The following is a 115,343-nucleotide window of genomic DNA, read 5'->3' on the forward strand; positions in this document are numbered from 1 at the left end:
TATTAACATAAAGGCGCGTGGGACACACGCCCTCAAAGCTCAATCAATGTCCTCATAGAGGAGTCGTTGAGAAGCCCACACTCACCCGAAGGGGAGTGTGTGGAGTATGTCACAGAAAACAAAATTGCGATCGCACATGGGCCAGTTACCCGTCCTACTGGTAGAGGCGTATACTTTTACGATCCTGATGGTTTGATGGTAGAAATTCGTTGTGATCCTGCTAACCCCTAAAATTGTCTAAACAAATGCAAATATTTAAAGTCATCGAAGATGTAATTACCAACCCGCCAATTCCCCACGAACCATATAGGCAATCATTGAAAGCTTGGGCAATGTATTGCTTGCGAGACAAAGGTTTTAAAGTCATTTATGCTCAAAATGCTGATTTTGCTATTGAAATCAAAGGTGGGGAAAAATTCTATTTTAAAGTTGCCAATAGCGCCGTTGATTTAGATGATTCTGTTAGCTGGATAGTTTGGGATAGCAGCACCAAGATTGCCAGCCTGATTACTGCACAGTTGTAATTTTGGCATTTTTCAATTCCGAGTAACTAAGCTAGCAACTACTGTAGTTAACTCAGCCGGCTCAATCGGTTTGGGTAGATGTAACTGATAACCTGCTTGTATAGCCCGCATTCTATCTTCTGGTCTAGCATAGGCTGTTAAGGCGGCTGCGGGAATTTTGCCACCTTGTTCTGGCGGTAGCGATCGCAATTTGCGGATGAGAGAGTAGCCATCTTCCTCTGGCATCCCAATATCGCTGACTAAAACATCTGGTTTCCAATGGGCAATTACTTGTAATGCCTCTGCAACTGATGCCACTACCTGAACTTCTGCTTGGCACTCTTCCAGCACCGTAGTCATAAATTCACGGCTATCAGCTTCGTCGTCTACAACTAGCACCCGTACGCCAAGGAGGGAGATACAGTCCTGTGCAGGAGCGAACTCTGCTTGTTTCCTGGGTTCTGGTTTCCAAATCCCTTGTCTGGTGGGCAATAGCAATGGCAGATTGACTGTAAAAGTAGATCCTTTCCCCTCACCCGGACTGTCTACATGCACAGTACCACCATGTAATTCTACTAAATGACGGACAATCGCTAATCCTAGTCCCAATCCACCATGTGCCCTAGTGCTGGAACTATCAGCTTGCCGGAAGCGATCAAAAACGTAAGGGAGAAAATTAGGATTGATCCCAATGCCTGTGTCAATCACTTGAATCTGAGCGTAGTTGGGAAGCAGATGTTTATTTCCATTACCCGTTAGCTCTAGACTTTCAGCGGTGATTTGTGAAACCCTGATTTCTACTTTGCCGCCTATGGCTGTAAACTTGATAGCATTGGATAGCAGGTTCCAGATGATCTGCTGCAAGCGCTCGGCATCAGCATTTAATAAAAATTGGGAATTTGCATCCTTACCTTCTCTGAGGAAAGCACCATCTGAAGATGCACAGATTTGAGATTGTGACATCCCCAATTCACCATCTTGGCTATTTACCCCCTCCAAGTCTGGATTCTGTGGCGTCGGTGACTGCCAGAGGATGAATTGCAAATCGATTTCCTTGGCTTGAGCGGCTAAGTTAACAGTTTCAATTGCTGATTCAATAATCGGCATCAAATTACAAGTACGGACATTGAGCCGCAGCTGGCCTCTAATCATCCGCGAGATATCTAGCAGGTCTTCAATTAGCTGAGTTTGCACCCTAGCATTGCGCTCGATAGTTTCCAGCCCCTTAGCCGTCTGAGCTTCGCCAAACTTCCGTGTACGTAGCAATTGGGCCCAGCCGAGAATGGCGTTGAGAGGCGATCGCAATTCATGGGATAAAATCGCCAAAAACTCATCTTTCATCCGGTTGGCTTGACGCATCTGCTCGGTTTGCTGCTGCAACGAAGCAATTAAACTAGCACGTTCCATGGCGATCGCAATTTGGTCGCATACTGCCTGCATCATCCCTTTTTGATTTTCACTAAAGTGAGTCAGAGAGCGGCTGCCAAAAGAAAGAGTACCTAAAAGCCGCCCTTGGGCAATCAACGGATAACAATAATAAGACGTAACGCCGAGACCGCGAATTAATTGTGTTTTTGGGTCAGTTGATTGCTGCACGTTCTCTACAGCCATTGGCCGCTGCTCCTGAGCTACAGTCCCACATACCGCTTGACCAAACTCCAGCCACTCAATTTCTGTCGCTAGTTCCTGAGAAATGCCCCTGTAGGAAGCTAGCCGCATTGTCTGAGAGTTATCCTCAACCAAATAGTTAAAATAAACATCCAAACCAATCTGCACTGAAAGTTTTCGGAAGACGCTATCAATCAGCGCTACTGGTTGCTGGCTTGACAGAAGATCGTTGGCGGTGTCAAAGAGTAACTGAAGCCTGTTGTAGCCCAATGACAGCGCTGTTTCTACCCGCTTGAGATTGGTAACATCTTGGAACACTAACACACAGGTTGCCGGATAACCATGCATCGCTGGCAGAGTATCGGCAAATATGAGTACAGAACGAATACCGGAGCAGGTATGCCAGTCCATCTCCAACCCCTCCAGACGTTCCCCACGGGCAACCCGCACCCCAGGCATCATGTCGTTAGGAATGGGCGAGCCTAATTTATCCATCAAGCGGTAAACTGTGTGATATTCTGCGGCTGGTTTACCTTGAGGAAATTCACCCCCGGCAAATTCATCAGCAGCTCGATTGGCAAACGTTACCCGCGCCGTTCCCGGTTCAATAAATAATAGTGGCATCGGCATTAGGTTGAGTACATCTTCCAGCCATTTTTGATGATTTCGGAGAACGAACTCTACTTGTTTGCGGACTGTAATATCCAAAAAAGTACCGATGCACCCTCTAGTGTGACCCTCTTCGTCAAACAGGGGGGCAACGGACTCCAATAGGTTGACAACTCTGCCATCTTCATGGATGACATCAACATCAAAATCTATAACTTCCACACCATGAGCGGCAGCGTACTGCATAGGCAATTCTTCTGGCAACAGTTCCCTACCCTCACGGTAAACTTTAAAGGTTGTTGGCCTTTCCTCAATAGGAGCTGTTAGGGAGGCGTTCGTATCTGGCGATATCTGCAACTGCTTGGCAAAAGAGGTGTTAACCTTGATAGTCTGGCACTCAGGATCTTCGGCAATGCCAATGCCAATGGGAATCACTTCTAGCAAGGTTTGTAACTCATCTATATGGCGCTGTAGGTCTTGATTGAGTTTGAGGATTTTTGCTTCTGCCTGCTTTTGGTTGCGGATGTCGCGAGTCACAGTCGCTAAGGCAGTTGGCTGACCTGTGTTTTTATCTTTGATAGTGAAGGCGTGAAAATCGACTGGTATCGGTTCACCCGTCTGGAAGTTCTGCAACCGGAATTCTCCCTGCCAGTGTCCTTGAGCAATGACAGTGGGTATAATATTTTCTTGAAAATAGGCTTTGTCATCAGGCATGATGTAATCTGATGCTGCTGTTTGCTTTATATCTGCCAAACTCTTCAGCCCAACTAGCTTTTGCCCCGCATCGTTGAGATAGGTGACTTGACCCTCAAGGGAAGCAATACCAATAAACTCAGTGCTATTTTCAATCAGCGAGACAAATTTTTGTTGCTCTGCTGCTGCAAGCTGGCGATCGCTCAAGTTGAGAATGAAACCAACTGCCTCCTCACGTTCTTCTCCCAGCAGTACGTAACCAACTAAAACCGGTACGCTGTGACCATCCTTGTGAATAAATGCTTTCTCATAAGGTACACAAGCACCGTTCACCTTTGCTTCAGCGATACCTTTCTCTTCTAAAGGTTGAAACTCCGGCGGCGTCATCTCGTTCAAGCGGATTTTACCTGCTAGCATATCCTCCCGCGTGTAACCGATCATCCGCAGAAATTCGTTGTTTGCCTGCTGGACTCCACCATACACGTCGGCAAACACAATGCCGATGATGTTACTATCCACAAAGGCTCGCAGTTTCTCTTCATTTACTCTCAGTGCTTCTTGGGCGCGATCGCGTTGGTGGCTGAGGCGTTCAATCACCGTTGCACTTTGCCAAACTAAAATGGCGAAAATCACAATCAGGACAATGGCAAATAGCGATATGGCAAAATCTGTCTCGAACAGCCCTGCATCATGACCTAGAACCATCAACCATCCCGTGACAAAAGGCACGACTATCGCCGGTAGTAGCAAACGACGGGCTAGCAAGCCTCCGTAGGTATCGCTCATTACCACCCGCATCAATGCCTGGTCTGGATGCAGCCACAGAATACCAATACAGAGTACTAAAAAAGAAAGCACCGTGTGTAATGCCATTGACGTTGTGTAAAATTGTATCCCGTAGCTACCTTTCACTGTGTAGGCATAGCCGATGAGAGCCTGCAAGGAAATCAAAGCGGCTGTCAACGCTAAAAACTGAGCATACCAATAGCTACGACGGCTTTTTCTTCTACCCAACAAATATAGAGCTACACTAATCAACATAAAGTTGATTGCTGTGTTCAACCCCATTCGCCCCGGATGTGTTGTTGTCACCACAATCGGGGAGTCACGGAACAGCATTTCGTCAATACCGAAATTCCAGCCAAAGGAATATTGAATCACTGTGAGTCCGCTAATGATCACCACTGCGATCGCACATACCCTCGAAAGCCGCAAGTAAGAAACATGAGTCACCGGGGAATTGCCAGCACTTGGATGAGGAGAATCCCGGATTTGTTTCACACCTCTCTGCAATAGCCACAGTGAAATACCAGACACTAGCAAGCATATTGCTGTATCCGCCTTCATTGTCGCAGAACTACCAGGGAATCCACTCTTGATAATTACGATATCGAAACACCAGCCAACTAGTACCAAGCTGCCGACCAAGATAGCGATCATACTAGTAACTGCTACTACTGATAAATGTCCAGTTAGTTTATGTAGATATTGCCTCCATAAGCGATTGACATTTAAATTTAACATTGGGGTTAATATATCCAATTTTATACTGAATAATGCTATACACACTCAGTATTTCTAGCGTGTTTATTTTTTAATTACCAATATTCTAACCTACCGCAATCTTGATGGTTTTTATATCTATCCAAGTACAGATTTTATAGTGGCGGAATCTAGATTCTAGTTTGATAGCGGAAAAAATCTATCTTTGTGTAGATTAGACATCTCTGACAAAGAATGTAGAGCCGAGAATCCCTACATGAGGAACTTCTCTACAAGGGTTCTGGATGACGCATATTTAATTTTCACTGCTATGTCTATTGGCAAATTACTGCTTGTATCAATAAATGCATAGTACTTGGTAATGAAGCAGCAAAGAAGAGACGAATTCAATAATTTTGCTTTGTCCCCAATCGCCAATACCCAATCCCCAGCAACAAAAATCTGCCAATCTCATCTCTATTAAAGTAGATATTTCAACTCTATCGCCATGCAGATATATTGCTGAATAAATCTTGTCTAAGATAGCACTTAAAGAATTGAACAGAAAAAATAAAAATCTGCCAATCCACAGCAGAAAATTCAGGCTTGGGACTTTACAAAAATATGCAAAACGACTCAGGAAAGACAATTTCTATTTGGATGACAACGGCAGAAGTGCCCGATCAACCAGTGCTTACCGAAAACATCCACGTAGATGTCTGCATTGTCGGTGCGGGGATGGCAGGGATGTCAACTGCCTATATGTTAAGCCGCGCAGGTAAGTCAGTAGTGGTGCTAGATGATGGGGCAATTGGTGGGGGTCAAACGGCGCGGACAACGGCACACCTCTCCAATGTCTTGAGTTATCGCTATTACGAACTAGAAAAAATGCATGGAGAAAACGGTGTCAAACTGATTGCCCAAAGTCATACAAAAGCGATTGAGACAATTGAAGCGATCGCATCTGAAGAAAAAATTGACTGTGACCTAAAGCGACTTTCTGGCTATCTTTTTCCCCCAAACCCTGAATCTACAGATGAGATCAAGCGGGAGTTAGCAGCAGCACACCGGGCTGGACTAACTGAAGTCGAACTGGTAAACAGATCACCCCTCAAAGACTTTGACACAGGATTGTGTCTGCGGTTTCCCCGACAAGGGCAATTTAACCCCCTCAAGTATCTCAGGGGATTAGCTGAAGCAATTCAACGCCAGGGCGGTAAAATTTACACAAATACCCACGTAGAAAAAATAGCCAGTGGTACGCCCCCCCGCGTAGAAACAAGTAACGGTCAACTCGTCACCGCTAATGCTGTAGTCGTCGCCACCAACTCCCCCATTAGTAACTTGGCGACTATGCACTTAAAGCAAGCCCCATACATGACTTTTGTGATTGGGGCAAAAATACCTCACGATTCCATACCTCAAGCACTTTATTGGGATACCCTCGACCCCTACCACTACGTGCGATCGCAAAACATTGACAATCAATATGATGTCCTAATTGTAGGCGGCGAAGACCACAAAACTGGACAAGCTGAGGATGCTGAAGCCCGGTATGCCAGACTTGAGACATGGACACGAGAACGTTTCCCAATAGCAAAAGAGATTTTATTTCGCTGGTCGGGACAGGTAATGAACGCTGATGATGGTATAGCCTACATTGGCAAAGATTCAGAAAATGTTTATATCGTCACCGGCGATACAGGCTTGGGAATGACCCACGGTGCGATCGCTAGCATTCTTTTAACTGATATAATTTTGGGAAGAAAAAACACCTGGGCAGAAGTCTACGACCCATCACGAATCAAAGTTAGTGCAAATGCCGCAAGTGAATTCATCTCCGAAAATCTGAATGTTGCCCTCAAATACTTGGATTGGTTAACACCAGGGGAAGTTGATTCCGTCGAAAAAATCACCCCCGGTACAGGTGCCATAATACGGCGTGGTTTAACAAAGGTTGCCGCCTACCGGGATGAAAACAATACTCTACATGAGTATTCCGCAGTCTGTACCCATCTTAAATGCATCGTCGCCTGGAATTCTTCGGAGAAAACCTGGGATTGTCCCTGTCATGGTTCACGATTTGATGCCCAAGGAAAAGTACTCAACGGCCCAGCAATTAACCCTCTTGAACCAGTAAATAGGTAGTCAACCCCTTCCCTACGGGACGCCAAAGGCGAACGGGGAATTCAAAATTCAAAATTCGGCGTTGCTGAATCAAAGTATGAAATGCCAAAATTACCCTTCTTTTTCTTCGTAGCTTTGAGCCTTTGCGCCTCTGCGCGAAACAAATTCATATTCTCAATCAGCAACGCCCAAAATTCAAAATTCAAAATTGGCACGGTCAACAAGTCTGCGTTGAGTGGGAATGTGATGACGACTTAGATCCAACCAATTTCGGTAAAACCTTGCGTGACTACGGCGTTATAGTCGGCATGGTTTACCAGCAGCCTGAATATGGCGACGGCTGGGCTTAATGGGTCAAGTGGGAAAAGCTGTGCTTAGATAGCTGGACTCCACTGCCTTTCACCGACGCAGTGGAAGAAGATAGGTTACGGCTAGTTTAGGTCGGGCTTGTTTGGCGATCGCCTTTCTTGGGAAGTGCGATCGCCCTGGTTAATCAGAGTGAATTTGGCGATCGCGTTTCTTGGGGAGTGCGATCGCTTCTTTGCCTCCAGTTAAAATATGGTAGCCACCCAGGGAGGTGAATTATGGCTCAAGCCTTAACAAAGCCAGTTACCTTTGATGACTTTATACAGTGGTATCCCAACACAGGCGACCGCTACGAACTGCACAATGGAACAATTATTAAAATGAATCCACCATTAGGAGACCATGAGCTAGTTATTGGTTTTTTAGTTCGTAAATTATCAGTAGAGGTAGAACGGCTCAACCTCCCCTACACCATGCCTAAGACCGCATTTATTAAACCACCTGAAACTGACTCCGCCTACTCGCCTGACATTTTGCTATTGAATCCTGAGAATTTAGACAACGAGCCACTGTGGAAAAAAGTCTCAACAGTCAGTCAAGCCGCGTCAGTTCCCTTGGCAGTTGAGGTTGTCAGCACTAATTGGCGTGACGATTATTACAAAAAGCTGGCTGACTATGAAGAGATGGGCATCCCTGAATACTGGATAGTAGATTATGCTGCTTTTGGCGGTCGAGCGTTCATTGGCAATCCCAAGCAACCAACCATCTCGGTTTACTCATTGATTGATGGTGAATACCAGGTAAGTCAGTTTAGGGGCGGTGACCGGGTAATATCGCCAACCTTCCCAGAGTTAAGCTTGACGGCTGAAGTGATTTTTAGGGCTGGCAGGAAGATTTAGTGGCGGCCAGTGAGGTGAATTTGGCGATCGCGTTTCTGGGAGGAAGTGCGATCGCATCTCTAATGAGTAGCATTTAAGTAGCAAAAATTTGTCTACCCAGCCGACAAATAGACTTTTTCAGCAGGCTTTGAGTAGTAGGCAGAAAAGCAAACGCTAAAAGCCTTGCTGCACAGCTATTAATTGCAATTATCTTGAAATGTCCACTTTTTTTTATTGTCGTCAGGGCTAATATACAGTAACTTTAACCTTGGATCATTGTCTATATTTATACTGGAATTCTCCAATAGCCATATCAAACCGCAGGAGAAAACTGCTTGTTACCATAACCCTATATACTAGACTAGAATTTGCTAAATCTGAATTTTCGGTAAATTTAGATACCAAAAATTATTAGCTTTTAGATGAAATACTAGGATATTTGTGGTTTTTAATGTCCAGTCAAAACTATATCCAGTATCATCAATAAACTGCGGATTTCATGTGGTGTAAAAATCAAAAGAGGAGTGAAAACATGGATTTACGTAGAGATGCATTGCAAATCCTCAAAGAAACTAGCCGAACTTTTTATATCCCAATTAGTGTTTTACCATCAGGATTACAGGAAGCAGTTGCATCAGCATATTTGTGTATGCGTGCCATTGATGAAATTGAAGATCATCCAGAACTGGATAACACCACAAAGACAAAACTCTTACGAAACATTAGCTTGACATTACAATCAGGAGTTGATGGTTTCGCGGTTGATGCCTTCTCCGTAGGCTTTAGCGGCTATGAAGACTCTTTAGCAGAAGTTAGCGTGCGGGTTAGAGAATGGTCAATACTAGCACCTGAGAGCATTGCCCCACGGATTTGGGATGCCACTGCGGCAATGGCAGATAGAATGGCTTATTGGTCAGAAAGAAACTGGAAAATTGATACAGAGTCAGATTTAGATCGTTATACATTTGGGGTTGCCGGCGCGGTGGGATTGTTACTTTCTGATTTATGGGCTTGGTATGATGGGACACCAACAAACCGTACTCAGGCAATTGGCTTTGGTCGGGGCTTACAAGCGGTAAACATTCTGCGTAACCACAGTGAAGATTTAAAGCGTGGAGTGGACTTCTACCCAGAGGGTTGGACTAAGGAAAATCTGCAAGAGTATGCACGTCGCAATCTAGCCTTAGCAGATGCTTATACCGGTTCACTTCCTGCTGGCCCGGCCTTGCACTTTTGCCAAATTCCCTTAACCTTAGCTCATGGCACCCTTGACGCCTTAGCTAGTGGTAAAGAAAAACTCAGCCGCAGTGATGTTTTTGCACTCATTGAACCGCTAATTGGTGCAAATATCAAAGCCAGCTAATAGTTTGTAGCTCAAGTACAGACGTGGTTAGTCGCGTCTGTGCAAAGCGAATATTTGAGAATGCTCAGGATGCGATTTGGTTCCTAGAGTATTAAAATTCACTGAGAGCGTGTTTTTGCAAATCTTCCAAATTGCACACCTCTAAGGCTCTTGCATGGGTGGCTGAAAGCACAACTGGTGGCGCAACGCCAGCTTCAAGGGCGTCTTGCCAACGTGCTGCACACAAACACCAACAATCCCCAGGTTTTAATCCAGGAAAATTAAAAGCAGGAACAGGAGTACTCAAATCATTTCCCAGAGATTTAGTAAATTCCAAAAATTCTGCTGTCACTTGAGCGCAAACAACGTGCATTCCAAAATCTTGCCCACCTGTATGACAAAACCCGTCGCGGTAATACCCAGTTATCGGATTCGTGCAGCAAGATTCCAAATTTGTGCCGAGTACATTTTTAGCGTCTGTCATATTTAATCCTCATATTCTGCAAGTCTCTCAATTTAGCTTACATATAAAATGAGAATTTTGCTGGTAGTGAGAGATTTATCACTCAAACTAACGTTTTTAAGGACTAAAGTCCTTACTACGAGCTTTGTTTTAGCTTTGAATGATTTAACTTAATTTAAAATTGCTTTTTGAAAATTCCCAAACTGTGGGTTAAAACTAGCAAAGGTGCGATTTTCACAGTCTGGGAAATATCAACTATTTGCCAAAGACACTACCAATGGCACGTGCCATGTTTTGCGGTTGCATCGCATCCATTGCTGCTGTTGGTTCATAGCCGCAGTGAACCATGCAATCAGCACACTTGGGATTACCACTAGCACGACCGTATTTACTCCAGTCAGTTTGTGCTAATAGTTCATTAAAGGTTTTATAATAACCTTCATTCAAAAGATAGCAGGGTTTTTGCCAACCGAGAACGCTGTAACTAGGGCTACCCCAAGGTGTGCATTCGTAGTCTTTTTCACCTGTGAGAAAATCTAGAAACAGTGGGTTGTGATTAAAGTTCCAGTGCTTTTTGCCAGCTGTATATGGGGCTAAAATTTGACGGAAGAGGGCGCGGGTTTGTTCGCGCTGGAGAAAATGATCTTGATCTGGTGCCCACTCATAACTGTAGCCAGGAGAAATCATCATTCCATCAGTATTCAGTGTTCCTAGGAAGTCGAAAAACTCCTGCATTTCTTGAGGGTTGCAACCTTCAAAGATGGTGGTGTTGGTGGTGACACGAAAGCCTTTAGCTTTAGCGGCGCGAATAGCTTTCACAGCAATATCAAAAACGCCTTTGCGATCTACACATTGATCGTGCCATTCCCGCATTCCATCTAAATGGACGCTGAAAGTTAGATAAGGAGAAGGTTGAAACTTATCTAGGCTTTTTTCTAACAACAGAGCATTAGTACACAGATAAATATACTTTTTACGCTCAATTAATCCCCGAACAATTACATCGATTTGGGGATGTAACAACGGTTCTCCTCCAGGAATTGAAACTACTGGTGCGCCGCATTCTTCTACAGCGGCAAAGCACTGTTCTGGGGTAAGATTTTGCTTGAGTATTTCTGTTGGATGCTGGATTTTTCCACAACCAGTACAGGCCAGGTTACATCGAAATAGAGGTTCCAACATCAATACCAGAGGAAAGCGTTTACGCCCTTTCAACCGCTGGGTAACGAGATATTTGCCAATATCTATTGCTTGTTGTAGATTAACTGCCATTGTTTTTATCACTCCTCTGTATCTATAAAAAAAATACCACTGTCCAAGCCCAAACTAGAAAGCAGGTGCTGTGCTTTCTAGTAGTCTGTCAAATAAATTTTGACGGATAAAGAAACAAACCGCAAAGGACGCTCGCGCGCAGCGATGCCCAAAGGGCTGTAGAGCGCGTATCGCCAGAGGCGAGGCTTCACCAACGCGAAGCGTCTCGAAGAGAAGGAAGAAGGAAGAAGGAAGAAGGAAGAAGGAAGAAGGAAGAAGGAAGAAGGAAGAAGGAAGAAGGAAGAAGGAAGAAGGAAGAAGGAAGAAGGAAGAAGGAAGAAGGAAGAAGAAAAATTGAAAGTTTTATTTACCCGTGAATTAGTTCTTGACAGACTACTAGCTTTTATTGACATAGCCCTGAGAGACAAACCAATCTACAGCATCTTTGAGTGCTAGATTCAGGGAAGATTGAGGTAAACCTAATTCGCGGACAGCCTTGGAGGCATCATAATACATAGGTTGTTTCGCCATGCGGACGCCATCTAAAGGTACTGAGGGCGATTTCCCTAGGGGTGCGAGGATTTTTTCATCAACCCAAGCAGCGCTAAAGGGTATCCAAGGAGGGATAGATTGTTGGGGTGCTTTCAAACCGGTGATTTCGGCGAGTTGTTCTAGCAGTTGTTTGAGGCTGAGGTTTTGGTTTCCTAAGATATAGCGATCGCCTGATTTTCCCTTTTCCAACGCCAGTAAGTGCCCCTTTACTACATCCCGGACATCAATAAAATTCAAACCAGTATCCAAATAAAATGGCATTTGTCGCCGCAAAAACCGCAAAATAATATCACCGGTTGGGGTAGGTTTGATATCCAAAGAGCCAATGGGGCTGCTAGGATTGACCACAACGATTTCCTGTCCAAGACTCGCTGCTTCCATAGCAACTTGTTCAGCTAGAAACTTTGATTTTTTGTAGTCTCCCACCAATTTCTCTAAGGGACTCTGATAACTTTCATTTACGACTTTACCAGATGCTCCTACCCCAATAGCAGCTACGGAACTAGTGTAGACAGTGCGTTCAATTCCGGCTTTTTGGGCAGATGCCAAAACATTGCGCGTACCTTGGACATTATCAAAGTAAAGTTGCTCTTTGTCTACTTGCCAGAGAGAATAATGAGCAGCGACATGAAATAGGTATTGACAACCTTGCATTTGCTGCCACAAATCCGGGTGATTCAAATCGCCTTTGACAATTTCCACGGGTAAACCACGGAGATTGTCTAGGTTACTGCTAGGGCGTACCAAAGCTTTAACTGCATATCCTTCTTGTAGCAACAACCGCACCAGATGGGCACCAACAAAACCTGTACCCCCGGTAACAAAGACTCGCGTCACGGGTTTTCCCTCTGCTTAAATCGGGGAAACCAATCATCTAAGATGGCGTAAACCACTGGGACAACAATTAAACTAAGAATAGTGGAAGTTACCAAACCGCCTGCAATAGATACAGCCATAGGCGATCGCAATTCCGAACCAGCACCCAAACCCAAAGCGATGGGTACCATCCCCAAAATAGTAGAAGCAGTGGTCATCATAATCGGTCGCAGACGCACTGGCCCAGCCTTGAGAATCGCCTCTGTGCGGTCTAACCCAGTTTCCCGTAGCTGGTTGATATAATCCACAATTAAGATGGCGTTTTTGTTCGTGATTCCCAACAAAAACACAAAACCAATCAGGGAAATCATCCCGAAATCGCTCTTGGTAATCAGTAAAGCCAACATCGCCCCCACCAAAGCCAAAGGTAAAGAAACCCCAATTACCACAGGGTCTACCCAGCCTTTAAACAGCCAAATCAGCACCACCACAATACACAGTGCAGACAACCCCAAAGTTAAGCCAAAACTGCCAAACACCTCATTTTGGCGGGCAGAATCTCCTCCCAAGTCTAAGGAAACACCGGGGGAAATTACAGCTTTAGCTTCCGCCACGATTTTATCAGTAGCATTACCCAAGGTTAAATCCTTACCCAAATTAGCGCCGATATAAGCCACCCGCTGATTATTCAGACGCTCAATCTGAAAAACTGTGTCTTGTTTGGTATCACCTGTAATGGTGACATCAGCAAATCCTGGTAATTTCTCAATTCGCTCTTTAATTGCTTTGGTTGTTTTGCTGAGTGCTTTAATGTCATCACCCCGCAAAGCTATCTGGAGAGGTTTTTGACCACCCGTATCGACAAATTGAATATCTTCAACACTGGTCGTGACACCAGAAAGATTAGGCAACTCGGCGCGAAATTGGTCTTGCAGTTCCGCCGTTTTAATTTCCCGATTTTCCTTCAATTTCACATAAAGCGTGCCTTTATTTGGCTCACCTTCACGAGAACCAACAGTAGTAAATACCGTTTCCACTGCGGGAGACTTTCTCACAACCTCTTCCAGTTTTTTCGCCACCTCCAAAGAATCATTCAACGGGTTAGGAATAGCAATTGAGGAAGGTGGAGCAATTCCTGCCTGTGCAGCCTGTGCTGCTAGCTTCTGCAAAGTAGCCTGATCAGGAATATTTGGCAAAGGAGCAGTATAAACTATATTGAACTCACCCCGGTCAAGTTTGGGAATAAATCCTTTAGGAATCAGGGGAATTAGAGCTATTCCAGCCGCAAAACTGAGGACAGCTAACCCCAAAACTATGCCTCGATGGCTCAAAGACCACCCCAGCAAGTTTTGGTAAGATTGGGCAAACTGCGCCCAGAGACTGCTTTCTCGGCGCGGGGAACGGGAAGCTGTGGGTTTGAGCCAGTAGATACACAGAACCGGCGATAAAGTCCGGGCTACCATCATCGAAGTGAGCATCGCTGCTGAGACAGTAATCCCAAATGGCTTAAAGAATTGACCAATTACCCCACCCATCAAACCTATGGGGAGAAAAACCGCGACTGCTGTAAATGTGGCAGCGGTGACAGTTAGCCCAATTTCATTTGTAGCAATCAAAGCAGCTTGACGGGGAGTTTCCCCATCTTCGACGTGTCGCATGATGTTTTCTACATCAACGATCGCATCATCTACAATACTGCCAATCACCAAAGCCAAAGCCAGCAAAGTAATTGTCTCTAAATTAAAGCCAAAAATCGCCATCACAATAAACGTTCCCAGCAAAGAGACAGGAATCGCTAAGGCAGAAATTAGGGTAGCTTGCCAATTCCATAAAAATGGATAGATGACGATGATTGACAAAACTACCGCTTCAATCAGTGCATCTATGGTTGACTTGGTAGCATCGCGGATATATTTTGCCTGAGTAGCGGCTAAAGTGAGTTTGATATCCTTCAAGCTAGACTGTAGCCTTTGGACTTCCTTTTCCACCAGGCTGACAACTTCCAAAGTGTTAGCACTACCGCGTTTAATTACCTGAAAAGCCAAGGCATCCTTGCCATTAAACCGGATTAAATTCGCCCCTGCTTGGGGGACTGCGTTAGCGGCACTTGGGGGCGTAGAGAGGCTAGCATTGCCCAATAGAGAGACCTTTAAAACTCCAGGCAATTTAGCGATCGCGGGCACGATTTGCTCTTTAGCCAACTTACTCAAATCGCCGAGATTCCGAGAAGGACTCTCAATGGCGTAGCTAATAGCCGCCGACTCATTCAAATTCAGGGGAATAATTTTATAATTTGCTCCCTGAGGTAAACGCAACTTTTTGAGTACGGATTCAGCATTGCTGGTGGATGTTTCCAGATTCGTCCCCACCGCAAAAGCCAGACTAACAGCAGATTGTCCAGGATAAGTGGATGAGCGGATATCGTCAATTCCTTCTAGGGACTTCAGTTGCTCTTCCAGTGGAAGAGTCAGTTTTGCTTCCGTATCCAGAGCCGTTGTTAGCGGTGCTTGAGCATTCACCACCACCACAGGAAAAGTAATATCTGGAAACAAAGCATACTTGAGAGAACTGAAAGCCAGAATACCAGCTATAGTTACAGCTAGCCAAAAGCAGACCGTGAGCCAAGAATGTGCGATCGCTAATTTAGAAATATTAAAGCGCTCTCGTGCTGATTTTGCGCTATGAGACTTTACCATCTTAAAAATTCATCGAGCAAGTGACGCAATTACTTAAGTCATGCTACAGCAAGCGGTTGTTCTTTGGGCGTTTGGGTGGCTGATAAATCGCATATACACAATTCCAAGCCTAGTAGGTTGACAAAACGGTACAAGCGTATCATCCTAGATTCTTTATAAACTAAACACTATGAGTAACTATAGTAAAAATTTATGGTAGCAGGACAACCTACCGCTATTGATTTGTTTGCAGGAGCTGGCGGCTTTGGTTTAGGTTTCGAGATAGCAGGTTTCTCCGTTCCTCTATCCGTTGAGATTGATGCTTGGGCTTGCGATACACTTCGCCACAACCATCCTTGCATGACAGTTATTCAAAAAGATATCCGTGACTTCGACACTGTAAGGAGCATTAAGGAGATATGCCTTTTCAAGCCGGATATTATTATTGGTGGGCCGCCATGTCAAGGTTTTAGTATCGCCGGTCCAGCCGAAAAAGACCCTAAAGATCCTAGAAATAGTCTGTTCATTAACTTTGCTCAGTGGATATCTTGTCTTGAACCTAAAGCATTTGTCATGGAGAATGTTAAAGGTTTACTCTCGCGAAAAAATACTGAAGGCAGAAAAATACTAGATATTATTAAAGAAACTTTTGAAAACCTTGGATATTTTGTAGAAATCTGGTTACTAAATGCTGCCGAATATGGGGTTCCGCAAATTAGAGAGCGTATTTTTATTGTGGGAAATAAAGCAGGAAAAGAATTAGGTACTCCGGAAAGAACACATTCTTTAGATTTACTAAATATAAAAACCTCTCAATTATCACTTTTTGAAAATGTGGGTTTGCTACCCGCTTTAAATCTATGGGATGCCATATCAGATTTACCACCGCTGAATGCACGTGAAGGTGAAGAAGAACAGCGTTATGTTTTAGAACCTCAGAATCACTATCAGAAATGGATAAGGAACGACTGTCAAAAACTCTACAATCATGTGGCAATGGAGCATTCTAAGAGGCTTGTAGAACGTTTCAAACTTATCAAATGCGGTGAGTCTAGTTCAGACGTCCCAAAAGAACATGGAGCTAGACGCCGTAGTGGAAATGGAGAGTTATCTGAGAAATTTTATGACCAAAACAATAGGCGTCTAAATCCATATCAACCATCACACACAATAGCAGCCTCATTTTACGCCAATTTTATTCATCCTTTCCAACATCGCAATTTGACAGCCCGTGAAGGGGCACGTATTCAATCTTTTCCTGACACCTATCGTTTTTTAGGAAAAAAAACTGTTGTGTCTCACAAGCTACTGCATCGTGAGGAGCGCTTTGACGAGAAGTTTCTTTGCCAATACAATCAGGTAGGTAATGCTGTACCGCCTGTTCTTGCTAAAGCAATCGCATTTCATCTTCAAGAGAAATTAGAGCTATGTCAAGAAGCGATAGAAACCCTTTAGTTCATGGTTCTAATCTTGAACAGAAGGAGAAACACCGCACAAAATACAGAGATATTGATAGTAGAAAATATCTCAGTGAAATCAGAACTGAGTATGATAAGTGGCACTTAGCCAATCTTCAATTAATTGGCCCTACATCAACGCCTACTATTCAAGATGACGAAATTATTGCTAAAAGGGTAGAACTTTTCTCGATATACAAGAATTTTTTAGACCAGCAACATTATGCTGAGAAGTTTGATTCTAGATCGAACCTTCACTCTAGCGTACTGGAGGAATTTCTCTACTATTTGTTTAAGGATCTAGCAAGAGATTTTGGAGAAAATACTCTCATAGGCAAGTCACATACATTCAAAGATATTTTCTTTGTACCGCCCAAATATGCTGAAATGCTTAAGCGACCGTATGCACGCATTGAAAAGAAAGATCATGACTTTGTAATTGGAGCAACTATTCAAGCATCATTTCAAGCTGCAACCCCACCAGAACAAGATGAACATCCTGGTGAAATACTCGCACTTCTTAAAGAAGAACCAGAAAATTATTCAGAAGTTACAGTTACAGGCAACATAGAAACGCACATTTTTGATATTCCAGTTGTTGTTATTGAATGTAAGACTTATCTTGATAAAACTATGCTTGAAGGTTCTTCAAGAGCAGCAGAGGATTTAAAGGCGAGAAATCCAAATAGTTTATATGTTGTACTCATGGAGTGGATCAAACTGACCAGCGATGTCAATCTTCGGAAGTACAAAGTTGACCAAATTTATGTACTACGTCAGCAGAAAAACACTGACCGAGAATTCAGATATGAAGAAACGTATGTTAAGAATCCAATTAACCCAACTGTAGTTCAACATCTATTCCATAAAGTGCGGAAGCATCTAAAAACAGACTGGACTGGCGGAATTGAACACGGCATACAGCGTGGGTGGCTAATTGATGAGTAGCTGCGGTATAAGAAAGTGATCGCATCTTATACTCCCCTCTTCCCTCTTCCTCTGCGTCCTCTGCGCCTCTGCGGTTCGTTAAAAAAGATATACTAACGACACAAAAAGCGATCGCATCAGATTCTTTTTCTTCTTCTTCTTCTTCTTCCTTCTCCCCTCTTCCTTCGCGGTAGCCTGCGGCACGCCGCTACGCGTCTACGTTAAATCCATCTAAATGCTCAAAATCCCACCCATCAATACAATTCTTGTTCCCCAAGGAGCCGAATATCAAGCAGTGAAACGCGGCTTAAACCGAGCCAGCGGTGAAAAACCCACCGTAATAGCGATTCCCGTAGGAGTGCAACCACTACGTAAATACCTGCAAAAATGGACAGGAGAGAAAAATAGAATATTGCTGATGGGTTTATGTGGAAGCTTGCAAACACACCATGCAGTTGGGGACATAGTGCTGTACAAAGATTGTACTTATCAGGAAAAACTGCAAAAGTGTAACAACACACTCACCGCACAGATCCAAACCCTTTTATCAGATAAAGTAACACTTGTCAAATCATTAACAAGCGATCGCCTAATTTGGGCAGCAGCCGAAAAACGTTATCTGGGTCAAACCTCCGGGGCTGACGTAGTAGATATGGAAGGATATACCGCCCTAGAGTATTTCCCAACAGTCGCCATATTGCGAGTAGTCAGCGACAACGCCCAGCACGATATACCAGATTTAACATCAGCAATTAGCCTGGATGGTTCCCTGAAACCTGTACAACTAGCGATCGCATTTTTCCGCCAACCCCTAGCTGCAACTCGGCTGATTCGTGGTTCCTTACGGGGGCTAAAAGTGTTAGAACAAATCACAACTACACTATTTTCTACTTAGAGAAAGCAACCAAAGCACTCAGTTAAGTTAGTGGTGGATAATTCACCCCATTCTCTTACCAGAGGAAGATAGTTTCAATTTATATATTTATCTAAGGGTATATAGAACCAAGCTAAGATATACCTCTATAATCTTTGAGCTAGATAAGAATCACCCCAAAAGGTGATTTAAAACTTTCTCTTTGTAATTTAGGCAAAAATTGAGGCTTGGCAATGAATACAATCCGGATAGTTTTAATTGAAGATCATGACCTTACGCGAATTGGTATCCTTGCTGCATTGCAGAAAGTGGATAACTTTGAAGTCGTCGGTGATGCTAGAGATGCCGAGTCTGGTCTAAAGCTACTAAAAGCCACTCAACCAGATGTAGCGATAGTCGATGTCGGTCTGCCTAATATGAGCGGGATTGAGTTGACCCAACACTTCAAAAATTCAATAGATGCAGAACAGACACCTGCAACCAAAATTTTGATTATGACCATGCAGGATAGTGAAGAAACCGTTCTAGCTGCCTTCGCGGCTGGAGCAGACTCTTACTGTATGAAAGATGCCAGTATTGATAAATTAGTAGATGCTTTGCAAAGCACCGCTAGTGGAAATTCCTGGATTGATCCAGCAATTGCTCGCATCATCTTGCAGCAGACTCAAAAAACTTCAATTGATGCCAACGGACAGGCACTACCGGAGACAATTGTCATCAAAGGCTTATCACCACAAAATAGCCAAATTGTTGAAAGCTTCCCCCTCACCCCACGAGAATTAGATGTTTTGAGGCTGATTGTAGATGGATGCAGTAACGCTGCCATAGCCGAGCAACTCTATATTTCAGTAGGTACAGTTAAAACTCACGTTCGCAGTATTCTGAATAAGCTATGTGTCAGTGACCGCACTCAGATAGCAGTTCGGGCCTTGCGGGGTGGATTAGTTGCGTGACATCCTCAAGGTTTTATCTATAACCATGATTCATTCCTCCAATGGTTGCCTGAATTTGCCAAAAAAAACCTACCTAAGTAATAATTACTAGGAGAGAAAGGAGGAATTCAGATGACAATTGCTCAACAAAGGCCAGCCAGAAAAAAGTCAGCCGCTCAGAGATTATGGTTTTTGCATTGGCTCATGGCCTTATTCTACTTACTGATATTTGTTAGTGGTCGGGTGATGGTAAGTTTCTCAGATTCCTTTACTTACAGGGAGACTTTTTACGACTTCCATAAAGTGCTTGGGGCCGCCGTTATGAGTTTGTTGCTAGGGAGAATTTCTGTTCTGTTGCTGGCTCTGCGACACAAATATAGACGGCGTCAGCCTGAGCGGAAAGGGGACTGGTTACAAACTGTGGCGCTGCACACTGCGCTGTACTTTTTCATGCTGATCGTACCACTGAGCGGTTACTTTTTTTCTAACTCTGCTGGTTATGAGGTGAAAATATTTCAGACTGGGCTGGTGCTACCTCGCTTGTTTCCCACCAACAAACCTCTATATGACCTTGCCCAAAGTTTCCACTTTTGGATATCCTACACATTTCTAGCTTTTATTATCCTCCATTCCGTAGACCAAAGAAAATATTTACGCGCCCAAATGCGGCGGTTTTCTAAGGCACTCGTCTCATCAAAATGAATTTCCCAGAGTTTACTCAAATTTTATAAACTCGTCCCTTCCAAGCACCGCCGCGCCCTTGCCAATGAAGGATGGCTGAGTCTAGGGTCATGAGGGTATAGAGAAATGCGATCGCAGGTAAGCAAAAAGCCAAAGCCGGTGAACACCGATAAAAACCGATGATCGGCAAATAAGCCAAGGTCATCAACAACCATCCAGATAAACCTGTAAATGCTATTCCCCAATGCCCCATCAACAAACCCAAAATCATCCCCACAGGTGGCACTAAATAAACCAAAATCATCCCCAATAAACTGCCCACTAACAGCAAAGGGGAATAATTTAGTTGAGTATAGGCGCTGCGGGCTACCATATTCCAAATAGTCTCTAGGGAATCATAAGGACGCAAACTGCGAGTTAAATCACTCAATCCTAACCAGATGCGCCCCCCACTAGACTTAACCGCTTGGGCTAAAGCACAATCATCAATTAAAGCTTGGCGAATCACAGATAACCCACCAATTCTGGCTAAAGCTTCTCGACGAATCAAAATACAGCCCCCAGCTGCAGCAGCAGCTTTATTTTTGGGGTTATTTACCCAACGAAAGGGATAGAGTTTCTGGAAGAAAAACACAAAAGCTGGAATTAAAAGTTTTTCCCAAAAGCTATCACATCGGAGATGCACCATCACAGAAACTAGGTCTAAATCTTCTAGCACCGCTTTGGCAACCATGCGCCGGAGATGGCCAATATCATGTTCAATATCTGCATCGGTGAGCAAAAAATAGTCTGGTGCGAATTTAATACCTCTTTCAATGCCTTGTTCCATTGCCCAAAGCTTACCCGTCCAACCGGGAGGTAGAGATTCACCAGAGACAATATGTAATTGCTGGGGTTTGTTGACAGCGTGGGCAATTCCTTCGGCAAAATTGGCTGTTTGGTCTGTGCTGTTGTCGTCTACTACAACCACGCTAAAACTACCGGGATAATCTTGGAGTAAAAGCGATCGCAACGTCAAAGGTAACAATTGCGCTTCATTCCGGGCAGGAACCACCGCACAAACCACAGGTAAAAACGGCAAATCCAACTCTGCAACTTCTAATTGCTGGTCTACCCGCCAAAACTGCCCCCACAAACCTAGTAATCCGATCCAAATGACCAAAGATAAAAGCATCAGCCCGAAGACAATTGCCGCCATAACCTATTGTAAATTCTCTATGTTTGCTAGGTTTATACCATTGTTTCCTTACTCAAGGGTAATTCTTGATGCAAACATCCAACAGAGTAACCGCCAATCAACTTGCAGAGGCGATCGCCACCAGTCAAAACTTTCTCCTTTCGATTCAAAATACAGATGGTTACTGGTGGGCAGAATTAGAATCTAACGTCACCATCACCGCTGAAATAGTCCTCCTGCATAAAATTTGGGGAACAGACCAAACCAGACCCTTACACAAAGTTGAAGCTTACCTCCGTTCTCAGCAACGGCACCATGGGGGCTGGGAACTTTTTTATGGAGATGGCGGAGATTTAAGTACAACCGTAGAAGCCTACATGGCGCTGAAGTTACTAGGAGTACCAGCAACCGATCCAGCGATGATTCGGGCCCAAGCCTTTATTAAACCCCGTGGTGGCATCAGCAAAACTCGGATTTTCACCAAACTACATCTAGCCCTAATTGGTTGCTATGACTGGCGCGGACTCCCCTCTCTACCCCCTTGGGTCATGCTTCTACCTTCAACATTCCCAGTCAATATTTATGAAATGTCTAGCTGGGCCCGTTCTAGCACAGTGCCTTTGTTAATAGTCTTAGATCGTAAACCTGTTTATTTGACCCATCCCACCATCACTTTAGATGAACTATATAGAGAAGGAGTCGATCAAGTCCAGTTTGAATTACCCCCCAGTGGCGATTGGACAGATTTATTTATCACCCTTGATCATGGGTTTAAGTGGGCAGAAAGCTTAAATTTAATTCCTTTCCGGGAAGAAGGCATCAAAGCCGCCGAAAAATGGATTTTAGAAAGACAAGAAGCCACAGGCGATTGGGGTGGGATTATTCCCGCCATGCTGAATTCACTGCTGGCTTTGCGGTGCTTGGGTTATGAGGCTACCGACCCGATTATAGAACGAGGTTTGCAAGCAGTCGATAAATTTGCCATCGAAACAGAAGATAGTTATCGAGTGCAGCCTTGTATTTCACCTGTTTGGGATACAGCTTGGGCGATGCGGGCTTTGATGGAATCTGGTTTTGCAGCAGATCATCCCGCCCTAGTGCGGGGGGGAGAATGGTTATTGCAAAAGCAAATTCTCGATTATGGTGATTGGTCCGTGAAGAATCACCAAGGAAAACCAGGGGCTTGGGCCTTTGAGTTTGAAAATCGCTTTTATCCAGATGTCGATGATTCCGCAGTGGTGGTGATGGCACTCCAAGGTGCAAAACTGCCGAATCAACAACTCAAAGAAAATGCGATCGCCCGCGCCCTCAACTGGATTGCTTCCATGCAGTGCCAGCAAGGAGGTTGGGCAGCCTTTGATCTAGATAATGATCAAAATTGGCTCAACTTCATGCCCTACGCAGACTTAAAAGCCATGATCGACCCAAACACCGCAGATGTCACCGCTAGAGTATTAGAAATGCTAGGTTTGTGCCATCTGTCCATTGATCCTCAAAACCTAGAACGGGCCCTAGACTATCTCATGAGTGAGCAAGAACCCGAAGGCTGTTGGTTTGGTCGTTGGGGAGTAAATTACATTTATGGCACCAGTGGCGTATTATCAGCCCTAGCTTTAATTAATCCCCAAAAGCATCAACTCAGCATCCAACGCGGCGCAGCTTGGTTAGTCAAAACTCAAAACCCAGATGGTGGTTGGGGTGAAACTTGTCGCAGCTACGACAACCCCAACCTCAAAGGACAAGGACACAGCACAGCATCCCAAACCGCATGGGCATTAATTGGGCTAATAGCAGCAGGTGAAGCCACCGAAAAATTAGCCCTTGACACCATTGAAAAAGGAATTAGCTACCTATTAGCCACCCAGCAACCAAATGGTACTTGGGACGAAGCAGAGTTTACAGGTACTGGCTTCCCTGGTCATTTTTATTTAAAGTATCATCTCTATCAGCAGTATTTCCCATTAATAGCCCTAGGTCGCTATCAGGCGGTGATTAAAGAAAAAAGTTAATTTGTAGGGCAGGGGAGGCAGGGGGAGCGGCAATAGAAGATAATAGGACTTACTTCCTTTGGAAATTCATCCTAATTTTGGGCTTTTTTAATGGTGTTTTGATGCGTCTCTTTACGCATCCTACCCGTAGCGTGCGTTCCCTAACGCACGGATTAAGATTTTCAATGAATAAAACCAGCGCACATATTTAGCATTTTTTGTCAATGCGTAAGTCCTAGATAATTTAAATTCCGGCTCTGAATTCATTCACAGGCTAATAGCTCAACTCAGCTAAAGCTGACTAACACAGTCACTTTCGGCTGTTGAGAGCTTTATTTAGTCGGCTTGAGCCGACTTCTGCTATTAGCCTCTGAATTCATTCTCAGGCGGTAAGAGTGATAGATAAACAAACATGACAATAAATTACTTTCCTGATAAATTTAATATGGAGTTTACATAAACGTTTTTTACTCTCAGAAAAAATAATTGAAGCCAGATTCGGGGAATTTATTTTCATCAAGGTTTGAGGCTTTATTTCCTTAATCTAATTTATTAAACGCTAATACAGCTTTTTCTAAAGGATAAATATTCGTAGAAGTCACAGAAACCTCCGATAAATTAGTTACATTTTTGTAGCTTTAGCTGAATTTTGGTAGTGAATAGTGAGAAAAGGTAATCAAATCTACAACGTCAAATATCCCCAGTAAAAAGTTTTACTTTTGTGATTGTGTCTCTATTCAGATTAGAAGCTTAGGATCTACTGAAAACACTATTAAAAGATAGAGTATTAATGCAGAAACAATATATTTAAACCAGTCGAAAGACAGATGAAGCTAAATGTAAATAAACTTAAAGTTGTCAATATGAAGCAAAGGGCGTCATGAATTAAGGGTGCAGCTGCCCCAAGGACTAACATTAAATAACACAGAGTAAAAAGCATAGTGTTTACTCTGTGTTTATCTCTTTTGAATTTGGCTATTTACTTATAAAAAATATAATAAAAACCTTTACTAATCTAAGAAGTAGAGCAATCTAAAAACTTAAACAATTAAAAATTGCAGCCTGTAAACCCCGACTGAAACACAAGCTACCTTTAGAGGTAAGGGTTATTAGACTCTTTCCTTCCTGATAAAAACTGGTAATTCAAAGTTCTGTAGAGACGATTCATCAACCGTCTCTACAATGTCGTTTATTCAAATGCTAATGGCTGTAAGTAAGCAGTAGTGATAAAACTAATAAATTCAAAATTAGAGATTTTTAAATTTTGAATTGTTTTCACTCCCGCCGTTCTTGATAATCTTCAGAAGACTTCGGATCTAACTCCCACCGTGCATCATCACGGTGTTCTAAAATCTCGTTGGTGCGGAGAAAGGCGTAATCACTCATGGACAAGCCCACAGCTGCTTCTAAGTCCTCAGTCACATTTTGATCGGGAGTAGGAGCAGTACCACCAACAGCTTCATCCCCTACTGCATCAGCATCTTGCCAATAAGCATCAACATCACCCCCAGTCAGTTCGGGGCTTGTTTCTGTATAGTTGCGTTTTTCATCCTGCATTGAACGCCCACCGATATTGTATCCTGGCAAGTCTTTGACGCCAGTACCATAGGATTCAGTAATTGCCTGGGGCAAATCATCGGAATCGGATTTTATTTCATGTTTCTGATTTTTTTTGGGCATAATACTAGTTATTTTCTACATCCTCACCATAACGCTTTCATGCTGAAAATTTATATTACCGGGGATGTATAACTTTAGGTATAAAAAATCTATCTCTTGGGAACGAAGCTAAGTTAGTTATTCAATCATAGGCTGGTAAGTATAGGTTCATTAATGGTTTAGCTACTTGTAATTTGTAATTTTAAATTTGGTTATGAGTTAGGAGTTATTCAGCAATTATTTTCTTCTCTGACTGTTAATTCTTATTAATTTGTACAGGTACAAGTAATAATTTGCCTTCTTGTTAATTTGAATATTCTGGATAATTGAAACTGCCTGAATCCTAAATCACCAACATTTATTTTGAGCCGCGGAGGTAGAAAGTGGAATACAACGAATTCATTACACATGTCCAAAGCCTTGCCCAATCTAATTCTCGTGAAGAAGCAGAAATAGCTACCCGTGCCACATTAGAAACTATTAAAGAACGTATCCCTGGTGATGAAGTGCAAAATTTAGCGGCACAACTACCACAGGAACTAGCTAATCATCTGCGAAGGCAAGAGGAAGAAACTTTCCAAACTTTCCGCCTGCAAGAGTTCATTACCCGGGCGAGTCAAAAAGAAAATATTGAACCCACCACAACAGCAATTCATGTGCGGGCTGTATTTGCTGTGTTACAAAATGCCGTTTCTCCTGATAATTTTGCTAAATTTCACAGCTATTTCTCCCACGATTACGAAGAACTATTTGGCACATTACCAACAAGTGAAGTGCCTGCATAGTAAAGATTTACTCCAAATATGCCTGTGGCACTCTATGCTAACAAAATTCAAATATCTAACTAATTTATGAATGGATAATACTTTTCCCTGAATCAAAATTCTCCGTTGGCTAGAGTAACAGCAAAATGCAAACAAAAAAGTTTGATTTAACGACTATTGTAGTTTAAGCAAATCCTGGAAATAAGCAAAATTTATGACCAATCATCACAATTCTTCCGGTAAGAAAAAAGTTGCTATCCTCATTGAGCATGGCGTCGAGGATGTAGAATTTACAGTTCCCTATAACGGACTAAAACAAGCGAAAATAGAAATAGTTGTTCTCGGTTCCCGAATGAATGAAAAATATAAGGGTAAACGTGGTAAACTCACCATGCAACCAGATGGCACGACCACAGAAGCTATTGCTTCAGAATTCGATGCAGTGATAATTCCCGGTGGTATAGCTCCCGACAAAATGCGGCGAAATCTTAATACAGTTCGCTTTGTTCAAGAGGCGATGCAACAAGGAAAATTAGTCGCTGCGATTTGTCACGGCGCACAAGTTTTGATTGAAGGCGATTTGCTCAAAGGTAAACAAGCTACTGGCTTTATCGCTATTCGCAAAGATATGATTAACGCTGGCGCCAACTATTTAGATGAGCCGTTGGTAGTTGACGAAAATTTGATTACTTCCCGTGAACCAGGGGACTTGGCAATTTTTACGACTGCAATCTTGAATCGCTTGGGTTATGGTGGTAAAGAAGTTGCATTACCAAATGAAAAAGATACAAGTGCTGAATGGTGGAAATTAGCTGATGCTTGGGGCGGCTCAACTAAGGGTGATATTGGTAAAGGGTTAAATACTGTTTTAGCTGGTGAGCGTTATTGCTTAGAAGCATTAGAACAGTATTTAGAAAAAGAATCGGATACGGAAGTAAAATCGCTTTTTCAGGAGATGATAAGTAATAAGCAACGCCATACTGAAAAGCTGGAAACTTATCTTCATAAATTAGGTGAAAAAACTTCTTTATCTGCCAATATTGCCAATCAATATGCCAAGGTAAAAGCTGCCTTTACCGGGAGTGATGACATATATCAGTTACGTTGTGCTTTGGGCGATGTGCAAACGGGTATTGGCGATATTGCCAATTTATGTGTAATGTACACTGACCCGGTAGCAACAGCAATTTTTAAAGAAATTTACAACGATTTAGTGAAATATGAACAGCGATTGCTAGAGATGTATCGGTCGCGGTTAGCAGCTGGGGTGAAGCCTCCTAAACCTACTTCAGCGGCGGCTGTGACGATGTAATTTTTTTCAAGAAACATGAGGCTTAAAGAACACACCAAAAGACAGATTCTTTAAGCCTCATAGCAATTTTATATTTGGGGTTAACAGTGCGGAGGAGGGGTTGACAAACCTGCGGATTAACTCTATCGCTTACCTTGTTTTTCCACAAAATAAGACAACTGCATTAAACTTGTACTCAATCCATAATGTATTTGAGGTTGTTTATGAATCGTATCTTTGCTTGGCTACAAAACACAATTTTACGCCAATTTATGATAGTTTGTCTGGTAGGATTTGCGTTTTTTGGAATGCAGGCTTTGAATTCCAGTAATACAATCTTACTGGCAGAAGCCCAAATACAAGAAACTGTGAAAACTCCAGAGGGTATTTATTACAAAGGCACTCCTGATAATCGGGCTACTATAAATGATAATCAGGTTGAGAATGCCCAGAATAGACTCAAAGAGACTACTAAAGATGTGCGAGATAAACTCAATCTAGATGAAGAAATCCCTGAATCTACAAAACAATTTTTAGATTCGGCTCAAACTAAAGTTGAAGAAGCTGTAGAACCAATTACTGGTAGGAGACACGGATACTACCAGGAAAATATTCCCCAAACAGGAACAACGGATAGAAGATAAAAACTCCTCCCCTCAACCCTCCTTTGCTCAATCATGCACATACTCTTTAGCTTCATGAGTGAAGTAAAAATATGAGTGACACAAGTGTTAAGAAAATAGACTCCAGCCATTCCCCCAAAGGTAAATTTGGTCAGAAATACCTTGCATCTGGCAAAACTGTTTCTATGCGGCTTTGGGAAGATGAGCAACCAGGGGAAGATAAACAACAAACTCAGCGAGACTATGAAACAGTTGGTTATGTTATTGATGGTCGTGCAGAGTTGCAGATTGAAGGACAAACTATTTTGCTAGAACCGGGGAGTTCTTGGGTAGTACCAAAAGGGTCGCACCATCAATATAAAATTCTCGAACCATTTACTGCTGTTGAAGCAACAAGTCCCCCGGCTCAAGTTCATGGACGCGATGAAAATTAAGCTAAATAAATATGTGATTTTTCGGTGAGAATACTCTCAGCAATCTAACACCCCATAGCCTTTTTCTCTAGTAGGGAAGCTACGGTGTACACACAAGTTATCCGATTACCCTAAAAGTCTTGAAAAACCTCAAAGAGTCCTGACGGACATTCCTCTCCAACCCATAGAGAGGGAAAAGCAAAGCCAAAGCAGAACGAGGATGAGGTTTTGTTTCCTGTGTTCGCACAACCATAAATTGCATTGAGAGAGACTTGTGTGTACACTCTAGACTAGGGTAGGGGGAATAATTGAAAGCCTCTCTCCTTTTATTAGGAGAGAGGTTTTAGCTTGTGATAGAGTTTGTTTCAATTCAAATAATTTGTATAATCAAGTCAATTACAGAATCAGACAGTCTGATATCAAAGAGTGAAAATACCTAAATTACAACAGGATATGGATGTTTGCCTATAAAATTAGATACCAAGTAAGTAGGCGAAAAGAAATCAAACTATGTTAAGCAAAGTAAAAACTATTGAAATTTGCTCGTAGTGAGGGCTTCAGCGCTCAAAGTAGGGCTAAAGCCCTCACTACCAACCTTGAATTATTTACGCCAACCTACTTATTCTAAACAATAATATCTGGTAATAATGACAGCGCTATGACGCACCACATTTTAAAAGCTACCACCTCAACAGTGCATTTAGGTGGCTTCTCCCATCTGCTAGAACCAGCGCTGATTGTTAATTCTGGGGACACTATTGACGTAGAAACTTACTCTGGTTATTACGTTTATGACAAAGCACCACAAGAGTTTCTCACACAAGAATTTATTGATATCTGCGAAAATCTGCCTCCAGAACGCAAAGTTGCTGGGGGCCCCCACTTACTAACGGGGCCGATTTATGTGCAGGATGCAGAACCAGGAGATGTTTTAGAGGTAGAATTACAAGCGATCGCACCTCGCCTATCCATTGGTTTTAATGCGATTCGTAGCGGTTGGGGAGCATTACCACAGCAGTTTTCCCAACCAGCATTGAGATTCATTCCCCTAGATTTAGTCAACAACTTCGCGGAATTTCCCGCGGGTAGCGGCATCAAAATTCCCCTCAAACCCTTTTTTGGCATCCTTGGTGTAGCCACTGATGATGCTTCCCGCACTTCCGTTCCCCCTGGTGCTTATGGTGGTAATATCGACAACCGCCAATTACAAGCAGGTTCGCGGCTATTTTTGCCGGTATTCCTTCCCGGTGCCTTATTCTCCATTGGTGATGGACATTCAGCCCAGGGAGATGGTGAAGTTAATGTTACCGCCATTGAAACTTCGATGAACGGTAGAATTAAACTCAAACTCCGCAAAGATTTACAACTCACAGCACCCATCGCCGAAACTTCTACAGATATGATCACAATGGGGTTTGCTGCAACTTTAGATGAAGCCTTAGAACTAGCTTTAAAAAATATGATTGATTATCTAGAACGCTTCGCCAATTTGACGCCAGAAGATGCTTATGTCTTGTGTAGTTTAGCTGTAAATTTCCATATCACCCAAGTTGTTAACAGTCCCCAAAAAGGTGTACATGGAATGTTATCTAAGTCAATTTTGCCCAAATCAATGTTATAAGAAAACAAGATAACCCAATTCTCAGAAAAATCGGGTATCTGTAGCTTTCCGAGATTAAATTATCACCTGAACAACGCCCAAGCCAAAAACCTTTCGGTGTAATATAACGATAATTGATTGCTCACCCCATTAAAAACGGCGTCAAAAGCATGTTCTGCCCAAGGTATTTCCAGAAAAACCGCAGTGTTACCAGAGTTATGTAAACGTTCGTACATCTGTCTACCAAATCGCGCTTCTACTAAATGGTCACGACTGCCGTAAATTAATAAAGTAGGTGGTAAAGGGCGCGTCACATAATTAATGGGTGAAGCAATTTCATACTGTTTTGGCAATTCTTCTGGAGAACCACCAATAAATGTTTTTAAAACCGCGCGGGTGTTAATGGGATCTGGATTTGGCGGTGACTTGTATCCTTCAGTTAAGTTAACAGGCCCGTAATAATTGACTACAGCCCGAATGGGTGGTGCATCTGGTTCATAAGCCGCCAGCATTGCCAAATGTGCCCCGGCAGAACGTCCTAACAACACCATCTGTTCTGTATCGGCTTCATATTCATCGCCATGTTTATGAATAAAATTTAGGGCTGTACGCACGTCATCTAACTGCGCCGGAAATTGATATTTGGGTGCGTGTCGATAGTCAATGGCAAATACTGTATATCCACGACTGGCAATGTATTGATTAAATGCAGAATTGGACTGAGGATTGCCAAATTGCCAAGCTCCACCATATATTACTACCAGTGTTGGATATATTCCCACTTCTGCAGGTTGGTAAACTTCCATTGTTAAAGGCACTCCCGCGGGAGTAGCAAACACAATACCTGTTTGATGGCGCGTTTTGCTTGATGGAATACCCGCGAAAGCATTAACTAAATTAAAGGGACTCTTTTGCATCTTGGCGCTGACTTGGAAGGGAATTTTTTCTAGATAATCTGCACCCAACCCTTGTTTCATCGCTTTAGCCATTTGCATTTGAGTTGGTGGTATATTCACTAGCACCAACGCAGAAAGTAACAATCCTATTAAGCTGAAAATGCAGGCTAGGAGCTTTATTTGAAGCTGAGGGATGTAGAAAAAAGACAACAAGAAAGAAAGCAGACTTAAGATAAACAACAAAGGACTGACTTCTGGCGCTCCCACTCCTAGCTTGAGTAAAAACATATTTGGAGCCGGAAGAATAATCCAAGAACTGAGAAATAGACTAACAAAACTTAGTAGGATGGTCAGCGATGATAAAACTATTTGGCTTTTGTAGGACATGGAGGATAAATTAATTTGCTTTGATCTGATATTTATACTCTAGAAATTCAAAACTATACAGCAGATTGCAATTTGGTGAGGTACAGATTATCGTAGAGGCACAACAATGTTGTGCCCCTAGCGGCGTACTTCATTTACCTGAAAAATGCTGTATAGTCAAAATTCTGTTTTATGGTAGCGCAACGCACCATCCTAGATTCTCGGTGCGTTAAGACTAACGTCCATAACGCACCCTACCAAATGAAAGGTTTTTGGACTTGTGTGTACACCGTAGCCTTCTAGGGAAGAGGCTTTAAATTTTAATTTAACCCTTTTCTAGAAAAATTGTAGGCTTGAGCGATGGCGAAACCCCATAAATGCATCGTGGGCATCGCCCATCCTACTCAATTATTCACCCTTTGCTGTTTAAGCTAAAAATGCGATAGTACAACCATGTACTAAATTCTTTAACAGGAAATAGCACATAAGTCAACGGGTTTACCGTGACAATGATATTTCTAAAATCCCGCTTTGCTAAAAGCAAAATACCCCGTGCAACTTGCGATGCTGACATCACACCGTAGGGATTTAGTTGACTCTTAAACGGCCCCAAGATTAATTTGCGAATTACACAAACCTCATCTAGTCGCTTGAGGGTAACAATATCTCCCAAGGCTCGTTTGCTGAGTTCATAAAGTGGACTCAAGGCGGGGGAGACTTCAGCTTCAGAGGTGTTAACCCAAATTTCCTTAGTTGCTTTGGCTTCTCCACCTGTGACAGTTGCAGAAAATATATCTATCAACTGTAATGCTGAAAAGGTATTTACTTCGTAGGAATTTTTGATTGCTGCTGATGTGCGATTGGTGTAGACATTGACGCCATGATTAATAATCAGAATATCGACTTTCTCTAAACTATTTTTCAGTTCAGCTTCGTTTCCCAATTGCCAAGAAACCACTTTTACACCAGCTTGCGCCTGGATTTTTTCGGGATTGGTGGTTAAGGCTATAACTTTAGCATTGTGCTTGAGCAGTTCTGCCCCTAATGCTTGCCCTAATGCACCTGATGCACCTGTTAAAGCGATGGTTTTACCTTTGAGAGAAAGTCCTGTTCCTAATACTTTATCTACTAAGGGAAATACACCGCTGTAGTAGGCGTTGACATCGTCAAAATGGTGACGCCAATGGTATGTTCGATTTACCCACCAAACGGAGGGAATTGTCTCTAATGGGCCGGGTAGGTGGTTGTAGTCTGTATCAATTGTGCCTTGGAAATATCGCAGAGATGCAGCATACAAGAAGGTGCAAGTATAGGCGACTCCTAACCATAATCCCCATTGCTGGGCAATTAAGGCTATTAGGGTCAAAATAACTACCAATATGCTTGACTCGACAATATCGTGGTAAAGCTGGGAATCTATGTAAGCTTTTTGGGAAACTAGGGATAAATCCCGACGATAAGCTGCATGGTGTTTGTTGTGCCATTTAGCCAGCCAGGTTATCTGATGACACAAAGCATGATAGATGTCTCTTAATACCTCAGCCAGCAAAAGTGATAAGAGTCCCCAACCAGCAAACCGCAAACAGGTATTTATTAAAATCCAATCAATATTTAATTGACCCTCAAATCCTATCCAGCTTTCAGCTAATATCCTGATCATCTGTTTTTCCACACCATCTTTTCTTAATTATTCACTCTAGTTGGTTTTGTCGGTTCTCAGTGTCCGTCAATTCCTTGAGTAACTCCTTAAATAACAACTTAACAGCATGGGCCGCCACACGCATCCTTGCCAATTTCCCAGGACGGCCAGCAGCTTTTTCATCGTCTATGTGCTTACCTAATAATTCGCCGATTTCATTTCCAAGTCGGCATCGGTGAATTTCAATCGTGACGAAAACCCGTTGCCACATGAATTTACGGCAAACGCTACCTCAGGGCAATTTCTGGGAACTGCTGGAAAAAGGCAAAAACAGCGTTAATTTTGCTTCATTGCAAGTCGAGTAAACTTATCAAAATCTTGGTATCAACTAACTGATTACCAACTGGTAGCCGATTACCAGTAACCCAAGCTTGTTGAAGTTGAAACTGATAAATCCTACGAGGAGAATCATTCAGATAATCCGCAGCAGTTCTTAAAAGTGGTTTCGTTGCCCGACTTGCAAGCAACTGGAAAGCTTTCTCTGTATAATCTTGGTTTAACTCAGATGCAGTACCGTCAAAATACAAACCTTCTGGACTTCCTTCTGCAATGCTCGAATCATAAATAGCGATCGCCACTCTTCCGTGATTACTATAAATATTTTGTGAGTGCTTGGACGCAACAGCAGAAGACCAGTAAATGTTCAAGCTGTCATCATAAGCAAAAAATACAGGGGATACCCAAGGAAAACCATCGACTGAGCAAGTAGATAGCGTGCAGTAAAGATTGTTAGCAATGATACAACGCGCCTTAGCTATGACCTCTGGGTTTTTTGAATCGATGGTGTTAACCCATCCGTTGACAGCAGTTGCAGCTTCCATGATGGCTATACCTGCTAGAGTTCCGTTTCATTGCATTCCCCACCAAACGTACCAGTCCACAATAATTAAAGGTAGGAAATGTCACATTTCTCAACTGTCACCACAAAACTAACTAACGGGGTGAAATCAACTTGGGGCTTTCAAAAAATCAGACAAGATAACCCTCTTCTATCACTCTCGGAAAACAAAAATCGAAGGCAACCTTTAAAACTCTGGCTGGGGCTGGATTTGTGGCTTTATTTTCTAATATGATGGATAGAATCATTGCTTTAGACAAAAACTCTTGTGTGGTAAGGGTTACATCTCTTCATCTGCGGAGGGTGACAGAAGAGGGGTATGAGGCAGTAGCCTATTTTAGTGCAACGAATCGAACTCAGTTACAGCAGGCATATTGGGCACTTTTATTATTTTTTCAATTGTTCTAAATAAACAGTAACCTCTATCATAATTTTGTTACATTCCTGTTAAGAATAATTAGAATCCTCTTAACACAAGGAAATATTTCTTATGGTAGTTTCACTTGAAAATAATGCACCACATCAGGTTGTTATTGTTGGTGGTGGCTTTGGTGGACTGTATGCAGCAAAGGCTCTGAAGACAGCAAATGTAAATGTTACTCTCATTGATAAACGTAACTTTCACCTATTTCAGCCGCTTTTATATCAAGTTGCGACAGGTACGCTATCACCTTCTGATATTTCCGCACCATTGCGATCTGTATTCAGCAAAAGCAAGAATACCAAGGTGCTGTTGGGAGAAGTAAATGATATTGATCCAAAAGCGCAACAAGTTATTCTGGGTGATGAAGTAGTACGATACGATACGTTAATTGTCGCCACCGGTGCGAACCATTCCTATTTTGGTAAGGATAGCTGGAAAGAAGTTGCTCCTGGCTTGAAAACGGTGGAAGATGCGATAGAAATGCGTCGGCGGATATTTGGCGCATTTGAAGCAGCAGAAAAAGAAACTGATCTCGAAAAACGCCGTGCTTTTTTGACTTTTGTAATTGTGGGGGGTGGCCCGACTGGTGTAGAATTAGCAGGTGCGATCGCGGAATTGGCATACAAAACTCTCAAAGAAGATTTCCGCAACATCGACACCTCAGAAACGAAAATTTTACTGTTGCAAGGAGGCGATCGCCTTCTCCCACACATTGCACCAGTGTTATCCCAAGCAGCAGCAGTATCTTTGCAAAAGTTGGGTGTGTTTATCCACACTAACACCAGGGTGACAAATATTGAAGATGATATTGTTACTTTCAAGCAAGGCGATGAATCAACAGAAATTGCCTCAAAAACTATATTGTGGGCAGCAGGTGTTCAAGGTTCTCCAATGGGGAAAGTCCTAGCAGAAAGTACAGGTGTAGAGTGCGATCGCTCCGGACGTGTAATTGTAGAACCTGACTTGACTATCAAGGGTTATAACAACATTTTCGTAATTGGAGATTTAGCCAACTTCTCCCATCAAGATGGTAAACTCTTACCTGGTGTTGCACCCGTAGCTAAACAAGAAGGAGAGTATGTAGGTAAACTAATTCAACGACGGCTTCAAGGTCATACTTTGCCACCATTTCATTACAACCATGTAGGTAGTTTGGCGATGATTGGGCAAAATTTAGCTGTTGTAGATTTAGGCTTCATCAAACTCCAAGGTTTCCTTGCTTGGGTATTTTGGCTACTAGTTCACATCTACTTCTTAATCGAGTTTGACACTAAATTACTAGTAGTCTTTCAGTGGGCGTGGAATTATATCACTCGTAATCGTCGCTCTAGATTAATTACAGTTCGAGGAGCTTTTGTAGAAACAAAAACTGTTAACACTTAGTCATTACCTGTAGCGGACTGCTTTCCATCGGGCGATAAGACTGCAACCAGCGGCATTTTTGAAACCACATTAAGACTGAAGCACAATTATAGTTGCAGGTAATCCTGGTTTGCTCAGTTCTTGATTGCAGGTTTGAAAGATTCGCCTTGCAGGTCGCTCAGTTCGGCTCAAAATTCTCTCATAGAGCCTCCCGCTCCCGGAAGGGATACAAAATTCTAAATTAGTATATATTTTATGTTTCAATATCAAACATTTTTAGTAACAGGTGGACTTGGTTTTATCGGCTCTAATTTTATTTTGAAGGCTATCAAGGAGCGGTGGGCTAACATTATCAATTTAGATAAGCTAACATACGCCAGCAATCCACAAAATTTAGCAGAATTGCCGGATGATTCTGCATATCATTTTGTCCGTGGAGACATCGCTGATATTAAGTTATTGTGCAGTCTGCTAGAACAGTATCAACCAAATGCAGTTATTAACTTTGCTGCTGAGAGCCATGTTGATCGCTCAATCCTCAGTCCCCAGGATTTTATTCAGACCAATATAGTAGGAACATTCCAACTTTTAGAAGCTAGTAAAATCTATTGGGAAAAATTATCGCCGCAAAAACGAGAGCAATTTCGTTTCTTACATATATCTACCGATGAAGTCTACGGCTCACTAAGTCCGGCAGAGCCAGCTTTTCGGGAAGATACTGCTTATGCTCCCAACAGTCCTTATTCTGCATCAAAAGCAGGGTCTGATCATCTTGTTAGAGCTTACTTTCACACTTATAATCTTCCCACTTTAATCACTAACTGTTCAAACAACTATGGCCCACGCCAGTTTCCCGAAAAACTGATTCCTTTGATAATTCTCAACGCTTTGCATGGTAAACCTTTACCAATTTATGGTGATGGACAGAATATTCGAGACTGGTTATATGTCCTAGATCACTGCGAAGCCCTCTATCAGGTCTTGCAACACGGTCGAATCGGAGAAACTTATAACATTGGTGGTAATAAAGAACAGACAAACCTCACAGTTGTTGAGAAAATTTGTGTACTCCTCGATGAGTTGTTATCTAAACCCAACTTCAGCCACTCTTCTCTGATTACTTTTGTCAAAGACCGTCCTGGTCACGACCGACGCTATGCCATAGATTGTAGCAAAATCTGCTCTGAATTAGGCTGGCAGCCAAAGGAAGACTTTAATAGTGGTTTATTAAAGACAATTCAGTGGTATCTGAACAATCCAACTTGGGTAGAGCAAGTTCAATCAGGCGCTTACCAAACTTGGATTCAGCAAAATTATAAAAATGTTCGCTGAAAATACCGAAATTAAAACCTAAAATTTTTTTGGTTTTTTACGTTTTAATGTCTTTTATTTTCAGGTAAATGAACCACACCACAGAAACTCTTTCCCCGTGTACAGACCTTGTATCCAAAGTCTCTACAGTGGTCTAATTAACCGAAAACTGCTGTAATCGTCAGTGATTTACCGAAGATGACGATATCAGGTGCGCTAACTCCAGTGTAACGCACCCATTAGAGCAAAACTACTGAGGTAAAACCTGCCGCAGCGCTGCTAAAAGCTGATCCACGCTTTCTTTACGACTATTAAAACCCATCAACCCCACACGCCAAACCTTACCAGCGAGTTCTCCCAAACCGCCACCAATCTCAATATCATGCTCATGCAATAACTGCTTGGCAACTGCCTTACCATCAATCCCTTCTGGAATGCAGACAGTAGTTAAAGTTGGTAAACGGTACTCTCGCTCAACGTGCAAACTTAATCCTAACTCTTCCAACCCTGCCCAAAGATACTCTACATTCTTTTGATGACGTTGCCAGCAATTTGCTAATCCCTCCTCAGCGACTAAACGCAGCGCTTCCCGCAGTGCATAATATAAATTAATCGGGGCTGTGTGGTGATAGGTGCGTTCAGCACCCCAATATTTCCCCAGCAACGACATATCCAAATACCAGTTAGCGACCTTTGTTTGGCGTTTTTGCAACTTCTCCACTGCACGGGGACTCATGGTAAAAGGCGAAGCACCCGGAGAACAACCCAAACCCTTTTGACTACAGCTATAAGCTAAATCAACTCCCCAGTCATCCAAAAATATCGGCACACCACCCAAACTGGTCACTGTATCCACCAGCAACAAAGTGCCAAATTCCCGACACAACTCACCAACTCCTTCTAAAGGTTGACGTGCACCGGTGGAGGTTTCTGCATGGACTAAGGCTAAGATAGCTGGACGATGAGTTTGTAGCGCGGTGCGGAGTTCATCGAGGGTGAAAACTTTTCCCCAAGGTTTGGTAATAGTCCGTACATCTGCGCCATATCTCCCCGCCATATCCACGAGGCGACTACCGAAATAACCAGCTACACCAATCAACACCACATCACCAGGTTCGGTCACATTGGCGATAGTTGCTTCCATTGCTGCTGTACCCGTACCGCTAACGGCAATGGTGAGGGGGTTTTCCGTTTGCCAAGTGTAGCGCAGCAGAGACTGAATCTCATCCATGAGTGCCAGAAATGCGGGATCAAGATGTCCAACGGGGGAGGTGTTCATCGCCTGAAGTACGGCAGGATGGGCATTGGATGGCCCAGGCCCCAGCAGTAACCGAGAGGGGATTTTTAGGGGTGCGAGTAGCAACCTAAGGCTTTCGTTGATGGAGATTATTGGCGTCATCATCTGTTTAAGGTTAGACGGTTGTTAACAAATCATAGTGCGATCGCTATGCGGGTGCTGTTGCCCAACCATCCTAAAAGGATGATTGCACCGTACCAAAAGCACGGTGGAGGCTTGCTGTGTCTAGCAAGCCTCGGCAACATACGCACCATCGCTTCCAGCGGGCGCCCCGCGCCATCGTATTACCCATGTTTTCAGATTTTCTCACTAATCACCAATGGTAATTGCGATCATGCCGATAACTAACGAGCAGCGCAAGACGCTTGCTTCAAACTAGGGACATGAGGCATTGCAGTTTGTGCTTGAGCTACCAGAACCACATTACCATGGGCATCTATCACCCATCCTTGGGCTTCCACAATTTGCTCAGGTGCATTGACAGAACTACTTTTTTGTGCATGAGTCTCTATATTCCGTTGCTTCTGAAGCACCGCGCTGTTGTAGACACCGCCAGCACGATTATCCCCCTCGCCCTCCAGTGAAATCCAATTTGTCAGTACTGCCTCAGTCGCCAATACATCCACAGGATCGTTTACTATTCCTCCACGCCCTATGGAAACAAAGGAACCACCTGCTAGTTTGCCAGGAGCATCGCAGGCAGCAGCAATTTGCCCCGTAACATCAAGCTCCTTTTCGGGTAATTCCACTAATTTTTTGGGGTCAGTATCTGGTGTGTTGATTTGAATCACCCCATTTAATGCAGGGTTTTGCTGAGAAAATGCCGTGATCTCATTTGTTGGCAGTCTTTGCGGGGTTAGTTCATCTGGTTCTTCAGTACCCAACAACCTCACCAAGTCTGCACGACTGCGCGGCACAAACCCAATGATGCTGTTAGCATTGACCGTGATCCTACCCCCGGCGCCAGAGAAGCCATTGGAAGTGATATCGTTATTTCCTAGGGGAGAGGCAATAACGAAGCCATCAGGGGCATTGATCGTGATATTCCCGCCATCTCCATCAGCCTGTGCTGTGCCGGCACTAGTGGATATCTGACTATTGCGGCGCATCAGTAATTTGTCCTGCACCTGTAGATTAATATTCCCACCATTACCTGATGTAGTCTCCGATGTGAGTTTTCCTTGGTTGTCTAGAAGTATAGAGCGAGCGCTAATATTTAGAGTGCCTGGTGTCCCAGGATTATTTATATCTCCTAAGTAGATCGCATTATTTACACCTCTAACACTCACACTTATTTCACCTCCATCCCGGACAGTTAATTTCTCTGTAGTGATATTAACTGTTCCCGCATTGCCAAAATTTAAACTCGAAGCAGCCAAGACACTGGGCGTTTCTGCGATTGAGGTTCCCGCTACCTCCACAGACTCAGAGGCGCTCACAGTTATATTTCCTCCTTTGCCTTCAGCTGGTATCAGTTGTGAATCGCCTGATACTCTAGCAGATTCTGCTGTTACCCTGGCCCCATTTAGAATACGCAACCTGCCAGTGTTGATTTGAATATTACCCGCCTTTCCTGCATCAGCAGTAGCCGTAATAAATGCAGTGAAATTATCTGACAAGGTAGCACTACCAATTAACTCTACAGACTCAGAGGCATTCACCGTCAAATTTCCTGAGTCACCCTGGCCAAAGGTTGAAGTAAGTACTTGTGCACTATCCTGAACAATCAATTTTCTAGCATTAATCGTTATATCTTCCCCATCTGTGTCACCCCCAGTCAGACTCATCAACCTCACACCATTGCCACTTAGTTCGACTGTGCTACCTTGCACCTGGATACTACCGCCACTGCCATCTATACTGCTAGTATTTACCTGAGAAGCCTTCATAGAACCTTCAACAGATCGCCCGATTAGTCGAATGTTCTGGAAATTTTTCACACCCTCATATCCCAAACTCCAGCCTTGTTTTATGGGATTCAGACTCACCAGACTATTAGGCGTTACACTTCCTAGCTCAATTCGTCCCGACTCTGCTGTTAAATTTCCGCCCTCTAGGGTTATATCACCACCGACAAGGGCCAATGTGTTGCCTGGGTTCACTTTTAGCCCAGCAGGTTGTCGAAAGATACTCTCCGGCCCTGCTTGAGATTGATTGCGGATGGGAGCCGCAGTGGCTCCAAATTGTAAACCAATGGGAACGTTAACACTCAACAAGGGTCTACTTTGGGGATTTGTCGCACTAAAAATCCCATCGGCAAAATTCACACTACTGGCCGTACTCCCGATAAATGAGCCGCCGATTTGTAAAGAAGCATTGGGGCCAAAAACAATCCCGTTGGGATTAATGATAAACAGGTTAACACCTTCAGCTTTCAGCGTACCTTGAATATCAGAAATAGACCCACCCGTTACCCGGCTAATAATGTTCTGAATATTCTCCACCTTTTGAAAGTTAGCCGTAAACCCATCAGGAACAGAAAACTGGCTAAAACTGTGGAATAGATTACTTCCAGATTTGGTTCCACCATCAATATTGATGGTTTTTGCTGGTTCGTCTGTTTTAACTTGAGAATTAATAGGTAGAGTTCCATCCGGGGTGATTTGAGCAATAGCCGAGTGGGCAGAGAAAGCCATTACACCACTTATTGCCAGTCCTAGCCCTGGAAAGCCAATGTAAAGATTACTCATACCGGATATTCCCCCTCTCCCAATAATTACCAGTTGCTGAATAACGGTGACACCGCATCTATACATAGTATCCTGAGATTGGTAATTTTTGTTTCACTTTTTACCAATGCTTATTGCCTATGTATAGTAATCCTATCTGATTTGTGAAAATATTTTGATAAGAAACCGCAAAGAACGCACGCGCGCAGCGTTCGCGAAGCGTGCCGTAGGCTCTTGCCCAAAGGGCTGTAGAGCGCAAAGAAAAGAAAAGAAAGAGAGAAATTAAACTTTTCATGAATGGTTTAGGATTGCTATAGTTGCGGTTTATAACCGCCGATTTAAGCTTAAGTTGATACACATGATCAAAACCTCTTTTCTGGTAGGAGAGAGGTTTTATGTTTAATTAAGTTGATCTACTTAATACTGTTAAAGCTCATCAACATGGGCATAAAACCCATCTTCTAAGAGTCATATCCCAGCAAGTGCAAACATTAGCAGACTGATTAAATGGCTTGATATTCTGACCTAAACTTACTAGTGAAAAATTCGGGCTTTGCTGAATTTTATCAGTATCACTAACTTTAATTTGAATCGGGTAGATACTATAGCAATCCTATTTGATTTGTGAACATAAAGTGAGTCAGATACCCGACTTCTTAGAGAAGTCGGGTATCTTTGTGTTCACAAATGATTGAGGACTGCTAAGTAGGTAGGCGGAGGAAAATCAAAATATATTTCGTTTTGTAAAATGGCTAAAACTCAACCAAAATAAGGCATCAAACAAAGTTTACATATCGTTACACATTTTGGTTATCTCACATCCACCTACTTACCTGTTGCCCATTTCCTTGTTAATGAAAATCTTAATTCGTGCGTTAGGGAACGCACGCTACAGGTAGGATGCCTAAAGAGATGCATCAAAACACCATGCCTTGGCAAGTTAGTTAAAACAATAATTTTTAATGCCTACGGCAGGCTACGCCAACACGAATCAAATAGGATTGCTATAAGTCCTGTGCTAATTAGATTTGCCAACAATAGAAAATAGGGCAAAAAAGCTATGCCCCTATAAAATCTATATTCTAGTTAATTGAAAGTAGCTATAAATAACAGTAGTCTATCAACTTAACTGCTGATCATGAGGATGAAGACTAAAGCTCAGGAAACTACGAAGAAATTCAGCTTTTTAGGGTAACGTTATTACTTCGATGTTTCCTAAATTCTGATAATAAGCATTAAGTTGATAATACCGTTAAACATTAGTAACATGGACAAGTAATCCATATATAACGTGTTTTGTCGAAACAAGTGCAAAGGCAGTTAGGTCCGCACCCATCGATTTTGAACTTGAATGTCAGGATATCTGGATTTGATATCCGATACTTTGCGAGGATGGCGGGGAAGTCTGCTTGATTCAGAATCTTGAGAAATTCGCACTGAATCTCTTCTACTAACCGCTTAATATTTTCATCAAGTTCCCCTGTAGGATCATGTTTACATGGGGGTTGAGGGGTTACATCAAGTTTGAACTCAAATTTCAGAGCTTCGGGATCTGATACCCCATACTTTGCGAGAATGGCGGGGAAGTCAACTTGATGCAGAATTGATAAGAATTTGCTGTGAGTTTCTTCTTTTAAATGCTCTATTTGGTCAGGATTAAGAGCTATTGGCTGTACTGTTTGATTAACCATGAGAATGAGTTCTCCTTGTGATCAAGTTGGTGGGGTAAATGCTGTTTAATGCCGTGCTAATTACTGTTTCATCTCAGTCTCTCTGAATTACGCAATATCTTAAAGAAACTTAATAATTTCTTTGGGATCTTTCGTAATTTTTCTTAAACTTGGCTGCTATTTCCTGGTTTTTGAAACTGCCTCAAATTGTCTGAAACTATTTGAGGATAAGAGTTTCAGCCATAATTTTCTCGAAAAAAGTAATCGCAACGCTTTTTGTAACAATTTTGCTAAACTTTCTCGTTGCAGTTGGCTGTATTTCTCCATTTTTGGAAGCCGTAAAAAGGTGGAAACTCTTTTTGGATAAGACTTTTAGCCCTAAAAGATACTTACTACTAGCTGCGATAATTTCCTTAACAGGGTTCCCCCCCATTTCCTTTTTTGTTTAGCAATATGGGTCTCACCCATCAGCTATATGAACAAAGTAGAAGTCTAAGTCTTCTCTAGCTGGGAAAAAAGTTGCTCCCAAGGAATCACGGGGGGTCTTGTCCCCTGGTTAACTAATTCAAAAACTTGCCCAGAAGCACTTGGATGAAATAGGCTTTCCACACAGGCTGCGGCTATGTCAATTCGGCTGGAATCACCTTGCAGTGTGTCGCCTGTACCCACCACCACACCATATTTACCGCCAGTTTTTGCTCTCAGTAGGGTGTTGAGGTCGTATGAGGTGTAGGGGCCATCAATCAGACGTCCGGGGCGAATTATGGTGTAGGGTAGTCCCGAACTGATGATGGATTCCTCCCCCTTCTGTTTGGCATCAAGGACGCCGAAACTGTTGAGAATACTCCAAGGAAGTTGATCTTTGCGGAGAATGCCACAGGAAGACACGAAAACGAACCGCTTTAAGTTGTCTGGCGCTGCTGCTACTAAGTTGCTAACACCTTGGGCATCAACCTTTGCTGGATTATTTTTGGCTTTGGTTTCGCTATATTTGGGATCAACAAAAGCGATTCCCCACTCAATTAAGTTAAGGGTGGGATCAAATTCCCATCTAGCTGAGGGAAAGGCTGTAGTCCCAGTGCAACAGATAATGGCGGTAACATCTGGCATGGCTGCTGGGAGTGTTGCTGCTTTGCGGATATCACCAAGGGCAATTTCTACTCTGTGGTTAAACATCTTTGTGGCTTTTGCTGCATCCCGTGTGAGGATGCGAACTTTAAAGCCTTTTTCTAGCAGTTTACCTACTACCAACTGTCCTACACCACCGGTGGCACCAGCAACTAGTACTAAGTCTTTCATTGATACTTGCGCTGAAGTCATAACTTTCCTCAGATAGTCTATATTGCTAATTTACCTCTGTGGGCAGCGCTAAAGCAGAGTTTTTTCTCTAAGAAATGGGTGCGGCGCGTTGTAGTTAATATATTTAGCTTAGGGGATATAGTTGGTTTAGGCGATCGCATATCGTTAACGAAGTCATAAGCGCGAAAAATTCTCACACTTCGTTAGTTTTTATACGGAAGAAACCCAGAGTTGGGTGAAAGATTTTATCAGAGGCAATGAATTGATAGTTAAAATTGCCAAAATGGCTAGTAATTGCTCATGATGTTGCTTGACTATTACCCTATCACCATTGCAACACTTAAAATTTAAAGGCTGATTTATCAGGAATGCACTCAAATGAGCCAAACAACTAACAAAGTATTAAAACAATCGGGAGTAATTCCCTATCGTGTCAGAGATGGAAAAATCGAAGTTTTATTAATTACAAACCGTAGCCGTCAAGACTGGGTAATTCCCAAAGGGGGGATTTGTAAAGGCATGAGTCCCTCAGATTCAGCAGCAAAAGAAGCATGGGAAGAAGCCGGAGTTATAGGTCAAGTGAATACTCATCAACTCGGTGTCTACAAATATCGTAAACGAGGTAACACTTATTGTGTAAATCTCTTTTTACTACCAGTGCAATTGGTACTAGAAGATTGGCCAGAAGCTAGTCAAAGGGAACGGCAGTGGCTAGATATTAATACAGCGGCCAGCTTGGTGAAGGAAGCCTCGCTTAAAGAAATTTTAAAGACTTCAAAAGACCAAGTTAATTTTTAATCCTGCCTATTTCTTGCCACATATTAATTACCCGGTGATGTACCGGGCTTTTTGACCTTCTACTATGGCGAATTTGACAGCTTGCCAGAAAGATATAACTAATATCTAACGTAAGTTTCTAGTTATCTAGTTAGGGCTGGTAAGGGCTAATAGGTAATGGGTAATAGTGTTTTTGCTCTACCCCAATTACCAATTATCAACTACCTATTTCAGAGACTACAGCCTCCTAACTAGCAACTTAGGTTATCTAATATTTGAGGAGTGTTAAAGTGTCAGATCAAAAATTATCTCGATTTTTACAAGTAGGAATTATTGTATTCGGGACTGCTGTTGGTTGTTTTGGGATGAGTTATTTTCTACCTAAAGGAGAAGTTAACCATCTGTTGGCAATCAAAAACCCAGACAGAAATATTACTCAAGCAGGTTTGAGTAGGACTGTATCAGCGCAGGCTTTCCCCCCAGCAGTAAACCAGATGGTAGAAGTGCCAAAACCATTTGCGGGAACAATCATTTATGAAGCGAAACTAAAACCGAATCAGAAAGTTATCGCTTTAACTTTTGATGATGGGCCAAGTCCAAAAAACACGGCACAGATATTAGAGATTTTAAAGAAAAACAATATCAAGGCTACATTCTTTATGGTGGGGCAAATGGTGCAATCTTTTCCCCAAATTGCTAAGAAAGTGGCAGATGATGGTCATGTACTTGGTAATCATACCTGGCATCATTGGTACCGTCAGATGGATACCGCTACAGCAGCTAGTGAAATTAATCGTACAGCAGATATTATTTACAAGACTACAGGAGTGAAAACTAATCTTTTTCGTCCCCCTGGAGGATTTTTGCATAATGGATTAGTTGACTATGCCAAAAGCCAAAAGTACGCTGTTATGATGTGGTCATCTGAGTCAGGGGACTCTCAACGCCGCGGACAAGCCCCAACACTTGTTAAAAATGTGCTAAAAACCGCCAAACCAGGAGCAATTGTCCTCATGCATGATGGTGGCGGGAATCGTTCCCGGTCTGTCAAGGCTTTACCACAAGTTATTACCGGGCTGAAGTCCCAAGGTTATCGATTTGTGACTATCCCTGAACTGCTGGAAATGCAAGCTCAACAACCGTTAGCAACAAAATCTTTACCTACGGTTAAAAACTAAAGTTGCGCTAACATCTTAATCATTGGGGTGTATGCTATTTTGGTGAAAATTCCTGGTGCCGGAGGAAAATATCAACTAACTTCATCTTTTGCCTGACAACAGGTTAATTAAAATTGCTAGAACTTACGCATTGACAAACAATGTGAATATGTTCATCGATTTTATTCATTGAAACTCCTATAAATTGTGCGTTAGGGAACGCACACTACGTGTTGTATGGGTAAAGAGACCCATCGAAAAAGCTTGAAAAGAGGGTAAATTTGTACAGTGCGTAAGTCCTAATTGCTTATACCATTTCAAATTTTAATTGATGACTTTTTAGAAAATCATGGGTGAAATGATCTACCACATTGGTATCGGCAAGTTCTAGATTATAAAAATCTACAAATTCATGATCAAAATATGGGCCAGCGTGCCAAGTTCCTTCATGTAACTTAATAAAACAATTGCCGGGAATGCGAAAAGCGGCAATTTCTTCTAAAGCTGGTTCAGTAAGATCATTATGAGGAGGACAAACTGCCATGAACCAATCTTTCCCTTCCAAAGAACCTAAACATTGGGTGCATTGCTGATGACGAGTGATTTTGTGAAAATTTCGCCCTTTATTTTGTAGCCGCATAATATAAAACCGGGGAATCCCATTTTGTAAATTTAACTGGGCATCTTCCTGATCAAAAGCCTTACCGTCTGCATCAGCAAAAATCACCTGTCCAAAACGCTGAAAATTTTCCGGTGTCACCCATTGGGCTTGCAGTTGTTGGACTGTTTGTGCTGTACTCATAAAAAATCCTTTTTTACATTCATTATTTTGGATTTGAAATTTTCAATTATCCCTCATGCTTTTCTTCACACAGAAGGCTAAATTTGGGGTAATGATGGCAAAATCAATCCTATCATTACCATGATAAATCTTTAGGGATGAGTGACTTGGGAATGATGCCAGGTTTTGTATACCACCAAGCCCCAGCAATTAAAACTGCTGGAAATGGAAGTCTGCCAGCGTGAAACAAAGGCTCATTTGGTATATTGTCTAGTTTAATCTGATTAACTCCCATATTAATGTTGGCTGAAAAAACTGCAATAAAAAGGGTAATTAATCCCCAAGGAGTAGGCTGACTGAGGGGCAGGGATGAATAAACTGATCCCACCCAAAATTTCCAAAAATCCACTGCCCTAAACTAATTATTAAGGGTAGGGGAGTTGCGGTGGCATAATTTTTACATAAGGTTCTGTAATCAGAAAGTGTGATCATCCTCAGAGGATGATGGATATGGCAAGAATGACACGTAAAAACTATTTGTACTTGTTTATATGTTATCGTACATTTTATACTTACTTCTAGTAGTACTACAGCGTTTTTTGTCTAATGCACTATGCTTTAAGTTAACAGTAATAAAAAATCCGCAAACCTCTTTCAAAATTGTGCCTGTTACTTTTAAAGTGTTTAAGTAAGTAAATTAATTATCCATCTATTTGGGGGACACTATATGGCGGTAAACTTTAGCCGACGTAAATTTATCTTATATAGTACAGCTGCTTTTACCACAAGCCTTTTGCTGCCAGGTTGTAATAATAACAAAAAACCGACGCCGACGACTAGGGGCAATCAAGGGCTGAAAATTGCGATCGCACTTCCTGGAGTCATTACCGATCAAGCCTGGAATCAATCTGGTTATGAAGGAATGAACCTGGCAAAACAAGAAGTTGGTGTAGAAACTGCCTATGTAGAAAAAGTAACACAAGCAGATCAGGCAGAAGTGTTAACAGACTTTGCACGTAAAGGCTACAATGTAGTGTTTGCCCACGGTGGACAGTTTGATGCATCTGTGGAACAAGTCGCCTCACAATTTCCCAATACATTCTTTGTAGCGGTTAACGGTTCTATCACTGGTAAAAACATTGCCGCTTTGCGAATAGATAATCTCCAAGCTAGCTATTTATGTGGAATCATTGCCGCTTCTGTGACTCAATCTAATAAATTAGCTTATATTGCTGGACAGGAATTTGAAGCTACTCAGGAAGAATTGCGAGGTTTTGAATTAGGGGCAAAATCTGTGACGCCAAATATCAAGATTGCTTCTGCTTTTACTGGTGATTGGAATGATGTATCTAAGGCGAAAGAAGCTACTCTTGCTTCAATTTCTGCTGGTGCTGATGTCATCTATCAATGGTTAGATAATGCCTCACCTATAGTTTTGCAAACTGCAAGTGATAGAGGGGTATATGCTTTTGGAAATACAAAAGATCAGTTAAATATTGCCCCTAGAGCAGTTTTAACTAGTGCTGTCAAGCGCCTAGACTTAGCAATTGTTTATCTGGCAGAACTAGCAAAACAAAAACAGCTACAAGGGAAAATTTACAAAATTGGACTGGAAAGACCAGTTATATTATCTTTAGGAGAGTTTGGGGAAATAGTGCCGGAAGCAGTCAAGCAAAAGGTGCTAAAATTAAAGGAAGAAATTGTTGATAAAAAAATTACTTTTGATAAATGTAAAGAAGGTGGTAAAGATACCCGCTGTGTCAAAAGAGCTACGGCTTAGATGAGCCTATATAAAACCTCATTTATTAGGTTTTTAGGTGATTAGTCTGCAAAAGCGGACTTCCTCAAGGGAAGCCCCTAGGCGTCTGGCTTCCATAGCTGCGAATTATATTCACCTGACGATAAAATGATATATTTACGCTTAGAAAGAATCTCCAAAATCTTTGATTTATTTGTTGCTAATGACAATATCAGCTTGAGTGTGGAACAGGGAAAAATTCACGCTATTTTAGGCGAGAATGGCGCAGGTAAGACTACTTTGATGAAGATTATTAGCGGTATCTATCAACCTGATGTTGGTCAAATATATCTAAAAGAAAAACCAGTAAAAGTTAATTCGCCTCATGAGGCAATTAAACTGGGTATTGGGATGATTCATCAACATTTTATGCTGGTTCCCCAGTTAAGTGTTACAGAAAATATTATCCTCGGAACTGGAAACAGTTGGCGCTTAAATCTCCGACAAAAACAACAAGAAATTGCCGCTTTATCCCAAGCATATCAATTAGAAGTTGACCCTGCTGCTAAAGTGGAAAATTTAACGGTAGGAACACAACAGCGGGTAGAAATTCTCAAAGTTCTCTACCGCCAAGCAAAGTTGTTGATTCTTGATGAACCAACAGCAGTGCTAACGCCACCGGAAGTAGCATCATTAATTACTATCTTGCGCCAATTGGCAGCTAGGGGTAACACGATTATTTTTATTAGTCACAAGTTAGAGGAGGTGATGCATCTGTGCGATACAGTAACGGTGTTACGCCGGGGAAAAGTGGTAGGAACGACAACAACTAAAGCCACTACGACTCAACAGTTAGCTGAGTTGATGGTGGGGCGCGAAGTTGTGTTAAATTTGCCCAAATCTCCTGCTTCACCATCGAAGGTAATTTTGTCGGTGCAGAGATTGCAGGTTGCAGATGATCGAGGGGCGATTGCTATTCGCAATGTCTCTTTTGAACTGCGGGCGGGGGAAATTATGGGTATTGCTGGGGTAGATGGTAATGGACAGCGAGAATTAGCGGATGCGATCGCTCTTTTGCGGACTGTCAAACAAGGAAAAATTGAGTTGAATCACCCCACACAGGCTTATATCCCAGAGGATAGGCAAAAAATGGGTTTGGTGTTGCAGTTTAGCATCGCCCAAAACTTGATTTTAAAGGCTTTTAGAAACCTGCCCTTTTGTCGCCATTTTTTGTTGCAACCAAAAGCGATCGCCAATTATGCTAAATCTGCCATGGAAGAATTTGATATCCGGGCTACGGGGGAAGCGGTGCAAGTGAGTCAGTTGTCGGGGGGAAATCAGCAAAAGGTAGTGTTAGCGCGGGAATTGGCGGGGGAACCGGCGTTAATTGTCGCGATGCAACCAACGCGGGGGCTAGATGTGGGGGCGACAGAATCAGTACATTTGCGGTTGTTGACAGAACGCGATCGCGGTGCGGCGATTTTGTATATTTCCACTGAGTTAGAGGAAGTAATGGTCATGAGCGATCGCATTGCTGTAATCTACAGAGGTGAGTTTGTCGATATTTTAGATGCACAGACAGCCACACTCGAAGAAATTGGTTTGTTGATGGCTGGGGGCAAGAAAAAAACTCAAGAACTCAAGCCGGAGAATGTGGTTAAGAGTCGAGATAATGTTTGATGCTCATGTTTTGAAGTTGAGGGTTGGCAATCATCGCATTTAATGCTTATAAATAATCGTCTTCAACTCCTGCTGCCAATTTTATCACCGCTAATGGCGATCGCCTCCGCCCTGATTGTCGGAGCAAGTCTAATCTTACTCGCTGGGGCCAATCCCATCGCCGCCTACACCGCTTTATTTCAAGAATCCCTTTCTACCTACTTTGGATTTGGTAACACCCTTACCAAAATGACACCATTGTTATTCACCAGTTTAGGAGTATTGGTAGCCTTGCGTGCCGGTCAATTTAATATTGGTGGAGAAGGGCAAATTTATCTTGGTGCTTTAGGAAGTGCTTTGATTGGGTTATATCTGCAGGGATTACCTAGTTTAATTCATGTTCCTTTAGCCCTGTTGGCGGGGTTTTTGTTTGGTGCTGTTTGGGGGGGAATTCCTGGTTATTTAAAAGCAAAACGGGGAGTGAATGAGGTAATTACCACCTTGCTGCTAAATTACATCGCCGTAAATTTAATTAGTTATTTAGTGCAAAATCCGTTGAAGGCACCAGATGCGCCTAGTCCTTATACCTCACTAATTGCCCAATCTGCCCGCTTACCGATTATTTTACCGGAGAGTCTCGCCCATGGAGGGATATTGCTGGGGTTAATCGCCGCTGGGATTTTGTGGGTATTGCTGGTGCGATCGCCTTTAGGATACCAAATTACCGCCGTCGGATTTAACCCTATCGCCGCCCATTATGCTGGTATATCAGTAGAACGCACCATTATGCTGGTGATGGGATTAGCTGGGGGTTTAGCGGGGTTAGCCGGTGCTTGTGAAGTGATGGGGTTGAAATATCGACTGTTTGAGTCAGTTTCCCCAGGCTATGGATTTGATGCGATCGCCATCGCCTTGTTAAGTCGTGGTACTGTTGTCGGTGTAGTTTTAACCTCCCTATTTTTCGCCTCCCTTCGCAGTGGTGCCAATGTCATGCAACGCAGCGCCGGAGTTCCCGTAACTGTAGTTTATGCCATTCAAGGTTTAACCGTGTTATTTATCGCCATCAGCCTCGCCGTAGAAAAACGAATAAACAAATGAACTACCCACAGTTAGCTTCGCCTGAACTGTGGGTTTCTACATCCCATAGTTCGTTACTAGCGGAGACTTCTATGGATTTTGGACGCTTCTTCGCCCCTAGTTGCTTCATACTACCCGCTTTTTTACGAGTGCATGAAGTAGAGCTAGGCGACTCTACGTCTACGAGGCTAGTTCCTAACCCCGGTAGGATTCCTTTAGCCCAATAAAGCATAACTTCAGCAGCAGCAATATCACGGTCTTGCACATAACCACAAACAGCGCATTCGTGAACTCGAATATCAAGGGTTTTTTTGTGCTGATGACCGCATTTAGGACAAGTTTGAGAAGGTTTTACTTTCTTGGTTGGAACCTCTACAAATACACCACCAATTTGCTCTACTTTGTACTTGATGGTACTGCGAAGCATTCCAAAACCCACGTCAAGTATTGACTTATTCAAACCCGCTTTTTGTTTCTTGCGCTTACCCGTCTTGACACAGTTGTTCATTTTGGAAACCAAAAAGACCACACTGCGTCGCTGTTTAGCCTTACTGGTCATGCTCTTAACTTCTAGTTTTTCGGTAGCAACGAAGCTATTACTGCTGACAATTTCTGCTGCTACTTGATGTACCCAATTTTGTCTTTGGTTGCCAACTCTACGAGTTATCTTGCTAACCTTGACTTGGGCTTTTTTATATCTTCTAGAAGCCTTGATTCTCTTGTTTCTGTTTGGTGCGCGTTTACGTCTTTTCTCCTGAGACGCTTTTTTGATTTTCTGTTCAGCATTCCTCAAAAATTTAGGGGCATTAACCTGTTGATGATTTTCCCCGTCTGTAATTGACAATGCTGATTTACAGCCTAAGTCAATACCAATTGCACCAAGTGGTAGGGCTTCAGGCTGTAGTGCTTGGTCTAAAACGTCAACGGTGATTGATGCATACCACTTGCCATTGCGATAAACAATGGTGCAAGTAGTTGGTTTACCCCAATATTTAGCTTTTCCACGCATCTGAATCCGTCCAATTTTTGACAGATTCAAATAACCATTTTCACCATTAGATTCTAGGGAATACCCGCTTTTAGCGGGATACGTCCAACCAGAGTAGTGACGAATTGATTTAAATCTAGGACGTTTTCCGAGTCCTTTAAACCAACGTTCAAAAGCAAAATCAACACGTTTTAGAGTTGCTTGTAAAGTTTGGGAATTGATTTCTTTATACTCAGTCCAAACTTCTTTGAAATCTGGTAAACAGTTTTGTTGCTCAAAATAATCAACCTTGTGGTTGAATTTTTGATATTGAGTAAATCTGTTATTGACTGCGGCGTTATACAAGTCTTTTTGCAACTTCCGATGATACCGCAAAGTTTTTTCTATTTGGGTATTTGGGTATAAACGAAAAGTCATTCTTCTTGTAGCCACAGTATGATCACCCCCTTGCTTTATTGTCTTGTGTTGTTACAACTATGATCACATAAGTATGTACAGAATATGAACATTATATTGCTAAAAAAGATTGGCATTGCTTATTGAGCGAGAGAAGAATGAATAAGTTGCATTTATACGCTATTGAGAAAGATAAAAAAATAACTCAAGTGATAGAAGAATTAATAGATTCTTTGCCCGAACCGAAAAATAAAGAGTGTTGATTCCTCATGCATCCATTCCCTTATCAACTCGTGGTTGATTTTGGTAATAGATGCAATCGTCATCAACCGCTCCCTATCCCCACCCTATGATTACATTGAGGGTGGGGACTTCCGCGTTACGTTAAAAAGGAACGCAGACAAACCTCCGCGATACCTCCGCGCTTCCCTTAGCGATACTCTGCGTTAAAAAACACCTTGATGAATAACCTCAACTTCTTCTCCGATTACCTCTTAGCTAGCTTACATCTAGCCGTACCCTTAGCATTTGCCACCTTGGGAGGACTTTATTCAGAACGTTCAGGAATCTTAAATATTGCCCTAGAAGGAATGTTGTTAACTGGTGCTTTTACCAGCGCCGCCGCCACCTTTTACACAGGTAACCCTTGGTTGGGGATGTTCACCGCCTTAATTGCTGGGAGTTTGGTGGGTTTACTCCATGGTTTTTTAAGCATTACTTTGCGAGTTGATCAGTTAGTGTCAGGATTAGCGATTAATCTTGTCGCCGCTGGGATCACATCATTTTTGGCGCGGATAGTGTTTAGCGGTAGTAGCACCCAAAGATTACCAGGAATTGAGGCGATAAATATTCCTGTTTTAGCGAATATTCCCCTAATTGGAACTCTTCTATTTCAACAAGATATTTTTGTCTATTTACTGTTATTGTTAATTGCCCTAACTACTTATTTTTTATTTCACACCAGCTTTGGTTTAACCTTGCGGGCGGTGGGAGAATATCCCCAAGCGGCTGATACCTCTGGGGTGAAAGTGCCATTAGTGCGTTATTGCGCCGTAGTGATCAGTGGTTGTCTTGCCAGTTTGGGAGGGGCTTATTTAACCTTAGTGCAGGTAAGACTTTTTTCCGAAGGGATGAGTGCAGGTAAAGGATTTATAGCGATCGCCGCTTTAATTTTTGGCAGGTGGCATCCTATAGGTAGTAGTTTAGCTTGTTTGCTGTTTGGGGCAACAGAAGCTTTGCAACTGCGAATTCAGGCTTTAGGCGTAAATATTCCCTATCAGTTTTTGCTCATGTTACCTTATGCGATCGCTATTTTAGCCTTAGTCGGATTAGCTGGTAAATCCACACCCCCCAAAGCTTTAGGCATTCCCTACCAGAAAGGTAATCGGTAAGAGGCAATTTAAACTTAAATCTCGAAAAACTTAACAGGTTATTTTGTCCCGAATAAGCGATCGCCAGCATCCCCCAAACCGGGAATAATATAACCATGTTCATCCAAATGATCATCAATAGCCGCAGTATACAGCGGCACATCAGGATGAACAGCGCAGAAATGCTCAATCCCTTCCGGCGCGGCGAGTAAACAAACAAACTTAATCGAAAGAGGATTAGTTGATTTCAACCTTTCCACCGCCGCCACAGCAGAGTTACCAGTCGCCAGCATCGGATCTACCACCAACATATCTCGCTTCTCAACATCATGAGGAATTTTGAAATAATACTCAACTGGAATCAACGTTTTTGGATCACGATATAAACCAATATGCCCCACCCGTGCCGTAGGCATCAATTCTAGCATTCCATCCAAAATTCCCTGCCCAGCCCGCATCACAGAAACCAAAACCAGCTTTTTATCAGGGGCTAATACTGGCGCATTCATCGTGGCTAATGGTGTTTTAATCGATTCATATTTCAGCGGAAAATCTCGCGTCACTTCATAAGCCAACAACAGACTAATTTCTTTGAGGAGATTCCGAAATTTACTCGTACTAGTTTCAGCATTTCGCATCAGCGTGAGTTTGTGCTGAATCAATGGATGTTCAATTAGTGTTACTTGATTATGCATATTTAGAAAAAATTATTAATAAATTCTCTGATTGAAAATTTACCAGAGAGGAGAAAAAGCATCACCATTAAAATACAGTACCATGAGAAAAGAAGAGATGGTTTTTTGATGCCTCAAGAGACGCATCCTACCCGTAGTGTGCGTTAAGAAACGCACAATCTATAGGACTGATAATCACACAAACCATACCCCATATTTGCTATTTCCTGTACGTTAAGTCCTATTAAATTATCTGTGTGAATCTCTGGTTGAAAATTTCCCCAAGTAGAATTTACCAGAGATGAGAAAAACCTTAAAATACAGTACCATCGCTGTCTATTTGTATAGGAGGTATACCACCCGTGCGAAGTTCAGCAGCAATTTTTCGCCCAGCTGTCCAAGTTCCCCCTTGGAGAATTTTTACCAAAGGCAATTCTTCAGCACTCATCCCCAACTGAACGCGCACCGTAGCCGCAATTTGATCCAAGAGAATCACAGTCAAGGCACGCCATTCAACTATAACTTCTGATGACACAGAATGAGATAATTGTAAAACCTCAGGATATTTCGCCCTGACTAACCCCAAATCCAGACATAAGCCGCCATTACGATATTCTGGTAATCCAGTCAGGGCGTCTAAACCAGTGATTGTTAAACCTAGTTCCTGTAGTGGTTCCAATAAAGAATAAGTCAGCCATTGGGAAAGCTTGTGAAATGGCACCAAACCATCATCAGCAACATCAGCATGAAACCACACATCCCCCAAATTCACCCCAGCAACTTCTAATCTTCCTGGCCAAATATCACTCAATCCTGTCAGAATTGCACTAAATACCGTCGTAGCGGCTAACTGCCCATTTTCAGCTTTCCCCAAAAGATAACTTACCAAATTTCCTGGACGGGAGTTTTTTTCCCCAAACAAAAGAGGTGAAGCAACCAAAGCTTTACCCAACCTTTGCAACAAACTCAACCGCCCAGAAACTCCCACCAAACGATTTTCAGCATTTACCTGAAAACCAGTTGCTAATTCTTCTCCTGTTAAAGCTGCCAACCTTTCACCATCGACTTGCAGCAAACCTCCCCCAGAAAAAGCCCCTTGACAAAACATCCGAAAACTAGCAACAGCCAAACCTTCCGAACGCCGGAAAGTCAGCCCAGTCTCCTGCTCATCATACCGCCAATTACTCCCCGCCCCCGCATCTAACAACACACTGATAATTGCCAAATCAAACTTAGCAGCAGCCTTTTCCCAAACTGTTAACTCCGCCAACATTGCATCCAACTGAGCTAATCTTGGCACACCCCCAGCCTCAAAATGCCGCCAACGACTGTGAAACGGAACTTGTAAATCCGGATATTCCCCCCTGATCACCTCAATTACATAATCCGCCACCCCAGGCAACCGCGTCAAATCACAAACAAAATAACGCGACTTCCCCTCAACCACGAACCGAAACAACTCCCCACAACGTTCCCGAATCGCCACCGGCGAACGAAGATATGCAACTTCTTCCCTTGGCGTTCTTGGCGTCTTGGCGGTTCCTATCTCCACAAAATCCCCCCAATTTGCAAAAATGGGCAGGAAAATCCCACCCCAAAGAATCTGAACACTAAGAATCTAATCCTCGTCCCTTTATTTCTGCCAAATCACTTGCATCTAACACATCACCCGTGGTAAAATAACCAGCAGCCTTTTTAGCTTCAATTTCCACCCGCGCATCTTCGGGAATCAAATCTTCCGGGATGGCGATCCTTTCGACAATCTCAATACCCGCCTCAATGATGGCGTTAAACTTCAAATTACTCATTGACACCATGCGATCAATGCGAGTAATCCCCAACCAATGCAACACATCTGGCATTAGTTCCTGAAAGCGCATATCTTGCACACCTGCCACGCATTCTGTACGGGCAAAATAGGCATCAGCGCGATCGCCTCCTGCTTGCCGCTTACGGGCATTATAAACGAGGAATTTCGTCACCTCTCCCAAAGCGCGGCCTTCTTTGCGACAATAGACAATCACACCGGCACCGCCCTCCTGGGCTGTTTGCACACACACCTCAATGCCATGTACCAAATAAGGGCGACAGGTGCAAATATCTGAACCAAAAACATCTGAACCGTTGCATTCATCATGTACCCGCAATGCCAGGGGTTTATTGGCATCGGCGATCGCATCTACATCACCAAGAATATACACCGTCAACCCCCCAATTGGCGGCAAAAACACCTCCAAATCTGTCCTGGTTACCAGTTCTGGGAACATCCCCCCAGTTTGTTCAAATAAAGCCCGGCGTAAATGGGCTTCTGTAATGCCAAAACGCTTGGCGATTCCCGGTAAATACCAAACTGGCTCAATAGCGGCTTTAGTCACAACCAAATCACCATTGGCTTTCAAAATCTTACCATCCACCTGCAAGCGTCCTTTTTCCACCGCCTCTTGCAGTTCCGGCATATTGATGTGAGCCTTGGTAATGGCGATAGTCGGGCGAATATCATAGCCCTGTTGGTAATATGAAGCAAATACTTCAGATGCGATCGCCCCATAAGGATCAAGGGATACAATTTTATCAGGGCCAGCCCAGCTAGAATAAGGGCCAATATGCTCTATCGGTGATGTATTAGTCAGATCCGCCCGATGATCCGATTGCAGCGCCCCACTAGCCACAGCTAAAGCACGATAAACCGCATAACTGCCAGAGTGAGTTCCAATCACATTCCGCTGTCCTTGCTTAGTTAGTGTCGCAATAATCGGCCCCCGTTCCATCGGATCAGCTGCCCCCCATTGAATGGCGATCGGCTTCGGGCCAAAGCGACTTGGATGGGAAGTAAGAACAATATGCCTGGAAACGTCGTTTTGCTTTGGCATAATCATTTATTATTTTGTGATTTTTTGATCAACTATTAGTTACCGGGGATTTGTCAACTACCGATAGTTCAGTTTTAAATTTTCACAGTGTATGTTATGTGCAACTTTTGCCAAAGCTTCATTTTTAGCAGAACACAGTAGAGTAGAGAAAGGCTCTTAGGGTCTACATTTGCCTAGGTAAGCTATCCAGCATTATAGCATGACCAATCTTCATTGATTTTACAGGTTGATGCAAGTAATAATAGTATTATACAATACAATTAGTCACACCATAATTGCCTAAATTGCAATTAATCTGTCAGAATTCAAGGATGACTTTCGCCCTAACTTATTAGATAATTTTGTGCGAAAGTTGATCCGAAGATACATTCACCCATTTCAAATTCATGGACTCCTTATCTATCAATTCCTTACTCGAAGACTTGAAAAATCCCGATATTTCAGTTCGTGAGCAAGCAACCAGAAAAATTTGGCGAATTTGGTTTCAGCAAAAGGGAATATATGGGCTAGAAAGAATTGATCATAGTCAAAAGTTACTTGATGCAGGGGAAATTGCTCAAGCCGAAAAATTACTTACAGAACTGATTGAAGAACAACCAGATTTTGCCGAAGCCTGGAACCGGCGTGGCTTTCTTTACTACAGCATCGGCGATTATCAAAAATCCCTAGTGGACTGTCAGATGGTCATCCAAATAAATCCCGTACATTTTGGGGCACTTCACGGCATAGGTTTGTGTTATGCAGCACTAAAACAATATAGTCAAGCTATCCTAGCTTTTCGACAGGCTTTAAAAATTCAACCCTATTCCCTAGTCAACCAAAAATTAATTCTAGAATGTACACTTAGACTCAGCTAAAACAGTAAATTTAACAAATTAGTTGGGTAGAATAATTTTTGTCACCTTCAATGTCTGGTTTAGGGTTATCTTAAGTACATGGCTTCAAAGAAAGAAAAACGCAAAATAACGTAGAGAATCAGTGTTAATTCTCTGCGTTTATCTGCGTAAACCTCCGTGCCCCTCTGCGTTAAAAAAAGGTACAAAGGTACAAGCTATGACCGCCAAACCAGCCCAATCTACCAACTTAGATCCTCTGATTAATGCTCTAGCAGGCATCGAAATCATTACCGAACCTAGCCAAGTAGCAAAATTATCCCAGGATTACCACAGCTTCAGCCCAGTGCTAGTGCCAAAACTGGCGGGAAAAGTCGGGGATATTGTTTTGCGTCCCACCAACGAACAAGAAGTGTTAAAAATAGCTGCTACTTGCGCTAAATATCGTGTACCAGTAACAGTACGGGGGGCAGGAACGGGAAATTATGGGCAATGCGTACCCCTCCATGGTGGTGTGATTGTGGATATGACGCGGATGCAGGGGATACCTTGGGTGAAACCAGGAGTAGCACGGGTAGAAGCTGGGGTGAAATTAGCCGCACTGGATAAAAAAGCGCTCCAATTCGGCTGGGAAATGCGGATGGCTCCCTCAACATACCGCACAGCAACCATTGGTGGATTTATTGCTGGTGGCAGTGGCGGCATTGGGTCGATACAATATGGATTATTAGGCGATCGCGGAAATATCCTCGCCTTACGAGTCGTCACACTAGAAGAGAAACCCCAAATCATCGAATTGCGCGGCGACGATGTCCAAAAAGTCATCCATGCCTGGGGCATTAACGGCATCATCACCGAACTAGAAATCCCCTTGGGGCCAGCTTATCCCTGGGCAGAAGTCATAGTCACATTCGACAACTTTATCACAGCAGCCAAATTTGGCCAGTCCCTAGGCAATGCCGATGGCATGATTAAAAAATTAATCGCTGTCTTCGCCTCCCCAATTCCCCAATACTTTACCGCCCTACACCAGTACATTCCCCAAAGCACTCACCCAGCATTTTTGCTCATAGCTGAACCGAGTTTAGAATTATTGCCGGGATTAGTGCAGCAACACGGCGGCCAAATTACCTATCAAAAACCAGCACAGGACTCAGGCAAAGGGGTGCATTTAGCAGAATTTACCTGGAACCACACCACATTACACGCCCGAACCATAGATACATCCATTACCTATTTGCAAAGTATGTTTCCCGCCGATTCTACTCTCCAACTCGTAGAACGGATGTATCATCATTTTGGTGATGAGGTAATGATGCATTTAGAATTTATTCGGGTGAATGGTCGAGTAGTTCCCGCAGCTTTGCAATTAGTGCGCTACACCACAGAAGAACGTCTCAACGAAATTATCCACTATCTCGAAGCCCAAGGAGTATCTATTGCCAATCCCCACACCTATATTATTGAAGACGGCGGCAGAAAAGTGATTAACCCAGAGCAGTTAAAATTTAAAGAAATGGTTGACCCATACAAATTAATGAATCCCGGTAAAAGCAAAGCTTTTTGACACTCCCCGCTCTCTCATAGACGGGGATTCTTGGTTCAACGAGACCACTTAAACTAGATTCCTTGCGTTATCTAGCCCAGAGGTGGGACTCTTCCCAAGCGTTAACTTTCGGTCTGCCCGACCGTAGTTGCATGACTGCAATTCCTGTTTAACTGAAACTTTCTTGTTTCAAAATTCTGATTCGTCTAGCTCCTATGAATCTTTTACCTACTGCTAGGAGGAAACTAGAACAATGCAGTAGAACCGCATAGATTCAGTTGTCAAGGTACAGATTGCCACTAGGCAGTTGGGTTTTTATACAGGTTGATTACCTTTTTACCATTTTTTGTCAATGCGTAAGTCCTGGTCTATTACGGACTTCCAAAAAATAAACTATACAATTTTGTGGGATATTTTTTTCAGATCCCAAAATACTAATGATTGAAATAGACGGTTCCTACGGAGAGGGAGGCGGGCAAGTTCTCCGCACATCCCTAAGTCTAGCCGCCATCACTGGCCAAGCAATACGCATTGCCGGCATCCGCGCCGGACGCCCAAAGCCAGGACTAGCACCACAACACCTAACCTCAGTTCGCGCGGCGGCGAGAATTTGCCAAGCCCAGTTGCGGGGTGATGCCTTGGGTTCAATGATACTAGAATTCACCCCCAGTAGTTCTGTGCAAGCGGGAAATTACACCTTTGATGTTAAAGAAGCCCAACCAATGGGTTCTGCTGGGGCGGTGACGCTAATTTTACAAACCATCCTTTTACCTTTAGCCTTAGCAACTGGTGATTCTCAGATAACTTTACGGGGTGGAACTCATGTTAGCTTTAGCCCAACAATGTCCTATATTGAGCAAGTTTATTTGCCGATGTTGCAGCGCATGGGTATAGATGCAAAAGTCAAGTTAGGCGCTTGGGGCTGGTATCCCCAAGGAGGGGGAGAAGTAAAGTTGCTCCTTAGTGGTGATACTCAAATTGAAGGTATTAATTTGCTAGAACGGGGAGAGTTGCAGCGAGTGCGGGGACTAGCGGTGGTGACAGAATTACCTTCCCATATTCCCCAACGCATGGCGAATCGTGCAGAAAATTTGTTAAAGGAAGCGGGATTAAAAGTTGCTGTACAGGCGTTGCGAGAAACAGGGGTAGCAGCAGGTGCGGGTATTTTCTTAACAGCTGAGTATAAAAAATCCTTGGCTGGGTTTGGTGGGTTGGGGCGGTTGCGCTTGACTGCGGAAAAGGTTGCAGACATCGCTTGTGAAGAGTTGCTCAAGTTTCATCAAACCGGCGCACCTGTGGATGAACATTTGGGGGATCAGTTATTGTTACCGGCTGCTTTAGCCTCACAGGGGAGTCAGTACCGGGTGGCTGAGGTGAGTACCCACTTAACGACAAATGCCGCAGTAATTGAGCAGTTTGGCTTGGCGCAGGTCACAATAGATGAAGCAGAAAAAATTGTAGAGGTAATCCCTTTGGGTGGTTGATTTAGATGGGAGCAAATACAATATACATCTCCGACAAAGAATGTAGAGCCGAGAATCCCTACCACTGCAACGTCTCTATAAGGGTTCTGGATGACGCATATTTAATTTTCACTGCTAAGTAAATAGGCGAAAAGAAATCAAACTACTTTAAGTAAAGTAACAAATGCTGAAATTAGTTCTTAGTGAGGGCTTTAGCCCTCAAAGTAGGGCTGAGAGCCGCTTACTACAAACCTTTAATTATTTACGTTGCTCTACTTATCTCTAATGCAAAACTTGGCGTTGCTGATTGAGAATATGAATTTGTTTCGCGCAGAGGCGCAAAGGCTCAAAGGTACGAAGAAAAAGAAGGGTAATTTTGGCATTTCATACTTTGATTCAGCAACGCCCAAAACTTTAACCTCGCAGTAGCGTGACACGCCTAAAATATAGCTTTTGTGCTGTGGTACTCTCGCCTGTTCCACAAAAAAGTTATTACGCAACTGGCATGGCTTTGTAGGGTGCGTCAGATGTCCAAAATCTGTTGATTGTTACCGAATTATCGAGTCTGATGCACCCTACAAGAGATATTGAGTGTGACACGCAGCTTTAGTCCTACTACATTAAGAATTGCAGATCAATAAATTCACATTTTTTAGAGACTAAATACCTTTTTTAAAGTCTTAATTTTGGCAGTATCAATACCACATTCAAGCTTAGAAATAGGATTTAAACTTTTCCATTTACCTTTGCTCTCACTGAATATAATATCAGATGCTTGTTCGGCATCAACTTCAAATTCATCTATTTTGTATTTGGATAAATAACTTAAACGAGCAAAAATTTCATCTCGTGATGCACGTTGAATACTAATCATTTCTGGTAGTGGTGGCGGTTGCGGAATTTGCACTGGTAATGGCAGAGAGAATACTTTTTTAATAGCATCAAACTTCTTGCCTTTAGTAATACCACATTTCAAAGAAATGATAGAATTCAAATCCGACCATTTATTTCTATCTGCTGCTACAATTTTGTTGGTAGCAATAATAGGATCTACGCCTTTTAACGCACTACCTGGTTCAGAAATTAAGTATCTGAGTGCAGCTAAAATCGTATCTCTTGATGCTATAGACAAATTTACTTTAGGTGTAATTTCTTTAGCCAGAATTTTCGCCTGTTCAATACTTTGAGGCTCAGGTGAAATTACTATGCACCATACCCATTCTAATGAGAAAATAATTGATACTTCTATAAATAAATTAAGTAATCTTGGAGTTACAAATATCTCTCTTTAGCTTAAGTAACTCCACAGGCACTAAAGCTAGTATGAATTCTATCCATAACCGCTATAAATATACATAATTGATTGTCCTCTAATTAAATATTATTAACTATCTGAGTCTAGCTACTGTTACTGACGAACCAATAACCATTGCAGAGATTTGCACCGGACGGATACAGCTATAATGAGCAACTCATAAGATGATATTTTTGGTGTAATAACTCTAGTATTTTCGGCTTTAAGCTTTAATAATCTTGGCTATTCGCTAATAGTTCTAAGATTTCCAATAATTCTTCTAATGTAAATTCATCTTGGTTTTCCTGGTTGGGCTGATTTAATTGTTGGTCTTCATCTGTGGATTGGTAAAAATTATTTACAACTGATTTCTGTTTGAGTTGAGTCATGGTTTTAGTCTCAGGGGTATACATCAGGGAGAAGAATGTTGCTAATTATGGAGTCTGAAATCAAGCTTTGCTTTCTGTAGAGTTATCGGCGTTTTTTGGAGATTTATGCAAATTCTCAAAAATTGTTAATTCTCAGGGGGAACTGTCCCTCTAGGCGTAATACCATTTCATGCACAACTTTATAACGAGTTGTAAAACTGACTTGACTTAGCTATCAAGCGAATAAGAAAATACAAGCAAAAAGCAATAACAGTATTTTTACTACCAAATTGCGCTAAATAAAGTCTGTATCATCTTTAACTTATAGCTACTGGTACACAAATAAATCTTGTAGTTGTAATTTAAAAAGGATTACAACTTATCTGAGTTAAGCAACTGGATACTGTTCAAAGGCAAGAACATCAACACCAAAGGGTTAAGGCAATAAGATATACAAAGTGTGGCTCGTTATCTTAGCAGCAAGATGAACGCGGATACCCACAAGTTTTTTCTCAGCAGTGTTTCCAAATAACGTCTTATAAAAAATTGGTATAAACATATCTTAAGTCAAAAACAAATGTCTTCATTTCTTGTCGTTCCAATTCATTTAGATGCTTTATGTTTAGTTAAGCCACGGTACATTACTGAACCGATGGTTGACTTTACTCGTTTGCCTTACTTCGATGCTAAAGTTGGGCAGGACATCAATCCCGACACGCCGTATTTGAGCGAAGCCATTCTTTCCAAACCATTTCAAGATCAGAGACTGCAATTGAAAGCCGGTATTCACTTGCACTGGTCGCTGCCGGATGCTCTAACCCAAGCACAGCATCAGGATGATGTAACGGTTTTTCCCGCAGTGCCCAACCGCTGGTTAGTCACCCGCAGTCGTAAGACTTCTGATCATTTTGTTGTTGAGCAGCAGTGGCTAGTGGAAAGTGATTTCCTCTCTGACGACAATCCTGGTAGCGTTAATTATCCCTACATTGCAGAACAAATGTCATCTGGGTTTCAACGCCCATTTCGCTACTTGGGGCGCAAAGTACCCCTCGATACCTGGCAGGTTGTTACAAGCCCCGACAGCTATTTAACCAAGCTGACGGCAGTGGGCTATGGTGAGCCTACCTTTGCTGCTTTTTACCCTAATTGTCATAGTATCTTTGGATTTCACGATCCGGAGTATGGGACAGAAAGGCCACAGGACTTGCGCTATGACATCGTTGGCTGGTACGCGAACATTGAGCAGGATGCACTTCACGCGCTGCTCCAGCCGCTAACCACGGGTACACCGTGGCAAACTGCTATTCAGGAAGTATTCAGTTGGACGGCTCAGACAGATACCCTGCAACCGGAACGATTGGTCTGTTATGCCCAAATCACATTTGAACCTTCGGCAGACGCAGATATTACCAATCCCAAGCTGGTCGAAGCAGGGACAGATACAGGTGTCAGCGTCGGTAATACCGCTACAGAATCCCTTGCTGCCCATCTCGGCAGCCAGATTGATGGAATTGTACCTGATGAGTTGGAGGATTTGCTGGAAGCCCTGCAACTGGCAGACCATCTAGAAGAGCAACGCTTGGATGTGGGCCCGAAATTCAGGGAAGGGCGACACGAAGGTACATTTCGTTCCCTGTCACCAGGGAAGCTATGGACGATTCGGCGGCAAGATGATAACAGTGAAGGAGCTAATGTTGTACTGGCGCAGCGACGAGAAAGGGCGACGCTGCCATCTGACCTAGCACAAGCTTTAGACCGACTCAACCAGCTTCAGTACGCCTACGATCAGGCTCAACAACAACTGGAAGATTTGCGCGACCAGATATTTGCTGACTGGTACAAATATATGTTGTGCGTCTATCCACCAGAGACTAGTCGTGAGAGCTATCCCGATATTGATGAAGTAATGTATTTTATTCAGACGAAGGATATTGCGCGACTACAGAGCCTGGAAAATACAATCGGTAAACTGCCTACATCCGCTATCGGGAATTCTCTTGCCCATCAACTTGAACAAGCCCTTGATATTGTCGTGGGCTTGCTGGAGGAGACAAACCGATCGCTCACAGCAGAGAATGGGCGATCCCAGATGAGTCTACAGGAAGTAGCTGCTCCTCGTTACTATTTGCCTAAGGAACCAGTGGTTCTGTTTACTGGTGATGCGGCTACACCAAGCGATCGCCACGGGCAGGATGGTCGTCTACATCCAGAGGGGTTGCTACAGTGCCAGGTGACAGGGGCGGTTGTAGATTCTACTTTTAGCAGTGCCGCTGCTGTGCAAGCGGTACGGGAAATCGTCGTGCCCCTATTTGCCAACTTCACCGAAACCAGCAGCATCGCTGTCAATACCTGGCGGCACCAACCCTGGCACCCCATTTTGCTGCAATGGGAAGTTGAGTTTTTCCCCACCCGCGAGGGCAACAATCTCAGCCCAGAAAACCGCAGCTACCAGGGTGATTTTATTCGCCAAAATTATACCCTGGCTGAACAAGAGGTAGAACTGCAACTCCAGCCGGGGAAAATCCCACCCGACAAAGCAGCTAACGTCTACAGCGGTACCACGATTCTTTCGCCAGCAGCCCAGCCGATGTTATCCGAGCGGATTCTCATCTACCTAGAAAAACATCTGCTCGCTGAGTACTACCAAGCCCAAAATATCCCTGAAGCTGACCAGGTTCCGGGCTACTTCCGCGATCGCCTGACCCAGATTCTGGACTGGTACAAAAATCATGGTAGCAACACCAAGTTTCAGACTCTAATCCGCGTCTACGAGCATTTACAGCAGGACAGCGGCAACAATCTGTCCCAGGCTCTGGGCGGCTTTAATGATGCCCTGCTGATGCACAAAGTCACACGTCAGATTCCCATCGCCGATCCCATCGGCTTTGAACCCTATCGTTCCTTTAGTGAACAAGATGTGCGTCATGCAGTGGGACGGCGGATGATTCGGGCACCTCAGCCCCTGAACGACTTTAATCCCATCCGAGCCGGGGCACTGAAACTCCTGCGTTTGCGGCTGATCGATAACTTTGGTGTGGTGCATGATGTCAATGTTAACAACATGACCACCACCCAGCAGCTCCGCGTTGAAGGCTATCCCGATTGGGTAGCGATGCCGCCCCGTCTGACTCAGCCTGCCCGCCTCAACTTCCGCTGGTTGGCTGCCGAGGAGGGGGTACAGGAGACTAACAGCCATCCGGATACCACCCCTATTTGCGGTTGGCTGCTGCCCAATAATCTGGATGATAGTCTCGCGGTCTACGATCGCACCGGTCGCGCCTTGGGGTCACTCTATGCCCTATCCGACCCTCAAAATGCAGCTCTGGCTCAATGGCGTTCTGCACCAGGTCGAGAGAGCGTGGTAGCGATCGCCGATTTGCCCGATCCTCACCTGAGCAAAGCGATCGCCTATATTCAAGGGCGAGGAGCAGCCTTCCTTGGCAACTTTCTCTCAGCGATCAACACAGCATTGGCAGGTATCGATCCGGAAAGCTACAGCCAACATCGTAGTCAGGCACTACTTATGGGTCGCCCGGTGGCAGTGGTACGTGCTAGCGTCGATCTCCAATTGCTGGGGTTACCCGCCATTAATCAAGCATGGAATGTTTTTCGGCAGGATCTGCACCGCAGCCGACGGGAAACCAATGACTTCACCAAGGTATTATTCCCTATCCGCATTGGGGAGTATCACCAACTGAATGATGGTCTAGTTGGTTACTGGGTAGAAAATGCCGCAGGTCAGATCGATAGCCCCTTTTATGCCGCTCAAAGCGAACCTAACGAATCCAACGATATCGTCACCTATCATGGCGAACCTATCTTCATCGAACAGGCGATCGACGCTCCGCCCCACTATCTGACCATGCTGGTCGATCCATGCGGGGTAGTCCATGCCACTAGCGGCATCTTACCCACCAAAGCCATTTCTATTCCCGCCGATCAGTATCGTCAGGCATTGAGCAACATTGAAATTACCTTTTTCTCTGCCCCAATCCTCAGTGACGCTAACCAGTTAGACTTGCCCCTTCCCCGTGAGGCAGGCTATTTATGGTCTTGGTTGCAGCGTAGCAACAATCAGTGGACAGAAATTTCTACCCTGCGTAGTATTCGACGCAGCGTCTTTGTGGCAGCGATCGGTGAGGGTGGAGACTCCCTCTGGCAAGGGTTAATCCAACAAGGTTGGCTGACCGTACTAGATGACGAGACAGCCCTTGTGGTCGCTGACGACCAGCGCCCTAACCTAAGCCAGGAAATGGCACCCCAACGTACTCAGATTGAACAAATCTTGGATCATCCCACAGTTGATCCGGCTCGGCTGGAAGCCCATTTTCTCAGTCAACCTACGGTGCGTGAGGGTTGGCTGAAGCTACGCAAATCGCCAACCGGAAATGAACAAAATGCTTAACCCAGACAGGACAGCAATGCCAGAACTCCAACTCTCCCTTACCCTCCATGAAACCAACTTAATCCTGGAAGCCCTAGGTGAGATGCCCTTTGCCCGAGTTCATCAGTTGATTGCCAAGATACAGCAACAGGCTCATGCCCAATTGCAAGCCACACAAGACACCACTTCATCAGAAAATTTAACAAGGAGCCAAGATGAGCGCTAATCTAATTCTTCACTGGATGTTAGATACCCTGGAGCAGGGTAACACCATTTCCGATGAAACGAATAATCATCTGAATGGAACCATCACCGGCAATCCCCAAACTGTTCCAGAAGAAAAATTTGGCAGTTGTCTTTGCTTCGACGGTAATGGCGATAGCATTACGATACTGGATAACGCGACTCTGCGGCTTCACAACTACACCGCAGAAGTCTGGATCAAGCCCGAACAAACCAACAACTGGCAGGGCGTTCTAGGCAAGCCTGGTCGACACTATAACATCTGGCTGGGAGCCAGCGGCTATGTCCACCATCGCTTTAACGCTGGGGGTAACTGGAACGCAGGTGTACCGAATACTGAAGATGGTTCCATCGTCTGGGGTCAGTGGTACCACGTTGCGATTACAAACGATGGTCAAACAGCTCGCACCTATATCAACGGTATTCTCAAAGCAGAAAGTGCTGTGGATGGGAATTTGGCCATTGGCAATACCCCGCTGATAGTGGGTCGCCACCTAGACGATAGCCAGAGTGCATACTACAAAGGTTGCATGGCCCATCTTCGTCTGTACGACAATGTTCTCACCCTGGAAGAAATTCGGCGTGATATGTTGCAAGACGAGAGTGCAGCATCTGCCTTTGTCCGCAGCCATCCCATTGATTTTGAACTGTACAACGAAGATAATCACCACGTCCTCTTCATTGACAATCATCCTGAAGGACAAACCCTATCGCTAGATATTCTCAACTCCTCGCCTCAGAATATTCAACTGAATGATATTGGGCAAACAGCAACGTCCCAAGCACATCATTTGGAACTGCGTTTCCGTCCGGAGACTCTGGCTCCTGCTAATTTAGCCAAAATCAAGGTGGCGACGGATGGCTGGAGTCTGGATCGCGCACCAGATGGTACGGCCTTGTACCTGCTACATCAGGGTTCAACAACGTTGGAAGCGGGTAAAACAACATCACTGCAACTCACGGGTATGAATGCCGATGGACGGGGAGGAACCCGTGGCACCCGCGTGGAGCTGGTTTACCAAAATATGCACTATGCAGGCGAAGAAAGTCTGCTAGATGGCTCACGCTTGCAGTATCTCAACATTGTTAACCATCAGGGGCGACGCAATATGCCCCTGCACGTCGGCTTTGTTGGCAGTGATACCGTCCTCAGTGATGGCACAACTCCCAATACGTTGCGCCTTCGCATTGCCAATCTCTCCCGCGACTTTGGCTTGCCATTGAGCAAAGGTAACCCAACGACACCACCCTCCCGTTTCCGAATTTCCTTCGATGTACAAGGGGCAAATGAAACTCGCGAGTGGGCATTGACAGACTATAGCAAGGTTGATGGTGCGTCGCTTCAAGTAACTCAGACTCGTGATGTTAGCCCTAATTGGGCAGCTCCTGAGAAGCGCAACCTCGGTCAAACGGTGGAATGGACTGTTGCCCCTAGTGAAGATACCACCCTGGGAGCAGACGGATATATCATCCTTGAACTGCGCAATCTGGTAGCGTTAACTTCAATTGGGCACGCCAATATCTATATCAATTTTGAAAATATACCGGGTTATGAAGACGAACAAGTAGTAATTGTGGTGCAAAAATCGCCCCTATTGTTCTCGAATAGTAGCGTCGGCATCGGTACGAATAGTCCAGGGGCAAAATTACAGATTATTCATGCTAATCAAGATGCCAATGGCAATACCTTAATTCTCGGTCCAACGAATCAATCAAACCTCAGATTGGGGTATCACCAAAACTATAGCTGGATTCAATCTCATGGAAGTAAGCCATTAGCCATCAATCCGGTTGGCAATAATGTTGGTATTGGCATAGCAGACCCTGGCAGCTATAAATTAAATGTGGAGGGAGGTAATACTCGTTTAGGAGGGTCACTACACTTCAGTAGTAATCAGGAGATTTTCTTTGCCGACAATGGACAAATCCGCAGTTTCGATAATAACCATCGGATTCTCTTTCGGCGTAATGAAAACAAAATGGAGTTGAGGGAATATGGTGATTTGATTTTTTCTCCGGGAGCTACCAGCGGACAAGAAACTGTGAAAATGGTAATCCTATCAAATGGGAATGTTGGTATTGGCATAGCAGACCCTGGCAGCTATAAATTGAATGTGGAGGGAGGTGATACTCGTTTAGGTGGCGCACTTACAGTTGGTGGGGAAATTCGTGCTGGTAATTCCGATCTTTACTTCACAAAGGCTGACCATAATCATACTGGAATTGGGAATACAAAGGGATACGCCGCTATAGAAAATGCGGCTAATTATGATGCTTTGATGATCCTGGGTAGGGCAGGGACGGATAAAGGCAGAAAAGTCAAATTATGGGATTATCTCCAAGTCAATGGCAGTATGGATATAACTGGAACTCTCGCCATTGGTCAAACTGTGATTGGAGAGCGTGAGTTACAAATTTTGAAAGCATTAGCATCTGGCATGCTTGAAGTTGACTTGTATAATACCAAGCAAGATGAATATCTCTATGCTGCTGATTATGCGCCTTTTGACGATGATCGCCGACGGGTCTTCACATGGCGTCGAAAAGGGCGGATTAACCAAGGGCGCTGGCGTTTAACTTTCCCTGGTTAGTTATTTGCGACTAACTGGACTCTATGAAAATTTTGTCTCTGTATTGATTGAAGCAATGAAAGAGTAACAAAAGCTAATTGTACAATTGCAAGGGGAGGTTCGGATGCTTCAAAAGTCTAGTCAAGAGGAACAATGTCAATTCAAACACTAATCGGCTCAATTATAAAGCTGAATTCGCCTGGTACAGAGAATGGGATCGAACCCCCAAAAAGGATTTGCTTTTGCAGTCCTATAGTAGGCAATGGGGCCAAAATATTTATTCGGTAGACAGCAATGAAAGTGGTAATAATATCCAGGTTGTGTTGAGACAATCTGGCTTTAGCACTAATTCTGTTTACAAAGTAATCGCTAGGTATATGGTCGGTCGCTGATCATAATATTTGTTGGGGCTTTAGGCTATTTAGCAATGAGGATGAGGAAAATATGGGGCTAAGAGGTCATAGGTGATAAAAATTTAAAAGTGATAGTCATTAATCCCCATAATAATTCTGTTCCCTAGAAGTTAGACAGTGTCAACTTGACCGACGTAGATCGCGATTTATCAATCTATATAAGATAAGGAGTAAGTCAAATCATGGGAAACTTCCAAGCTATAACCACTGAAAATGATCAGCCCGTTGAGTTTACCGGAGATGCTATTAATAGCATAGCAATCTCACAAACGAAAGCGCCTGCTATACAAAATTACTATAAGTCCATACTCAAAGCTGCCCTGACAAACTTTAAACTCAAAACGGAATTAACTCCCACAAAACAACAGGAAGCTAAAAATTTTGAGAAAGAGACGATGAAAGATTTATGGAAAGCAAGCGATGTAATTTTAATTGGTTATATATTACAAGATACTCATCTTTCTAAAGACATTGACACACTTCTAACCAGAATAGCCGATGAAGAGAATAAATACTACTGGAAATGGCTGGAAAGTGGCAATGAGGTGAAAGATGCAGATAATAACTCTGAAACAGTACTAAACCAACTACGCATTGCAAATGTGAGGCTGTTAAATAGAATTTTTATCAACACGCCAGCCGATAGAAAACTATGGATAGAGAAGGAAAAACCAGATCAGGATGAAACCTTAATCGTGCCAGCTATTGCCATCAGCCCTGCGGGTACTTATACTCATAACGACTACTCATATTATGGCGTTTATGTGAATACTGAGGCTAGGCTACTTTTTTTAGATAATAGTGAAAATACACAAAAGTATAAATATGGCAAAAATGCAGATACTAATGATTATGGAAGGCAGAAAACTTATATATATGACCATATTTATATACAAGGTAAGCAGGTAGATGATCAGAATGCCGAATATTTTTGGGGTGAAGACAAGAAAAACTACCGTTATTTGCTGAAATTAAAAAATCAAATAAATAAATTAGCTACGAAATATGGCAGTGGCAATGTCAGCGGAAGCAAAATAGATGTTTCTAGACTATCTGAAACTATATTGTTAAATAAGATTAAGTTCAAAACGACTGATAGCCAGGAGGGTACTAAGAAAAATAATGCTGAAAAACAAGCAGCTAAAGAATTAGCAAAAGCCGCTGCGAGCCAGATTCCCACAGGCAATTATCACTGTTTTTATCATGATAATGGGGGAACCTTAATGGGGCATATTTCTTCCGTACTCATAGGAGAAGGAGGGCGTGGAGGTAGTGGCTATCCCATGCGTGCCGACAAGGTGAATGAAGTAAACTATCAATGGCTCATTGCTTTGCCTAAAGGAGATAATAATATTCCCCTCACAAAACTATGGAGTTACCTGTTTGAATTAGATCCAAAGTTTCTGGTAGATGCTCCTCCGGCAATTCAAAAGAACCGGACAAGTCAAACAGCTAATGCTTTCTACCCCACCAACTGGCCTTACGACAAAGGAGTTGGATTTACAAACCAGGTCACTGGCATGGAAAGTTGGATTCAATATTATAAAACATTTAATAGTAATAGCTCGGTAACCAGGAGAAATAAACCTGGCAGCAATCCGTTTCCACCCCGGGTCACCAATCCCAACATTGCAGGTTATGATTATAAGTTTGATATAAAAACAATTGAGACATCTGTAAAGCTTGACAATACCAGCTACCGGGTATGGAAAAAGATTAACTCCCAGGGAGGCGCACTCACTTTAGGTACTAACAAAAACGACCGAGAAGATGCTGGAACAACAATGGCAGAAGCACTGAGGGATTTTCACGTGTACGCTAAGATGAAAACTAGTGATATCACTCCTAAAATAACCGATTCCAAATTATCGGCCACGGCCTTTGCTAAATATGTGGTAGGAAAGCTTAATGATGATGCTGTTGAGAAGCAATGGCGCTTAGATAATAAACTGGATACAAACGTTACTGTTGATGTTTCCAGTCTAAAAACCGATCAGGAATGGTGTCACCTGTTTGGGCATGGGGATGGTGGTCCCGAAGAGTTAGGCAATTTTGTTTCCGGTAGCAAGCACTGCAATACTGAACAACTAGCTATTGAAACCGGCCAACGGCGTGTCAGCCAAAATACAACAGATTTCACACAAACAGAACGAGATAAATTAAAAGCCAAGATTACGGCTTATTTGATACCTAATTCAGGTACGTGGGTGAGCGGAAAAACTTATACAGAAACAGATTTAAATACAACTTTATTAGAAAGTATTACACTCCCTAATGTGGAAAGTATAAAAGATGACTTCTTTGAAGTCGTACCTTCTACAGACCCAGTTGAATATCGCTTAAAATCAAAAACAAATCTTCCTGATTCTATAGTTCTTAAAAAAGCATTCAAAGACTTATCAGATAAAATAAGTAATAGTGCTACCAGCAATGCTGAAAAGAAAGAACTTTTTCAATTCCGGCACAATTTAGAAAAACATTTTTTTATGTACCTGCCAATAGCCCGTTGGATGCGCTACAAAATTTATTATGGTACGACAAAGGTATTCGACCACATATACGACGCCCAAAGCGAAAGCATGAACTTACATGAATGCCAGATATTGGACTATACCGTAGAAAGAGAATTGTATAAAGCAATGGGTAAATGGGACGAGTATAAGAAAAAAATTAAAGAGCGCGTAGAAAAACTGATACCTACCCCTGAGGAAGCGGATATTACGGAAAGAGTATTAAACTTAGATGCCAAACTTTTTGAAATTTTCAATAACCTGAAGCTAATAGACAATTATGCAGGAGAAATAGTAAATAAAATCAAATTCATAATAAGTATTCTAGAAAGCTCTAGTCCCGACCTCAAACAGATAGAGATAGACATAAAAAAAATCATACAAGATAATCTAAACTTAGGAATATTGCTTAAAAATATCACAAATGAAATTCAAAACCAACAAAGTATTTACAATCAATTGGAAATAGATTTTAAGAATAAACTCACTGAAGAACAAAAAAAACAAAGCAAGTTGATATCAATTATTGCAGACAAAAAATTGTCAGAAAAAATTGACTATTTAAAGACAATATCTAACAATATGCATGGCGAACAATTGGATATAGCTGAAAAAAGCAGTATAATAATAACCAAACTTGCCGAAGACTTTTCCCAGAATCAAGATTCAGTTAAAAATGCAGCAAACAATGTCCAAGAAGCTGCTAAAAACTTGAAGAGAACTAGGGAAGAGATGAGTCAAGACAAGGCAACTTTGGGTAATTCTTCTTACAGTCTGAAAAGACAAAAAAGCATAACTGATAATTATAATAAGGCATGAAAAGTGCTAGTTATAATTCCACTTCTACCAAATTAATATGAAGTTGCATAGAATAAGATGTCAAAAACAATTGACCGAAATAACCGTACAGGAAGACCTATGAATTAATGGATTTCCTTATTCTACGCAGCCTCACATAAAATTGGTATTAATTAATAAAAAGTACACCATATTATGAGCAATCCAATTCTTCAACCTATCAAAACTCAACTGGAACTGGGTGCTTTGACACTGGATCGGAATACAATCGGTTCGGCTTTAGCCAACCAACTTCAACAAGCCTTTTCTGGAGAAGTATTAAAACTGGAGGAAGTACAACAACCAATAGCTGAAACTGATAATTACCTGTATTTTCAGGCCATGATACCTTCATTGCTGAGGGTAAGACTGCAAACCGTCGAAGGCATCTTTTTTGTGTCTAACGGTCAGTTGGAGTGTCTGCTGAAAGCCACACTGCCAAATGTTTGGGATTTTTCTTGGTCCTACCCAGACCTTCCCGAATACACTAATTTTGGCAACTTAGACCCAGAAGCTGGCAATCAACCCTCACTTTTTTACGACTTGCGATTTCCTGATCGTAAGCCGATGGTACTCGTTTTTTCTTCCTATAATTTTCAGGAAGATCGAACCCCACAGTCTCATCTCACATTACTGGATGCCACCCTAGATGTTACCAAAATCCATCGGGGGCTAAATTTTATCTCGGAGATAGCACTTTCCGAGATACCTCTTTTGGCTATACTCATGGATTTTGCTGGTTATACCGATCTGACTTTGCCTTTTTATGGGTATTTAAACCAAGAACCCGAATATGAAGAGATTCGCTTAGAGATAGAACTTAATTTTAACAAAACCTATGAAGATATTTTCTCCTTTGGAATCTCTTTACTTGTCTTGCATACCAGCGTCTCTCTTTATGCTGACTATACAGGATCGGGCATTAGCTTTTTAGGAGGGGTTGCCATAGGAACCTCACAAACAGCTAAAAGCGTAGAGCTTTTATGGCCAGTGGGCAGTACACAACTGATTGTCAAAAATGCGGAACCTATTTCCTTTCCCGGTTTCGATACTTTTGCCAACTTATTAAGGGGTCATTTACCAGACGATAGCGATACCTTTCCCCTGGAAATAACTTCATTAAGTACTATAGAAATCCGTGAATTATCCTTACAACTATCGCTGATTCCACCGATGGTATCTCAGATTGTCTTAAGTGTTGGTCCAACCGAAGACTGGAATCATTCCCTATTAGGGCAAGCATTAACTATTGAAGATCTATTATTAAGGTGGGAAGTCAACCCGGGAGATCCTACTCCTATCCGCTTTTATATACTATCTGCTTTCAATGTGGGAGGCGGTTTGGTAAATGTTTCAGCAGTATTTCCAGATTTTGCTTTTTATGGTGAACTTGGCTTATATCAAACTATCGCACTAGATCAAGTCATTGAGGAAATAATACCTAATGCCCGCTTACCACAAATCTCGATATTAGACCTCGCTATAAGTGCCGATATCAAACAAGGATTGTACGCCTTTGAAATAGAGATGGCTAGTGATTGGGAATTGGACTTGGGGGGGGCTTCTATATTACCACTCAAATACCTGCACCTTTCACTGGAAAAGAACCCTGATGGTAGCTTTGCCACGATTAACAGTGTAATGACCATTGCCGGGGTGGATCTTATTCTACTGGCTACTAATGCCAACGAAAGTAGCGCGGGTTGGACATTTGCAGGAAGTACCAGACCTGGACAGGAAATTCCCATCGGACTGTTAATAGAGGATTTAGCAACAACCTTTGGGATTAAGGATAAGGATGGCGGTACAGATCGAGGTTTTCCCAAAGCGATTGAAGGATTAGTAATTGAAAATATAGCAACTTATTTCAACACAGATACCAAGGACTTCTACTTTACCTGCGAATCTGTCTTGGAGATAGAAGAAGAAATAGTTGATGTGATATTTAAGATTAATATCACCCGGCAACCAGACGGTTTCTACAATAAGCATTTTCAAGGCCACATTATCATCGGTAACTTCCAATTTGATCTGATTTTTGACGAAGATAATCGTTCTGAGTCTTTCATCGCCACTTACAGCCATCAAACTGGTAATGCCATTCCTCTGAGAGCATTGGTAGAAAATCTTTCATCTGACCAGAGCCTACTGGATATACTCGAAGGCATAGAAGTTGACCTCAAAGATGTTCTCTTTGCTTATAACAAGAGGGATACTGTCACCAAAATTCTATTCGGGCTCGACATTGGGACAAGCATTAACCTTTCTAAGCTGCCTCTAGTGGGTAAAGAATTTACTCCAGAGCAAAACGTCGGTGTCGATGATTCACAATTACTGATCGCCTCTCAAGATTTTACATCTCAAGAAATCACGACCTTTAACAACCTGATTCCAGAGAACGTCACCAAAATCCCCGAATCACCGACAACCAATAATGCAGCCAATAACGAGACAACTGTTGCTCTACCAAAAGGCTTAAATGTAGCCGCAAAGATGCAATTCGGTAGCACAACGGACACCCTCGCCTTGCCAGTTTCTGCTGCTGCCACCCAACCGACCTCCCCCAATCAGCCTGCTCTTCCTGCTCCTACTAGTACCTCCACCTCTGACAACGCCACCTGGTTCAAACTGCAAAAAAGCTTCGGTCCTGTCCAATTTGAAAGGGTGGGGGTGCAATATAAAGACGCGGTCATTTGGTTCTTATTAGATGCTGCTCTCTCTGTCGCCGGACTCACCCTTTCTCTAGAAGGACTTTCTGTTGGTTCTGCCCTCAGCAAATTTGAGCCAAAATTCAATCTACGCGGCTTAGGCTTGGATTACAAGAGCGGCCCCATCCAAATTGGCGGTGCTTTCCTCAAGGGCAAAATTACCTTCCAGGGCAAAGAATACGACGACTACAGCGGTACAGCCCTGATTCGCACTTCCACCCTCACACTAGCAGCCATCGGCTCCTATGTGCAACTGGACATGGGCCCTTCGATGTTTGTCTACGCCGTCCTCGACTATCCCATCGGTGGGCCAGCGTTCTTCTTCGTCCGTGGGTTAGCCGCCGGGTTCGGTTACAATCGCCTGCTGCACCTCCCCCCTGTCGATCAGATTGATACATTCCCCCTCGTGCAGGAAGCTGTAGGGAGTCTAGCTGGGACACCCAATCTAGCCGATGAACTGGCGAAGTTGCAGCAATACATCCCGCCATCTGTAGGAAATTACTTCCTGGCCATCGGGATTCGCTTCACCTCCTTCGAGATGATCGATTCGTTCATCCTAGTCACGGCAACATTCGGTCACCGCTTTGAACTCGACGTTGTGGGCTTATCAACTCTGGTCTTACCCGCAGCCGATGCAGAGAGTGCAGGTGTCACACCAATTGCAGAAGTGCAGCTAGCCCTGCGAGCCACCTTCATCCCAGACGATGGCTTCTTTGGCATTAGCGCCCAACTGACGCGCAATTCCTTCCTGCTCTCGCGCCGTTGCCAGCTCACAGGCGGCTTTGCCTTCTACACCTGGTTTTCAGGCACCTACGAAGGAGATTTTGTTCTCACCGTTGGCGGCTATCATCCCCAATTCTCTCGCCCCAGTCACTACCCCACGGTGCCGCGTTTGGGCTTTAACTGGCAGGTCAATGACCAAGTCACGTTCAAAGGGAGTGCCTACTACGCGCTCACCCCTTCTACCCTAATGGCGGGTGCCAGCCTGAACGCCACCTGGCAGGATGGTAACTTACAAGCCTGGTTTGATGCAGCAATCAACTTCCTGATTAGCTGGAAACCCTACCATTACAGCGCTGATTTCCATGTGAGTATCGGGGCATCCTATACCTTCCACTTCTTCGGTACTCATCACATCACCGCCCATGTTGGTGCAGATGTCAGCATCTGGGGACCTGAATTTAGTGGAAAAGCCCATGTTGATTTATCCATCATCTCGTTCACAATCCGCTTTGGTAGCAGTGGTCGCAACGAGATTGAACCCATTGCCTGGGAGACTTTCCGTCAATCCTTCCTGCCAGATGATAAGGCCAAGCTCTGCACCATCAACCTGAAAGCAGGGCTGACGAACAAGGCAGCAGCAAAAGACAGTACTGATGCAACCACACAGCCTCACAGCGATAACCTTGGCGTGGTCAATCCTAAAACCTTCTGCTTGACTACAGACTCTGTAATTCCAGCAAAGCAGGTCTATCGTGGGACACAAGACCAAAATACACTAGACCATACAGGTGCAACTGTCGAATTTAACATTGGCACCATGCAGTTGAGTAACAACCAGATCATCTCCACTCAACGTATGATCATTACCCGCGATGGTAATTCTGTAGAGGAAATGTTTGACTTCTATCCCCTGACCAAAAATGCACCAGCCGCGCTGTGGGGTCGCCAGATTCAACCCTCTTTGCAGGGAGATCAATTGATCAACAACTTGCTAACTGGTTACGAAATTCGAGTCAAACGCCTGGATGATGCACCCCACACCGAGCCAATTAGTTACGCTGAACTTCAACAAGCTGCCACTCTCGATCGCGAACCAGATGCGTTCCACTGGTCGTCACTAATACCCTTTATCCCCCAAGGGGCAGATAACCCAACTGCCCGCCGCGAAACCATTCGCAATACGCTCTACAACAATGACATAGCTGGTAAACGAGCGGCGATCGCTAGGGCTTTCCTCGGCGACGAAAGCCTCAATCTTGCCAATTTCAGTGCGGATGATTTTCTCAGCGCCCCCCAAGTAAACTAACCATGACCAATACTACTCCAGCTTCCCCAACGCCTGAAAGCCTAGTGTTTGCAGCCTACCACCGACCATCCCTCACGAGTGGCGACTATGAAATCCAGCTAGAACATACACTCCAAACCCAAAATGTTCCTACCAATAGCCGTGCCTACATCAGTCCCCAAACCTTCACGGCAAGGCGAAGCTTCCGGGTAGAAGGCGAGCAGTTTCAACTAAAACCGGAGGATATCCAGGCGGTGTTCCCGCCTCAAGGCAGCCTGGGCGACCACAGCAATGTCTTACCCCACATTATCTTGACCCGCAGCACCTTTCCCTGGGAACGGAGTCCAGACGGCAGCACAGAACCCTTAACCTGGTTGTTACTCCTAGTCTTCAGTGAACAAGAAAAGCCGGAGACAAAAGTCATTACCTTGGGCGAACTAGGGACCCAGGGGGCTAAATTCCCCGCGATCGCCCTCAACGACCACCAAAAAGCTAGGGATCCAGTAAGTGTAATTGATGTGCCACGTCGAGTTTTGGAACCCTTGCTACCGAGCCGCAATGAACTGGCTATACTAGCCCATGTCCGCCGCATTAACTTGAGTGGTGAGTCCATCAGCCGTACCGATTTGGATGACAGTGAGCAGGGGGTCATCATTGCCAATCGCCTGCCACAACCGGGAGCCACCAGCACTGTGCATTTGGTTTCTATTGAAGGTCGCTATACTGCTGGGGGCGGATTCGATTTCCAAAATGCCAGCCCCAATGATTCGATCCGTCTGGTGAGTCTGACCAGTTGGCGCTTCGCCTGTGTCACCAGTACCCAAACTTTCGCCAACATGATCAAAGGGTTAGAGCGAGATCATCGTTCATTCCGCTTGCCACCCAGTCCCAATAGCGATGCAGAATCCTTCTTACAAGAAGGGTTTGTGCCAGTTCGCCACGCGCTGCGCCAAGGTGGAAACACGCTCTCCTGGTATCGCGGGCCATTTGTAACGGGGCAAATTAACGACAGCGTTGAGGTTCCCGTTCATACTACTGATGCGTTGCTGCGTTACCACACCAGCGTTGGCATGTTTGATGTCAGCTACTCATCGGCGTGGGAGTTGGGGCGGCTAATGGCGCTGCAAAGCCCGACTTTTTCAACCAATTTGTATGAATGGAAGCGCCGACGGGATCAGCAGGCGAAGTGCAACGAACGCCCGGAGCAACAAGCTCATCCCTACGAGAGAGCCACAACAGACACCGAGATGCCTGAAGCGGTAAAGACTTGGCTGAATCAGTTGAGTCATCTGCAAGGAGTTCCCTTTAAGTATCTCGTCCCAGATGAAAAGCTGCTCCCCAAGGAATCAATCCGGTTCTTGAGGATCGATCCGAATTGGATTCGCTGTTTACTCGATGGCGCCTATAGCATCGGACGGGTAACGCCAGGGGATTTTGTTTGCGATTGCGCCACATCTTTGTCCATCCCCTATGGCCATGCTACGGGCGTGCTCATTCGCTCGGATCTGATCTCTGGCTATCCTGGTTTACTCATCGATGCCTACGATTCCCAGGGCAGTTCCCTAACTGAATTGCGACGGCAGTACCTCTCCCCCAATATCTTACTATGCCTGTTCGATGGGAATTTGTCCCGTCTCGATATCCATCAAAAACCAGAGATGTTACATTTTGCCTTAGAGATGTTGGATGATAACCGCTACCAAAAGATACTGCCCAGACAAAACAATCAGCTAACCATCACTGGAGAACTGCGTGAAGGGCGGGTTGTGGCGATCGCAGACCTGTCTATGCAGTTGTGTACAGCCCTACAAATGGAGCTTAAGACGTTCAATTCAGGGCACTTTGCATTACAAATGCTTGAAACATCAGAACGGGTTTCTATGACATCTTAGAAAAGGTTATGACAACCGCTGAACTAAATTTATTTAGATGTAGTATTCAATACATTTCGGGGTTTTTATTCCGGTTATAGTCCCATAAACATACATTTTTAGTTTTATAAACCATCTATCTGAAGAAAGATATTTTGTTGTATGATTAATTCTATTTTCTAAATTTAAAATCGCTCAAAAGCTCTAGTAGCAATTAAAAGACACAGTACTTCTAGGCTGGTGACACCGTTTTCCGCTTCAGGTAGAAGAAAGCAAAAGCATGAAATACTGGATCACGAAATTAGCAATTTATACATTATTGCTGTATTTGCTGCTAGAACCTAATTACGCGATGGGCTACGCCCCGCCAAAGGCATTTGCCAGTCAACTGACAAATGCTGATGTTAAAAACGTAGCCAGTGCTGGTGATAATTTCGGGGCAAGCAAAAAGGTAGATTTTCGGCGATTTCGGGAGATAGTCAGAGGCACAGATCAGCTAGAGGGACTGTTCACACTTTATTACAGCAAAGATGCTGGCAAGATTTACTTGCAACTGGCACCAGAACAGCTAAATAAAAACTACCTAGCTACGGTGACATTAGAATCGGGGCTTGGAGAAAGTGGACTTTATAGCGGTTTACCTCTGGCTGATTTCCTCTTCTACTTCCAGCGAGTAAACGATAATTTGCACTTTGTAGTGCGTAATGTCAAATTCCGGACTCAAGCTAATACACCAGAAGAGCGATCGCAAATTCGTTCATTTAGCGACTCAGTTCTTTATTCACTCCCCATAGATAGCATCGATCCGCGCAGTAAAAATATACTGATTAACCTGGATGATCTGCTAATGCAGGATTTTCCTGGATTAACTCCCCTATTAAAATACTCTTTACAGGCTGATTACCGCCTAGAAAAAAGCAAGTCATATTTTGGTGAAATCAGCAGCTTCCCCAAAAACCTGGAAATTGATTCAATTTACGGTTTTTATTCGCCAGAAGGAGCAAATTTAGTCACCTTACCTGATAGCAGGGCCCTTACCCTGAAGGTACACTACAGTTTTTCCCAGCTTGGCGAAAACAACGGTTATATTCCCAGACTAGCCGATGACAGAGTGGGATACTTTATCACCGCTTTCCAAAATTTCTCTAACAATCACCCTCAAGAACAATTTGTCCGTTACATCAATCGTTGGCATCTAGAACCATCCAACCCTAACGCACCTATATCTCCACCGAAAAAGCCAATTGTCTTTTGGATTGAAAACTCTGTACCACTAGAGTACCGCGAGGCGATTCGGGAAGGTGTGCTGATGTGGAATCAAGCTTTTGAAAAAGCAGGTTTCCAAAATGCCCTGGAAGTACAGCAAATGCCAGATGATGCAGATTGGCAACCGGCAGATATACGCTACAACACTATTCGCTGGTTTAATTCTATCGATGGAGGTTTTGCTAAAGGCCCAGTGCGCGTCAACCCACTCACCGGGGAAATATTGGACGCAGATATTATTGTCGATGCCAATATGGTGCGCTCAATTCAGCAACAATATCACCCACTGGGCAAAAACTCCTGTTCAGGTAATTTGCCTGGTATGTTCTCGAAGGATTTTCAGCCAGAGCAAATTTCTACAGCTAATGATGTCTGCTATGGGATGGAGTCTGCAAATCAAGCCGCTATGGGGGCACTGGCGTTGTCAATTTTGCAAAACGCTACACCGAGTAGTGAGGCTATGCAGGACTATGTGCATCAATATTTGCGTTCTCTAATCGCTCACGAAGTTGGACATACTCTTGGTTTGCGCCATAATTTTCACGGTAGCACTATGTTAGCTCCCGAAGAGTTAAATAATCTGGAAATCACCCACAATAAAGGTTTAGTGGGTTCGGTGATGGATTATTTACCAGTGAATATAGCACCCCAGGGAGTCCAGCAAGGTGATTATTTTCCGGGGATGGTTGGCCCCTACGATGAATGGGCAATTGCCTATGGTTATAAAAGAAGTTCTAATCTGGCAATTGAGGCAATTATTCCCGAAGCAGAAAAAGGTTTTTTGGCACAAATTGCTTTGGTGTCACCTCAACCTGAGTTATCTTACGCCACTGATGAAGATATCTGGGATATAAATCCTCTGGCGAATGTCTGGGATATGAGTAGCGATGTGCTTGTTTATTCCCAATGGCAAATGGATAATGCCCGTGTGATGTGGCAACGCCTTGATCAGCATTATCTATTGCCGGGAGAAAGTTATAGTCACCTGCGGGTTTTATTTAATAGGGTACTTCAATACTATTTTCGGAATGCCACTTTGCTGTCTAAATATATTGGTGGGCAATCTTTCCGCCGTGTTCATGCTGGGGATGAGATTTCCTGGGCATTTGTACCAGTGTCACTGATCAAACAACGTCAGGTGTTGGCGAAGTTGCAGTCTTATGTGTTTGCTGAGGATGCTTTTAGTTTCTCACCTCAGTTGCTGAATCAGTTAGCACCGTCGCGCTGGCAACACTGGGGTAGCCCGGTACTTAATGACCGCCTTGATTATCCCATTCACGATCGCATTTTGCATTTCCAAAGTGCGGTATTGCGATCGCTATTAGACAGCGAACGGCTAAATCGTTTGCAGGATATAGAATTCAAAAGCCAACTTGGGCAAGCACTCTCCATCCCCGAACTGTTCGATACTCTGCAACAGGGCATCTGGACGGAAGTTTTAGCATCAGTTGAACCAAAGCCAATTTCTAGTATCCGCCGTTCGTTACAACGGGAACATCTAAATATTTTGCTGGCAATGGTGTTGCATACTAGCGATACATCGGAAAATGGTCTGACACTGGCTTGGTATGAGTTGCATCAACTGCAAACAGCCATTAATCTCAGGTTAAAGGAATTTGGGGAAAAGCTTGATCTTTACACACTAGCCCACTTAAAATTTTCTGGCGATCGCATCACTAAGGCATTAAACGCCCAGTTACTCTCTAGATAACCTGCAAAAAACTGACAACCCATGACGAGAAAAGTATTAACTGGACTGAATTCACAAGCTTATGAGCACCCCTTTGATCGCAAAGCCTTGGCTTCTCTGAAAAATATGCCTGGTGTCTCCCCACTGCTAAAAAAGATTAATGAGTATGGCATTGATCGCCTACTCAGGCTACAAAGCCTTGGTAGTGAAATTAGAGTTACACCCAATAATTTTCCTCAATTGCATCAGCCACTTGTAGAAACTTGTCAAATTCTTGATGTTGCCAACCTGCCGGAAATGTATCTGTTTCGCGGCACAGGGCACATTAATACCTATGTAGTTGGGGTGGAAAAATCCATTATCGGGATTAATCTAGATGGTATGGAGTGGCTAAACCCAGAGGAATTACTTTTTGTTTTGGGACACGAAGTTGCTCGCATTAAGAGTCAACACATGATTTATCACCAAATGGCAATTGTCATGCCAGCTTTGAAAAATTTGTTAAGCAGTACTACACTGGGATTAGGAGGCTTGATAGCTGGTGGCTTGGAACTGGCTTTATATAATTGGCTGATGATGGCTAGGTTCACTGCTGATCGTGCTGGGTTGTTAGCTTGTCAAGATATTGATGTGGCCACTACTGCACTGATAAAACTCGCAGGTTTGCCAGAAGAATATTTGACTACTAGTGTAATTGATGATTTTGTTGTTCAAGCCAGAGAGTTTGCAGCCAATGACTTTGATAGTTTGGATCAGGTGACTAAAATATTAAGTTATACAGAAACCCGGCTTTCTTGGGTAGTTATGAGGGTTGGCGAGTTATTAAAATGGGTTGATTCTGGAGAATATGATAATTTAATTCAACACAAAGAGAAAGATTTAAACACCCCAGAAGAAAAGGAAGGGTGGAATTTTTTGACTTCTTGGTGATTTCTGGAGGGAGTTAGAATTACTATATTAAGTTAGCTTTTATCGGTAGGGTCAAAACAAATTCTGTGCCTTGTCCTATGGTGGAATTAAAATCAAGTTTCCCTTTATGTAGTTCTGTCACAATTTGATAGCTGATAGATAAACCCAATCCAGTTCCTTTACCCACGGTTTTAGTAGTAAAGAATGGGTCAAATAACCTCGATTTAATTGTATCTGGAATTCCGAGACCATTGTCTGCAATTGAAATCATGATCTGGTTTTCAGCTATCAGACGGGTATAAATCCAAATTGTATTGTGATGTGCAACGATTTCTTCAGTTGTCCGCTGCTCATTTGCCTCTTCCAAGGCATCAATTGCATTAGACAGGATATTCATAAATACCTGATTGAGTTGACTGGGGTAACACGTTAATAAAGGTATTTGTTCATATTCTCGAATTAATCGAATGCCATTTGGATTTTTTGGAGTGGCTCTCAAGCGCGTATTTAAAATCACCAACGTGTTATCAATTTCTTCATGAATATCAACTACTTTTAAAGTGGCTTCATCAAATCGAGAAAAAGTGCGTAGTGATTTGATAATTTTAGCAATTCGCTCTGCTCCAATATGCATTGATTGAAATATTTTTTCTAAATCTTCTTTGATAAATTCCAGTTCAATAGCTTCAATTTCTTGTTTAATTATATCGACTGGTTCAGGGTAACACTGCTGATATAGTTGGATTAGTCTAAATAAATCTTGAAAATAATTATTAGCATAGGGCAAATTTCCGTAGATAAAGCTAATGGGATTGTTAATTTCGTGGGCGATACCGGCAACTAAAACGCCAAGAGCAGACCTTTTTTCAGATTCAATAAGTTTCACCTGCAATGCTTTGAGGTTTCCTAGGGCAATTTCTAGCTCACGGCTGCGGTTTTTTAAAGTAGTTTGCGACTCTTCTAACTCTCGAATCACCCCTTTAAGAATCGCCTCGCTGCGTTCGCTGGCATGCTCTAGTTGGTATCGATCATCTTCAGATCGCTCTAGTTTTTTTTTCAGAATCCTAATTTCTTTAGCTAATTTTTTAATTTGCTCTTCACTATCTGCGGATTCCATAAACCGTTATTTTATACCTAGAATTAGGGTAACAAATGTTTCTTGATGATAATAATTTAAACCCTGTGATTTCATGGGCACAAATTCGCCGTAAGTATAGAAGCCGCAGATGGGGATAGTTTGGGAAAGTGTATTTTTCACAACATCTAATTCTTCTTTAGCTCTCGTACCCAAAATCCAACGGCGACAGCAACAAGAAAATAGTAAAACAGCTTCTGGTTCTGTGCCTGGATAGTTTTCTAAAGCCATCTTCAAGGAAGTTTCAGCCGCTGCAATTATTTCATCACGACTACTTTTTGTCACTTGCACTACTGCTTGCTCAGGAATATGACAGAGAAAATTAATGCTACCTGTTTCTGCATCGCAACTATTAGGAACTCTCATGTAATAGTCTTCGCTATCTTGTTCATAAACAGCCAATCCATTTTCAGGACTTGGTAGGCGATCGCCTAAATAGCGTTGGTAAAATTCTAGTGCAGGTTTTCCATCAATTTCATATAGAACTGTTCCGTGAGATTTAGTTACAATACTTTTGTTGCCAATAGGTTGCAACCCACATCCTTTTCCATAAGAAAATTGCAAATCTCCAGAAAAGATCAGAACGGGTAGAGCATCAGTGACTACTTCAGTTCGGCAAAATTGATAAGTTGTTTGCATCCTGAATTGATCTCCTGCCATACCACCAATAATCGGAACCTGTGAACCTAAAGCTAACTCCAATCCGCTAAGAATCGCATCACTGCTGGTGATTGAACCATCTGCTGTATAGCTAGCAGGTAGGGTAATACACAGTTTGGGAGGTGTGCTACTGTTTTCAGTTGCCTGTTGAACTGCCTGTTGAGCAGCAGCGAGGGGGTTGTCTTTGGTTTTATATCCCACTCCCGCACGGATTTCTACCGTATCAGAGCAGAAAAGCATGAGTGTGAGAGAGTCTTGTTGAAAACCCAATATTGAGGACATCTCACCATCTGTGGTACAACCAATCAGTTCGATCTTGGGAAACATCTGATTGATTGCTTGAAGGATTAGGGTATGTTCAAAATCAATGGCAGCAAATAACAGACCCCCTTGAGGAACAGTGCCTGTCAATGCTTTGATACATTGATCTAGGACTTCCTCAATAGCACTTTGAGCATCAGGATCTTCACTGTGACCAATGGCAATTTTTAGCATTTTCACATTCTAGTAAGTTTTCCTTACTTTTGGATTTAGTATTCAAATTATAGAGGATGAAAAACTTAATCTAAACTGCAACTTTTAGTTTATACAAGTAAGTAGGCGAAAAAAATCAAACTATGTTAAGTAAAGTAAAAAATATTGAAATTAGCTCTTAGTAAGGAATTCAGCCCTTCTTTGTCAAGAGAAAGCGGGCATAGCTGCGTTTACCGCGTAGCCTCTCAAAGAGAGGCTAAAGCCCTCACTACAAACCTTACATCAAAATAAGGTATACAATGGGGGGCTGTCCGGCCCACCCCACAAGAGTTTCACTGCTAATATCTGTACTTTATGTACTGGCAAAGTGCTGTATGTCGAGAATCAACTGTCTAATCTTTCCACAAAGCAATCCCACCCAATAAACCAGTGACATTGGGAATGAGTTTTACATTTAACGGCAAATGCATATTTACCTTAACAGCTTCACCGCCGCCGATATAAAGGTAGTCATAATTGAAAAGATGTTGCAAAGAAGCGATCGCTTTTTCTAACCGTCGATTCCACTTTTTCTCACCAATCCTTTCCAAAGCTGCACGTCGGAGTTGTTGTTCATAAGTCTCCCCTTTGCGAAACGGATGATGTCCCATTTCCATATTCGGCACTAGAGTTCCATTGACAAACAAAGCCGAACCAAAGCCAGTCCCCAGTGTCACTACCAATTCCACACCCAACCCGGCGATCGCACCTAAACCCTGCATATCAGCATCATTAATCACCCGCACAGGTTTGTTTAACTGCTTAGACAATATTGTTGCCAAATCACAGCCAATCCAATCTGGATGTAAGTTTACCGCCGTTTCTGTGACTCCACATCGCACCACACCGGGAAAACCTACAGAAACACGATGAAAATCGCCTTGTGCCGCTGCTAACACCACAATAGCGTTAATTACTACCTCCGGTTTAGCCGGTTGAGGCGTCTCTAAACGCGCCCTTTCCGTTAAGGGCTTGCCGGCGATATCCAACACCATAGCCTTGACACCACTACCGCCAATATCCACCGATAGGGTGCGAATTGATCCATGATCTTCAACCATTAGTTTTACCCTCGTTGCTGCTATCTCTTTGGATATTATGCTGCGGCATTCAGATGATATCCAGATATTTTGAGAGTCTTCACAACTTCCCGAATCATCGAGATGTTGCCAGCAAACTGACCTTTCCTCTACCCCCTAAAAGAATTTTCAGAGATTCATCAGCATTTTCACGTAGATTAAATTGCTTTTTCTAAGTCTAGATTTAACCAAATTTGCCCCCGACGTAATTCCGGGTATCTTCCTGCTGGGGATTGCTGAAAATACTCTCTGTCAATTCATATTCAACCAGATATCCCATTTTATTGCCCGTTTCCGTCGCTCGTGCATTAAAAAAGGCCGTCATATCTGACACCCGCGTAGCCTGCTGCATATTGTGAGTAACGATAATAATCGTATACTGGGATTTCAGTTCTCGAAGTAATTCCTCAACCCGCAAAGTTGAAATTGGGTCAAGAGCTGAACAGGGTTCATCCATCAGCAAAACTTCTGGTTGAATAGCTAAAGCGCGGGCAATACACAAGCGCTGCTGTTGACCACCAGATATAGATAGACCGCTCTGCTTGAGTTTATCTTTAACTTCATCCCACAAAGCAGCTTGCCGCAAACTCTGCTCTACCAATACATCCATATCACCACGATAACCATTAACCCTGGCGCCAAAGGCGATATTTTCATAAATTGATTTGGGGAAGGGGTTAGGCTTCTGAAACACCATACCAACCTGACGGCGCAAATCTACTGGGTCAATCTTTTTATCATAAATATTTCTGTTCTGAAAGGTAATTCTGCCCTCAATGTGTGTACCGGAAATCAAGTCATTTAATCTGTTAAAACATCTGAGTACGGTACTTTTACCACAACCAGAAGGGCCGATAAAAGCCGTAATTTTGTTTTTTTTAATATCTAAGTTAACATTACTAACTGCTTTAAAATTACCGTAGAAAACAGATAATTCTTCAGTTCGCAAAATATGCTCATCAGTGGCGGTTTTTGTAGTAAATGCCATGCAAAAATTTCCAATTAATTGACGATTTAAAATTTGATTTAAACCCCACAGTCAATGATAATAATTAAATTATCGGCGTGACTGCTGGAACTTATTGCGTAACAAGATTGCTGATGTATTCATTAGCAGTAGCAAAAGCATCAAAACAATAATCGCAGCAGCAGCATTATTATGAAACTCTGGCTGGGGACGAGAAACCCAGTTATAAATTTGAATTGGCAGGGCTGTAAAAGGACTTTGCAATCCTTTTAAAGAAAGATCAGGAACGAAAGCAATGAAAGTCAAAGCTCCAATCGTGATTAGAGGAGCTGTTTCACCGATGGCTCGCGAAAGTGCCAAAATTGTACCTGTGAGGATACCTGGTAAAGCGATGGGAAAAATTTGTACTCGGATCACCTGCCACTTGGTTGCTCCCAAAGCATAACCTGCTTGCCGCAGACTATCGGGAACGGCACGTAAAGATTCACGAGTAGTAATGATGATAATTGGTAAAATCAACAAACTCAGAGTTAAAGCACCAGCTAATACACTCCGTCCATTGGTAAGTGGAGCCATCCACCGCACGAAAACTTGCAAACCTAGCAGTCCATAAATAATCGATGGCACTGCGGCTAAATTGGCAATATTAATTTCTACAAACCTAGTTAACCAAGTATCTTTTGCATATTCTTCTAAATAGATTCCCGCCCCAACTCCTAAGGGAAAGGAAACTATAGCAATTGTTACTAATAACCAAATGCTGCCTACTAGAGGAGACAATATCCCGGCTATGTCTGGACGACGAGAAGGGTAACTGGTAATAAAAGACCAATTTAACCGAGCCAGCCCATCAGTCAACACATTGAATAGCAAAATAGCCAGCACTGACAACGCAAATAAAGTTGCAGACCAAGCCAAAATTTCAAAAACTTTGTCAAAAGTGTAGCGCTTAGATAGAGAGACATCAAAGTCCGGATTTTCTCCAGAGTAGTTCTGATCTGTGGACTGGGAATTTCGGAAACTCATTCGTATTTCTCCCGGAAGCGGCGAACAAACCAGTAACTAAAAATATTCAGGGCTAAGGTGATGACAAACAAAGTCATACCCACTGCAAAAATTGTGTTGTAGGCTAGTGAACCGGCTGGCGTATCCCCTTGGCTCACTTGGACAATATAGGCTGTCATTGTTTGAACTGGTACTAGCGGATTGAGTCCTAGCTGGGGATTTTGACCCGCAGCAATAGTGACAATCATAGTTTCACCAATGGCACGGGAAATAGACAAAATAAAAGAAGCTACTATCCCAGATAAAGCTGCGGGTAAGATGACTGCAACTATTGTTTCCCGTTTGGTTGCGCCTAATGCGTAGGAGCCATCCCGTAGACTTTGAGGAACTGAATAGATGGCATCTTCACTCAAAGAAGCTACCAGTGGAATAATGGAAATTCCCAATACTATCCCCGCACTCAAAGCATTAAATCCCTGCAAACTAGGAATGACTTTTTGCAGAAATGGTGTTACTGTCAGCAGTGCAAAGTAACCAAAAACAACGGTGGGCACACCTGCTAGAACTTCTAGGGCAGGCTTGAGCCATTTGCGAAGCCCAGCAGAAGCATATTCACTCAAACAGATTGCGGCTAACAAACCAATAGGTAATGCTATGGCGATCGCAATTGTAGAGGTAAGCAATGTGGCACTCAAGAGCACCATAATGCCAAACTGTTTATTAGCAAACAGTGGTGTCCATTGTGTTTCTGTTAAGAACCGCCAGATCGGTACTTTTTGAAAAAATCCTACAGTTTCAAAAATTAGCGTTAAAACAATGCCGATTGTAGTCGCTACCGAGATAAAAGCAAACACAGCAAATAGCCCTTTTACTGTAGTTTCTATCTGCTGATTCAATCTACGATTTGGTTGCCATAATTCGGCAGTATCTCCTGAAGTCGGTAACGGGTTGACACTCATGGTCAGCACACCTCCTAAGTACAAAGTCATTGGTTTTTATAGATACAAAGCCAGCTTGATCAAGCTGGCTAAATATTTTTGGATCTACTTACCATTCTCAATATAGCAATTGCCAAAAGATTCTTATTTTTCCTGTTTGAGTAACTCTTTCAGGGTAACACCCACTTTAGAACCCTTACCTTCAAAAACTGAACCAACCTTCTTATTATTAAAGCGTCCTTGAATTTCTCCAATCAATTCGCTAGGTAGAGGCACATAGCCTACTTCTTTTACTAACCTTTGGTTCGCCGCAGCTAGATGAAAATCAATAAAAGCCTTGACTTCAGGACGATCTGCTGCTGTTTTTTTAACATAGATAAACTCTGGGCGAGATAGTGGCTGATAAGTACCATCAGCAACGGTTACGGGGGTAGGCTGAACACAACCCTTGCCATTATCAATGGCAACTAGCTTTAACTTTGCTTTGTTGTTTTCGTAATAAGCAAGCCCGAAGAAGCCCAGACCATTTTTATCAGAACTTACACCTTGTACTAAGGTGTTGTCATCTTCACTAGCAGTGAAATCTCCCCGGCTTTTGCCTTCTTCTCCTACGATGGCTTTGGTAAAGAAATCATAAGTACCAGAGTCTGTACCTGCTCCAAAAAGGCCCAATCGCTCATCTGGAAAGTCAGGACGAATTTGCTTCCAGGTAGTGACTTTGCCCTGAGCCTCTGGCTCCCACATTTTCTTTAGTTCATCTACCTTGAGGCATGCTGCAAATTTGTTTTCTGGGTTGACCACAACGGAAAGACCATCAAAGGCAACCGGTAGTTCAATGTACTCTACATTATTTTTTTTGCACAATTCCACTTCTTCCGACTTAATCGGACGGGAAGCATTGGAAATGTCGGTTTCATTATTACAAAACTTTTTAAAGCCGCCACCTGTACCAGAGTTACCCACGGTGACTTGCACACCAGGATTTGCCTTCTGAAACTCTTCCGCCATCGCTTCAGAAATGGGGAACACGGTACTAGAGCCATCGATCATGACTTTTCCAGATACATTCGAGCCAGATGCTGTATTTGCGGCTGGAGTTGCATCACCACCAGTTGCTGGGCTAGGGTTGTTGGAAGCTTGGTTGTTGTCACCGCAAGAGCTGATACTAATTGCTAGGACAACTATGGGAGCAACCAACCGCATCTTTGAAGAGAACATAAATCTTTTGATAAATGATGGCATGGATTCCGCCTATAAACTACCATTAGGAAAAACAAGGCAGGTTAAGAAACGGTTAAAACTAATAAAAATATTCCGCATTTTTATTAGAATGTCTGAGAAGCAAGAAGCTCACGTCAGGGTAAAATGCACAGCTTTATTCCCCCAGAACGGTTTTTCCCCTACCTCACCTGGAATGATGTTCAGGTAATGCCAGATAAAGAAAATGTGGTGATCATCCAACCAGTAGGGGCAATTGAACAACATGGCCCCCATCTACCACTGATTGTTGATGCTGCTATCGGTGTGGGAGTACTGGGAAAAGCTCTATCCCAGCTGGATGCTAGCATTCCCGCTTACGCTTTACCCAATCTTTTTTACGGCAAATCTAACGAACACTGGCACTTTCCCGGTACGATTACTTTGAGTACCCAAACACTGACAGCTACCATTATGGAAGTGGGAGAAAGTATTTATCGTGCTGGGTTTAGAAAATTCGTGTTGATGAACTCTCACGGCGGACAACCCCAAGTTATGCAAATGGCCGCCCGAGATTTACACGTTAAATATGATGACTTTTTGGTTTTTCCCCTGTTTACTTGGCGTGTTCCTAATATTACTAAAGATTTATTGACTGTGAAAGAGGCAGAGCAGGGAATGCACGCCGGAGATGCTGAAACTAGCATCATGCTGGCGATTTTGCCGGAACAAGTACACTTAGACAAGGCTGTTGCTGAGTATCCACCAGAACAGTCAGAAAGTACCTTGCTGAGTTGGGAAGGTAAACTACCTGTGGCTTGGGTGACGCGGGATATTAGTAAAAGTGGCGTGATTGGTGATCCGACAACTGCAACCAAAGAAAAAGGCGATCGCATCCTCGAATCTGTCGCCAATGGTTGGGTACAGGTAATTAAAGATATTTACACCTTTCGCCTACCCCAACCCAGTTAGTCATGGGAGCGGGAAATTACTACCGCCAGTTCCTATCTAAATTTGCTAGTGTAGGATTAATGGAAATAATGGTGGTGTCGCTGTGCGCCCCCTAAAAGCGATGCCATCGGAGCAGCAAATCTCTATTAAAATTAATTCTCCGAGAAAGAACTATGACGGCGTTTGAACCTAAAAGTCTCCGTTCTTATAGCCAAGAAGACGTACAGAAAATTTTGCAATTGGCGATCGCCCGTCAATCTGACGATCAAAACAAAGAATTTTCTTATGAGCAAATATTAGAAATAGCATCTGAGTTAGAAATATCCCCAGATTGTTTAAATCTAGCAGAACGCGACTGGCTGGCGCAACAGAGCGAAGGGCAACAGCGAATAGCTTTTGATGTTTACCGTCGAGGAAAATTTAAGAAGCGTCTTGGCAATTATGCCATTGTCAACGGTTTTTTTATGGTGGTAGATTTGATTGGTGGTGGCGGTATTTCTTGGTCGCTGTACATTTTGCTATTCTGCGGATTAGCCCTAGGGCTAGATGTCTGGAATACCTTTCAAACTAAAGGCGAAGAGTATGAAATGGCATTTCAGAAATGGAATCGTAAGCATCAAATTAAAAAAACTATCAACACAGTAATCAATAAGTGGTTCAAGGCGTTACAAATTTAGGTGATTCATAGCTAAATAGCTAAAGACGAAAGCTGCGCTGAGAGGATGTTGATGACGATAAAATGCCATGGTGAACGAAGCACCAGCGGATTAAAACATCTTCTTAGCTCGACTTTATCCATTTTTACGAACCCCAAAACCTGACGCTGAAACCCTTGTGGGATCATAGTTTTAGTTTTTGTACTTGATCGAAAATCAGTGACAGAGAAAAAGTATTTGCCAAAAAGCCAGGGTTTGTGCCGGGTAAGGAAAACCGATTTCTTAATTTTGGATAAAGTCGAGCTTAGTATTAGCTGGCTAGTTTCTGTTTAGCTTTGTGATTTTTAAATTGCCAGCTTACCCCCCAAGCCATCAGCGCCAAAAGCCCCAACGCCGTTGGAGGTTCGGGAACAGCTTGGATTTGCCCACGAATTTCGCCTCCAGGGAATTTTGTTGTGTGGATGTTGAAGTAAGTATTACTATTTAACAGTGCTTGAGCTAATGAATCTGTCAAGGGTCTAACCGCATCATTAAACCGCCAAATGCCAGTAATTGTACCCGCAGTGTTACCTGTGACTAAATTACTTGGAAAATTAACAACAGGGCCGTTTGATCCTAGGGGGGCATTGTGAATGTGTGCGGCTACAAGATTCGCCTGCAAACCAGAGTAATTAACTACATAGTTAAAAATCCAGCTTCCAGCTTCACCGTTGAGTGTACCTGTCAATGTACCTGTAGCTGGTGTAATAGCATTATCTTGAGCGCCATTCAGCGTACTGGTGAAATGAAAAGTTGATGCATTAGCGGCTAAGGGCGTGAATGAGACAATGGCCGCACCCAGTAATGTCCCTGTGACAAAAAGCTTCATAAATTACTGTGTAAGCTGATGGAATATCAGAAGATAGATTTGGCATATTAAGTGATTCTACTGGAGAATGTGACAAATTAAAATGCCAAATTCATCATCTCTGATTACCAATTAGCTACTGCTAAGGCGATCGCATCCTTAGCTGCTGCTAAAGACTTACTACGGGCATCATCACCCAAGCTCAGGCTATCGGCATGGATAAAAGTAACGTCTGTAATTCCAATAAAACCGAAAATAGTGCGGATGTAGGGTTCTTGCAAATCATAAGCAGCGTAGGGGGTTCCTGGAGGGAATGTACCACCACGAGAGGTGATCACGAGTGCTTTTTTGCTGCTATCGACCAAACCTTTGTAGCCGTTCTCATCAATTACAAAAGTGCGCCCAACACGAACAATTTGGTCAATGTAAGCCTTGAAAGTAGAGGGGATGCTCAAGTTGTACATCGGTACACCAAAGACGTAGCGATCAGCCGCTAGCAGTTCATCAATGAGGCTATCAGACAACTTAATTGCCTCAACCAGTTCGGGTGTACGCCCATCGGGTGGTGTAAAAGCAGCAGCAATCCACGATTCGTCTACATGAGGAACAGGATTGCGCCCTAAATCCCGGTAAGTTACTGTATCGCCAGGATGAGTATCTTTCCAGGAAGTGACAAACTCATAGGAGAGAGTACGGGAAACAGAACGCTCACCACGGGGGCTAGAGTCAATATGAAGGATATTTGCCATAAATAAAGTTCCCGATTCAAACTACGCCTATGGGCGTTTAATAGTGTTCAGTTGACTTACAAAATACTTGCTCAATTGACTTTAAACTATGTAAAGTTAATATGGAAAGTACGCACTTAAAAGTAAGATACTTACTAAAAAGTAACCATGAAAGCCGAAGCAAAAATTGATAGCAGACCAACTTGTGGAGTAGAAACAACGCTCAAGGTAATCGGCGGACGCTGGAAGGTTTTGATTATTAGAGAATTAATTTCTGGAGTAAAACGTTTTGGTGAGTTACAGCGTTCCTTATCCGGAATTACCCAAAAAATGCTCACCCAACAACTAAGAGAAATGGAAGAAGACGGGATTATACATCGAGAAGTCTACCCACAAATCCCCCCTAAGGTAGAATATTCATTAACACCTTTGGGAGAAAGTCTAAAACCAATTCTCTATGCAATGCATGAATGGGCTGTTCAGCATTTAGGTAATAGGTAATAGGCCTCTTGTTATTGGTTGCTTTGCAAATATTCAATCGCCGCTTCTAATTTGGAGGGAAATCCTTTAGCAAAGCTTTCAAACCAAAGTCCTTCTGATGAAAGTGGATCTAATTTGGCTAACCATTCTTTTGCTGGTTTCCTTAAAGCCTCTAGTTGCTTGGCTCTGAGTTGTTCTTGGCGAATTTGCTTCTTCTCTAATTCTTGCTGTTTTCTCAACTCTTCAGCAGCATCTTGTTCAGCAATATCAGCTTGAACTTCCGCCAACAAGTTATCCATAACAGACGCTGACTTTCCTGGGGGTTGAATGAAGGATTTAGCAGGAGTTTGTTTGGTCTGCTGCTGTCCAGGCTTTGGTTCCTCATATTCAGCTTTGAGTTGAGATAACAGCTTATCAATGGAATCCATTTTTTCCAGTCCTGTCAAGGGTATGGTTAGTCAGTAATGGCATTGAGGAGCACTTCTGAAAGACTCATATCTTCCATATCTTCCATTGTCACAGTGTCGCAAATATCAAATTTTGCACCTGCGCTTTGAAGTTCATCATCCAAGACTTTTAGAAAGCGAGTAGCTTGAGCATCTGTCCCCACTTGAATAAAGGAAATAGCTAATTCTTCATCGCGATCCATTCGACGAGAAGCTTCAATAATTACCTTCATCACCGCTTTGCGATCATCTGGTTCACCATCAGTAACAACTAAAATTGTCTCACCATTCGCTTTAGTTTTACTAGCTGTCTTGCGTTGAAAGTAATCATCAGTAGCGTGTTTCAAGACCCCTGCTAAATCAGTAGTACCAGATGGATCATTTTCTTGAAAAATCTGTGCTACCTTGCTAGTTGTCACATTTTCATAGCGCTTGAATCTACCAGAAAATACATAAATTGTAATACCATCTGGATCAAATTGCTCGCACTTATTAGCTAAGGCTAAGGTAGATTCTTGTGCGGCTAACCATCTACTTCTACCACCTTTTTGATCTGGGGTAGCCATGCTGCCACTTTTATCAATAATCAATGTATAATCACGGTTTTCCAACACTTTCACCTCTCTAGCTATTACTTATGAGTAGTTAGTCAATTGGCTTGAGACTATTGATAAGTTAGTCTGTTATCGCCTTCATCAATACATCTGCAAGGCTCATGTCTTCTAAATCATTTAAAGTGATGGTGTCGCAAATATCAAATTTAGCGCCTACACTTTGTAACTGATTGTCCAGAGCTTTGAAAAACTTAGTTGCTTGGGAGTCTGAACCTACTTGAATAATATAAATTCTTAATTCTTGCTCATTTTCTATTCGTTGTGTGGCATTAATTATAACTTCAAATACACCTTGGCGGTCATAGGGTACACCATCTGTAATAATTAATATTAGTTCTCCATTTGGCTTAGTTTTTCCCGCAGCTTTCCGTGTAAAGTAATTATTGATTGCATCCTGAAGTACACTTCCTAAGTTGGTCGTATCTTCAGGAATATTTTCGACAAAAATTTGCGAAACTTTAGCTGATGTGACATAATCGAAGCGTTGAAATTCTTTGGAAAAAAGATAAACTGTTAGACCATCTGAGTCAAGCTCTTCACATTTTCTAGCTAAGGCATAGGTAAATTCCTGTGCTTCTAGCCATCTGCTTTGACCACCTTTTTTGTCTGAGGTTGCCATGCTGCAACTTTTATCAATAATCAATGTATAGTCACGGTTATCCAAAACTTGTACTTGCTCCCGCTATCAGTTTTTAGTTGTTAGTCAATTGGCTTGAGACTATTGATAAATTAGTCAGTTATCGCATTCATCAATACATCTGCAAGGCTCATATCTTCTAAATCATCTAAAGTGATGGTGTCGCAGATATCAAATTTGGCGCCTACACCTTGCAACTGATCGTCCAAAGCTTTAAGAAACTTGGTTGCTTGAGCGTCAGAACCTACTTGAATAATCGAAATTGCTAATTCTTCATCTCGTTCCATTTGGCGAGTTGCCTGAATTATCACCTCAAATACTGCTTTGCGATCGTCTGGTTCGCCATCGGTGATGACTAATATTGTCTCACCATTGGGCTTGCTTTGACCGCTGGCTTTGCGCTGAAAGAAACTATTGAGGGCATCCTGAAGTACACTGGCTAAGTTTGTTGTCCCAGCAGGGTCATTTTCCTGAAATATCTGGGCGACTTTGGCCGCGGTGACGTTCTCATAGCGTTTAAATCTACCGGAAAAAAGGTATACAGTAATACCATCAGGGTCAAACTGTTCACACTTTCTGGCTAAGGCAATTGTAGACTCTTGGGCTATCTCCCATCTACTTCTACCACCTGCTTGGTCGGGGGTGGACATACTGCCGCTTTTGTCAATGATTAATGTATAGTCGCGATCGCTCATCATAATATCCTTGTGATTACATCCCTGTGCTTCTATTTTAACTGTTGGGTCATGGGAGAGGTACATTTGAAGTGTGCTTTGTAATAATCGATAAATCGCAAAAAAAGCCGTTTAACAGGATTAAACGGCTGGATAAGTGATATTTAAACCCCTAAGAGCATTAATCGTATCCCCCAAACATAAACAGAGAAATCGGTTCATCAGTGCTATTCATCAAAGCATGGAGATTACCACCCTTGAGCATGGCAAAGTGTCCGGCTTTGAGATTACGAATTTCAAAGCAGCGTTCTCGCTGATCCATTTTGCACCAGTCACCTACTACCATGAAGCCTTGACCTTCCATCATCAGAAATATTTCTTGATTATCGCGATGGCGGTGTAAACCAATGCCACAACTAGGGTTGAGGAGGTGTAAATCCATATAATCTACAGCTAAAAATGGTTCGGAACTGTTACCGCCCCTAGGTTCTGCTTGGGAATGCACTCTCAGGAGGCTCTGCCTCCAGTAGTAAAGGACGAGGCAGAGCCTCACAGATATCATTGAACCAGACAATTAAATCTACCAGAAAACTTTACTGGGTAAATCTTTGAAAGCGACTCTGATATACAGATTTTGAAGCAATATCAGTTTTTGCCCTTTTTCAGGAATAGTTATCAAACAACTTGTATATGTTCAGTAGATGAATAAGTAAATACCATAAATGAGAGCAATACCCCATTCACAAGACTGAAGAGCCAGTTTTAATTCAATCAAGTTAGGTTCAACAGTTTGTGTGCTTGGCAGGATGCATAGTAACGAAATACTTGAGTGAAACTGGCTCGCTATCCTAGAACATCACTATATACAGGGGCAATATGAATTCGCAAGAGAATCAAGAAGTTTTTATCTCATGGACGGGTGCGTTAGGAAAACGTATAGCTTTATATCTCAGAGACTATATGCTTCAGTTCTATCCGCTTAATCCTTGGGTATCAGATGCTGATATAACGGCAGGTGCAGCTTGGTTTAACGCAACAAATAGAGCCTTAGAAAGAGCTTCCTTTGGTGTTGTATGTCTAACTCCTGGTTCTTCCAAGCGACCTTGGGTTAACTTCGAGACAGGAATTCTTTTTGGAAAACTTAATAATTGTAAGCTTGTCACCTTTGGAGAAAAATTGAGTAATCCACTACAGCAGCTTCAGAGTATTGATGGCATCAAAAAGGATGAATGGGTAAGTCTGCTACAAGAAATGACAAACCGTAGTCGGAGGGAATGCGAAGTATGGATACAAAGTCAGTTTCCTGAATTTGAAGATAAAGTATTAAGACTTGTTACTCAATCTCCCTATGAATATATGTCGGAAATGGATAGAACAATTGGATCTCTTCAAGATACTGTTGATCAGTTAAAAAATAGCGAATTTGCTCGGCAGAATATTTGTTTTCAGCAAGTAATTCTTCATTCATTCATTGAAATTAAAACTAGAGCGACAAACAGCATTTCAAGTTACACTGTCCCCGCATCTCAATATCCAGAATACTTGATATTTTTACAAAAAAAAATTAATCCTTTTGTGAAAGCGGTGGCTCTTGTCAATGTAGAGGAACAGTTTTGGCAGCAAACTTTAGGTAAAGAAATTTTAAAAACATCAAACGAAGATAATATTAGAGTATTTGTGTTTACGACTGAAGACCAATTTATCCAAATGTTTGACACATTACAAGATCATGCCAATAGATACAGAGTTTATGCAATGCGCCTGTCAATACTATCACGAGAATTTGGTCCGTCATACAGTAAAGATTTTTCAATAATTGAAGCATCTGGCAGCAAAATACTGGCAGATTACGATAATATTCAAGGATATAAATCTATTCGATTTACTGCTGATCAACATACAGTTTCAATTTACGAAAAGGTCTTAAATAGCATGGTAAGAAAAGCTGTATTTATTCCTAAAAATATTAGAAATGATAATGATATGGGAATTGAAAAATTAAAAAATTTGATTTTCAATCCTCCTAATCTTATTGATTACGATACAAAAACAATAGAAATGTCTCTATATATTGACGTGGAAGATTATGATAAACATGAAGAAAAGCATGCTTATTTTCAAGATATGATGAGACGAATGATTGAAATTTTTATGGAACATAGTAACCATAATCATCATCCCTCTTCTATATTAGAATTAGGTGCGGGAACAGGAATATTCACTAGTCGTTTAGCGAATCTTTCAAATATTAATAAAATAGTTACTATTGAAATTGATTGGCATTGCTATAAAAAGCTTTTATCTAAGTTTAGAAGATACAAAGGCAAAATTGAAGCTGTTCATGAAGATAGCCGAACTTATGATCCTCTCCAAGTATTCGACTATATCTTTTCATCATTTGCTGACCACCATATTAGAATTACTGACAAAGAACAATATTTTGAAAATATCAAACGGAATATTAAGCCTGGTGGGCTAATAATTGTAGGTGATGAATTTATTCCAGAACACAATTTAAATGATAAGGAGTCGCGAGACTGTGCGCTAAAAGCTTACCATAATCATATTATTGATATTGCCAAACAGCAAGAAGAGCTTATACTAGCGACTCTTGAGCAAGAAGCGCTAGACTCAGGACTTCGAGAAATAGGGGACTTCAAGATTTCTTGTGAACAGTATGAACAGCTTTTAAAAAGAGTTGGACTAGAATTTAAAAAAGAAAAAATTGGACCATTAGACCGTGATGATGTTGGTGGAATATATGTTTATACGATATGGCTTCCCAACTAACGCGTCTGAACTAGCAGCACAAAGCCACCTTATCCTTATTTTGAAAATTCAACCCTGACAAGAGTTTTAGTTACACGTTTATTCATCAACAATAGATTATGAGCGAAAACCAACTTAGTGCAGACCAACAAAATATTCATAATATCAACCAGAAAATTCAAAACCAGGTTGAACCTATAGACTCAAGAAGAAATAGTTATGGAGAAAACTTTCACTTACATATCTTAGAGGAATATAAGTTGTATGTTGAAATGATGGATAGGAATACTGCTAGACGAGGACAAATTAACACTTTTTATATAAGTTTGCTATCTGGGATTCTAGCTCTAATGTCAGTTTTCTTTGATAAAAAGATTTTGCCTATTAATCAAGTACTGCTACTTTTACTACTAGCAGTTTTAGGACTAGCTTTATGCTTTGTGTGGATTGTGAATATAAATTCATATAAAGAACTTAATTTTCTCAAATTCAAGGTTATTAATGAAATGGAAAAGTATTTGCCGTACCCTTGTTATACCAGAGAGTGGGAAATTTTAAAAGAAGGTAATATTTCCCTAAATTATAGACGTTTAACAAAAGTTGAAAAATATGTACCTTTTATTCTGGGCTTTCCATACTTTTGTTTACTTATCTACTCTTTGATTAAACTTTTTACTAAATAAAATACAAATTAATTTAACATCATTCACTTATTAAAGCTAATTGATCTGAGCAATGTTCCCTAGGACATCCTTCGTCAGAATGTGAGATGAAAAAATTCCCTCAGATTGACTGAGGGAGGTTCGAGAAGGAGTATTTTTTTATTTGGCGACTATGCGGGGTTTAGCTGGGATCTGCGCTTAATTAGCTGGACAATTTCCGTTTTTTCTAAAATTCCCACTAGCACGCCGTTCTCACGAATTACAGGAAGTGAAGATAGCTGTTGTTGTTCGAGTAGCTGCACTACTTCTAATAATGGGCGATCGCATTGCACTGTGGTAGATAATGTATTTGGTCGCATGATGTCTCTGACTTGAGTCTCTGTCCACAGGGCTGTTGGGGTATTTTGCAAGTCTTTAACGGCGATCGCACCGATTAATTGTCCCTCATCATCTATAACTAAGAACCGACGCCAGTTATTGTCACTGACAACCTGCTGATCAGCAAACTCTCTCAAGGTTAAATTAGCCGAGACAATCGGGCTATTGGCTGTGACAACATCCCCAGCAGTCAACCCGATGAGTTGTTCCTGCACTCTGCCAAATTGAGCAGAACTACCAGCATTTTGCAGCAAGAAGAAACCAATTAGGGTGTACCAGGCGTTAGTCAGGCTGCCATATATGACTAAGGGAAGTAAACCATAAACCACCGCCACCCAACCAAAGAGTTGTCCGATGCGGCTGGCAAAAACCACACCTTTATAGGGTTTGCCTGTGATTTTCCAAACTAAGGCTTTCAGTATATTTCCGCCATCTAATGGCAAGCCAGGAATCAGGTTAAATAAGGCTAATGCTAGGTTAACAGATGCCAGCAAGTTGAGAATTGCTCCTAAGGGACTTGATATAGTGGTAGCAAAACCAATGGCTGTGGCAGTGGCAAATAGTATTAAACTAACTATTGGCCCGGCGATCGCTACCCAAAAAGCATCAGCTGGTGTTTCTGACTCTTTTTCTAAGCTGGCTAAACCGCCAAATATAAATAGTGTGATCGATTTAACTTCAATTCCCTGGCGAATAGCGACAAGGCTATGTCCTAATTCATGGGCGACGACAGAGGCAAATAACAACAGCGCTGTTAGCAATCCTAGTACCAAAGCTAACCCCCCATCTAATTGGGGAAATTGCGCCGCCAGTCCACCGCTATAGCTCCAAGTTACCAGTCCTAGAACTAAAAACCACGATGGATGGATATAGAAGGGAATTCCCCAGAGATTACCAACGCGAATTGTGCCATTCATGCCCTGTACCTTTAATTTTAATTTTGAGCTATTGGCTCACTCTCGATGTCTCTAGTGTAACGATGTGTAAACAAAAATGAGAATTTCTAACGGTAGTGGTGTCCGGCTATAAAGGTGCGGTTATTGGGAATTAGTGCTATCCCTTCAAAAAAGGTGCGGATGTATCCCATAGAAAACTGACAAATCCGGCGCTTCACCCCAAGGTACTTTCCCACAGACTGAACCTGTTTTGTCAAAATCTTTGATTTAAACAACTTTTATTATTTTTAGCTAGAAAAATAGTTCAATATTTGGATTTGGGTTATTTTTCTTTTTCCAGAGAAGTAAAGTTGTGTTAACAGTCTGTCTTCGCTACTACAGTTAATCCCCATTCAGTCCTAAACTTGCTACTACAGGTTGTCAAAGTTGCGTAGTATCTATCTCTAGATAGATATTTTGAGCTTGCAACCTGATAAATCCCTGCTCAACATCACTAATCAGTAACGAGTGCCATGATGGGAAAACGCCTCTTCAATATTCTTTGTGTATTTGCTGCGGCAGTGGTATTGGTAATTACACCTATTTCTGCTGCTTATGCGGCTTCGCTACAAATTGCACAACTAGCAGATAATGCTTCTGAGCCGAATCCTTGTGCTGAAAAGCCGATCGACCTTAAAACTTATGGGGGTGCTGAATTTCAGAATCCAAGGGAAATTTTATCTGAGAATGGTGTTTTGGAAACTCCATTAGAGGTCAAATACGGCTATAACAAAATCGCCGGATGTTCAGTCCATCTTCGTTCTTACAATGGCGAATTAGTGGGGCCGACGTTGCGTGTTAAGCCAAAGGATCTGATCAATATCAATTTGATCAACCGCCTCCCGCCAAACCCATTAAAAACGCCTACAAAGTCTACAGATCCTAATACACCACATGACTTCAATACAACTAATTTCCATACACACGGATTTCACGTTTCGCCCAGCGACGATTCTGACAATGTATTGAAACTAATGCCACCGAAGGCAAAGGAGGAAGATCCAGACCCTTCCTACGAGATCAAAATTCAGCTACCTTCCAAGCATCCAGCCGGTACATATTGGTATCATGCCCACAAGCATGGCTCGACGGCTCTACAGGTGTCCAGTGGGATGGGGGGAGCTTTAATCGTTGAGGGTGGACTTGATGAACTACCTGAGATTAAGAACGCACAGGAAAAAATATTTGTGTTCCAGCAGATATCCTATGACACCAAGGGCGAAATAGAAAATTATGATGGGTTCGGAGTAACACCAGTACCGCCGGATTCTTTTAACTTCGTATCCAAGTGGTCTTTATCAAAACGCCAGACTACGATTAATGGTCAGATTTACCCAACAATCAGAATGCGTCCAGGAGAAGTGCAACGTTGGCGTTTTATTCACGCTGGTATCTCCGATACAATCGAGCTAGCACTGCAATACCCAAACCACAAGAATATTCCGCTTCATGAAATCGCAGTTGATGGTATCACCCTAGGTAAGAGAGACTCGTGGGATGAGCTTGAACTTGAGCCTGGCTATCGCAGCGATGTGCTAGTACAAGCAGAAAAAGTTCCTGGAATATACCATCTCGTAGATATTGCAACGACACCGGAAAAATCCCTCCGGGGAGTTGGAGAACCTGGACAGTACCTCGCTAAAGTGGTGGTAGAAGGTGAGCCTGTGAAGATGAACTTGCCAGATGACTCTAAGATATTGGCGGTAAAACAGCAAGATGCGCCTCCAGATATCAAAGACACAAAAATTGGTCACAAGAATGTCGAGTTTGATTTTTACAAAATTAATGGCGAACCATTTAATCCGGATGATGCCAATCCCATCTCCCTAAAACTTAACACCGCTGATGAGTGGACTCTTAGCTCGAAAGCTGCCAATCATCCTTTCCATATTCATGTCAATCCTTTCCAGTACACGCGTAAAGATCCTAGTGGCAATGATGAGTTGATTTGGCGGGATACACTACTGGTGAGACAGGGTGAACCTGTAAATATCCGCAGCCGTTATACGCTATTCACTGGCGAATTTGTGCTGCACTGTCACATCCTAGACCATGAGGATCTAGGAATGATGAAATTCGTCAAAATAGAGGAATAGGGCAGAAAAGCCTGATTTTTGAGCAGTTTCTCATTGCCAAATTTAGAGATTTGGATGACTGATATAGACCAAGATTGCGATCGCTTACCCAGTCAGAGAAATAGTCTTTTTCGCCATTGAAGGCTCAACCAACAAGGGTTGAGCCGATTGCAACACTGCATCCAGCAACCCTGGAAATAGCGCCTCTAAATCTTCACACCGCAACTGATTGATGTGCTGTGTGCCTTCTTTGCGAGTCAAGACTACCCCCGACTCCCGCAAAATCTTAAAGTGGTTAGACATGGTGGACTTGGCAATCGCAAAATTAAACTCAGCACAACATTGCTCTCCCTTAGTCGCCAGCAACCGCACAATCTCTAGCCGTACTGGGTCTCCCAAAGCATAAAGCACTCCCGGTAAACAAATATCTTTTTGATCTGGATGATATAAAAATCTCATAGTTGCATTATCTCTTAAGATGACTTATATTTTACTTATTCGATAATATCGAATTAATGAATTAACTCAAGAGGGCAACTATGTCATCCATTACAAATGTCACAGAAGCCACATTCAAGCAAGAAGTCCTGGAAAGTGAAACTCCGGTCTTGGTTGACTTTTGGGCACCTTGGTGCGGCCCTTGTCGGATGTTGGCTATAGTCGTCGATGAGGTTGCTAACGAGTACGAAGGACAGGTGAAAGTAGTGAAATTGAATACAGATCAAAATCCTACCGTCGCCAGTCATTATGGGATTCGTAGCATTCCGACTCTGATGGTGTTTAAAGGGGGTCGGCAAGTCGATACTGTTGTGGGGGCAGTGCCCAAAGCTAGCTTAACCAAAACTTTAACACAGTATATTTAAGCAGTTGTAGAGTTGTAACTGTTCGGCTTTAGATAGTGGAATCTCTGCCAGGGAAGAAGCGCAATGGATTTGAAATTAGATGGTAAATCTGCGCTAGTGAGTGGTTCAACCGCAGGCATTGGTTTTGCGGTTGCCCAAGCACTAGCCCAAGAGGGTGTATCAACAATTATCAACAGTCGGACTGAAGCAAGAGTAGCCCAAGCGATCGCTAAAATTCAAAAATTAAACAAATAACCAATGAATACCGAGATTAATTTATTCTCTCCCTACCAGTTAGGTGACTTAGAACTGCCTAACCGGATAGTCATGGCGCCCTTAACCCGACAAAGAGCAGCAGAGGGAAACGTTCCGCACCAACTCAACGCCACCTACTACACCCAACGAGCTACCGCTGGACTGATTATTTCAGAAGCAACTCAGGTTTCTCCTCAAGGACAGGGCTATCCCCATACACCAGGAATCTATTCACCAGCACAGGTAGCGGGTTGGCGGTTGGTAACAGATGCCGTGCATCAGCAAGGAGGGAGAATTTTTCTGCAACTATGGCATGTAGGCAGAATTTCTCACCCTGACTTGCAACCAGATGGAGCATTACCTGTGGCACCTTCTGCCATTGCACCTCAAGGTCAGGCGTTAACATATCAGGGTTTAAAACCCTTTGTCACTCCCCGTGCCTTGGAAACCTCAGAAATTCCAGGAATTGTAGAACAATATCGTCAAGGTGCAGCCAATGCCCTAGCAGCTGGGTTTGATGGAGTAGAAATTCATGCAGCCAATGGTTATTTAATTGACCAGTTTCTCCGAGATGGCACAAATCAACGCACCGATAAATATGGGGGCGCGATTGAAAATCGGACACGATTGCTGTTGGAGGTGACAGAGGCAGTAACTGGGGTGTGGGATTCTCAACGGGTGGGGGTACGTCTTGCACCCAGTGGGACATTTAACGATATGCATGATTCTCATCCCCTAGAAACCTTTGGTTATGCGGCTCAAGCTCTAAACCAGTTTGATTTAGCATATCTGCATATTGTTGAGGGACTAGAAGGAGACATCAGACATGGTGCAACCCTTGTACCTACTAGTCATTTGCGGCAGAAGTTTACAAACACACTGATAGTCTGTGGTGGTTATACTCGTGAAAGAGGCGATGTTGTATTGGCAAACAAAGCAGCAGATTTAGTTGCCTTTGGTATTCCATATATAGCCAATCCTGATTTACCCCAACGGTTTGCGCTAAATGCACCGCTGAATCAGCCAAATCAGACAACCTTTTATGGTGGTGGTGAAGCAGGATATACAGATTATCCCAACTGGGCGCTAGCGAGCAAATAGCCAGTCAGTAATCCTTAATCCGGTTTTTAGATCGATAATAAAAAGCGCTACAGCAGCATATTTTAAACAAGAGGAGATTTTCATGAGTGCAATCACCCAGATTCAACCCCTAGATGTACCCAGCGCTATAGTTCAGCGTCGTTCAATCAAAACTTTCAAATCAGACCCCATAGCCCCAGAACTACTTAAGCAACTGGTAGAGTTGACTGTGGCTGCACCCAGTAGTTTTAATACCCAATCCTGGCGGATCATCCTCGTCCAAGATGAGGCGCAAAAGGCAGCTTTATCAGCAGCATCTTGGAATCAAAAGCAAATTACTCAAGCCCCTGTTACCTTTGTTTTTGCCGCTGATAGCACCGCAGGTGAACAAGATTTGACACCGATTCTAGAGCAAGGACACCAAACTGGGGCATGGAATGAGGGCACAGTCGGTTACTTTAAAACCGCTATTCCCCAATTTCAAGCTGGACTAGGAGATAAGCGACGGGAATATGCGATTAAAGATGCGATTATTGCTGCCACCCATTTAGTCTTAGCCGCAGAAAGTCTGGGGTTATCCACCTGCTTTATGAATGGCTGGATTGAGGATCAGGTGAAGGCTGTGATTGGGGCAGAGAATAATCCAGATTTAGCGATCGCCGTTTTAGTACCTGTTGGTTATGCCGCAGAACCACGCTTGAATCCCGGTCGTTTACCCTTTGCCTACAACGTCTCTGTAGACACAATCGGCAACCCCTACCAGGGCTAAACCGATATGGGGAAGTGGGTTATCCTCTCTCCCCTTCCCCTTATCCTTGGATTGTGCCATATCAGCGCCAAAGCCAAAAGCTAGAAGATTTTCCTCACCTACAGCGCTGGTTTGAGACGATAAAAAATCGTCCGGCAACAATTCGCGCTTATGAGAAGGCAGAAGCATTTCAAAATCAGGCGTTGGATATCGAAAAATCACGGGATTTGTTATTTAACCAATCGGCGAATACTATCCAGCATTGATTATCTTCAGCATTTCACAATTGGATCATTGAAGATATTCTCACAAAACCTCACCCTGTTTGTTGATGGGTAAGTTGTGTATTAATGGCTATCGAAGTCACCGGGGTCTGTTTGCCTTGCTGCAAGAGTCGCCCTAAAACAAATGTAAATGGTGGAAGTTTAATTCCCATAGCACCTTCTACAAGATGGAATACTCCACCCGACGTGGCAATCAGCATATCAACTCCACAGAACTCACCGTAGCAATGAGGAATCTTTAAAGCCTGTTCCAATATTGGTGTGGGCCCCATATTCATCGCAATCAAGATCGGCTGATCATCAGCCGTACCATGAATGAGTACACACCAGAAACCATTATTCCTAGAGCATAGTAGGGTACGGGTTCCACTCTGAATGAGTTTGTTTTCCAATCTAATTTCGGCAAGTTGTCGAATTAGTAAAAAAGTTGGGTGGTTTTTATTATATGGGTCAAAACTTTTGCGGTTAATCGGCCCAAACTCCCACACACAGGCAGGGTTATCAAACATATCTTCCCGCACGTAGCAATCATGACCAATCCAATCTTCTGTATCATGACGTTGATGCATCCCTAAAGCGCCAGAAAATTCTTGCTCTGTGCCTTGATAGATAGAAGGTATTTGTGGCCCTAAAATCAAACAAGCAAGTGCAAAATGTAACCGAACTCGCGCCTCGTCTTGGTTTCCTAGACGACTCAAAAATTGATGGAAGATTCTAGTTGTGTCTTGGTTATCGAGGAACATAATATTATTCCTCCAACCAGCATGATATGGGTGTGATGGCTCTAGAAAACCACAAAAATAATCTGCCAAACCCCCTAGCCAATGACCATCAGCTAAAGAATGCTTGATAGTATAATAAGTGGGATAGTCTATCAGATTTGAAAATTTCGCCCCATTGTAGGCAGTTACCTCTTCGTGAGTACTGCCAGCGTGTTCGGCTATTTGCAGAAACTGCTTTTTCCCAAAATAGCTAGCATATCTTGATATCTCTTCAACGCAAGGCTCCCAGAAATCAAGACCAACGTGACGTGCTGAATCGTATCGGAAACCATCAATGTCTGTTTCTGCAATCCAGTATTTAAGGTGTTGAATCAGTAATTCACGAACGTAGCTTGTCTCTGTTCGCCAATCTTCCAAGAAGCCAAATAGTCGTTGATTCACCATATCGGTGTATTCAGTTCCGTGGAAGAGTGATGTGTTCCGTGCTTCTATTGGAAAGGGCATTACCGCAGTTTCATCACCTTGCACATACTTGAACTCTCCCCCTGGTGGGCCTCCATATTCTTCCCAGTTAATACTATCTGCGATGTGATTGTTGACAACGTCTAAAATGACAGCAATGTTAGCTTCATGAGCTGTCTTCACTAGGTCACGCAGACACACAAGTGTACCCAGACGTGGATCAACCATCAATAGGTGGATAGGATGATAGCCATGATAGCCATCGGCAGCGTTGACATACACAGGGCTGAGGATAATTGCTCTGACTCCCAATGACTTCAAATATGTTATCTGCTCAATTACGCCCCGAATTGTTCCACCATGACTTGCATAGGGGGAAGAGGGATCATATTTGACTGCACTCAGTCCAGTGCGGTTGCTATCTGCACTACGAGCAAATCGATCAATGATGATTGAGTAAAATAGACGGCAATCCCAATCATCAGGACTAGATGTCATTGCAACCCTTGGTTTTGGCCCATATATGGGCTGATTGTTCACATACCCCAGAAATACAGATGGGATTTCAGCCATTGACCGGGGTGCTTCATCGCAGACTAGCAAAATATGCGATCGCTCTCTTGTATGCTCATTACCATAAGTATCCACATAACCCAATCTGTAGCGATATCCTCCCCCGTTACTTATAGGTGGTAGGATGACCGAAAATATTTTGAAGCCATTTTCTATAACGCTTTCAGTATGTGCCGTAATTCGATCTGAATCGCAATATCCTTGTCCATCATTCAACTCATAAGCTATCTGACCATAATCTGGATTTTTAGATAAGTGAACACCAAATCTGATGGAGATTTTTTCACCACTTCTAAACACCCAAGTATATGGTGCTGTACTAGGGTCTAGATGTACTTCACAGTATTCGTCAAAATAGCGCATATAGCATTCCTATGAATTAAAGATGGTGAGTTGGCCAACAAGTTATCTTCGGTGATGGACTTACCGATTTCTGTTTTTCTTGTCCAGAATAATTTTTTGGCTATTAGACGTTTTGTGATTCTGCTTATGACCACTAATCCACTAGTAAACCAGAAACGTAATTAACTACCAAAAACGCAGTTGCACCAAATGTATGATGTATTCTAAATACTGTCGCCAAGTGACTTTACTCGCCCCTTCTTGGCGTTCCTGAAAGACATAGGCTACTTCAGCAATTTGATGAATCTCACCTCGCCCAATTACTTCAATCAAAATTTTGTAGCCCAGAGGATTCATTAACCGCCCTGCGATCGCCTCTCGGCGCACTAAAAAATAACCACTCATGGGATCAGAAACACGCCCGACGACACTGGGCAAAATAATCAACCCTAGCAATTGAGCACCCCGTGACAAAATTCGCCGATTCAAGCGCCAATCACTAGTTCCGCCTCCTGTGACATGACGGCTAGCGACAGCAAGATCCGCTCCCTGTTCCGTCGCCTTCAGTAGCTTCATTAACACCTCTGGCGGATGTTGTAAATCACCATCAATCACCCCTAGCACTTGCCCTTTGGCAACCTGCCAACCCCTAATCACCGCAGTAGACAAGCCCCGTTCTCCCTGACGACGCATCACGCGCAAGCGAGGATAATCTGCCATTAGTTGCTGTGCAATTTCCCAGGTGCCATCAGGACTATCATCATCAATCACAACCAGTTCGTAATTATTGGGTAACGCTTCATCTAGCAAATAGCTCAACAGATGAACCACTGCCAAAATGTTCTTACCTTCGTTATAGGTTGGGATAATCAGCGATAAATAAACTGGCTCAGTCGGCGGTGCAAGTTCAGTTGATAACAGAATTTTCAGCGTTCCTGAAGGTACTGGCACAAGCGATCTCGATAAATTCACAATCATAATTCAGTTCTATTTCGGTTATTAGGTTTCCATTTTTTTTATATTCAGAAAAAACTAAATACACTGCATGATCAGCAGAAAAAAATCTGTATTTTTCCTAAGTACTATCTTTCAACACATCTACTTCTGTATCTCTTATTTGCCAGTTGAGCTTCCAGTTGAGCAAAAAATTCCAGAGAGTAACACAAATAATTGCCACCAATTTTGCCATATATTCATTCATTTCAAATTCATAAAACAGCCAATTCACAATTAAACTATTGAAAATTAATCCAAAAAAACAAATTAAGTTGAACTTTAAAAATCGCTGTAATCGCTGAGTGCCTAACTGTTGTCGAGAAGAAATATTACTAAATGTCCATACATCATTCCAAACAAAATTATTAATGATTGCTAACTCTGTTGAAAGTATCCCACTCGGAGTTAACCCCCAACCCAACAGTTTGTGCAGAACATAAAATCCTCCCAAGTCCACAAATACACCACTTAAACCCACTATGGCGAAACGAATCAGACGACTGACAAACACCCAAGAAAAATTTAAGAGCAGTCTATTTATTAGATTGTTAATTTCAAAACAATGATTCATTCGCCTTCTTCTCTCTTAAGAACTTTACTCCATCTCTAGCACTTATACAATCTCAAACAATACTGTTCACAACTGCTCAATTTTATCAAATTGCCATAAACCTCCAGGTGGCGGATTAAGTACTTTAATAGTTTTTAAAAAATAGGTTTTATCTTCCTCTATTTGATGAAATAAAGTACTATTATTTTGCATAAATAAAATATGATGATCATCTTGCGGAATCCGTAGTAGCTCATCATCTTTATCTTTTATTGGCAGTAGACGAACTTTTGGTGAATAATGACTTAAAGTTAGAATTCCTCCCAAATTAACAGGAGAGTTATTAATTACCAGTAAAGGTCTTTCTAATTGATTGAGAACTTCATCTGTTTCTCTAATAAATTTTGCAGATGATTGAGTCCACCAACTCTCAGCTTGAAAAAATCTGACATCAGAAATCAACCCAGCTATCAGCAATCCGATTATTGTGAATTGAGCAATTTTCGTCTGCCATATCTGTTTTTGGAAAATATGAAAAGCTAAAACATAGGCTACAATAATTTCTAGACTGAGATATAAAGGCAATTGGTAGCGCAATTGAATAGAGCGCACCCCTCCATAAATGAGGTCATATATCACTAAGAATAAACTGGTAAATCCTCCCAATAAAACAATCAATAGATTAGCTTGATTACTAGGCACTTTTATGATAAATAACCCCAAGTAAATAATTAAGGATAAACTGAATATTAACGCAGGAATAATATAAAATAAAGAACCTTCAAGAGTAAAACTATTAAATACTGATGTATCTGAAGTTAAATTAAGATCGAAAAATATTCGAGTTACTCGAATCCCAAAAATAGCGATTAGCTCGAAAGGATTATTTATCCATTTTATTGCCCACCCTGAAGTTAGCTCTAGTGCTGTGCCAATGTGGGTGATGAGTACAATTAACCAAGGCAAAAACATTAATAAAGCAGCAATCGTAGCAAGTATATAATTGAGTGAGGTTTTGCTGAAGCGAAACTGTTGTTGAATAACTGCATAAATACCATGAGATATCATCACCAAAACTGTGAATAAATGAGTGTATAAACCCAAGGCTAAAGTGAGAGTATAAACAGCCCAATTTCTTTTATTTTCTTGTCTGATAGCTCGCAATAAAGCAGCACTCGATACTAGAATCTCTACCATCCACAAACTGTATTGACGTGCTTCTTGAGCAAAATATAACTGCAAGGGAGAAACGGCAACTAACGCCATTGCTACCCATCCTACAACTGGTGACTCAAACAACTCTAAACACAGCCAATATACACTAGGAAATATCAACAGACTGATGATTGCTGATAAACTTCTCACTCCTGTCGGAGAATCTCCAAATACTTGCGCCCACAATCTCACCATTACGTAATATAAGGGGGGATGCTGTGGGTCTGAGGTGATTAAATAATTCACTGTATCAGCCACCCCACGCTCTGGATTAATGTGTTGATATTTGTCGAAACTAGTAATAGCAATTATGCCTTGATGGTGAGAAACTTCCTGTTTTAACTCGGCTATCGTGTGCCCAGAAATTGCTACAGATGTCCAAGATTCATCACAGCAGTATATTTTTTTTTCCAGATGGGCAAAACGGAAGAAAATGCCTAACCCGATGAGGCTGATTATCAAGATTTTAAACCAAGTCGGGGGACTTGCTTTTACTAATAATTGCGGATTGTCCATTTATTGCAGATGTCTCATTAGAGAAAAAACTATTAATATAGCAATATTAAATCACTGGTGAGCGTTACTTTTAGAGTGTTTTAGCAAACTATAATGCATGACACTATCGCTAACAACACCCCAAAAAATACTCAGAATTCAAATAGGATAGCTATAATCAATCACTATTTATTTTCTGAGCAACCACTACCATATCAATCAAATGTATTTTCTTTAAAGTTTCATTTTGATTAACTTGGTGTTCAAGGTCTAATATTTCTGCAACAGTTTCTATTGGTTTGACTGGTAGGCAGAGGCGGGCTTGAATTTGGGGATATTCGATATATGTACCGACCGGCATATTTTTATGAGTATAAAACTGAGAATGGTATGCCTCCCATTGCTTGATAGTAAATAGTGGTGTGGCAGGAAGTTCATAAGATGCTGATTGAGATTTAAACTCATCTCCAAAAGTCTTTTCCAATGTCGGATTAAACGGGTTGCTCAGAAGCGTTTGGAACAGGTCAAAGGGTATATATCGAATCCCCAATCCTGCGGAATGTCCATTTTTACAAGTTTCAAAAAATTCTTCTCTGCTAATTATAATATGCTCATTATTAAACTCTTTAGGGGCACGAAAGTGATAAAGAACGGGAGACTTACAAGCAAATATCACTAAAGACCCGTTTGGTTTTAGAAAGTTATAAAAAGCAGCAAGACTTTCTTGGATAACATCTAAAGAAATATGTTCAAAAATATGCGAACAAATGATTAGATCAAAAGTTCCATATTTCGATATTTCTTTGCTTTGCATTACATCATTGAGAAGTTGGACTTTTTCACTTTTTAGCGGTAATGAGTATATTTCTTGGAGCAATTGCTCATATTCCTCAGTTTGTACAAAGTCATCATCCTGTAATTTTGTTAATAGTTCTTGGTCTTCGTTGATTAGACACTTAGCTACCACTGAAGCGTGCAAAAATCTCTTGAGGTCTGGTTCGACCATAACAATCTTTTTAGCTGACCATAGACGAGGAAGTAATCTTCCTAATCCACATCCAGCATCAAGAATAACTGCATCAGATGTAATCAAATCCTGAATGTTATTAGTCCAGACTTCCCGGTCTCTAGCTTTCCAGGCTTCATGAGCCAGATTTGTAACCCGCTGGTGTGGGTCAACCGTTTCATAAGCAGTAGCGATAATTTTCTTCACTGAAAGATACCTCATTGATGCTAATTTATGACTTGGTTGTCGCCTATTAAAAACAGCTATTAATGGGCGAAAATCGCATTTTTGAATTTATTAACTAACGGATTACGTCGCTTTAATTTTCTTATTATCTAATATTTGTCCATCAGCAGTTAATAATTTATCATCTATTGGAATATATGCAAAATAATTGAATAGAATGACTGATATGACCAGAATAATTAACCCTTCCAGAATCATCAAAAACCCGATTCCCCGCCCTTGACCAGTTTCAATCAACCGCCCAACAGTACCAGCAAGAACACCATCAGTAGATAACATCGGTTCTAAAAATCCGTCGGTTAATGGACTGGCAATAAGATTACCAAAAGCCCCACCCAATCCTGCCACAGTGTAGAACAATGAAAGCACACGTCCCTGAACATTTGGTTGAACGCTAGTTTGCAAAATTGTACTATTAGTGCTTAGAATAATAGGCACGGTAAAAAATGAAAGAAAAATGCCCAAGGCTATGGTAGGGATAAAGGGTTTAATGCCAGCAATTACTAGACCTATCCCATTTAAGGCAGAAAATATAAACAGAGTAGATATAGATTTTTTTCCTCCTCCCCAGATAGTCATAACGACGCTACCAGCAACCATTCCACAGCCAGCAATTGACATTACAATCCCAAATGTCGTAGGGGAACAAAAGGATAATATCAGCGGATTAATTAAGACAGATGTCATGCCATTCACAACAAAATAAATTGTCATGAATGCTAGTAGAATTAGCAAGAAGAAGCGAGATGAAATCTTTTCCCAGCCGTAAACAATGTCATTAAGGATAGCAGTCATTCCCCTAGTTGACAAAACACTAGTTTCCGGCTGAGGAATATGAATAAATAGTAAGGTTAACAATGTAATGAGATAGGTTGACAAATCAATCAACAACAATCCCTGAAGTTGTACATTGGCAATGAGTATACCCGCCAAGATGGGTGCAGCTAGTTGTCCTACTGCGGTGCTGAACTGAATCAAACCATTAACCCTCCCCATCTGATTGCGAGGAACCATCATCGGTAAGGCAGCTGCCTTCGCAGTCATTTGAAAGGAACCGCAGACTGAGGTAAAAAATGCCGAGACGTAAGTGTGCCAGAGTTGTAGATGACCTTGCAGCAGCAGTATAGCAAGTGTAAGCGTAATTAACGTCGCAGCTATTTCACTGAAAATAATTGTCCATTTTCGATTCCATCTATCTACTAATACACCCACAAAGGGAGTGATTAATATACCTGGTAATGCTGTTAAAAATAAAATTA

91 protein-coding genes and 3 pseudogenes (1 of these 94 running past the window's edge) are annotated in these 115,343 nt (G+C 42.6%); 47 read left to right on the forward strand and 47 right to left on the reverse strand.

Annotated elements, in window-relative coordinates; all coding sequences use genetic code 11:
• Positions 1-117: 117 nt before the first annotated feature.
• Both H6G32_RS06000 and H6G32_RS06005 read left to right on the forward strand, forming a co-directional pair.
• Positions 118-231: pseudogene (locus tag H6G32_RS06000) on the forward strand (VOC family protein); the annotation flags it as partial.
• Positions 232-245: 14 nt separating this feature from the next.
• Positions 246-524 carry a hypothetical protein gene (locus H6G32_RS06005; protein ID WP_190456112.1) on the forward strand — a complete coding sequence of 93 codons (279 nt, stop codon included), beginning with the start codon at positions 246-248 and terminating at the stop codon, positions 522-524.
• 12 nt (positions 525-536) lie between these two features.
• Here H6G32_RS06005 and H6G32_RS06010 read toward each other — a convergent pair whose 3' ends face one another.
• On the reverse strand, positions 537-4,937 hold the full coding sequence (locus tag H6G32_RS06010; protein ID WP_190456114.1) for a PAS domain S-box protein: 4,401 nt from the start codon (positions 4,935-4,937) through the stop codon (positions 537-539).
• Between the two features lie 582 nt (positions 4,938-5,519).
• On the opposite strand from H6G32_RS06010, the gene H6G32_RS06015 reads away from it, so the two are divergent.
• The 4 genes from H6G32_RS06015 (at position 5,520) to H6G32_RS06030 (ending at position 9,569) form a co-directional block, all read left to right on the forward strand.
• A complete protein-coding gene (locus tag H6G32_RS06015; RefSeq protein WP_190456117.1) occupies positions 5,520-7,043 on the forward strand; it encodes an FAD-dependent oxidoreductase in 1,524 nt (507 codons plus the stop codon).
• A gap of 122 nt (positions 7,044-7,165) precedes the next feature.
• Entirely contained in the window at positions 7,166-7,372 is a 207-nt protein-coding gene (locus tag H6G32_RS06020) for a hypothetical protein (RefSeq protein ID WP_190456119.1), read from the forward strand.
• Between the two features lie 234 nt (positions 7,373-7,606).
• Entirely contained in the window at positions 7,607-8,227 is a 621-nt protein-coding gene (locus tag H6G32_RS06025) for a Uma2 family endonuclease (protein ID WP_190456122.1), read from the forward strand.
• Positions 8,228-8,738: 511 nt separating this feature from the next.
• Positions 8,739-9,569, forward strand: coding sequence for a squalene/phytoene synthase family protein (locus tag H6G32_RS06030; RefSeq protein WP_190456126.1), 831 nt, complete (start codon positions 8,739-8,741; stop codon positions 9,567-9,569).
• A 91-nt stretch (positions 9,570-9,660) separates the two neighbouring features.
• Here the strand turns inward: H6G32_RS06030 and H6G32_RS06035 are convergent, their stop codons facing one another.
• The 4 genes from H6G32_RS06035 to H6G32_RS06050 all read right to left on the reverse strand — a co-directional run bounded on the left by H6G32_RS06035 (position 9,661) and on the right by H6G32_RS06050 (position 15,326).
• Complete coding sequence (locus H6G32_RS06035; RefSeq protein WP_190456128.1) at positions 9,661-10,032, reverse strand: DUF2237 family protein; 372 nt, start codon at positions 10,030-10,032, stop codon at positions 9,661-9,663.
• Between the two features lie 234 nt (positions 10,033-10,266).
• A complete protein-coding gene (gene hpnH / locus H6G32_RS06040) occupies positions 10,267-11,283 on the reverse strand; it encodes an adenosyl-hopene transferase HpnH (protein ID WP_190456130.1) in 1,017 nt (338 codons plus the stop codon).
• 375 nt (positions 11,284-11,658) lie between these two features.
• Positions 11,659-12,651 carry a hopanoid-associated sugar epimerase gene (hpnA, locus tag H6G32_RS06045; protein WP_190456132.1) on the reverse strand — a complete coding sequence of 331 codons (993 nt, stop codon included), beginning with the start codon at positions 12,649-12,651 and terminating at the stop codon, positions 11,659-11,661.
• Positions 12,648-15,326, reverse strand: coding sequence for an efflux RND transporter permease subunit (locus H6G32_RS06050; protein ID WP_190456134.1), 2,679 nt, complete (start codon positions 15,324-15,326; stop codon positions 12,648-12,650). Before H6G32_RS06050 ends, hpnA begins: the two co-directional genes overlap by 4 nt.
• A gap of 192 nt (positions 15,327-15,518) precedes the next feature.
• Here H6G32_RS06050 and H6G32_RS06055 point away from each other — a divergent pair, with 192 nt between their 5' ends.
• The 5 genes from H6G32_RS06055 to H6G32_RS06075 all read left to right on the forward strand — a co-directional run bounded on the left by H6G32_RS06055 (position 15,519) and on the right by H6G32_RS06075 (position 20,197).
• On the forward strand, positions 15,519-16,760 hold the full coding sequence (locus tag H6G32_RS06055) for a DNA cytosine methyltransferase (protein WP_190456136.1): 1,242 nt from the start codon (positions 15,519-15,521) through the stop codon (positions 16,758-16,760).
• Positions 16,733-17,710, forward strand: coding sequence for a Bpu10I family restriction endonuclease (locus H6G32_RS06060; RefSeq protein WP_190456138.1), 978 nt, complete (start codon positions 16,733-16,735; stop codon positions 17,708-17,710). Before H6G32_RS06055 ends, H6G32_RS06060 begins: the two co-directional genes overlap by 28 nt.
• A gap of 214 nt (positions 17,711-17,924) precedes the next feature.
• Positions 17,925-18,584: a 5'-methylthioadenosine/S-adenosylhomocysteine nucleosidase family protein gene (locus tag H6G32_RS06065; RefSeq protein WP_190456140.1), complete on the forward strand. Its 660-nt coding sequence runs from the start codon at positions 17,925-17,927 to the stop codon at positions 18,582-18,584.
• Between the two features lie 212 nt (positions 18,585-18,796).
• Positions 18,797-19,516 carry a response regulator gene (locus H6G32_RS06070; RefSeq protein ID WP_190456142.1) on the forward strand — a complete coding sequence of 240 codons (720 nt, stop codon included), beginning with the start codon at positions 18,797-18,799 and terminating at the stop codon, positions 19,514-19,516.
• Between the two features lie 111 nt (positions 19,517-19,627).
• Complete coding sequence (locus H6G32_RS06075) at positions 19,628-20,197, forward strand: cytochrome b (protein ID WP_190456144.1); 570 nt, start codon at positions 19,628-19,630, stop codon at positions 20,195-20,197.
• A gap of 16 nt (positions 20,198-20,213) precedes the next feature.
• On the opposite strand, the gene H6G32_RS06080 is transcribed toward H6G32_RS06075, so the two are convergent.
• Positions 20,214-21,374 (reverse strand): glycosyltransferase, encoded by a 1,161-nt coding sequence (locus tag H6G32_RS06080; RefSeq protein ID WP_190456146.1) that lies wholly within the window; start codon positions 21,372-21,374, stop codon positions 20,214-20,216.
• A gap of 68 nt (positions 21,375-21,442) precedes the next feature.
• Here H6G32_RS06080 and shc point away from each other — a divergent pair, with 68 nt between their 5' ends.
• The gene (shc, locus tag H6G32_RS06085; RefSeq protein WP_190456148.1) at positions 21,443-23,362 is read left to right on the forward strand and encodes a squalene--hopene cyclase; all 1,920 of its coding nucleotides are present in this window, start codon (positions 21,443-21,445) and stop codon (positions 23,360-23,362) included.
• A gap of 1,254 nt (positions 23,363-24,616) precedes the next feature.
• Here the strand turns inward: shc and H6G32_RS06090 are convergent.
• Positions 24,617-25,021: a DUF6335 family protein gene (locus H6G32_RS06090; RefSeq protein WP_190456150.1), complete on the reverse strand. Its 405-nt coding sequence runs from the start codon at positions 25,019-25,021 to the stop codon at positions 24,617-24,619.
• A gap of 362 nt (positions 25,022-25,383) precedes the next feature.
• Between H6G32_RS06090 and H6G32_RS06095 the strand changes: the two genes are divergently transcribed.
• The 5 genes from H6G32_RS06095 to H6G32_RS06115 all read left to right on the forward strand — a co-directional run bounded on the left by H6G32_RS06095 (position 25,384) and on the right by H6G32_RS06115 (position 29,712).
• Positions 25,384-25,785 (forward strand): DUF2267 domain-containing protein, encoded by a 402-nt coding sequence (locus H6G32_RS06095; RefSeq protein WP_190456152.1) that lies wholly within the window; start codon positions 25,384-25,386, stop codon positions 25,783-25,785.
• A 193-nt stretch (positions 25,786-25,978) separates the two neighbouring features.
• Complete coding sequence (locus H6G32_RS06100; protein ID WP_190456154.1) at positions 25,979-27,076, forward strand: DJ-1/PfpI/YhbO family deglycase/protease; 1,098 nt, start codon at positions 25,979-25,981, stop codon at positions 27,074-27,076.
• Between the two features lie 203 nt (positions 27,077-27,279).
• Positions 27,280-27,699 (forward strand): hypothetical protein, encoded by a 420-nt coding sequence (locus tag H6G32_RS06105; protein WP_190456156.1) that lies wholly within the window; start codon positions 27,280-27,282, stop codon positions 27,697-27,699.
• Between the two features lie 71 nt (positions 27,700-27,770).
• Positions 27,771-28,112 (forward strand): cupin domain-containing protein, encoded by a 342-nt coding sequence (locus H6G32_RS06110; protein ID WP_190456158.1) that lies wholly within the window; start codon positions 27,771-27,773, stop codon positions 28,110-28,112.
• A gap of 637 nt (positions 28,113-28,749) precedes the next feature.
• A complete protein-coding gene (locus tag H6G32_RS06115; protein ID WP_190456160.1) occupies positions 28,750-29,712 on the forward strand; it encodes an acetamidase/formamidase family protein in 963 nt (320 codons plus the stop codon).
• 62 nt (positions 29,713-29,774) lie between these two features.
• Here the strand turns inward: H6G32_RS06115 and H6G32_RS06120 are convergent, their stop codons facing one another.
• The 4 genes from H6G32_RS06120 to H6G32_RS06135 all read right to left on the reverse strand — a co-directional run bounded on the left by H6G32_RS06120 (position 29,775) and on the right by H6G32_RS06135 (position 33,473).
• Positions 29,775-30,974, reverse strand: coding sequence for an alpha/beta hydrolase (locus H6G32_RS06120; RefSeq protein ID WP_190456162.1), 1,200 nt, complete (start codon positions 30,972-30,974; stop codon positions 29,775-29,777).
• Between the two features lie 391 nt (positions 30,975-31,365).
• The gene (locus H6G32_RS06125) at positions 31,366-32,613 is read right to left on the reverse strand and encodes a bifunctional sterol desaturase/short chain dehydrogenase (protein WP_190456164.1); all 1,248 of its coding nucleotides are present in this window, start codon (positions 32,611-32,613) and stop codon (positions 31,366-31,368) included.
• 31 nt (positions 32,614-32,644) lie between these two features.
• Complete coding sequence (locus H6G32_RS06130) at positions 32,645-32,863, reverse strand: hypothetical protein (protein ID WP_190456166.1); 219 nt, start codon at positions 32,861-32,863, stop codon at positions 32,645-32,647.
• Positions 32,864-32,939: 76 nt separating this feature from the next.
• Positions 32,940-33,473, reverse strand: coding sequence for a pyridoxamine 5'-phosphate oxidase family protein (locus H6G32_RS06135; RefSeq protein WP_190456168.1), 534 nt, complete (start codon positions 33,471-33,473; stop codon positions 32,940-32,942).
• Between the two features lie 507 nt (positions 33,474-33,980).
• On the opposite strand from H6G32_RS06135, the gene H6G32_RS06140 reads away from it, so the two are divergent.
• A complete protein-coding gene (locus H6G32_RS06140; protein ID WP_190456170.1) occupies positions 33,981-35,297 on the forward strand; it encodes an NAD(P)/FAD-dependent oxidoreductase in 1,317 nt (438 codons plus the stop codon).
• Between the two features lie 234 nt (positions 35,298-35,531).
• A complete protein-coding gene (rfbB, locus tag H6G32_RS06145; RefSeq protein WP_190456172.1) occupies positions 35,532-36,608 on the forward strand; it encodes a dTDP-glucose 4,6-dehydratase in 1,077 nt (358 codons plus the stop codon).
• 229 nt (positions 36,609-36,837) lie between these two features.
• On the opposite strand, the gene H6G32_RS06150 is transcribed toward rfbB, so the two are convergent.
• From H6G32_RS06150 to H6G32_RS06170, 5 genes are all read right to left on the reverse strand, one after another.
• Complete coding sequence (locus H6G32_RS06150; RefSeq protein WP_190456309.1) at positions 36,838-37,986, reverse strand: alanine--glyoxylate aminotransferase family protein; 1,149 nt, start codon at positions 37,984-37,986, stop codon at positions 36,838-36,840.
• A gap of 242 nt (positions 37,987-38,228) precedes the next feature.
• Positions 38,229-40,574: a two-partner secretion domain-containing protein gene (locus H6G32_RS06155; protein WP_190456174.1), complete on the reverse strand. Its 2,346-nt coding sequence runs from the start codon at positions 40,572-40,574 to the stop codon at positions 38,229-38,231.
• A 1,238-nt stretch (positions 40,575-41,812) separates the two neighbouring features.
• On the reverse strand, positions 41,813-42,244 hold the full coding sequence (locus tag H6G32_RS06160) for a hypothetical protein (RefSeq protein WP_190456175.1): 432 nt from the start codon (positions 42,242-42,244) through the stop codon (positions 41,813-41,815).
• A 471-nt stretch (positions 42,245-42,715) separates the two neighbouring features.
• Positions 42,716-43,543 carry an SDR family oxidoreductase gene (locus tag H6G32_RS06165; protein WP_190456177.1) on the reverse strand — a complete coding sequence of 276 codons (828 nt, stop codon included), beginning with the start codon at positions 43,541-43,543 and terminating at the stop codon, positions 42,716-42,718.
• A gap of 17 nt (positions 43,544-43,560) precedes the next feature.
• Positions 43,561-43,719, reverse strand: a complete 159-nt coding sequence (locus tag H6G32_RS06170) for a hypothetical protein (protein WP_190456180.1) — start codon at positions 43,717-43,719, stop codon at positions 43,561-43,563.
• 181 nt (positions 43,720-43,900) lie between these two features.
• Between H6G32_RS06170 and H6G32_RS06175 the strand changes: the two genes are divergently transcribed.
• The gene (locus H6G32_RS06175) at positions 43,901-44,320 is read left to right on the forward strand and encodes an NUDIX hydrolase (RefSeq protein WP_190456181.1); all 420 of its coding nucleotides are present in this window, start codon (positions 43,901-43,903) and stop codon (positions 44,318-44,320) included.
• Between the two features lie 269 nt (positions 44,321-44,589).
• Positions 44,590-45,477, forward strand: coding sequence for a polysaccharide deacetylase family protein (locus tag H6G32_RS06180; protein ID WP_190456183.1), 888 nt, complete (start codon positions 44,590-44,592; stop codon positions 45,475-45,477).
• A gap of 286 nt (positions 45,478-45,763) precedes the next feature.
• On the opposite strand, the gene H6G32_RS06185 is transcribed toward H6G32_RS06180, so the two are convergent.
• Positions 45,764-46,258: an ureidoglycolate lyase gene (locus H6G32_RS06185; protein WP_190456186.1), complete on the reverse strand. Its 495-nt coding sequence runs from the start codon at positions 46,256-46,258 to the stop codon at positions 45,764-45,766.
• Between the two features lie 115 nt (positions 46,259-46,373).
• Entirely contained in the window at positions 46,374-46,625 is a 252-nt protein-coding gene (locus H6G32_RS27240; RefSeq protein ID WP_309232568.1) for a hypothetical protein, read from the reverse strand.
• Between the two features lie 339 nt (positions 46,626-46,964).
• Here H6G32_RS27240 and H6G32_RS06195 point away from each other — a divergent pair, with 339 nt between their 5' ends.
• The 3 genes from H6G32_RS06195 to H6G32_RS06205 all read left to right on the forward strand — a co-directional run bounded on the left by H6G32_RS06195 (position 46,965) and on the right by H6G32_RS06205 (position 50,732).
• Complete coding sequence (locus tag H6G32_RS06195; RefSeq protein ID WP_190456188.1) at positions 46,965-48,017, forward strand: BMP family protein; 1,053 nt, start codon at positions 46,965-46,967, stop codon at positions 48,015-48,017.
• A gap of 126 nt (positions 48,018-48,143) precedes the next feature.
• Entirely contained in the window at positions 48,144-49,655 is a 1,512-nt protein-coding gene (locus tag H6G32_RS06200; protein WP_190456190.1) for an ABC transporter ATP-binding protein, read from the forward strand.
• A gap of 42 nt (positions 49,656-49,697) precedes the next feature.
• Complete coding sequence (locus H6G32_RS06205) at positions 49,698-50,732, forward strand: ABC transporter permease (RefSeq protein WP_190456191.1); 1,035 nt, start codon at positions 49,698-49,700, stop codon at positions 50,730-50,732.
• Position 50,733: 1 nt separating this feature from the next.
• Here H6G32_RS06205 and H6G32_RS06210 read toward each other — a convergent pair whose 3' ends face one another.
• Positions 50,734-52,116: an RNA-guided endonuclease InsQ/TnpB family protein gene (locus H6G32_RS06210; RefSeq protein WP_190456193.1), complete on the reverse strand. Its 1,383-nt coding sequence runs from the start codon at positions 52,114-52,116 to the stop codon at positions 50,734-50,736.
• A gap of 440 nt (positions 52,117-52,556) precedes the next feature.
• Here H6G32_RS06210 and H6G32_RS06215 point away from each other — a divergent pair, with 440 nt between their 5' ends.
• The gene (locus H6G32_RS06215) at positions 52,557-53,486 is read left to right on the forward strand and encodes an ABC transporter permease (protein ID WP_190456195.1); all 930 of its coding nucleotides are present in this window, start codon (positions 52,557-52,559) and stop codon (positions 53,484-53,486) included.
• Between the two features lie 38 nt (positions 53,487-53,524).
• Here the strand turns inward: H6G32_RS06215 and upp are convergent, their stop codons facing one another.
• The 3 genes from upp to H6G32_RS06230 form a co-directional block, all read right to left on the reverse strand.
• Complete coding sequence (gene upp / locus H6G32_RS06220) at positions 53,525-54,160, reverse strand: uracil phosphoribosyltransferase (RefSeq protein WP_190456197.1); 636 nt, start codon at positions 54,158-54,160, stop codon at positions 53,525-53,527.
• 292 nt (positions 54,161-54,452) lie between these two features.
• Positions 54,453-55,691, reverse strand: a complete 1,239-nt coding sequence (locus H6G32_RS06225) for a URC4/urg3 family protein (protein WP_190456199.1) — start codon at positions 55,689-55,691, stop codon at positions 54,453-54,455.
• A 58-nt stretch (positions 55,692-55,749) separates the two neighbouring features.
• On the reverse strand, positions 55,750-57,009 hold the full coding sequence (locus H6G32_RS06230; protein WP_190456201.1) for a GTP cyclohydrolase II: 1,260 nt from the start codon (positions 57,007-57,009) through the stop codon (positions 55,750-55,752).
• Between the two features lie 386 nt (positions 57,010-57,395).
• On the opposite strand from H6G32_RS06230, the gene H6G32_RS06235 reads away from it, so the two are divergent.
• The 3 genes from H6G32_RS06235 to rtcA all read left to right on the forward strand — a co-directional run bounded on the left by H6G32_RS06235 (position 57,396) and on the right by rtcA (position 60,872).
• Positions 57,396-57,866, forward strand: coding sequence for a tetratricopeptide repeat protein (locus tag H6G32_RS06235; RefSeq protein WP_190456203.1), 471 nt, complete (start codon positions 57,396-57,398; stop codon positions 57,864-57,866).
• Positions 57,867-58,062: 196 nt separating this feature from the next.
• Entirely contained in the window at positions 58,063-59,409 is a 1,347-nt protein-coding gene (locus tag H6G32_RS06240; RefSeq protein WP_190456205.1) for an FAD-binding oxidoreductase, read from the forward strand.
• A gap of 416 nt (positions 59,410-59,825) precedes the next feature.
• On the forward strand, positions 59,826-60,872 hold the full coding sequence (gene rtcA / locus H6G32_RS06245; RefSeq protein WP_190456207.1) for an RNA 3'-terminal phosphate cyclase: 1,047 nt from the start codon (positions 59,826-59,828) through the stop codon (positions 60,870-60,872).
• Positions 60,873-61,503: 631 nt separating this feature from the next.
• On the opposite strand, the gene H6G32_RS06250 is transcribed toward rtcA, so the two are convergent.
• Together H6G32_RS06250 and H6G32_RS06255 are read right to left on the reverse strand one after the other, a co-directional pair.
• The gene (locus H6G32_RS06250) at positions 61,504-61,983 is read right to left on the reverse strand and encodes a hypothetical protein (protein ID WP_190456209.1); all 480 of its coding nucleotides are present in this window, start codon (positions 61,981-61,983) and stop codon (positions 61,504-61,506) included.
• Between the two features lie 392 nt (positions 61,984-62,375).
• Entirely contained in the window at positions 62,376-62,534 is a 159-nt protein-coding gene (locus H6G32_RS06255; RefSeq protein WP_190456213.1) for a hypothetical protein, read from the reverse strand.
• A 556-nt stretch (positions 62,535-63,090) separates the two neighbouring features.
• Here H6G32_RS06255 and H6G32_RS06260 point away from each other — a divergent pair.
• From H6G32_RS06260 to H6G32_RS06295, 8 genes are all read left to right on the forward strand, one after another.
• The gene (locus H6G32_RS06260) at positions 63,091-66,918 is read left to right on the forward strand and encodes a hypothetical protein (protein ID WP_190456215.1); all 3,828 of its coding nucleotides are present in this window, start codon (positions 63,091-63,093) and stop codon (positions 66,916-66,918) included.
• Complete coding sequence (locus H6G32_RS06265; protein WP_199328014.1) at positions 66,911-67,123, forward strand: hypothetical protein; 213 nt, start codon at positions 66,911-66,913, stop codon at positions 67,121-67,123. The genes H6G32_RS06260 and H6G32_RS06265 overlap by 8 nt, the downstream gene beginning before the upstream one ends.
• Complete coding sequence (locus tag H6G32_RS06270; protein ID WP_190456217.1) at positions 67,113-69,731, forward strand: LamG domain-containing protein; 2,619 nt, start codon at positions 67,113-67,115, stop codon at positions 69,729-69,731. Before H6G32_RS06265 ends, H6G32_RS06270 begins: the two co-directional genes overlap by 11 nt.
• 574 nt (positions 69,732-70,305) lie before the next feature.
• Complete coding sequence (locus tag H6G32_RS06275) at positions 70,306-73,452, forward strand: hypothetical protein (RefSeq protein ID WP_190456219.1); 3,147 nt, start codon at positions 70,306-70,308, stop codon at positions 73,450-73,452.
• A gap of 174 nt (positions 73,453-73,626) precedes the next feature.
• Positions 73,627-78,207 (forward strand): DUF6603 domain-containing protein, encoded by a 4,581-nt coding sequence (locus H6G32_RS06280; RefSeq protein ID WP_190456220.1) that lies wholly within the window; start codon positions 73,627-73,629, stop codon positions 78,205-78,207.
• Positions 78,208-78,209: 2 nt separating this feature from the next.
• Positions 78,210-80,078, forward strand: coding sequence for a hypothetical protein (locus H6G32_RS06285; protein ID WP_190456223.1), 1,869 nt, complete (start codon positions 78,210-78,212; stop codon positions 80,076-80,078).
• A gap of 259 nt (positions 80,079-80,337) precedes the next feature.
• Entirely contained in the window at positions 80,338-83,034 is a 2,697-nt protein-coding gene (locus H6G32_RS06290) for a zinc-dependent metalloprotease (RefSeq protein WP_190456224.1), read from the forward strand.
• A gap of 21 nt (positions 83,035-83,055) precedes the next feature.
• On the forward strand, positions 83,056-83,943 hold the full coding sequence (locus tag H6G32_RS06295; RefSeq protein ID WP_190456226.1) for a M48 family metallopeptidase: 888 nt from the start codon (positions 83,056-83,058) through the stop codon (positions 83,941-83,943).
• A 22-nt stretch (positions 83,944-83,965) separates the two neighbouring features.
• Here the strand turns inward: H6G32_RS06295 and H6G32_RS06300 are convergent, their stop codons facing one another.
• From H6G32_RS06300 to H6G32_RS06330, 7 genes are all read right to left on the reverse strand, one after another.
• Positions 83,966-85,039: an ATP-binding protein gene (locus tag H6G32_RS06300; RefSeq protein ID WP_190456228.1), complete on the reverse strand. Its 1,074-nt coding sequence runs from the start codon at positions 85,037-85,039 to the stop codon at positions 83,966-83,968.
• A 6-nt stretch (positions 85,040-85,045) separates the two neighbouring features.
• Entirely contained in the window at positions 85,046-86,212 is a 1,167-nt protein-coding gene (locus tag H6G32_RS06305; protein WP_190456229.1) for an FIST signal transduction protein, read from the reverse strand.
• Positions 86,213-86,583: 371 nt separating this feature from the next.
• Positions 86,584-87,291, reverse strand: coding sequence for an ROK family protein (locus H6G32_RS06310; RefSeq protein ID WP_190456232.1), 708 nt, complete (start codon positions 87,289-87,291; stop codon positions 86,584-86,586).
• A 202-nt stretch (positions 87,292-87,493) separates the two neighbouring features.
• Positions 87,494-88,297 (reverse strand): phosphate ABC transporter ATP-binding protein PstB, encoded by an 804-nt coding sequence (gene pstB, locus H6G32_RS06315; RefSeq protein ID WP_190456234.1) that lies wholly within the window; start codon positions 88,295-88,297, stop codon positions 87,494-87,496.
• A gap of 69 nt (positions 88,298-88,366) precedes the next feature.
• Positions 88,367-89,302 carry a phosphate ABC transporter permease PstA gene (gene pstA / locus H6G32_RS06320; protein ID WP_190456235.1) on the reverse strand — a complete coding sequence of 312 codons (936 nt, stop codon included), beginning with the start codon at positions 89,300-89,302 and terminating at the stop codon, positions 88,367-88,369.
• The gene (gene pstC, locus H6G32_RS06325) at positions 89,299-90,270 is read right to left on the reverse strand and encodes a phosphate ABC transporter permease subunit PstC (protein WP_242046512.1); all 972 of its coding nucleotides are present in this window, start codon (positions 90,268-90,270) and stop codon (positions 89,299-89,301) included. The genes pstA and pstC overlap by 4 nt, the downstream gene beginning before the upstream one ends.
• 93 nt (positions 90,271-90,363) lie before the next feature.
• On the reverse strand, positions 90,364-91,437 hold the full coding sequence (locus H6G32_RS06330) for a PstS family phosphate ABC transporter substrate-binding protein (RefSeq protein ID WP_190456238.1): 1,074 nt from the start codon (positions 91,435-91,437) through the stop codon (positions 90,364-90,366).
• Between the two features lie 147 nt (positions 91,438-91,584).
• Here H6G32_RS06330 and H6G32_RS06335 point away from each other — a divergent pair, with 147 nt between their 5' ends.
• A complete protein-coding gene (locus tag H6G32_RS06335; RefSeq protein ID WP_190456241.1) occupies positions 91,585-92,388 on the forward strand; it encodes a creatininase family protein in 804 nt (267 codons plus the stop codon).
• Between the two features lie 152 nt (positions 92,389-92,540).
• Positions 92,541-93,044: a 2TM domain-containing protein gene (locus H6G32_RS06340; RefSeq protein WP_190456243.1), complete on the forward strand. Its 504-nt coding sequence runs from the start codon at positions 92,541-92,543 to the stop codon at positions 93,042-93,044.
• Between the two features lie 289 nt (positions 93,045-93,333).
• Here the strand turns inward: H6G32_RS06340 and H6G32_RS06345 are convergent, their stop codons facing one another.
• Positions 93,334-93,891, reverse strand: coding sequence for a CHRD domain-containing protein (locus H6G32_RS06345; RefSeq protein ID WP_190456245.1), 558 nt, complete (start codon positions 93,889-93,891; stop codon positions 93,334-93,336).
• 104 nt (positions 93,892-93,995) lie between these two features.
• The gene (locus H6G32_RS06350) at positions 93,996-94,619 is read right to left on the reverse strand and encodes an FMN-dependent NADH-azoreductase (RefSeq protein WP_190456247.1); all 624 of its coding nucleotides are present in this window, start codon (positions 94,617-94,619) and stop codon (positions 93,996-93,998) included.
• Positions 94,620-94,766: 147 nt separating this feature from the next.
• Here H6G32_RS06350 and H6G32_RS06355 point away from each other — a divergent pair, with 147 nt between their 5' ends.
• Positions 94,767-95,099, forward strand: coding sequence for a winged helix-turn-helix transcriptional regulator (locus tag H6G32_RS06355; protein WP_190456249.1), 333 nt, complete (start codon positions 94,767-94,769; stop codon positions 95,097-95,099).
• A gap of 11 nt (positions 95,100-95,110) precedes the next feature.
• Here H6G32_RS06355 and H6G32_RS06360 read toward each other — a convergent pair whose 3' ends face one another.
• The 5 genes from H6G32_RS06360 to H6G32_RS06380 all read right to left on the reverse strand — a co-directional run bounded on the left by H6G32_RS06360 (position 95,111) and on the right by H6G32_RS06380 (position 97,954).
• Complete coding sequence (locus H6G32_RS06360; RefSeq protein WP_190456250.1) at positions 95,111-95,506, reverse strand: salt stress protein, Slr1339 family; 396 nt, start codon at positions 95,504-95,506, stop codon at positions 95,111-95,113.
• 26 nt (positions 95,507-95,532) lie between these two features.
• Positions 95,533-96,138, reverse strand: coding sequence for a vWA domain-containing protein (locus H6G32_RS06365; protein ID WP_190456253.1), 606 nt, complete (start codon positions 96,136-96,138; stop codon positions 95,533-95,535).
• Between the two features lie 61 nt (positions 96,139-96,199).
• On the reverse strand, positions 96,200-96,802 hold the full coding sequence (locus H6G32_RS06370) for a vWA domain-containing protein (RefSeq protein ID WP_190456254.1): 603 nt from the start codon (positions 96,800-96,802) through the stop codon (positions 96,200-96,202).
• A gap of 65 nt (positions 96,803-96,867) precedes the next feature.
• Positions 96,868-97,473 carry a vWA domain-containing protein gene (locus H6G32_RS06375; protein ID WP_190456315.1) on the reverse strand — a complete coding sequence of 202 codons (606 nt, stop codon included), beginning with the start codon at positions 97,471-97,473 and terminating at the stop codon, positions 96,868-96,870.
• Between the two features lie 157 nt (positions 97,474-97,630).
• Positions 97,631-97,954, reverse strand: coding sequence for a cupin domain-containing protein (locus tag H6G32_RS06380; protein WP_199328015.1), 324 nt, complete (start codon positions 97,952-97,954; stop codon positions 97,631-97,633).
• 371 nt (positions 97,955-98,325) lie between these two features.
• Here H6G32_RS06380 and H6G32_RS06385 point away from each other — a divergent pair, with 371 nt between their 5' ends.
• Positions 98,326-100,239 carry a methyltransferase domain-containing protein gene (locus H6G32_RS06385; protein WP_190456256.1) on the forward strand — a complete coding sequence of 638 codons (1,914 nt, stop codon included), beginning with the start codon at positions 98,326-98,328 and terminating at the stop codon, positions 100,237-100,239.
• Between the two features lie 98 nt (positions 100,240-100,337).
• Positions 100,338-100,901 (forward strand): RipA family octameric membrane protein, encoded by a 564-nt coding sequence (locus H6G32_RS06390; protein WP_190456259.1) that lies wholly within the window; start codon positions 100,338-100,340, stop codon positions 100,899-100,901.
• A 149-nt stretch (positions 100,902-101,050) separates the two neighbouring features.
• Here the strand turns inward: H6G32_RS06390 and H6G32_RS06395 are convergent, their stop codons facing one another.
• Together H6G32_RS06395 and H6G32_RS27045 are read right to left on the reverse strand one after the other, a co-directional pair.
• On the reverse strand, positions 101,051-102,175 hold the full coding sequence (locus H6G32_RS06395) for a site-2 protease family protein (RefSeq protein WP_190456261.1): 1,125 nt from the start codon (positions 102,173-102,175) through the stop codon (positions 101,051-101,053).
• Positions 102,176-102,261: 86 nt separating this feature from the next.
• Positions 102,262-102,390 carry a hypothetical protein gene (locus tag H6G32_RS27045; protein ID WP_255502405.1) on the reverse strand — a complete coding sequence of 43 codons (129 nt, stop codon included), beginning with the start codon at positions 102,388-102,390 and terminating at the stop codon, positions 102,262-102,264.
• 279 nt (positions 102,391-102,669) lie between these two features.
• Between H6G32_RS27045 and H6G32_RS06405 the strand changes: the two genes are divergently transcribed.
• Complete coding sequence (locus tag H6G32_RS06405; protein WP_190456265.1) at positions 102,670-104,289, forward strand: multicopper oxidase family protein; 1,620 nt, start codon at positions 102,670-102,672, stop codon at positions 104,287-104,289.
• A gap of 84 nt (positions 104,290-104,373) precedes the next feature.
• On the opposite strand, the gene H6G32_RS06410 is transcribed toward H6G32_RS06405, so the two are convergent.
• Positions 104,374-104,727, reverse strand: a complete 354-nt coding sequence (locus tag H6G32_RS06410) for an ArsR/SmtB family transcription factor (protein WP_190456267.1) — start codon at positions 104,725-104,727, stop codon at positions 104,374-104,376.
• Between the two features lie 80 nt (positions 104,728-104,807).
• Between H6G32_RS06410 and trxA the strand changes: the two genes are divergently transcribed.
• The 5 genes and pseudogenes from trxA to H6G32_RS06435 all read left to right on the forward strand — a co-directional run.
• Positions 104,808-105,131 carry a thioredoxin gene (gene trxA, locus H6G32_RS06415; RefSeq protein WP_190456269.1) on the forward strand — a complete coding sequence of 108 codons (324 nt, stop codon included), beginning with the start codon at positions 104,808-104,810 and terminating at the stop codon, positions 105,129-105,131.
• Between the two features lie 63 nt (positions 105,132-105,194).
• Positions 105,195-105,365 carry an SDR family NAD(P)-dependent oxidoreductase gene (locus H6G32_RS06420; RefSeq protein ID WP_199328016.1) on the forward strand — a complete coding sequence of 57 codons (171 nt, stop codon included), beginning with the start codon at positions 105,195-105,197 and terminating at the stop codon, positions 105,363-105,365.
• Positions 105,366-105,368: 3 nt separating this feature from the next.
• The gene (locus H6G32_RS06425) at positions 105,369-106,466 is read left to right on the forward strand and encodes an alkene reductase (RefSeq protein WP_190456271.1); all 1,098 of its coding nucleotides are present in this window, start codon (positions 105,369-105,371) and stop codon (positions 106,464-106,466) included.
• 82 nt (positions 106,467-106,548) lie between these two features.
• Positions 106,549-107,214 carry a nitroreductase family protein gene (locus H6G32_RS06430; RefSeq protein WP_190456273.1) on the forward strand — a complete coding sequence of 222 codons (666 nt, stop codon included), beginning with the start codon at positions 106,549-106,551 and terminating at the stop codon, positions 107,212-107,214.
• A gap of 41 nt (positions 107,215-107,255) precedes the next feature.
• Positions 107,256-107,459: pseudogene (locus H6G32_RS06435) on the forward strand (thiol:disulfide oxidoreductase); the annotation flags it as partial.
• Between the two features lie 50 nt (positions 107,460-107,509).
• Here H6G32_RS06435 and H6G32_RS06440 read toward each other — a convergent pair.
• The 6 genes and pseudogenes from H6G32_RS06440 to H6G32_RS06465 all read right to left on the reverse strand — a co-directional run.
• On the reverse strand, positions 107,510-109,597 hold the full coding sequence (locus H6G32_RS06440) for an alpha-amylase family glycosyl hydrolase (protein WP_190456275.1): 2,088 nt from the start codon (positions 109,595-109,597) through the stop codon (positions 107,510-107,512).
• A 171-nt stretch (positions 109,598-109,768) separates the two neighbouring features.
• A pseudogene (locus tag H6G32_RS06445) lies at positions 109,769-110,554 on the reverse strand (polyprenol monophosphomannose synthase); the annotation flags it as partial.
• Positions 110,555-110,651: 97 nt separating this feature from the next.
• Positions 110,652-111,143, reverse strand: coding sequence for a GtrA family protein (locus H6G32_RS06450; protein WP_190456280.1), 492 nt, complete (start codon positions 111,141-111,143; stop codon positions 110,652-110,654).
• A 66-nt stretch (positions 111,144-111,209) separates the two neighbouring features.
• A complete protein-coding gene (locus H6G32_RS06455) occupies positions 111,210-112,853 on the reverse strand; it encodes a glycosyltransferase family 39 protein (RefSeq protein WP_190456283.1) in 1,644 nt (547 codons plus the stop codon).
• A 157-nt stretch (positions 112,854-113,010) separates the two neighbouring features.
• Positions 113,011-114,045, reverse strand: coding sequence for a class I SAM-dependent methyltransferase (locus H6G32_RS06460; protein WP_190456286.1), 1,035 nt, complete (start codon positions 114,043-114,045; stop codon positions 113,011-113,013).
• 102 nt (positions 114,046-114,147) lie between these two features.
• Positions 114,148-115,343 carry the 3' portion of an MFS transporter gene (locus H6G32_RS06465; RefSeq protein WP_190456288.1) on the reverse strand. Its footprint extends 160 nt past the window's final position, so only the last 1,196 of its 1,356 coding nucleotides appear in the window; the start codon falls outside the window, past its right edge; it ends in the stop codon at positions 114,148-114,150.

Source organism: Cylindrospermum sp. FACHB-282 (assembly GCF_014697195.1).
Lineage (GTDB): Bacteria > Cyanobacteriota > Cyanobacteriia > Cyanobacteriales > Nostocaceae > Cylindrospermum.

Excerpts from the sequence above, each read along its gene's own strand:
- H6G32_RS06005 (WP_190456112.1), top strand. The coding sequence starts at position 246 with ATGCAAATATTTAAAGTCATCGAAGATGTAATTACCAACCCGCCAATT.
- H6G32_RS06010 (WP_190456114.1), bottom strand. The coding sequence starts at position 4,937 with ATGTTAAATTTAAATGTCAATCGCTTATGGAGGCAATATCTACATAAA.
- H6G32_RS06015 (WP_190456117.1), top strand. The coding sequence starts at position 5,520 with ATGCAAAACGACTCAGGAAAGACAATTTCTATTTGGATGACAACGGCA.
- H6G32_RS06025 (WP_190456122.1), top strand. The coding sequence starts at position 7,607 with ATGGCTCAAGCCTTAACAAAGCCAGTTACCTTTGATGACTTTATACAG.
- H6G32_RS06030 (WP_190456126.1), top strand. The coding sequence starts at position 8,739 with ATGGATTTACGTAGAGATGCATTGCAAATCCTCAAAGAAACTAGCCGA.
- H6G32_RS06035 (WP_190456128.1), bottom strand. The coding sequence starts at position 10,032 with ATGACAGACGCTAAAAATGTACTCGGCACAAATTTGGAATCTTGCTGC.
- hpnH (WP_190456130.1), bottom strand. The coding sequence starts at position 11,283 with ATGGCAGTTAATCTACAACAAGCAATAGATATTGGCAAATATCTCGTT.
- H6G32_RS06050 (WP_190456134.1), bottom strand. The coding sequence starts at position 15,326 with ATGGTAAAGTCTCATAGCGCAAAATCAGCACGAGAGCGCTTTAATATT.
- H6G32_RS06055 (WP_190456136.1), top strand. The coding sequence starts at position 15,519 with ATGGTAGCAGGACAACCTACCGCTATTGATTTGTTTGCAGGAGCTGGC.
- H6G32_RS06060 (WP_190456138.1), top strand. The coding sequence starts at position 16,733 with ATGTCAAGAAGCGATAGAAACCCTTTAGTTCATGGTTCTAATCTTGAA.
- H6G32_RS06065 (WP_190456140.1), top strand. The coding sequence starts at position 17,925 with ATGCTCAAAATCCCACCCATCAATACAATTCTTGTTCCCCAAGGAGCC.
- H6G32_RS06070 (WP_190456142.1), top strand. The coding sequence starts at position 18,797 with ATGAATACAATCCGGATAGTTTTAATTGAAGATCATGACCTTACGCGA.
- H6G32_RS06075 (WP_190456144.1), top strand. The coding sequence starts at position 19,628 with ATGACAATTGCTCAACAAAGGCCAGCCAGAAAAAAGTCAGCCGCTCAG.
- H6G32_RS06080 (WP_190456146.1), bottom strand. The coding sequence starts at position 21,374 with ATGGCGGCAATTGTCTTCGGGCTGATGCTTTTATCTTTGGTCATTTGG.
- shc (WP_190456148.1), top strand. The coding sequence starts at position 21,443 with ATGCAAACATCCAACAGAGTAACCGCCAATCAACTTGCAGAGGCGATC.
- H6G32_RS06090 (WP_190456150.1), bottom strand. The coding sequence starts at position 25,021 with ATGCCCAAAAAAAATCAGAAACATGAAATAAAATCCGATTCCGATGAT.
- H6G32_RS06100 (WP_190456154.1), top strand. The coding sequence starts at position 25,979 with ATGACCAATCATCACAATTCTTCCGGTAAGAAAAAAGTTGCTATCCTC.
- H6G32_RS06105 (WP_190456156.1), top strand. The coding sequence starts at position 27,280 with ATGAATCGTATCTTTGCTTGGCTACAAAACACAATTTTACGCCAATTT.
- H6G32_RS06110 (WP_190456158.1), top strand. The coding sequence starts at position 27,771 with ATGAGTGACACAAGTGTTAAGAAAATAGACTCCAGCCATTCCCCCAAA.
- H6G32_RS06115 (WP_190456160.1), top strand. The coding sequence starts at position 28,750 with ATGACGCACCACATTTTAAAAGCTACCACCTCAACAGTGCATTTAGGT.
- H6G32_RS06120 (WP_190456162.1), bottom strand. The coding sequence starts at position 30,974 with ATGTCCTACAAAAGCCAAATAGTTTTATCATCGCTGACCATCCTACTA.
- H6G32_RS06125 (WP_190456164.1), bottom strand. The coding sequence starts at position 32,613 with ATGATCAGGATATTAGCTGAAAGCTGGATAGGATTTGAGGGTCAATTA.
- H6G32_RS06130 (WP_190456166.1), bottom strand. The coding sequence starts at position 32,863 with ATGTGGCAACGGGTTTTCGTCACGATTGAAATTCACCGATGCCGACTT.
- H6G32_RS06135 (WP_190456168.1), bottom strand. The coding sequence starts at position 33,473 with ATGGAAGCTGCAACTGCTGTCAACGGATGGGTTAACACCATCGATTCA.
- H6G32_RS06140 (WP_190456170.1), top strand. The coding sequence starts at position 33,981 with ATGGTAGTTTCACTTGAAAATAATGCACCACATCAGGTTGTTATTGTT.
- rfbB (WP_190456172.1), top strand. The coding sequence starts at position 35,532 with ATGTTTCAATATCAAACATTTTTAGTAACAGGTGGACTTGGTTTTATC.
- H6G32_RS06150 (WP_190456309.1), bottom strand. The coding sequence starts at position 37,986 with ATGACGCCAATAATCTCCATCAACGAAAGCCTTAGGTTGCTACTCGCA.
- H6G32_RS06155 (WP_190456174.1), bottom strand. The coding sequence starts at position 40,574 with ATGAGTAATCTTTACATTGGCTTTCCAGGGCTAGGACTGGCAATAAGT.
- H6G32_RS06160 (WP_190456175.1), bottom strand. The coding sequence starts at position 42,244 with ATGGTTAATCAAACAGTACAGCCAATAGCTCTTAATCCTGACCAAATA.
- H6G32_RS06165 (WP_190456177.1), bottom strand. The coding sequence starts at position 43,543 with ATGACTTCAGCGCAAGTATCAATGAAAGACTTAGTACTAGTTGCTGGT.
- H6G32_RS06175 (WP_190456181.1), top strand. The coding sequence starts at position 43,901 with ATGAGCCAAACAACTAACAAAGTATTAAAACAATCGGGAGTAATTCCC.
- H6G32_RS06185 (WP_190456186.1), bottom strand. The coding sequence starts at position 46,258 with ATGAGTACAGCACAAACAGTCCAACAACTGCAAGCCCAATGGGTGACA.
- H6G32_RS06195 (WP_190456188.1), top strand. The coding sequence starts at position 46,965 with ATGGCGGTAAACTTTAGCCGACGTAAATTTATCTTATATAGTACAGCT.
- H6G32_RS06200 (WP_190456190.1), top strand. The coding sequence starts at position 48,144 with ATGATATATTTACGCTTAGAAAGAATCTCCAAAATCTTTGATTTATTT.
- H6G32_RS06205 (WP_190456191.1), top strand. The coding sequence starts at position 49,698 with ATGCTTATAAATAATCGTCTTCAACTCCTGCTGCCAATTTTATCACCG.
- H6G32_RS06210 (WP_190456193.1), bottom strand. The coding sequence starts at position 52,116 with ATGACTTTTCGTTTATACCCAAATACCCAAATAGAAAAAACTTTGCGG.
- H6G32_RS06215 (WP_190456195.1), top strand. The coding sequence starts at position 52,557 with ATGAATAACCTCAACTTCTTCTCCGATTACCTCTTAGCTAGCTTACAT.
- upp (WP_190456197.1), bottom strand. The coding sequence starts at position 54,160 with ATGCATAATCAAGTAACACTAATTGAACATCCATTGATTCAGCACAAA.
- H6G32_RS06230 (WP_190456201.1), bottom strand. The coding sequence starts at position 57,009 with ATGCCAAAGCAAAACGACGTTTCCAGGCATATTGTTCTTACTTCCCAT.
- H6G32_RS06235 (WP_190456203.1), top strand. The coding sequence starts at position 57,396 with ATGGACTCCTTATCTATCAATTCCTTACTCGAAGACTTGAAAAATCCC.
- H6G32_RS06240 (WP_190456205.1), top strand. The coding sequence starts at position 58,063 with ATGACCGCCAAACCAGCCCAATCTACCAACTTAGATCCTCTGATTAAT.
- rtcA (WP_190456207.1), top strand. The coding sequence starts at position 59,826 with ATGATTGAAATAGACGGTTCCTACGGAGAGGGAGGCGGGCAAGTTCTC.
- H6G32_RS06255 (WP_190456213.1), bottom strand. The coding sequence starts at position 62,534 with ATGACTCAACTCAAACAGAAATCAGTTGTAAATAATTTTTACCAATCC.
- H6G32_RS06260 (WP_190456215.1), top strand. The coding sequence starts at position 63,091 with ATGTCTTCATTTCTTGTCGTTCCAATTCATTTAGATGCTTTATGTTTA.
- H6G32_RS06265 (WP_199328014.1), top strand. The coding sequence starts at position 66,911 with ATGCTTAACCCAGACAGGACAGCAATGCCAGAACTCCAACTCTCCCTT.
- H6G32_RS06270 (WP_190456217.1), top strand. The coding sequence starts at position 67,113 with ATGAGCGCTAATCTAATTCTTCACTGGATGTTAGATACCCTGGAGCAG.
- H6G32_RS06275 (WP_190456219.1), top strand. The coding sequence starts at position 70,306 with ATGGGAAACTTCCAAGCTATAACCACTGAAAATGATCAGCCCGTTGAG.
- H6G32_RS06280 (WP_190456220.1), top strand. The coding sequence starts at position 73,627 with ATGAGCAATCCAATTCTTCAACCTATCAAAACTCAACTGGAACTGGGT.
- H6G32_RS06285 (WP_190456223.1), top strand. The coding sequence starts at position 78,210 with ATGACCAATACTACTCCAGCTTCCCCAACGCCTGAAAGCCTAGTGTTT.
- H6G32_RS06290 (WP_190456224.1), top strand. The coding sequence starts at position 80,338 with ATGAAATACTGGATCACGAAATTAGCAATTTATACATTATTGCTGTAT.
- H6G32_RS06295 (WP_190456226.1), top strand. The coding sequence starts at position 83,056 with ATGACGAGAAAAGTATTAACTGGACTGAATTCACAAGCTTATGAGCAC.
- H6G32_RS06300 (WP_190456228.1), bottom strand. The coding sequence starts at position 85,039 with ATGGAATCCGCAGATAGTGAAGAGCAAATTAAAAAATTAGCTAAAGAA.
- H6G32_RS06305 (WP_190456229.1), bottom strand. The coding sequence starts at position 86,212 with ATGCTAAAAATTGCCATTGGTCACAGTGAAGATCCTGATGCTCAAAGT.
- H6G32_RS06310 (WP_190456232.1), bottom strand. The coding sequence starts at position 87,291 with ATGGTTGAAGATCATGGATCAATTCGCACCCTATCGGTGGATATTGGC.
- pstB (WP_190456234.1), bottom strand. The coding sequence starts at position 88,297 with ATGGCATTTACTACAAAAACCGCCACTGATGAGCATATTTTGCGAACT.
- pstA (WP_190456235.1), bottom strand. The coding sequence starts at position 89,302 with ATGAGTTTCCGAAATTCCCAGTCCACAGATCAGAACTACTCTGGAGAA.
- pstC (WP_242046512.1), bottom strand. The coding sequence starts at position 90,270 with ATGACTTTGTACTTAGGAGGTGTGCTGACCATGAGTGTCAACCCGTTA.
- H6G32_RS06330 (WP_190456238.1), bottom strand. The coding sequence starts at position 91,437 with ATGTTCTCTTCAAAGATGCGGTTGGTTGCTCCCATAGTTGTCCTAGCA.
- H6G32_RS06335 (WP_190456241.1), top strand. The coding sequence starts at position 91,585 with ATGCACAGCTTTATTCCCCCAGAACGGTTTTTCCCCTACCTCACCTGG.
- H6G32_RS06340 (WP_190456243.1), top strand. The coding sequence starts at position 92,541 with ATGACGGCGTTTGAACCTAAAAGTCTCCGTTCTTATAGCCAAGAAGAC.
- H6G32_RS06345 (WP_190456245.1), bottom strand. The coding sequence starts at position 93,891 with ATGAAGCTTTTTGTCACAGGGACATTACTGGGTGCGGCCATTGTCTCA.
- H6G32_RS06350 (WP_190456247.1), bottom strand. The coding sequence starts at position 94,619 with ATGGCAAATATCCTTCATATTGACTCTAGCCCCCGTGGTGAGCGTTCT.
- H6G32_RS06355 (WP_190456249.1), top strand. The coding sequence starts at position 94,767 with ATGAAAGCCGAAGCAAAAATTGATAGCAGACCAACTTGTGGAGTAGAA.
- H6G32_RS06360 (WP_190456250.1), bottom strand. The coding sequence starts at position 95,506 with ATGGATTCCATTGATAAGCTGTTATCTCAACTCAAAGCTGAATATGAG.
- H6G32_RS06375 (WP_190456315.1), bottom strand. The coding sequence starts at position 97,473 with ATGATGAGCGATCGCGACTATACATTAATCATTGACAAAAGCGGCAGT.
- H6G32_RS06385 (WP_190456256.1), top strand. The coding sequence starts at position 98,326 with ATGAATTCGCAAGAGAATCAAGAAGTTTTTATCTCATGGACGGGTGCG.
- H6G32_RS06390 (WP_190456259.1), top strand. The coding sequence starts at position 100,338 with ATGAGCGAAAACCAACTTAGTGCAGACCAACAAAATATTCATAATATC.
- H6G32_RS06395 (WP_190456261.1), bottom strand. The coding sequence starts at position 102,175 with ATGAATGGCACAATTCGCGTTGGTAATCTCTGGGGAATTCCCTTCTAT.
- H6G32_RS06405 (WP_190456265.1), top strand. The coding sequence starts at position 102,670 with ATGGGAAAACGCCTCTTCAATATTCTTTGTGTATTTGCTGCGGCAGTG.
- H6G32_RS06410 (WP_190456267.1), bottom strand. The coding sequence starts at position 104,727 with ATGAGATTTTTATATCATCCAGATCAAAAAGATATTTGTTTACCGGGA.
- trxA (WP_190456269.1), top strand. The coding sequence starts at position 104,808 with ATGTCATCCATTACAAATGTCACAGAAGCCACATTCAAGCAAGAAGTC.
- H6G32_RS06420 (WP_199328016.1), top strand. The coding sequence starts at position 105,195 with ATGGATTTGAAATTAGATGGTAAATCTGCGCTAGTGAGTGGTTCAACC.
- H6G32_RS06425 (WP_190456271.1), top strand. The coding sequence starts at position 105,369 with ATGAATACCGAGATTAATTTATTCTCTCCCTACCAGTTAGGTGACTTA.
- H6G32_RS06430 (WP_190456273.1), top strand. The coding sequence starts at position 106,549 with ATGAGTGCAATCACCCAGATTCAACCCCTAGATGTACCCAGCGCTATA.
- H6G32_RS06440 (WP_190456275.1), bottom strand. The coding sequence starts at position 109,597 with ATGCGCTATTTTGACGAATACTGTGAAGTACATCTAGACCCTAGTACA.
- H6G32_RS06450 (WP_190456280.1), bottom strand. The coding sequence starts at position 111,143 with ATGAATCATTGTTTTGAAATTAACAATCTAATAAATAGACTGCTCTTA.
- H6G32_RS06455 (WP_190456283.1), bottom strand. The coding sequence starts at position 112,853 with ATGGACAATCCGCAATTATTAGTAAAAGCAAGTCCCCCGACTTGGTTT.